The organism is Pseudomonas sp. Choline-02u-1, from assembly GCF_002836515.1.
Lineage (GTDB): Bacteria > Pseudomonadota > Gammaproteobacteria > Pseudomonadales > Pseudomonadaceae > Aquipseudomonas.
In genome coordinates, this window is record NZ_PJBC01000003.1 from 1 (window position 1) to 115343 (window position 115343).

Genomic DNA, 115343 nt, shown 5'->3' on the forward strand with positions numbered 1-115343 from the left:
GTGATCGTTCCCACGCTCTGCGTGGGAATGCCTCAACAGACGCTCCGCCTTCGGCTTCGAAGGGGACGCGGAGCGTCCCGGGCTGCATTCCCGCGCGGAGCGTGGGAACGATCAACTCAGCTGTCGGAGACAAACATCTCCCGACTCAACCCATGTCGCTGCATCTTTTCATTGAATGTCCGGCGCGGCAGTTGCAGCTCCTCAAGCACCGCTTTCACATCCCCTTTGTTCCGGGTCAATGCCGCGCGCAGGCAGTGCGCTTCGAAGGCTTCCTGCTGCGCCGCCAGCGATTGCCCAGGGTCAATCCCGGTGACCGGTTCATCCAGCCCCAACACCTGACGCTCAGCGACGTTGGCCAGTTCGCGCACGTTGCCCGGCCAGTCGTGGCTGAGCAGATGGCTTAATTGCGCGCCTGTCAGCGGCGCAAACGTTCGGCCCAGGCGCTGAGCGGCGTTGTGGGCAAAGGTCTCGAACAGCAACGGAATGTCTTCGCGGCGATCACGCAGCGGCGGCAGGCGCAGTTCGGCAACGTTCAGACGATACGCCAGATCCTCGCGAAAACGCCCGGCGCGGGCTTCGTCGAGCAGGTCCGGTTTGGTCGCCGCGACGATACGCAAATCGACACGAATGCTTTGGTTCGATCCCAGCCGTTCGAGCTTTTGCTCCTGCAAGACCCGCAGCAATTTCACCTGCTGGGCCAGCGGCATGCTTTCGATCTCGTCGAGAAACAGCGTGCCGCCATCGGCGTATTCCAGTTTGCCGATGCGCTTGCCCGAGGCGCCGGTAAACGCGCCGCTCTCATGGCCGAACAGCTCGGCCTCGAACAGTTGCTCCGGAATCGCCGCGCAGTTCAGCGCCACGAACGGCTTGCCGGCGCGGGGGCCGAAATCGTGCAGGCAACGCGCGACCAGTTCCTTGCCGCTGCCGGTTTCGCCACGGATCAGCACGTTGACCGGCAACTTCGCCAGATCCAGCACCTGCCGACGCAATGTCTGCAAACCCCGGGATACGCCCAGCAGCGTCGCATCCAGCTTCGCGCGGTTGTCGGCCAGCTCGTGCAGGGCGCGGTTTTCCAGCACCAGACGGCGCTTGTCCAGCGCCCGGCGCAGGCTGCCCAGCAGCGTTTCCGGGCTGAATGGTTTTTCCAGAAAGTCGTAGGCGCCATCGCGCATCGCCTCGACCGCCATCGGCACGTCGCCATGGCCGGTGAGCAGAATCACTGGCAGATCGGCGTCGCGCTTTTGCACGGCGGCGAGCAATTGCAAACCGTCCATGCCGGGCATGCGCACGTCGCTCAGTATCACTCCGGCAAAATGTTCGGGGAGCGCCGCGAGGCATTCTTCGGCGCGGCTGAACAGTTGCACCTGGAACCCCGACAGGCTCAGCCACTGTTCGACGGCGTTGCGAATGCTGCTTTCATCGTCGATCACCATCACCGAGTCGAGCATCAGATGTGTGCCTCCAGATCGATTGGCAGGGTCAGGCTGAACACCGCGCCGTGTTCGCCATTCTCGACGCTCAGGCGCCCGCCGGATTCATGCACGATGGCGAATGAGACCGCCAGCCCCAGGCCGAGACCGTCCCCCACCGGTTTGGTGGTAAAGAAAGGATCGAACACCTGGCCCAGGTGTTCTTCGGCAATGCCGCCGCCGTTGTCGCTGACGCTGAGCCGCCACAATTGCTCATCCGCTTCGAGGCGGATTTCGACGCGCTTGCAGGCTTTACCCTGCATGGCATCCAGTGCATTGCGCAGCACATTGATCAGCACTTGTTCCAGGCGAATCGCATCACCGCGCACCCACGCCGGGCGTGCCAGATGCAGCACCAGGCTGACCTGCTCGTCACGCAGGCGCGCATCGAGCAGTTGCAGCGACTGATCGACCACCGTCGCCAGATCCAGGCGTTCGCGCAAACCGCTCGGACTTTTGCGGGCGAAGGTCTTGAGGTGGCCGGTGAGGGCGGCCATGCGCGTGAGCATGTCGTCCACCGGTTTCAGCGCCTTATAGGCGTCATCGACGCGGCCATGTTCGAGCAGCAGGCGCAGGGTGGCCAGTTGCATGCGCTGGGCGGTCAGCGGTTGATTGATTTCGTGGGCCAGCGCGGCGGACATCTGCCCCAGCGCGGCGAGTTTGGCCGATTGCACCAGACCTTCCTGCGCGGTGCGCAAGTCGCGGGTGCGTTCTTCGACCAGGCGCTCGAGTTCTTCGCGATTGCGCTGACGGACCTTGGCCAGCCGCCAGCGCTGACTGAGAAACAGCAACAAAAACACCAGCGCCAGCCACACTCCGGCGGCAGCCAGCGCGGCGTTGCGCAAATCCTCGAAAGCCACTTGCGGGCGGCGCAGCAGGTGCAGGGTCCAGCCCTCGGTCGTCAGTGGTAGCGATTCCCAAAGATAGTCGGCAGTGCCGTCCGGGCCCTCGACCCGGCGCAGATCGCTGTTGTCATCGAAGCGCCTTAGCGGCAAATGAGTCAGCGGTACCAGCGATTGTTTGTCGTACTGACGCGTGGATTTGATCTCGGCCAGATCGTCCGCGCTCAGCGGCCGCAAGGCGCGATAACGCCAACCGGGTTGATTGGCGATGAAGATGATCCCGCGCGCATCGCTGACCAGCAGCGTGTCGCTGCCCTGGCTCCATTCGCGCTCCAGCTCGGGAAATTCCAGCTTGACCACCATCGCACCGAGGAACTCGCCGTCGTCGCCGAGCACCGCGCTGGAAAGGAAATAACCGGGAATCCCACTGGTCACACCCACCGCGTAAAAACGTCCGGTGCCTTGGGTGCGAGTCTGGCTGAAGTAAGGGCGGAAGCCGTAATTGTGACCCACGTAGCTGCTGGGCAAGCGCCAGTTGCTGGCGGCGACGGCCCGGCCGGTGCGATCCAGCAATTCAAGGGTCGAGGATTGCGCTGCACCGTTGATTTTTTCCAGCTTCAGATTCAGTGCCGCTTGCTGCGCGGCGTCGACAGGGCCAGCCAGCGCCGAACGCAATTGCGGATCCAGCGCCAGCACGGCGGGCAGGGCGCGGTAGCGATCAATCAGCGTGTGCAGTGAATTGGCGTACAGCGCCAGTTGCTGGTTGGCGCGCGCGGCGTCTTCTTCCTGCGCCTGCCGCTCGGCGTGGCGCATGGCGAGCGTCGCGGCCACGACCGTGCCGGCAATGATCAGCAGGGAATACAACGACAGACGCAGGGTACGGGAAGTCGGCAGCATGCTGGGCGCAAACGGTCAGAAAAGTCGGGCCGAGACCATAGCATGGCCCCGGCCCGCGTGCTCGCTGTCGCGGTATGTCCTTGTTGGTGCGTCGGATGACCTCACTCAGCCTGGCAGATTCCAGCCGAGGCCAAACGAGCGGAAACCGTTTGGGCGGCTGCATGAGCATCTCGGTAGCGGATCAAGCCCATCACAGGGTGTTTAATGGCGCTCGGTCATCGTCAACGAAAAACGGCCGGGGCATCTTTGCGGATGCACCGGCCGTTTTCATGACGCCAGAAGCTTACTGCACTTCCACCGCCAGACTTTCGCTGATCTTCTGTTGCCAGATTGCGGGACCGGTGATGTGCACCGACTCACCTTTGCTGTCCACCGCCACGGTGACCGGCATGTCCTTGACCTCGAACTCGTAGATCGCTTCCATGCCCAGCTCGGCAAACGCCAGCACCTTGGACTTCTTGATCGCTTGCGCAACCAGGTAAGCGGCGCCGCCGACAGCCATCAGGTACACAGCCTTGTTGTCCTTGATCGCCTCGATCGCGGTCGGGCCACGCTCGGACTTGCCGATCATGCCCAACAGGCCGGTCTGCTCAAGGATCTGGCGGGTGAACTTGTCCATCCGCGTCGCGGTGGTCGGGCCGGCAGGGCCAACCACTTCGTCACCGACCGGATCAACCGGGCCGACGTAGTAGATGAAGCGACCCTTGAGGTCGACCGGCAGGGTTTCGCCCTTGTTGAGCATCTCGACCATGCGCTTGTGCGCCGCGTCGCGACCGGTGAGCATCTTGCCGTTGAGCAGCACGGTTTCGCCCGGCTTCCAGCTCTGCACGTCTTCCGGAGTCAGGGTGTCGAGGTTGACGCGACGGGCCGACGGGCCAGCTTCCCAGACGATTTCCGGGTAGGCGTCCAGCGGTGGCGCTTCCAGCGAGGCCGGGCCGGAACCGTCGAGCACGAAGTGTGCGTGACGGGTGGCAGCGCAGTTGGGGATCATGCACACCGGCAGCGAGGCCGCGTGTGTCGGGTAGTCCATGATTTTCACGTCGAGCACGGTGGTCAGGCCACCCAGGCCCTGGGCGCCGATGCCCAACTGGTTGACCTTCTCGAACAGCTCCAGACGCATTTCTTCGATGCGGTTCTGCGGGCCACGGGCCTTGAGCTCGTGAATGTCGATGGATTCCATCAACACTTCCTTGGCCATCACCGCGGCTTTCTCGGCGGTGCCGCCGATACCGATGCCGAGCATGCCCGGTGGGCACCAGCCGGCGCCCATGGTCGGGACGGTCTTCAATACCCAGTCAACGATCGAGTCGGACGGGTTGAGCATGGCCATTTTCGACTTGTTCTCGGAACCGCCGCCCTTGGCCGCCACGTCCACTTCCACGGTGTTGCCCGGGACGATGGAGTAATGGATCACGGCCGGGGTGTTGTCCTTGGTGTTCTTGCGAGCGCCCGCCGGGTCGGCGAGGATCGAGGCGCGGAGGACGTTTTCCGGCAGGTTGTAGGCGCGACGCACGCCTTCGTTGATCATGTCGTCCAAGCCCATGGTGGCGCCATCCCAGCGCACGTCCATGCCGACACGCACGAACACAGTAACGATACCGGTGTCCTGGCAGATCGGGCGGTGGCCGGTCGCGCACATGCGCGAGTTGATCAGGATCTGCGCCATCGAATCACGGGCCGCTGGCGATTCTTCGCGCAGGTAGGCTTCGTGCATCGCCTGGATGAAATCGACGGGGTGGTAATAGGAAATGAACTGCAGGGCGTCGGCAACGCTCTGAATCAGGTCGTCTTGCTTGATCACGGTCATGAGTCGCGCTCCTCTAAAAGACGGGAACATTCAATAAGGTGCCTGCGGCTTGGGTGCATCGGTCGGTCGCAAGCACCTTTCAAGGCACGCCGGGGCTGCTGGCGCGACGCTAAAAAGGCGCGGCAGTATACCGCGCATCAAAGGGGCATACACGCGCCGGCAGTCATTCGTTGGTCGCATGTCTTTCGCATATTCCTGTAGGAGCTGCCGCAGGCTGCGATCTTTTGATTTTGTTTTTAAGGTCAAGATCAGAAGATCGCAGCCTGCGGCAGCTCCTACACTGAATATGTGGGTTTTTGACGCCATTTTCCCGGCCCGAAAATCGGTGGTCATTTAGCGACCGGGCCTCTAAAGTGGCATCCGGTCTGTAGAGTAGGACACTCGGTCAGCCTCCTATCGCACGGTGAGTCAACGATTGACCCATAACGCCATTCAACGCCTTTTGCTTAAACGCTTCGCCCTCGCTGCGGCCACCTACGGATTGGCTTTGCTGCTGCTGTGGCTGGCGTTTTTCACCGGGCATTACCAGCAATCGCTTAGTGGCGTTGCCATCGGCAGTGCCCTGGTGGTCATCAGCCAGGCGACGCTGTTCGGGCTGTTCTGGAGCGGTCGCAACCAGCGCTTCGTCGACCCCAGCCTGACCGAAGCGCAAGTATTGATGGGACTGGGCTGGCAGACCTGGCTGATCGCCCATGTCGACGAGGCGCGCGGCGCGTTTCTGGTGTTCTATGTGCTGATCCTGCTGTTCGGCCTGTTTCATCTCACTCGACACGTGTTCATCCGGTGCGCGCTGCTGGTGTTTTTCAGTTTCTGCGCGATCACCCTGTGGGACGCCTACCACTTGCGCCTCGCCGAGCCTGCGCTTGCGGCATTGCAGGTGTGCATTCTGGCGATGGTGCTGGCGTGGCTGGTGCTCTACGCCCGGTTTGTGCAGGTTTCGCGGCAACGCCAGCGGCAGCGTCGGTTTGCCTTGCAGGCGCATCAGGACACCTTGCGCGGGATGATGCGTCAGCTCGAAGATCTGGTTGCCACCGACGAATTGACCGGGCTGTTCAATCGCCGACACTTCCTGCGCATCGCCTCGCGCGAGCTGAATGAGCTGGACAGCAACGTGATGCACGGGCTGGCGCTGATCGATCTGGATCACTTCAAACGCATCAATGACCTGCATGGCCACGCGGCCGGCGATCAGGTGCTGCAAGCGTTTGCCGGCGTGGCGCAAGCCTGCTTGCGCGACGGCGACGTGCTGGCTCGCTATGGTGGCGAGGAATTCGTGGTGCTGGTGCCCGACTGCGATGCCGAACGGCTGACGGCCTGTTGCGAACGCTTGCGCATTGCCTTCAGCGAGGTTGAATTGATGGGCCTGCAAGTGCGTAATCTGAGCCTGTCGGCGGGCATGACCCTGCTGTCCGTCGGCGATGATCTGGACGAAGCCTTGCAGCGTGCCGATCAGGCGCTGTACCGGGCCAAGCGTGACGGACGCAATCGTTGTGCCGCCGCGTGGGAGAACGTCGATGCCTGAATTGCGTGTCGGTGATCGGCAGTGGACGGTTGAAGCGGGCAGCAACCTGCTCGACAGTCTCAATCAAAACGGTGTCGCCGTGCCCTACAGCTGTCGCGCCGGCAGTTGCCACACCTGTCTGGTGCAATGCGTGCAAGGCCTGCCCAGCGACAACCGCCCGGACGCCTTGAGCGCCGAACAACGCCTGCAAGGCTGGCGGCTGGCCTGCCAATGCCAGGTAACAGAAGATCTGCAGGTGCACACGTTCGATCCGATCGCCGACGGTCGCCCGGCGCTGGTCGAGGCGCTGGACTGGCTCAGCGGCAACGTTCTGCGCCTGCGCCTGACCCCGCAACGGCCACTGCGCTACAGCGCTGGCCAGCATCTGGTGCTGTGGATCGGCCACGTCGCCCGTCCGTACTCGCTGGCGAGCCTGCCGCAAGAAGACCGATTCCTTGAATTTCACCTCGATTGCCGTCAGCCCGGCGAATTCATCGACGCTGCGCGCAAGCTGCAGATCGGCGACTCGATCCGCCTCGGCGAACTGCGCGGCGGCGCCTTGCACTACGACCCGGACTGGCACGCCCGGCCGCTGTGGCTGCTGGCCGCCGGCACCGGTTTAGGCCCATTGTTCGGCGTGTTGCGCGAAGCCTTGCGGCAGGATCACCAAGGCGCTATCCGCGTCATTCACCTGGCCCATGACGAACGCGAGCACTATTTGGCCAAACCCCTTGCCGCATTGGCCGCGCAGCGCGAAAACCTCAGCGTCGAGCTATGGACAGCGGCCGGGTCGGCCGACGCCCTGGCGCAACTGCGCCTTGTTTCCCGGCAGACCCTGGCCTTAGTCTGCGGCTCGACGGCCAGCGTCGACGCCTTCGCCAAGCGCTTGTACCTGGCCGGATTGCCGCGCAATCAACTGCTGGCCGACGTGTTCCTGTCCCGGGGTTGAGCGCTGATTTTTCAGACGCGAGACATGCCATGCCTGACACCATTTTGCTCGAACGCGAAGGCGGTTTGCTGACGCTTCGCCTCAACCGCCCGGACAAGAAAAACGCCCTGACCCGCGCCATGTACAGCCGTCTCGCCGAGGCGCTGGAGCTGGCCGGCAACGACCCGCAGATCAATGCTGTGCTGATCAGCGGCAGCGCCGAGTGCTTCACGGCCGGCAACGACATCGCCGATTTCCTCGAGCAACCGCCGAGCGACCTCGACAGCCCGGTGTTTCACTTCATGCTCAATCTGCTCGAATGCCGCAAACCGGTGATCGCCGCTGTCGCCGGTGCCGCGGTGGGTATCGGCACGACCCTGTTGCTGCACTGCGATCTGGTCTATGTCAGCCGTGACGCCCGGCTGCGCATGCCATTCGTCAATCTTGGTTTGTGCCCGGAATTCGGTTCCAGCCTGATCCTGCCGCGCTTGCTCGGCCAGGCGAAAGCGGCGCAGCTGTTGTTGCTCGGCGAAGGTTTCAGTGGTGAACAGGCTGCGCAGTGGGGGATTGCCACTCAAGCGCTGGACAGCGGTGAAGCGGCGTTGAGCAAGGCGCGGGAAATGGCGCTGCGTTTTGATGACTTGCCGACCGAAGCGGTACGCATCAGCAAGCAGTTGATGCGAGCGCCGGATCGCGAGTTGTTGCGCAAGGCGATCGAGCACGAGGGTGCGTTGTTCACTCAGCGCCTGCGTTCGCCGGAGGCATTGGCGGCGCTGACCGGATTTATCAAACGGCATTGAGATTTTCGCTGAACGTGCCGGCCTCTTCGCGAGCAAGCTCGCTCCCACATGGGAATGCGGTCCCTGTGGGAGCGAGCTTTCTCGCGAAGAGGGCAGATCAGTCGACAGCTCTTCCAGAGCAGTAAACAAAAAAACCCGGCACTCACATGCCGGGGCTTTTGTTTTCAGCGTGTCACTCAGACCTGAGGGTCACCCACGTGCAGGATCTTCATGCCATTGGTGCCACCGGTGGTGTGGTAGCTGTCGCCCTTGGTCAGGATGACCCAGTCGCCTTTTTCCACGACGCCGCGCTTGGTCAGTTCGTCGATGGCTTTCTGGCTGACTTCGTGCGGTTCCAGCGAGGCCGGGTCGAACGGAATGGTGTAGACGCCACGGAACATCGCCGCGCGGGCCTGGGCTTCGCGGTGCGGGGTGAACGCGTAGATCGGCACCGAAGAGCGGATACGCGACATGATCAGCGGGGTGAAGCCGCTTTCAGTCAGGGCGATGATCGCTTTGACGCCCGGGAAGTGGTTGGCGGTGTACATGGTCGCCAGCGCAATGCTTTCGTCGCAGCGGCTGAATTCCTTGCCGATACGGTGGCTGGAGGTCTTGCCGGTCGGGTGCTTCTCGGCGCCGACGCAGATCCGCGCCATGGCCTGCACGGCTTCCAGCGGGTAGAGGCCTGCGGCGGATTCGGCCGAGAGCATCACGGCGTCGGTGTAGTCGAGCACGGCGTTGGCCACGTCGGACACTTCGGCGCGGGTCGGCATCGGGTTCTGGATCATCGACTCCATCATCTGGGTCGCGACGATCACTGCCTTGTTGTGGCGACGTGCGTGCAGAATGATTTTCTTCTGAATGCCCACCAGCTCGGCATCGCCGATTTCCACACCGAGGTCACCACGGGCAACCATTACCGCGTCGGAAGCCTTGATCAGACCGTCGAGGGTTTCGTCGTCGGCCACGGCTTCGGCGCGTTCGATCTTCGCCACCAGCCAGGCAGTGCCGCCGGCTTCGTCGCGCAGTTGACGGGCATATTCCATGTCGGCAGCGTCACGCGGGAAGGACACCGCGAGGTAGTCGACTTCCATTTCCGCAGCGAGCTTGATGTCGGCCTTGTCTTTTTCAGTCAGGGCCGGGGCAGTCAGGCCGCCACCGCGACGGTTGATGCCTTTGTGGTCCGAGAGCGGGCCGCCGATGGTCACGGTGCAATGCAAGGCATCGTCAGTCTGGGTATCAACGCGCATCACCACACGGCCGTCGTCGAGCAGCAGCTCGTCGCCCACGCCGCAGTCCTTGACCAGATCCGGGTAATCGATGCCGACCACCTGCTGGTTGCCTTCGGTCAACGGATGGCTGGTGGAAAAGGTGAACTTGTCACCGATCTTCAGCTCGATCTTCTTGTTGGCGAATTTGGCGATACGGATTTTCGGGCCTTGCAGGTCGCCGAGCAGGGCGACAAAGCGGCCGTGCTTGGCAGCCAGGTCACGCACCAGCTTCGCGCGAGCCTTGTGCTCGTCGGGGGTGCCGTGGGAGAAGTTCAGACGGGCAACGTCCAGACCAGCCAGAATCAGCTGTTCGAGAACTTCCGGCGAGTTACTGGCCGGGCCAAGGGTAGCGACGATTTTGGTACGACGGACGGACATGCAAAGACTCCTGAGTTCAAGCGCCAGCGAAGGCTACTATGCTCAGAAGGTGTAGTCATTGTTCGTTTGCACTACTTATCGTTTTCTTTATTGAACCGACAACTGGCACAAACACTGCTGAAGATTTCACGGCAGGGGTCGATACAGAGCACAAGACAGGAGAACCACCATGCGATTGTTGCCCATTGCCGCCCTTGCCCTCAGCGTCCTCGCCATGACGGGCTGCACCCGTTGGTCGATGAACCATCATTTGAACAACGCCTACAGCGCCTATGATCGCGGCAATTGCGAGCAGGTCATGCTTGAGCTGTCCAAGGTCGAACGCGCCAGCCGCGCCCGCCCTTACGTGTGGCCGGAAGTGTCGATGATGCGCGGCCAGTGCCTGGAGCGGCAGAAGTTGTACATCGACGCGGTGCAGACCTACCAGTTCATCATCGCTTCGTACCCGAACAGCGAATACGCCTACCGCGCTCGCGCGCGTCTGGAAACCCTGCAGAGCCTGGGCCATTACCCGACGCGCAGTGCCGCGGCAGTGGTGCGGCCGACACGCTTCTAACGGCGCTTCTCATACAAATTCTGGCCGTCTGTACAAGCTCCGCTATAGTCAAGGAAACCGTTTGGAGCCTTGACTCGTTAACGGCGCAACACCTGCGACTGGCAGTGGTAGAGGTGACGGCGATTGGTGCGCCGTTCACACCGGAAGCGGGGAGAGCGGGCCTGCCGCACAGGTTCGTTCCGAAGCACAGATGCGGCTCCGTGACGGAGCCCTGCATGGCGAACCGCACATCATGTTTACCGACCGCCGGATCGAACGGCATCAGTTGCCGTATTACCTCAGAGTGTTCAACAGCGTCACCGACAAACCCGTCGGCTTTCTCGGCAATGTGTCTGCAGACGGGCTGATGCTGATCAGCCAGCTGCCAATGATGGTTGGCGCCGATTTCCAGTTACGCCTCAAGGTTCCCGCCCGCGATGGCAGCCAGCAGATCATCGATTTCAGCGCCTGTTGCGTGTGGTGCCATGAAGACGCCACGCCGCTGCACTACGACGCCGGTTTCATCCTGCGGCGCGCGCCGGCGGAGTTCGGGCAACTGATTCTGGCGTTGCAGCAGTACTTCAGTTTTCAGCCGCTGCCGGCGTCGGCCTGAGTCGATGGCGCCAAGCGCTTGGCAGGCACGCCTGCACCGACGACGGGGATCACAGCGACGCGGTACTTTTCCAGCTCAGATACTGCGTCACCAGCTCGGTGCCCAATTGCGCGGGCCGAATATCCATTACGGCAACGCCATGAGCATTCAACCGTTCATGGCGTTCGGCCCGCTCATTCAGGTAATTCACCGTCCCGCAGTAAGCCAGCGCCTCGGGCAGCGTATGCACGCTGGTCTGGCGCAACGTATCCAGTGCTTCCTCACGCAGACTTGCCACCAATATTCGATGCTGCGCGCTCAGGCGTCTGACCGCGGCCAGCAGTTGATCATCGTCATCGCGCACATTGGTCACCAGCACTACCAGCGCCCGGCGCTGTTGTCGGGCCAATAACTGGTTGGCCGCCGCCTGATAATCGGCAGGACGCCGCGTGGTCTCCAGATCATGCACAGCGTTGAGCAAGACGTTCAGTTGACCGCTGCGTTTGGCTGGCGCCACGTGGCACGGCTTGTCACTGGCAAAGGTACTAAGGCCCACCGCATCGCCCTGGCGCAACGCAACATAAGCGAGCAACAGGCAGGCATTGAGCGCGTGATCGAAATGCGATAGCTCATCGTCCTGACTGCGCATCTGACGGCCGCAATCAAGCAGAAAAATGATCTGTTGATCACGTTCATCTTCATATTCGCGGGCAATCGGCGTGCGCTGGCGGGCAGTGGCTTTCCAGTCGATCTGGCGCAGGCTGTCGCCTTCACGGAATTCGCGCAGCTGATGGAATTCCATGCCCTGACCGCGACGTTGTCGCTGGCGTACGCCGAGCTGGCTGAGCCAGTTGTCGACGGCGCGCAATTCACCGCCGTAGAGCCGAGCGAAGTCCGGGTAGACGCGGGTCTCGTCACTGATGCTGAGCAGGCGTTTGCCGGACCATAACCCCAAGGGGCTCGGCAGATTGACTTCGCACTGTGCGAAGCTGAAACGCCCACGTTTGGCCGGGCGCAGCCGGTAGCGGATCTGGCTGCAATAGCCAGGTTGAAGTTCAACCACCATCGGCAGGTCATCAAACTCTAGGCCGTCGGGTATGTGGTCGAAGAGTCTAATGTTCAATGGCTCGACGAATTCATGCGCAATGTCCACCTGCACGTCTGTCCAGCGCCCGAGCGCCAGGCTGCCGGGCATCTGCCGCGTGATGTGCGGCGACGGCAGGCGTGCAAGGCGCACCGCGTCAATAACTGCCAACGCCATCAGCGCCAGGAGCAAACCCCAGTTGATCGACATCAGGCTCGACGGTATCTCAGTGCCGAGTGCCTGAACGGCACCGAGCACACTGCTGACGACCAGCAGCAGGGCCAGCCAGATCAACAGCAGCCGAGACGGTTTCACAGGCGCGGCGCCGGCACTTGATCGAGCAATTGCGCGAGCACCTGATCGACCTGCAAACCTTCGATATCCAGCTCCGGCGCGATGCGCACGCGATGGCGCAGCACGGCCAGCGTGCAGCCTTTGATGTCATCCGGAATGACAAACTCGCCGCCGCGCAACAACGCCCGGGCACGGGCGCAGCGCACCAGAGCGATCGATGCGCGCGGCCCGGCGCCGAGGCTCAGGCCCGGCCAGGTGCGCGTGCTGCGCGCCAGGCGTACGGCATAGTCGAGGACCTGATCGTCGAGCGGCAAATCACTGGCGATACGTTGCAGTGCTTGGACATCTTTCGCCTGCAACACCGTGCGCAGCGGTTGCACGTCGAGCATGTCGGCGCGGGTCGAGCGACACACCTGGCGGACCATGTTCAGTTCTTGATCGGCGTCCGGGTAATCCATGCGCACCTTGAGCATGAAGCGGTCGAGCTCGGCTTCCGGCAGTGGATAAGTGCCTTCCTGTTCGATCGGGTTCTGCGTGGCGAGCACCATGAACGGTTGCGCGATGGGCAGGGCGCGGCCCTCGAGCGTGACCTGGCGCTCCTGCATGGCTTCGAGCAACGCCGCCTGGGTTTTCGCCGGGGCGCGGTTGATCTCGTCAGCCAGTAACAGATTGGTGAACAGCGGGCCTTTGCGCAGCTTGAACTGTTCGGTCTGCAAGTCATACACGGCGTGGCCGGTGACGTCGCTGGGCATCAGGTCCGGGGTGAACTGGATGCGTGCAAACTCACCGCCGAAACAACGTGCCAAGGCTCGCACCAGCAAGGTCTTGCCCAAGCCGGGCACGCCTTCGAGCAGCACGTGGCCGCCGGCAATCAGCGCGGTCAGCACGTCGTCGATCACCGCCTCCTGACCGAACAGCGCCTTGTTCAATTCGTTGCGCACGGCCTGCGCCAACTGGCTGGCACGCTGGCGTTGCTGGGCAGCGTGAGTCGCGCTGCCGGGCTCGATCTGTTCAGTCATAACGCGTTCCTCAAGGTTTGCAGATGAGCGACCTGACGACTGAATTCGGCGCTGGACAAGCGCTGTTTCGGACGTGGGCTCAGGGCCTGGCTGATGGCGCGGGTGGGTTGCCGGGTCAGGCGTGATAGCGCCAGCCATTGTTCGGCCACATTCAATTGATCGAAACCGGGATAGCGATGGCGGGCGCGGCGCAGGATGTCCTGTTGCAATGCTTGCAGCAGGACATCCTGGCCGTTGTGGCGCAGCAGGAAATCGGCGCTGGCGCGCAAATGCTCCAGCAGTTGGCGCCGACCCGCCCGCGCCGGCATTTGCACTGGCCCGTGGCGCACGCTTGCCTGCCACAGCCACAGGCCGACCAAGGCGAGCAGGGCGACGATCGCCTGCGGAAAATAGCGCCAGAGCAACGTCCAGAGTCCATCATGCGCGGTGTTGTAAATCACGGTGACGTCGGTGTCGGCGCTCAGATACCAGAGCAGCCAGGCATTGTCGTATTGGCCGATGGCCGGGGTTTTCCATAGCTCGGCATCGGTGACTACGGTGACTGTCCCGAGGCCGTACACCCGTTGCATCATGTGCGTGGCTCTGGCGCTGTTGGCCCAGGCTTGGGCAACGTTGTTCGGGTCATCGAGGTGGAAGTCGGTGTCGAAACTGGCGTAGGCCGGCGCGTCTTCATCTTCCAGGTACAACTTGGTCAGTTTCGCAAAGCGATCCTTTTCCACTTCTTGCGGAGGATCTTTCAAATCCTTGCTCAGCGATTGGTGCAATTGCACCCGGTCGAGCAAAAGATCGTTGCTTTGCCCGGTTTGCGCATCCCACAGCGACTCGGCGACAAACACCAGGCGTCCGCCGGCGCGAGTCCAGTTCAACACTTGATCGACTTCTCGCGGCGTCATCCGTGCGCGCTCGCCGAACAACAGCAAGGTGTGGCCGTGTGGATCGATCTGCGGCAGCACCGCGAGGGTCTCGGCGTGACTGACCGCGAGGCCGCGCTCGCGCAGGAACATTTCTGCCGCCAGATACGGGTTGGCTTGCGCCGTGGGCGAGGGGCCGTGATCGACGACTTCCTCATATGGCCGGGCTTGGAGGTAGAGGAACAGGCTCAAACCGCCCAGCAGCAAAAGCGCCAGCGCACCCAGTGACCAGCCGATGCGCCGGTTCAATGCCGCGACCCTTTGCTGAACAGCTCACGCCAGCCGTTGCACAGTTCTGCTTGCAGGTGCGCGGCTGGAAGTCGGTGCCCATAGGCCACGTTCTGCCAGTGAACTGTCAGGTTGCGGCTGTAAGCGAGCAGGTCGGGGCGTTGCAATTGCTCGATGCGTTGGAGGATCTGGTTTTCGGTATCGGCGGCAGTCAGCGTCAGCCCGAAATCGTGCAGCAGGTGGCTGAGCAGGCCGCGATAAAGCAGACCCAGCGCGGCACGAGGTTCGCTCAGCCACAATTGTTCGGCGCTGGCGGCGACGTCGTCCGGAAGGGTTTCACGGTTCAGATCGAGGCCGAAGACTTGTGGCGCCGCCGCTCGTTTGCGGCGCACTGGCAGGTTCGGACGACGACTGACGAAGGCCTGGAGAAATTCGCGATACCGCCAGAGCAGCCAGCCCAGGGCGGCGACCAACGCGCCCCAGAGCAGCACCTCAATCAGGCTGGCAAAGGTGTCGAGGTGCCGACCATCGAGCCAGCCGAGCAGGGTTTTCAGCCACTGCGGTGCCTCTCCCGTCTGCCCTTCCTTGGCCGGGCTCGCCGGGTCGTCGCCGAAGCGGTAGCGGGTGACGCTCTCCTTGTTCTTGAACGGCGGTTGTTCAAGCAATGACTGGATACTGTCGCGCGCGGCCTGGCTGGTCAGCGGCTGATTGAGCAGTCGTGGTGCGTGCGGCGCATCGCTGGCCCATACCGGTTGCAGGTTCGGCAGCAACAGGCACGCGGCGAGCAACACACCGAGCACGCCGTTGTTCAAGCGCTGGCGCAAACGGCGGAAGACCAGCTCTATATCCCAGGCTTCCAGTTGCGTGCGGCGATTAAGGTAGAGGCTGAAGCCGCAGGCAACATAAATCGGCTCCCAGACCACCAGGATCAGCGCGTAAAAAGCGTTGGTCAGGTGTTCCAGCCAACGCCAGTCCCGATCGGCTGCGAGCAGCAGCGACTGCCAGTCCCAGTCGGTTTCGATTTGCTGCGGCAACAACAGGTAGAACAGGACCATCAGGCCGATCCACAGCGCGGTTTCCAGATGCACGCCGATAATTGTCAGCCATTGCGCAGCGCCGCCGTTGCGTTGCAGCAGCACCTGCAAGCGTTGTTGTCGAACTTCGCCGTCGAGACCTTCGAGTTGTGTCACCGGCAGCGCAAAGCTGCGGCTCAGGCTCAGCCGTCGCCAGGTCAGGCTCGCCAGCAGTTGCGGCTTGAGAAGGCGCGGCCATTCACGCAGGGCTTGTTTGAGCGTCGGGGTTTCGCCGAACAGTGCTTTGGAGAGGATGTATAAAGGCAGGCGTTCGTAGGCCGGTTTCAGCCACCAGAAAATGAACACCGCCAGCGATGGCCAGTCCCACAACAGCAGGCTGAACAGGGCGAACAGCGGCAGGGTAACGATCGCCCAACTGGTCATCAACAACCGGCGATGCTGCTGGCTCATCAACACGCCCAGGTCCATGGCTTCCCAGGTCGTGCGCGGGCGGATCACGACGCTGGCGTCACTCAGGCGCATGGCGGGTCTTTCCGGCAAACAACAGATAAACCGCGACGGCCAGCCACAGCGCGGCGCCGACTGCATATTTGGTCTGTGGCGTGACACTGGCTTTCGACGACCAATACGCCTCGATGAACGCTGCAATCAGCAAGAACAGCATGACCCCGCAGACCAGCAACACGCTTTTGCGCGCAGCCAGGCGCAGTGCCTCGCCGCGTGTCAGGCGTCCCGGTGCGATCAGCGCCCAGCCCAGCTTGAGCCCCGCCGCGCCGGCGAGGGCAATGCCGGTCAGTTCGAATGCGCCGTGGCCGATCACGAACGACCAGAAGGTCTGGCCGAAGCCGATTTCGCTTAGGTGTCCGGCCACCGCGCCGATGATCATGCCGTTGTAGAGCAGAAAAAAACCGCTGCCAACGCCCATCAGCAAACCGCTGGCGAAGGTCTGAAAGGCGATGCCCGTGTTGTGCATCACGTAATAGCCGAACATCACCCAGTCTTCACTCGCCGCGCGTTCCGCCGTGCGTCCGAGGTGACCAGCGACTGGATCGTACATGCCTTGCATTTCGCGCACCTGTTCGGCCGGGATCAGGTTGTAGATCAGTTCGGGAAACAGATACACCAGCACGCCGAAACCGATCAGGCTGGCGAAGAACAGCAGACTGGCGACCGCGACAAAGCGCCACTCCTCGCGCACCAGTCGCGGGAAGTCGGCGAGGATAAAACTGATTATCTGCGCGCCGAGGCGACTGCGATGCCGGTACAGCTGTTGATGGCCGCGCAGCACCTGTTGCTGCAATGAATCGATCAGAAAACTGCTGTAGCCGCGCTCCTGTGCCAAGGCCAGGTGTTGGCAGAGGCGTCGATAGGATTTGGGGAAAGCGGCCACTTGCGGGGTGTCCTTACCGTGCTCGAGACGTTCGAGCGCCGAGGCGAAGCGCTCCCATTCGGCCTTGTGGCGGGTTTCGAACAGGCTTTGCTTCATGGGCTCGGCCCCAACAAACCGCGCGCGATGCCATTGAGTTCGACCACCGCTTCAGACGCGCAAATATGCAGCGGCTGGGCCAGCAATGTAGCCAGCTCATTGACCCGCGCGGGAGACAACTGGGCCTGACGCTCGGCGAAACCGAGCACCGCGCGTTGTTCGCTGAGTGTGAGAACAACGGGGGAGCGACGAGGTTCAGCGTCAGGCAATTGCGGGCGGTTCAGCGGACGTTCGCTGTAAACCACCAGCGTGCCGGCAGCGATATCGCCCAGGCGTTTGAAGGTCGGGTGTTGCAGGCAACTGAGTGCACCGAGGAAATAGCCGAATGGCAGCAGGTCGACAAAACGCAACAGGTTGCGCAATAGCGAGGCAGACCAGCCGATCGGCGTGCCGTCGTCGTGCACGACGCGCAACCCCAGCCATTGCTTACCCGGCGAGCGGCCCTGACGCAGCACCTCAAACAGCACCATGTACCACCAACTGATGGCAAACAGCAGCAGCGAGCCGAGGCCCATGCCAAGCCTGCCGAGAAACGCCAGTGCGATAAACAGCACGCCGAGGATGAAGCCGCGAATGCCCAGATCGATGGCAAACGCCACAGCGCGCACCATCAACCCGGCGGGACGCAACGGCAGGTCGATGCCTTCCGGCGTTTCGACCTGATGACGCGTATCCAGCGGCGGGGCCAGCGGTGCTTTCCTTGGCGGTGCTGTGGGTTCGAGCATGGGCTACCTGATGTTCGCCTGTTCGGGATGCAAGTGCGCCTGATGCTAGCAGCCTCTCGGGGGGGAACGACATCACTATGTGTTGCACAGCGTGTAACCGCCACGTAAAGGCTGACCATACTGGCCCTGTGGGAGCCAGCTTGCTCGCGAGCGCGTAGTGACAGGCAGCAGCGATGTTGAATGTGCTGGCCCCTTCGCGAGCAAGCACGCTCCCACAGTACGAGTACCCATAAGCTGTAGGAAATTGGAAAAAGTGCTTTTTGAGGGACAGGAGACTGGCTCCGGGGTCGGCTGAGCGCCTAGACTTCGCCGATCTTCTGTTCAGGATTCGCCCGTGACTTCAATCTTCTGGTACGACTACGAAACCACTGGCATCAATCCGCGCAACGACCGTGCGCTGCAAGTGGCCGGGATCCGTACCGACCATGCGCTCAACGAAATCGACGAGCCGGTCAATCTCTATTGCCAGCCCAGCGAAGACATCCTGCCGCATCCGGCGGCGTGCGCGATCACTGGAATCACCCCCGGCCAGCTCGCCGAAAAAGGCCTGAGCGAAGCCGATTTCATGACTCGCGTGCATGCGCAACTGGCTGCACCGGGTACGTGTGGCGCCGGTTACAACACCTTGCGTTTCGACGATGAGATGACCCGCTACAGTCTCTATCGCAATTTTTTCGACCCCTACGCCCGTGAATGGCAGGGTGGCAACAGTCGCTGGGATCTGATTGATGTGGTGCGCGCCGCTTACGCATTGCGCCCCGATGGTCTGGTCTGGCCGACCGGTGACGATGGCCGGGTAACCCTCAAACTCGAACGGCTGACGGCGGCCAATCACATCGATCACGGGCACGCTCACGAAGCGTTGTCGGATGTGCGCGCCACCATCGCGTTGGCGCGGTTGATTCGCGAGAAACAGCCCAAGCTCTACGAGTGGCTGTTCCAGCTGCGCAGTAAACAGAAAGTCATGGATCAGATTCGTCTGTTACAACCGCTGGTGCATGTGTCCGGGCGTTTCTCGGCGGCGCGCAGTTATGTCGGTGTGGTGCTGCCGCTGGCCTGGCACCCGAAGAATCGCAACGCCTTGATCGTCTGTGATCTGCATCTTGATCCGCAAGGGTTGCTGGACCTTGATGCACAAACCCTGCGCCAGCGTTTATACACCCGCCGCGATGAATTGGCTGAAGGTGAATTGCCCGTGCCGCTCAAGCTGATCCATATCAATCGTTGCCCGGTGGTGGCGCCGTTGGCGGTATTGCGTGCGCAAGATCAGCAACGCCTCGGCCTGGAGATGGCGGTTTATCAGGAGCGGGCACTGCGACTAACTGACGCACAGCAAGTCTGGAAAGATAAAATCGCGGCGATTTATGCCAGCGAAGATTTCACTCCCAGCGAAGATCCGGAGCAGCAGTTGTACGATGGATTTATCGGTGACCGAGATCGCCGTCTATGCGAGCAAGTTCGAACGGCCGATCCTGCGCAATTAGCACAAGAGCAGTGGCCTTTCGATGATGAACGTTTGCCCGAATTACTTTTTCGATATCGAGCACGCAACTTTCCAGAGACCCTGGATGTCGCCGAGCAAGAACGCTGGAAATTATTTTGTCGCCAGCGTCTGACGCAACCTGAGGCAGGTGCGCCGAATACCGTGCAGTCATTTATCGAAGCTGCCGAGCAATGGTCACTTAGTGCGACGCCATTGCAGCGAGAGGTGCTCAACGACTGGCAGAACTATGTCGAGGCATTACGCAAACGTTTGAAGCTTTGAAATCGAACATGCCTGGCAATAGTTTACGGGCATAAAAAAACGCCAGCGCATGCTGGCGTTTTTTGTTCGCGGATCGCTCTGCGAAGGCGTTGCGGCTTAGCCCAGCAGGGTAGCCCAGCCTTCAACCACGTCGCCGCCCCACTTGGCTTTCCACTCTTTCAGAGTCTTGTGGTTGCCACCTTTGGTTTCGATGACTTCACCGTTGTGCGGGTTTTTGTATTGCTTAACTTTGCGTGCACGCTTGGTGCCGGTAGTTTTCACTGCGCCGCCACGTGGAGCCTTGGATTTGGCTTCCGGGTCGAGCAGGGCGATGATGTCACGCAGCGATTTGGAGTATTCACCCATCAGCGTGCGCAATTTGCCTTCGAATTCCAGTTCGGCTTGCAGTTTGTCGTCTTCGGACAGGTTTTTCAGACGGGCTTGCAGTTCTTTGATGGCTTCTTCGGTGGCGCGATATTCGTTGATCAAGGACATGAGTACTACCTTTCGTAGAATGCTGAATGACAGGGGACAGTGCCGTAATAATAGTCAGGCTGTTTCATCAAGTAAACATTTAGATGGGCTTTTTATTTAAATGAGTTACAGGAGTTAGGCGCCAATTGAATGTTCAGTTAAATAATGTGATGCAGTCAGCACAGATATTTACAGTTGTCTGGCAAACCTCTCGCTAAAGCGCCACAGTCTTGACGAAAACCTGCGTCAGAAAGTCGTTTCGCCAGGCTTCGTTCCGCACGGCGCGCATGCGTACTGCAGTTTTCCTGCACAGTCGCTAGAATGGCGGCCTTTGTGAAGTTCTGGAGTTTCCCCCTCATGCGCACTTTTCGGCTGGTGATATCTTGCCCGGACCGCGTTGGCATCGTTGCCAAAGTCAGTAATTTTCTGGCCTCTCATAACGGCTGGATCACCGAAGCGAGCCACCACTCTGACAATCAAGTGGGCTGGTTCTTCATGCGTCACGAAATCCGTGCCGATTCGCTGCCGTTCGGTATCGAAGAGCTGCGCGAGAAGTTCGCGCCGATCGCCGAGGAGTTCTCGATGGACTGGCGCATCACCGACACCGAGCAGAAAAAACGCGTTGTACTGATGGCCAGCCGTGAATCCCACTGCCTGGCCGACCTGCTGCACCGCTGGCACAGCGACGAACTGGATTGCGAGATCTCCTGCGTGATTTCCAACCACGACGATCTGCGCAGCATGGTCGAGTGGCACGGCATTCCTTATTACCACGTCCCGGTCAATCCACAGGACAAGCAGCCTGCATTCGACGAAGTGTCGCGGCTGGTCAAACAGCACGACGCCGAAGTGGTGGTGCTGGCGCGTTACATGCAAATCCTGCCGCCGGACATGTGCCGCGAATATGCGCACAAGGTCATCAACATTCATCACAGCTTCCTGCCTTCGTTCGTCGGCGCCAAGCCTTACCATCAGGCGTCTCTTCGCGGCGTCAAGCTGATTGGCGCGACTTGCCACTACGTGACTGAAGAACTGGACGCCGGCCCTATCATCGAGCAGGACGTGGTGCGTGTCAGCCACAGCGACAGCATTGAAGACATGGTGCGTTTCGGTCGTGACGTCGAGAAAATGGTGCTGGCCCGCGGCCTGCGTTATCACCTCGAAGACCGCCTGCTCGTGCACGGCAACAAGACGGTCGTGTTCTGATCGCACAGACACGCTTGAAAAACGAAGGGCTTGGGCGTTGAATCGCTCAAGCCCTTCGTCGTTCAAGCTCTTTCGCCGTTTCTGCCCGAGGAAAAACCATGAGCGATCCACTGGACAAAGCCACCTCAAAAGCGCCCGCCACCCTTGGTGAAGGTTGCCTCAGTCGCTACGATCCGGATGACATGGGTCCTGAGGACGGCACCGAATTTCCCGGCGCCGCCGCGTTGTGGGAACAGCTGAAACCAGAGTCGGACGATGAAACGGGTGACGATCTTTAGGCTTGGCGCACTTTCATCAGCTTCTTCAGCAACGGCTTGCCCAGCATCAGCACGAACACCGGGCCGCCGACCAGCAGATAGAAGTAATACGTCACCACCCGCCAGATCAGAATCGCCGCCGCTGCGGTGGATTTGCCCACCATCGGCGCGAGCAGTGCAGCCGAAGTCAATTCCGCCGCGCCGGCGCCGCCGGGTAACAGGCTGAATTGGCCGGCGCCCAGCGAGAGCATCTGCACCAGAAAACTCCAGGCCCACTGCAAGTCGGCACCGAGCCCGCGCAGGGCCAGATATAAAACGCTGTAGCGCAGCAGCCAGTGCACGCAGGTCAGGGCGAACACCTGGGTCAGCGTCCGCCATGGCAGCTTCAAGGTATCGGTAAACGCCGCGAGAAAGTGCAGCAACTTGCGCGCCCAGCGTCGGCGAGTGCGCGCAGTCACGTTCATGCCTGCCAACACCCGACCGCTAAGGCGAATCAACGCCCGGTGGTATCGCGCAATCAGCACGCAACTGAATAATCCGCCGAACAGCGACACCGCGCTGACCGTCAGTAGCCATTCGAGCCGATCGCTCAGATGCTGGAACAGTGCATAAATCAGAATCCCGCTCAGCGCGCAGAGAAAAAACAGCAGATCGCTGAGCTGATCCATGGCAAACACCGCGCTGCCTCGCGCCGGACGCACGCCGTAGCGGGCCAGCAAAGCCATGATGGTCAGCGGCCCGCCGCTGCCGCCGGGCGTGGCGCAGTATGCGAACTCGGCCGCCATCACTACGCCGAGGCTTTTCATCGGCGGGACCTTTTCACGCTGGTCGCCGAGCAACAAACGCAGGCGCAGGGTATTGATGCCCCAGCAGAGCAGGATCATGCCGAACATGATCAACAGCCAGTTCAACGGAAAGCCGCGCAGGCGTGCCCAGATTTCACCACCGCCCAACAGCAGCGGAATCAGCACCGCCGCGAGCAGGCCGATCAGCAACAACAGACTGCGCTTCATGCCGCCTGTTCCAGGTGTCCGCGCTGGCGGGCGAGCCAGTCGATCTTGGTCAAAGGCACGCGTCCGTCTGCGAGTAGGCGTTGCAGGGTGTGTAACCAGTAATCGCGCGAAAAGCGGTGGCGCATGTCGACCGGGTGCAGGCCCAGGCGAATCACCGGCGCCTCGCGCCAACGCTGTTCACGCTGGTCGCTGACGATTTTCGACAAGCCGCGACGCCAGGCACTGCGCGCACTCCACACCAGCCCGGGCGCATCAAGGGCGCTGAAGTCAGGCAAGCGATAAAGATGCTGCGGATCGCTGGTGTAACTGAGCGGTAATTCGCGCAAGGCCTGGCGGGTGCCGTCGCTCATCAGCCAGGCCGGAGCGACGAAGCCGTGCACTGGCCAGTCGTAGCGCTGAAATATTTCCAGACCCGCATGCAAACGGGCGAGGGCTGTGTCGTGGGACAAGCGATAAAATTCACCTTCATGGGTGTAGACCCGACGCATGAACCAGTCGCGCGGGGTGTTTGGCATAGCTTCCTGGTCGTCGTGGTAATAACCGTGCAGCGCCAGTTCATCGCCTCGGGCCACCCTGGCGTCGAGCACCCGGCGAAACGCCGGGTTGGCATCAAGCGCATCGTGGCGGTGAAAGTTCGGCACTACCAGCCACGTCATCGGCACATTGCCCAAGGCATCGACGGCCTCGACGAAGGGCTGGTAGTCCGCCCACGTCGAGGGCGCCACATCATGCAACACCAGGCATACGGCTTTCATGTGTTCAACCATTGGCCACCCGTGGCAGCGTATGGCCGAGCACAGCGTGGTAGTGACTGAGTAGGCTGTCGACCACAGTGTCCCAGGCGTAATGCCGTTCAACATGCTGGCGCGCCTGGCGGCCAAGCCGATCGCAGCCGCGACTGAACAGCTCGCGCACGGCGTTGGCCATCGCTTGCGGGTTGTTCGGGGCACAGAGCAGACCGCAGCAATCGTTGACGATTTCTTCAAACGCCCCGGCTGCGACGGCCACCACCGGAATGCCGCAGGCCATGGCTTCAAGAATGACCAGACCGAAGGTTTCCTGATCACCGGCGTGCACCAGCGCATCGGCACTGGCCATCAGGCGCGCGACTTTTGCTGCCGGGCAGAATTCATCGATGACGCTGACGTTATCCGGCACCGCAGTGGGCATTGACGAGCCGACCAACAGCAAGTGATAGCGCGGGCCGAGGCGTTGCATGCACTTGAGCAGCACCGGCAGGTTTTTCTCCTTGGAACCGCGCCCGGCAAAGACCAATAGCCGGGTGTCTTCGGCAATCCCCAATTCGGCACGCAGGCCGGGGTCGCGGGCGTCGGGATGGAACGTGTGCAGATCCACGCCCAGCGGTTGCACATGGACATTGCGTACGCCGAGCCCGGTGAGCTTGTCCGCCATGACCTGGCTCGGCGCGAGAACGCGGTCGAAATTGCCGTAGAGACGGGTGACGTAGGCTTCGACGTTCGGCGTGACCCAGTGGCCCATGCGATTGCCTACCAGCAGCGGCAGATCCGAGTGATAAAAGCCGATCACCGGCACATCCAGCTGCCGCCGGGCATCCAGCGCGGCCCACGCGGTGAGGTAGGGATCGCCGACTTCGATCAGATCCGGCTGCAAATCCTGCAGGACGTTTCGCCATGGCGCCAGCCGTAGCGGGAAGCGATAGCCTTTGCCGAAAGGCAGGGCAGGTGCTGGAACCGTGTAAATGCCGTCATGTTCACCCAGTCGCGCGCCGGGGATGAGCAGGCTGTGACGAATACCGCTGCGGTCGCCAAGGCGACGGTGCTTGGCATCCAGATAAGTACGCACGCCTCCGCTGGCCGGGGCGTAGAACATGGTGATGTCGGCGATATGCACGGTGAGCAACCCTCCGCTGTGTTGTTCTCCCTTGGTTGACCGTTATCCAGAATAGATGTTCGGTCGGGATTGCGCGGTGGGGTCTCAGGTCGGTTTTGTGTTGTTTGAGTGGGCGCCTTCGCGAGCAAGCCCGCTCCCACAATTGAAATGCATTCCAATGTGGGAGCGGGCTTGCTCGCGAAGGCGGAAGTGGCGGCGCCTCAGATGCGGAAACTACCCACCAACTGCTTCAACCGCGAAGCCTGCTGCTCCAGATCCGAGCACGCACGCAGCGTCGCGTGCAGGTTCTCCACGCCTTCCTGGTTGAGCGTATTGATCTCGGTAATGTCGACATTGATCGACTCGACCACCGCGGTCTGCTCTTCGGTCGCGGTCGCCACCGACTGGTTCATCCCGTCGATTTCACTGATGCGCAGGGTCACGCTGTTCAGGCGTTCGCCGGCAAGGTTGGCGATCTCCACGCTGTCGTGGCTGTGACGCTGACTGTCGCTCATGGTGCTCACCGATTCCCGGGCCCCGACTTGCAGCTCCTCGATCATGGTCTGCACCTGCTGCGCCGATTCCTGCGTGCGGTGCGCGAGGTTGCGTACTTCGTCGGCCACCACGGCAAAACCACGACCGGCCTCACCGGCGCGGGCCGCTTCGATCGCGGCGTTAAGGGCGAGCAGGTTGGTTTGCTGGGAAATGCTGGTGATCACTTCGAGGATCTGGCCGATGTTGACGGTCTTGCTGTTCAGCGACTCGATATTGGTGCTGGACGCGCTGAGCATGCTCGACAGCTGATTCATCGCCTTGATGCTGCGCTCGACCACCTGCTGGCCATCCTCGGCCAGACCCCGGGCGTCGCTGGCCTGGTTCGACGCTTGCGCGGCGTTGCGCGCAATTTCCTGGGCGGCGGCGCCGAGCTGATTGATCGCGGCGGCAACGCTGCTGGTGCGCGAAGCTTGCTGGTCAGAGTTGTACATTGAGGAGTTCGACGCAGCGACCACGCGCAGGGCGACTTCGTTGACCTGGCCGGTGGCCGAAGACACTTCGCGGATCGAGCCGTGAATGCGCTCGACGAAACGGTTGAACGCGGTGCCAAGTATGCCGAATTCATCGTTATTGACGATGTTCAGGCGTTTGGTCAGATCGCCTTCGCCGTCGGCGATGTCTTCCATGGCGCGGGTCATCACGTGCAGCGGCTGGATCAGCAGGCGGATCAGCATTCCGAGCAGGGCGATGATGATAGCCACGGCAATAATGGTCGCGATTACCGCGGAGGTACGGAATTCGCTGAGCATCGAGTAAGCCTGGTCTTTATCGATCGACAAACCGATGTACCAGTTCACCGACGGCAGGCCCTTGATCGGGGCGAAAGTGACGATGCGGGTTTTGCCGTCGACGCTCACTTCGCTGAAATCGCTGCTGATGCGCGGGGTGTCCTGCGGATAGGCTTCTTTCAGCGATTTCATCACCAGGGCCTTGTCGGGGTGGACGAGGATCTTGCCATCGGCGCTGACCAGGAACACATAGCCCATGCCATCGAAATCACGGGCGGCGAGGGTGTCGACCAGTGACTGCAGGCTGAGGTCACCGCCGACCACGCCGACGCTCTGTCCGGCCTTTTTCGACGCGGTAGCGATGGAAATGATCAACTGGCCCGTGGCCGCATCGATGTAAGGTTCGGTCAGGGTCGAAGTGCTGCTGCTTTCGGCACCTTTATACCAAGGGCGTACGCGCGGATCGAAACCGTCCGGCATCTTCACGTCCGGGCGGATGGTGAAGTGGCCAGTGGCATCGCCCAGATAGGTGGCCATGAACGTCGAGGTCAGGCTTTTCTGTTCCAGCAGGCTGGCGACCGTGTCAGGTTGCGGGTTGATGGCGATGTTCTGGGCGGCGTTCTCGATCAGCAGGATGCGCCCGCTGAGCCAGGTCTGGATGTTGCCGGCGGTGACCTCGCCCATTTCGTTGAGGTAGTTGTTCAGGTCATCGCGGATCGCATTGCGTTGCAGCCAGTCGTTGTACAACGTAAACGAGGCGAAAGCGGCAATGACGATGAGAGCGGCGGCAAGCAAAATCTTATGGCTGAAGCGCAGGTTTTTGTTCATGGCTTGGGGTTCCGCTAAGGTCTTAATGTCCTGGGCGTGCTTTGATAGAGACGCGCACTATGGGCAAGGTTGAAAAACTGATATTTCCGGCTCTCCTTAGGGAAATGTCCGACCCGATTTTCTGATGGGTCTATCCAATTTATGTATCGGCCATGTGTCATCAAAGATTAACCATTGGGTGAGAAAATGCCTGACTCTTCGCAACTCGTTATCGGCGCTGATCCGGCCGCGCAACCCATCGCTCAGGCCATGCGCCTGGCCAACCGCCACGGGCTGATCGCCGGCGCCACCGGAACCGGTAAAACCGTGACGTTGCAGCGTCTGGCCGAAGCGTTCAGCGATGCCGGTGTGGCGGTGTTCGCCGCCGACATCAAGGGCGACCTGTGCGGCCTCGGCGCTGCCGGCAACCCGCAGGGCAAAGTGGCCGAGCGCATCGCCGGCATGCCGTGGCTGGGTCATACGCCTCAGGCTTATCCCGTCACGCTGTGGGACATCCACGGTGAATCCGGTCATCCGCTGCGCACAACCCTGAGCGAAATGGGCCCGCTGCTGATCGGCAGCCTGCTCGAGCTGACCGACAGTCAGCAATCGGCGTTGTACGCAGCATTCAAAGTGGCGGATCGCGAAGGCTTGTTGCTGCTGGATCTCAAGGATCTGAAAGCGCTGCTCAATCATCTCAAGGACAATCCGCAACTGCTGGGCGAAGACGCGGCGTTGATGACCACCGGTTCCAGCCAGGCGCTGCTGCGCCGGTTGGCGACGCTGGAACAGCAGGGCGCGGAAGCCTTGTTCGGCGAGCCGGCGCTGCAACTTGAGGACATTCTGCAACCGGGCGCCGATGGCCGTGGACGCATCCATTTGCTCGACGCCAGCCGGCTGGTGCATGAGGCGCCGAAAGTCTACGCGACGTTCCTGCTGTGGCTGCTGGCAGAGTTGTTCGAGCAGTTGCCCGAGCGCGGCGACGCTGATAAACCGCTGCTGGCGCTGTTTTTCGATGAGGCGCACTTGCTGTTCGGCGACACGCCGAAGGCATTGCAGGAACGCCTGGAGCAAGTGGTGCGTTTGATCCGATCCAAAGGTGTGGGCGTCTACTTCGTTACCCAGTCGCCAGCGGATCTGCCGGACGATGTGTTGGCGCAGTTGGGCCTGCGCATTCAACACGGTCTGCGTGCGTTTACCGCCAAAGAGCAGAAATCCCTGCGCGCGGTGGCGGATGGCTTTCGGCCGAATCCGGCGTTCGACAGCTTGTCGGTGTTGACCGAACTGGGCATCGGCGAGGCGCTGGTGGGCACGCTGACCGAGAAGGGCACGCCGGAAATGGTCCAGCGCGTGCTGGTGGCGCCGCCGCAATCGCGGATCGGCCCGTTGACCGAGACCGAGCGCACCCTGCTGATCGCCGGCTCGCCGTTCAAGGGCCGTTACGACAAGCCGATCGATCGTGAATCGGCCTATGAAATTCTGATGGGACGCAAAGGGCTCGCGCCTGAGGCCGAAACCCCGACGGGCAAACCGCAGGCCGAAGAGCCGAGCCTCGCTGACCGCGCCGGGGAGTTCCTCGGCACGGCGGCAGGGCAGGCGTTGAAATCGGCGATGCGCCAGGCGGCCAATAACCTTGGCAAGCAATTGGTGCGCGGGTTGATGGGCTCTTTATTAGGCGGCAGCAAGCGCCGCTGAAAGCAAAGATCGCAGCCTTCGGCAGCTCCTACAGTTGAAATGCATTCATTCTGTAGGAGCTGCCGAAGGCTGCGATCTTTTGATTTTGCTTCAGGCTTTACCCTTGGCGTGCGCCGCCAACCGCTCCAGCGCCGCGCGAAGTCCCGGATCGTTGATCCCGTCGGCCGTCGACTGAATCGTCTCCGCCGCACTGCTCGACAAATCCATCGTGTGTCCTGCCGCCCGAGCCTGAATGATTGGCGGGCGCACGCTGAATTTGATCCGCGTCAGGTTGGCGAACTCACCGAACAACTGCAGCTGCCGTTGCAGGCGCTTTTGCTGGTAGCGCAAGCGCGTCGCCCAATGGCCGTCAGTGACCACCAGCGACAGTTCGCCTTCGCGCCACTTGGCCACACGGCAATGCTCGCGGGCGGCCGGCTGCAGCTGACTTTCGAGCAGGCGCTGCAAATGCTCCAGACGCTGGGCATGGCCGAGGATGGCTTTCAGCGGTTTGGCTTCGCGTAGCAGAACGGCGGGGGCTCTGGCCGAGAGAGGGCGCAATGCCATGATCGAACACCTGAGGTAACAGAGGCGCCATGTTAGCAGAAAGCAGTGGAACCTCTGGCCCATTGCTTTTGTCCCTGCTCTGCTCATTAAATCAACGCCTGACTTCTTTCCCCCAACGGCTTGAAGTTGAGCAAAACGCCCCTATTTTAAGTGAGCCCCGTCAAAGCGCAGTGCCAGCATCGTGGAATATCGCCACTTTCCTCACCACCGTTTCCGGGTAGAATGCTCGTTCGCATGCGGCCATGAGGGCTGCACGGGCGACTCACGGGGCCGCCCTCCATCCCTTTAGTGTGGAAGATCCTGCCGATATGTTTGCGCCTTTGTTAAAGAAACTTTTTGGAAGCAAGAACGAGCGTGAAGTCAAACGCATGCTCAAGACGGTGCAGCTCGTCAATGCCTTCGAAGAGCAAATGGTGGCCCTTTCGGACGATCAATTGCGCGCCAAGACCGCCGAGTTCAAGGCCCGTATCGCCAAAGGGGAAACCCTCGACAAGCTGTTGCCGGAAGCCTTTGCCGTAGCCCGCGAGGCCGGCAAGCGTGTGATGGGCATGCGCCACTTCGACGTACAACTCGTTGGCGGCATGACCTTGCACGAAGGCAAGATTGCCGAAATGCGCACCGGTGAGGGCAAGACCCTCGTGGCCACCCTGGGTGTTTACCTCAACGCACTGTCCGGCAAGGGCGTGCACGTTGTGACCGTGAACGACTACCTGGCCCGCCGTGACGCTAACTGGATGCGCCCGCTGTATGAATTCCTCGGCCTGACCGTCGGCGTTGTGACGCCGTTCCAGCCGCCGGAAGAGAAGCGTGCCGCCTACGCCGCCGATATCACCTACGGCACCAACAACGAATTCGGTTTCGACTACCTGCGCGACAACATGGCGTTCAGCATGGATGAAAAATTCCAGCGTGAACTCAATTTTGCCGTGATCGACGAAGTCGACTCCATCCTCATCGACGAAGCGCGGACTCCGCTGATCATTTCCGGTCAGGCCGAGGACAGCTCCAAGCTGTACATGGAGATCAACAAACTGATCCCGCAGCTGGAACTGCACGTCGAGGAAGTCGAAGGCCAGGTCACCAAGGCCGGTCATTACACCGTTGACGAAAAGACCCGTCAGGTCGAACTCAACGAAGCCGGTCACCAGTTCATCGAAGAGATGCTCACCCGCGTCGGCCTGCTGGCCGAAGGCGAGAGCCTGTACTCGGCGCATAACCTCGGTCTGCTGACCCACGTCTATGCCGGTCTGCGTGCGCACAAACTGTTCAACCGCAACATCGAATACATCGTCCAGGACGGTCAGGTCGTACTGGTCGACGAACACACCGGTCGTACCATGCCGGGCCGTCGTCTGTCCGAAGGCCTGCACCAGGCCATCGAAGCCAAGGAAGGTCTGAACATTCAGGCCGAGAGCCAGACCCTGGCCTCGACCACCTTCCAGAACTACTTCCGTCTGTACACCAAACTGTCCGGCATGACCGGTACCGCAGACACCGAAGCGTTCGAATTCCACCAGATCTACGGTCTGGAAGTCATGGTCATCCCGCCGAACAAACCGTTGGCACGTAAGGACTACAACGATCTGGTGTTCCTCACCGCCGAGGAGAAATACGCGGCGATCGTGGCGGACATCAAGGAGAGCATGGCGGCCGGTCGTCCGGTACTGGTGGGTACCGCGACCATCGAGACGTCCGAGCACATGTCCGCATTGCTCGTCAAAGAAGGCATCGAACACAAGGTTCTGAACGCCAAGTTCCACGAAAAAGAAGCTGAAATCATTGCTCAGGCCGGTCGTCCGGGGGCGTTGACCATCGCCACCAACATGGCCGGTCGTGGTACCGACATCCTCTTGGGCGGCAACTGGGAAGTGGAAGTCGCTTCGCTGGAAAAGCCGACCCCTGAGCAGATCGCCCAGATCAAGGCTGACTGGCAGAAGCGTCACCAGCAGGTGCTGGAATCCGGCGGTTTGCAGGTGATCGCCTCCGAGCGTCACGAATCGCGTCGTATCGACAACCAGCTGCGTGGCCGTGCCGGCCGTCAGGGCGATGCCGGTTCGAGCCGCTTCTACCTGTCGCTGGAAGACAGCCTGATGCGCATTTTCGCCTCCGACCGGGTGAAGAACTTCATGAAAGCCCTGGGCATGCAGCCGGGCGAAGCGATCGAGCACCGCATGGTGACCAACGCGATCGAGAAGGCGCAGCGCAAGGTTGAAGGCCGCAACTTCGACATCCGCAAGCAATTGCTCGAGTTCGACGACGTCAACAACGAACAGCGTAAAGTGATCTATCACATGCGTAACACGTTGCTGGCCGCTGACAACATCGGTGAAACCATCGCCGACTTCCGTCAGGACGTGCTCAACGCTACCGTCAGCGCCCACATTCCGCCGCAATCGCTGCCAGAGCAGTGGGACGTGGCCGGTCTGGAAGCGTCGATCGAAAGCGATTTCGGCGTCAAACTGCCAATCCAGCAATGGCTCGACGAAGACGATCACCTGTACGAAGAAACCCTGCGCGAGAAGCTGATGAACGAGCTGATCGCCGCGTACAACGAAAAAGAAGACCAGGCCGGTGCCGAGGCGCTGCGCTCGTTCGAGAAACAGATCGTTCTGCGCGTACTGGACGACCTGTGGAAAGACCACCTGTCTACCATGGATCACTTGCGTCACGGCATCCACCTGCGTGGCTATGCGCAGAAGAACCCGAAGCAGGAGTACAAGCGCGAATCCTTCACGCTGTTCTCCGAGCTGCTCGATTCGATCAAGCGCGATTCGATCCGCGTGCTCTCGCACGTTCAGGTTCGCCGCGAAGATCCGGAAGCCGAAGAACAACGTCTGCGTCAGGAGGCCGAAGCGCTGGCGGCTCGCATGCAATTCGAACACGCCGAAGCGCCGGGGCTGGATCAGCCGGAAGCGTTGGGTGAAGAGGTTGATGTGGCGCTGGCCGCCGCTGCTGCCCCGGTTCGCAACGAGCAGAAGCTGGGCCGCAACGAACTGTGCTACTGCGGTTCGGGCAAGAAATACAAGCATTGCCACGGGCAGATCCAATAAACCCCGTTTCAATCGCTGAACACCCGCGCCGCGACCGGCTCCTGCCGTCGCGGCGTTTTGCCATTTATTTCACCGTCCTTTTCCGTGGCGGTGCTGACATCATTGAGTAAGGAGCGCATTCATGGCTGTTGGTCTTGGTCCTTTGCCAACGTTGCACCCGGTTGCCGGTTTTGAACTCGGTATCGCCTCGGCCGGCATCAAGCGCCCGGGGCGCAAGGATGTGGTAGTGATGCGCTGCGCTGAAGGTTCGACCGTGGCTGGGGTGTTCACCCTGAACGCTTTTTGCGCCGCGCCGGTGATCCTGGCGAAAAAGCGCGTGCACAACGCCGTGCGGTACCTGCTGACCAACACCGGCAATGCCAACGCCGGCACCGGCGAGCCTGGCTTGGCCGCTGCCGAGCGCACCACCGCTAAGTTGGCCGAGCTGACCGGCGTCGATGCCAGCCAGATTCTGCCGTACTCCACCGGTGTGATCGGCGAGCCGCTGCCGGTCGAGAAAATCGAAGGCGCACTGCAAGCCGCGCTGGACGACCTTTCAGAGAACAACTGGGAAGCCGCTGCCACCGGCATCATGACCACCGACACCCTGCCCAAGGGCGCCAGCCGCCAGTTCGAGCATGACGGCGTGACCATCACCGTCACCGGCATCAGCAAAGGCGCCGGCATGATTCGCCCGAACATGGCGACCATGCTCGGTTACATTGCCACCGACGCCAAAGTCTCCCGCGACGTTTTGCACAACCTGATGCTCGACGGCGCGAACAAGTCGTTCAACCGTATCACCATCGATGGCGATACTTCGACCAATGACTGCTGCATGTTGATCGCCACCGGTCAAGCCGCGCTGCCGGAAATCACCCGCGCTGAAGGCGAGCTGTTCGCCAAGCTGAAACAAGCGGTGTTCGACGTGTGCATGGACGTGGCGCAGGCCATCGTGCGTGACGGTGAAGGTGCAACCAAGTTTGTCACTGTTGAAGTGAATGGCGGCGGCAACCACCAGGAATGCCTGGATGTCGGTTACACCGTGGCCCACTCGCCGCTGATCAAGACTGCGCTGTTCGCCTCCGATCCGAACTGGGGCCGCATCCTCGCCGCCGTGGGCCGTGCCGGTGTGCCGGACCTGGACGTGAGCAAGATCGACGTGTTCCTCGGCGACGTGTGCATCGCCAGCCGTGGCGCCCGCGCCGCGTCCTACACTGAAGCTCAGGGCTCGGCGGTAATGCAGCAGGAAGAAATCACCATCCGCATTGAACTGGGCCGCGGCGATTGCAGCGAAACCATCTGGACCACCGACCTGTCGCATGAATACGTGAAGATCAACGCTGAATACCGGACTTGACCTGAAAGGTGGGAGCGGGCTGCTGGCCTCTTCGCGAGCAAGCTCGCTCCCACAGTGGTTACGGCCGTTCACAAATGTTGTGTTCACCTCAAAACCTGTGGGAGCGAGCTTGCTCGCGAAAGCGGAGGTTCCGACACAATAAATCTTGAAGTTTCCTCTGACGAAAAGGCGCCACACCATGTCCCTGCACCTGATCATCGGCGACAAGCTGCTTTCCTCCTGGTCCCTGCGCGCAGCTCTGGCGCTGGAGATGACCGGCGCCCCCTACAGCGAAGAGCTGATCAAACTCGGCAAGCCCGACACCCGCGAGCGCCTGCTCAAGCATTCGCCGACCGGCAAGGTGCCGCTGTTGCAGACCACGCGCGGCACCATCGCCGATTCGCTGGCGATCGCGGAATACCTCGCCGAACAGTTCCCGTCCGAGCAACTCTGGCCGAGCGATACCTTCGCCCGGGCCCAGGCCCGCTCCGCCTGCGCGCAGATGCACAGCGGCTTCTTCGCCATGCGCAACCACATGCCGTTCAACCTCAGTCAAGACGCGCCGCTGAACCCGGTGCCGCCGGAAGTGAAGGTCGATATCGAACGCATGCTCGCGCTCTGGGCTGAATGCCGCGCGGCGGCCACGGAGGAAGGGCCGTACCTGTTCGGTCGCGTCAGCCTCGCTGATGCTTATTTCGCGCCGATCGCCGTGCGCCTGCGCACCTATCAGGTGAAGTTGCCGGCAGTCGACGAAGCTTATGTCGAAACCGTCTACCAGTGGCCCGCCTTCAAGGCATGGCAAAAGGCTGGATTGGAGGAATTGCACCCGTGAAACGCGTCCACGTCGCCGCTGCCGTCATTCGTGACGGCGCCGGCAAGATCCTGATCGCCCGCCGCGCCGACACTCAGCATCAGGGTGGCTTGTGGGAATTTCCCGGTGGCAAGGTCGAGGCGGACGAGTCAGTCGAATCGGCACTGGCTCGCGAGCTGCACGAAGAGCTGGGCATCGTCGTTGACGCTGCCCGGCCGTTGATCAAGGTTCGCCACGATTACCCGGACAAACAGGTCTTGCTGGATGTCTGGGAAGTGTCGGCGTTCAGCGGTGAACCCCATGGCGCTGAAGGTCAGCCATTGGCTTGGGTCACTGCCAGGGAACTGATCGACTACGAGTTCCCGGCGGCCAACCAGCCGATCGTCGCGGCGGCGCGCTTGCCTGCCGAATATCTGATCACGCCGGAAGATCTGGAAGGACCGGCCTTGTTGCGCGGCATTCAGAAGGCGATTGCCGGCGGTGCCAAACTGATCCAGCTGCGCGCCCCCAACGGCTACGACCCGAAATACCGCGACCTGGCGGTCGACGCGGTGGGCCTGTGCGCGGGCAAGGCGCAGTTGATGATCAAAGGGCCGTTCGAATGGCTCGGTGATTTCCCGTCTGCTGGCTGGCACATCACCGCTGCGCAACTGCGTAAATACGCTGCAGCGGGGCGTCCGTTGCCGGCCGAGCGCTGGCTCGCGGCGTCGTGCCATAACGCCGAAGAGCTGACGCTGGCCGAGCAGATGGGCGTCGACTTCGTCACCCTCTCGCCAGTGCAGCCGACGCTGACGCACCCGGACGCACAGCCGTTGGGTTGGGAGCAGGCTGCGGCATTGATTGAGGGTTTCAGCAAACCGGTGTTTCTGCTCGGTGGAGTCGGGCCGGCGGAGCGCGAAAAAGCCTGGGGTGTCGGGGCGCAGGGCGTGGCGGGGATTCGGGCGTTCTGGCCTGATTGAGTGTCAAGGCTGCTGGCCCCTTCGCGAGCAAGCCCGCTCCCACATTCGACTGCATTCCAATGAAGGAAAACGGACAACTGTGGGAGCGGGCTTGCTCCCCCATTCGACTGCATTCCAACTGAAGAAACACGGTCAACTGTGGGAGCGGGCTTGCTCGCGAAGGCGTCCTTCACATCACTGCAAATTTAAGGTTTTGCAGCCGGCTGCCACAAAATCTCCGCCACCCCCTGGCGCCGCGCAATCAACCGCGCCGCGACAAACAGCAAATCCGACAACCTGTTGATATACGCCAGGCCAACCCCGGCCAACGGCTCCGACGCATTCAAATGCTGGCAGCGTCGCTCGGCACTGCGTGCCAGACTGCGGCAGACATGCGCCTGTGCGATCAGCATCGAGCCACCCGGCAAGATGAAATTCTCCAACGGCCCCAGCTCTTCATTCCAGACATCGATTGCCGCTTCGAGGCGCTGGATTTCGGCCTCGTTCAATGCCTGATATGCCGGCATTGCCAGTTCACCGCCAAGGTCGAACAAGCGATGCTGACACGGCGCCAACACCTCAATGATTTCATTCAGCCCTGGGTGCATTCCACGCTCGGCGAGCAATCCGGCCAGCAGCACGCCGACCTGACTGTTCAGCGTATCGACCTCGCCGATCGCCTCGATGCGCGGGTGATCCTTCGGTACGCGGCGGCCGTCACCGAGGCCGGTTTCGCCTTTGTCGCCGGTGCGGGTGTAGATCTTCGACAAGCGAAAGCCCATGGGTTACCTCGGTAGTGAATTGGTTTCGGTGGTCAGCGGCGCAGGTTGCGCCAGCGGCAGACGCAGGGTGAAGCAAGTGCCCTGGCCGGGCGCCGACTGCACCTCCATCTGACCTTTGTGGTTGTTGGTGATGATGAAGTACGACACCGACAACCCCAGGCCAGTGCCCTGGCCGATTTCCTTGGTGGTGAAGAACGGCTCGAAGGTGCGCTTGCGCACGTTCTCGCTCATGCCGATGCCGTTGTCCTCGACCTGAATCTCGGCCCATGGCGGATTGAGCCTGGTGCGCAGAATGATCCGTCCCGGTTCGCTGTCATCTTCGCGCTGATGAATGGCCTGGGCGGCATTTTTCAGCAGGTTGAGCAGCACCTGTTCCAGCTCGTTGGCGGTGCCCGGCACCGGGCCGAGGGCCGGGTCGAACTGACGAATGATCGCCTGGCCCTTGAAGTCGAAGCCGATGGCCAGATCGAAGTCGTTGCCGGCGATTTCCACGGCTTGATCGATCAGCGCCGGCAGATCGCACGGCGCCATTTGCCGGGTGCTGCGGCGGCTGAAGCTGAGCATGTGCGTGACGATTTTCGCCGCGCGGGCGCCGGCCTGTTGAATGCCATCGAGCAACTGCGGGACTTCGCGGCCTTGCAGGTAGCGGTTCACCGTGTCCAGTTCGATACCCAGTTGTTCGGCGGTCTCGATGTTCTTCGGCAGATCCGCCGACAGACGCCGGCGAATGTTCTGCACGTTGTGCAGGATCGCGCCGAGCGGGTTGTTGATCTCGTGGGCCATGCCGGCCGCGAGGCCACCAACCGACAGCATCTTCTCCGACTGCACCATCATTTCTTCCAGCGACAAACGCTGAGTGATGTCGTCGATACGGATCACCACGCCACGGCCGGCACCGCCCATCAGCGGATAAAACGTCAGCGCGTAATGCTTGGGTTCATCGTCCTTGAACCAGGTCACCCGGTCGACTTTGGCCACGGTGTGCTGTTCGACGGTGGCCTTGAGCTGCGGCAGAAATGGCTTGAGCGGTTCGAAGGCGAGGAAGATCGGCTGATTCAACGCCTCGTCCAGGCGCGTGCCGGAAAGGGCGCTGGCTTCCTGGTTCCACTGGGTGACGTAGAGTTGCTCGTCGAGGGCGATCAGCGCCGAAGGCATCGAGTCGATGATGCTGTTGAGGTAGTTCTGGAAGCCGGTGAGCTTCTTCTCGATCTTGCTGCGCACCTGGACTTCAAGTTCGAGTTTTCGGTTGGTGTGGCGGGTTTCCTCGGCCAAGCCTTGCGCCTGGTCGTAAGCAGCTTGCGAGTCGTCGCGGGCGCGTTTCAGTTGCTGCTCGCGGGCTTCGATGCGCGAGAGCATAGTGTTGAATGCCTCGGCCAGACTGCCGATTTCGTCGTGGTTGCCGCGCGCGGCGCGCAGGGCGTAGTTCTCTTCGCGGGTAACCTGTCGCGACAGCTCCTCCAGCTGATGAATCGGCCGGGTGATCAGACGTTTGATCTGCCGGGCAATCACCAGCCACAGCAGCACGCTGAAAATCAGGATGCCGAGGCTGGCGGTCAGGGTGCCGGTGTAGAACGCCATCGGCAGTTCGCTGCTGGCCACCAGCAACAGATGTCCCGGCGCAGCACCGGGGCGGGGCAGGGTGATCAGTTGATTGCTGCGAAACTCGGTCAGTTGCCAGGCTTCGACATGGCGGTAGCGTTCGGGAAGACTGAGTTTTTCGCCGCGCTGCACTTGCGCCAGACGTTCGCCCTTGCCGTCGTACAGGGCGGCGGCGCGCAGCGGTGAATAACTGTCGAGTTCCTTGAGCAGGCGCTCGGCGCTGCGCGGCGACTCAAGCGCATCGCTGACCAGGCTCGGATTGGCAATCAGTCGGCCGATGGTCTGCAGCGCCTGTGGCGCCATGCTTTCCTGGGAAATGTAGTAGGCGGCGCTGATGAAGGTCAGGTTGGCGACCAGCAGAACCGTGGTCAACAACACCAGCAAGGCGGCCAGCAGTTTCTGGCCGACCGGCAGGTTTTCAAGGCGCTCGCGCAATGGCATCAGGTTTATCGCTGCAAGGGAACAAGTGGTCAGCCTAGCGGCTGCTCAGTCGCTGGGCAATCCGCGCTTGCGCAGATGCGCCACCAGACGTTGCTCTAATTGATGCAGATGCGGCAGATGCAACTGATGGCGCTCGGCAACCTTGCAGGCGTAACCCAACAGATAGCTGATCTCGGTGCGGCGCTGATTGGCGACGTCTTGATGCATCGACGAGTAATTGGCAGCGGTGGCGTGGATCACCCGTTCGACTTCCGCTTGCAGGTTTTGCGCCGCAGCCGGCTGGCCGCAGCGTTCGAGCAGTTCGGCCAGTTCGGCACAGAGCGTGGCGACTTCGCAGTGATGCTCTGCCAGCCCGCCGTTGCGGCAGTCGTGGAGCACGGTCAGCGGATTGATCGCGCAGTTCAGCGCCAGTTTGCGCCACAGCCGGGTGAGGATGTCAGCGTTCCACTCATGGGGAATGTTCGCCGCTTGCAGATCGTCCAGCCAGACCGGCGCCAGCGGATTTGCCGCATCGCCCAGCCAGTTGAAGCCGTGGCCGGCAAACACCACGCGCCAATCGCCATCGCGAAACGCGCCCTCGGTGCTGGAGGCGCTGATGCAACGCGTGTGCGGCACGCGCGCGGCGACGGCGTCCTGACTGCCGAGGCCGTTCTGCAAGAGAATCAGTTCGGCGTCCGGCGCGAGGCGTGAAGCGAGGCGGGCCACGCCTTCTTCGGCATCGTAGGCCTTGCACGCGACCAGCAAACGCCGAATCGGCTCGGGGCTGTCCGGGGTTTCGCCGGGAACTGCATAGGTATGAGCTTGTCCGTTTTCTACCAGGGTTAATCCGCCGCCCGCCGTATAGCTTTGCAAGCGCGCCGCATCGCGCAGGATCAACCGCACGGGCAGGCCGGCGCGGGCCAGACGTGTCGCCCAGAGTGTGCCGAGGCTGCCGGCGCCAAGTACGTGCCAGGTAGTCGACATCAGTTTTTTGCTCGATTGCTTGCAGGCATGTGCGGCTCGCCGTATCGGTAGGAAAAGACCCGTTATAATGAGCCCGATTTTAACCGCAAGCCAAGCGCGCTCCATCCGCATCGAGCGCGCCTTTTTATTGGAGAGATTAAATGCCGTCGTTCGACGTGGTATCCGAACTGGACAAACACGAACTCACCAACGCGGTCGAGAACGCCGTGAAGGAACTCGATCGTCGTTATGACCTGAAAGGCAAAGGCAGCTTCGAGTTCAAGGAAAAAGACCTGACCGTCAGCCTCACCGCCGAAGCCGCTTTCCAGCTCGAAGCGATGATCGAAATCCTCAAGCTGGCGCTAACCAAGCGCAAGATCGACGTGCAGTGCCTCGAGGTCAAGGACGCCTACGCTTCGGGCAAACTGATGAAGCAGGACGCCATCCTCAAGGAAGGCATCGACAAAGAGCTGGCAAAGAAAATCGTCGGCCACATCAAGGAAGCCAAGCTCAAGGTCCAGGCTGCCATTCAGGGCGAGCAGGTGCGTGTCACCGGCAAGAAGCGCGACGACCTGCAGGAAGCCATCGCGGCCCTGCGTGCCAAGGAATTCGGCATGCCGCTGCAGTTCAACAACTTCCGCGACTAAGCTTGGTCTGAAGGCTATGTGGGAGCGAGCCTGCTCGCGAATGCGGTGTTTCATTCAGCGAAAAGTTGACTGACTCGCCGCATTCGCGAGCAGGCTCGCTCCCACAGTTGTTTTGAATACACCCCGGGAAGCCGGAAATCAGGAGATAGAACATGGATTTGAATGCTGAAGTGGACCACCTGGTCAAAGCGTCCCAGGCGTGGATTCCGATGATCATGGAATACGGCAGCCGCGTGCTGCTGGCGGTGATTACCCTGGCGATCGGCTGGTGGCTGATCAACAAGGTCACGCAAAAACTCGGCGGTCTGCTGGCCCTGCGCAATGCCGATCTGGCACTGCAAGGCTTTATCAGCAGCCTGGCCAACATCATTCTCAAGGTGCTGCTGATTGTCAGCGTCGCGTCGATGATCGGCGTCGAAACCACTTCGTTCGTCGCGGCCATCGGTGCTGCCGGTCTGGCGATCGGCCTGGCCTTGCAGGGCAGCCTGGCGAACTTTGCCGGCGGCGTGCTGATTCTGCTGTTCCGTCCGTTCCGCATCGGTGACTGGATCGAAGCCCAAGGCGTGGCGGGTACCGTCGACAGCATCCAGATTTTCCACACCGTGCTGCGCACCGGCGACAACAAGACCATCATCCTGCCCAACGGCAACCTGTCGAACGGCATCATCACCAACACCAACCGCCAGCCAACGCGCAAAGTCGTGTTTGATGTCGGCGTGGATTACGAGGCGGATCTGCAGAAAGCCCGTCAGGTATTGCTGGATCTGGCCAAGGATCCCCGCGTCATGCAGGACCCGGAGCCACAGGCGGTGATTTCGACATTGGGTGATAGCTCGATCACGGTTTCCCTACGTGTCTGGGTCAAGACTGCGGACTATTGGGATGTGATGTTCATGTTCAATGAACAGGCGCGGGATCGTTTGAAGGCGGCGGGGATTGATATTCCATTTCCGCAGCGGGTTATACGTGTAGTGCAGGAATCTGCCACGCAGTAATCGTCTTTTAAGTTGGCCTGGGAGTCAGCAACTAATATCAAACCCGAGCAGTGTGCATACTCTCGGGTTTTTTATCGGCGCGATAAAACTATGCTGGCTAATAAGTAGCTGGCTAATGTTTGTCTGTTTGATCAGTTATTCATCCATAAAAAAAACCGCCCTCCTGATTCAGGAGGGCGGTTTTGTTAGAGCAGAGCTCTACAGTACGTCAGCTTCGCAACCTTATTAGAGGATGCTCAGTGGATATTCAACGATCAAACGCAGGTCGTTGTTATCACCACCGTTGTAAGAAGTGTTGGAGCGATACCAGGCGCTACGCAGGCGGAAAGACAAGTCTTTCGCTGGACCGTTTTGCATAACGTATTTGGATTCGAAGTCCAGTTCGTGCTCTTTGCCCTCTTCAGCGCCGGTGCTGATGTTGTCACCTTTGATGTAACGGGTCATGAAGCTCAGACCAGGTACGCCGAAGGTAGCCATGTTCAGGTCATAACGGCCCTGCCACGAACGCTCGTCTGCACCGTTGAAGTCAGAGTACTGCACGGAGTTGGCGAGGAAGATAGTGCCGCCGCCGTCCACGCCGTACACGTAACCGGTGTCACCGCTGGAGCGCTGGTGGGCGAGGGTGAATTTGTGCGCGCCGATGCTGTAAGCAGCGCTAAGGGACCAGATGCGGTTGTCGATGTCGCCGGACAGGTCTTGACCCTGGCTCTTGCTCTTGTACCCGTTGAAATCGAAGTTCAGAGACTGTTCGTCGTTGATCGGCAGGGTGTAGTTCAGGTTGACGTATTGCTTCTTGAAGTGGTCTTCCACGTCGGATGCTGCAACACCGGCTACAAAACTGTCGGTGAACTGATAGGTAGCACCGGCGATGTCAGCGGATTTCAGGCCACCTTCAACGATGGAGTCACGACCCATCTGGCTTTGCGCGCTCAGCGCGGTAAAGCGACCAGCGCTCAGTTCCAGGCCCGGGATCTCTTTGGATACGAGCATGGTGCCGGTAGCGGTCTCAGGCAGCAAGCGGCTGTCGTCGGTGGAAAAAACCGGGCTGGCGACAAACTGGTTACCGTATTTCAGGACGGTGTCGGAAAGACGGAACTTGACTGCTCCACCGCTTTTCGACTGAGTATCTTCAGCTCTGCCGTCGCTATCGGCAGCGAACAGACCGTTGCCAGTGCGGCCGCGTCCAGTGTCCAGCTTGATGGAGCCAAGACCGAAAGCGTCAACACCTACACCGATGGTACCTTGGGTGAAGCCGGACTCGTAAATGGCATGCATGCCGATACCGGTTTCTTCACGATAGCCCTGGCGCTCACCCGACGGGCTGCTTTTCAGGTTTTCGTTCTTGAAATCACGGTTCATATACAGCATGCGAGTCTTGACGCTGAAGCTGCTGTCTTCAACAAAACCTTTGGCTTCATCCTGAGAAGACGCCATTGCGAACTGCGAGGTGCCTGCTGCAACAGCCAGGGCGATCATGCTCCACTTCATCACGCGCATCGTGATTTGCTCCTTTGGTTTTTAGAAGAGTACTGCCGTCCCACCTGTTTTATTATCTGGGCGGCTCTTTCTTTTTGTGTCGGCGCAAACTTATATCACGCCGACATTGTTGGCGATACTTGCGAAATCAACCTTTCAGCTTCTTTACGGCGTTGTCGCAAAAGGAGCGCTGGATGTCGCAAATTCACAGTACCGATACAGCCGGACTGACAACTTTCTCGCTGTTTAGGGGCCTTTTTGCATCGGTAAAAAAGAGTCCCTGGCACAACACTTGAATCTCCATCGGGCAACCCTGCCACTGTTTTTATTGGATGCCGGCGACCGATTTCAATGGTGCGCTTATAGTCCATGCGATTACGAATGCAACAAGCGTGCACAAACCGCAAAATCGGTGCGGTTATTTTTGGTTGTGGCGCCTGCGTATGTGAAAACCTTGTGAAAACGGGCTCTCGCGCCCGCTTTGTCCCGGCCTTGACGAGAGTCTCTCTATGGTGTTGCAACGCACCAAAGGCGCGCATGACAACCAAAAACGTTACCGGTTCACCCCGTAGTGAGTATTTGGCGGATGCCTGACCCAATGAGCGTAGACGGTGTGTGCATTTTTGGTGCAAAAAATTCATGATCGGGTCTGCGGAAATCTGCCGGCGACTGAGTCCAGGCTCACCATATCAGGGGTTTTCATGCGCCTCTTCGCGTAAAGGCTCATGTCCGGGGCTGTGTTGGTGCGCAAATGAAACAAATGTCCCAAGTCGGAGCGTTGGGCAATTAACTGTCGGGGCTGGCGTGAAGGCCACTGCATTCGCAGGTATGCTGCGGTTCTGTCGCTTGGCGCGCTGCTCTCGGGAGCCGCCGCAAAGCTGAGATATAGGATCAGCCGGGAGTACGTACAGTGTTTGCTTTGGATACACGACTTCAACAGGACACCCTGGTTATCGGCGACTTTTCGCTGTGCCGGCTGCTGCTGACCAATGACAGCAACTACCCGTGGTTCATCCTGGTGCCTCGTCGTGAGGATATAAGCGAGTTGTTTCAGTTGGATGTCGCCGATCAGCAGCAGCTCTGGCGGGAAACCACCACGCTGGCCGAGTTGCTCAAGGATTCGTTCGACGCCGACAAGTTGAATGTGGCGACTCTGGGTAACGTGGTCAGTCAGTTACACATGCATGTCATCGTGCGCAAACGCGACGATGCAGCCTGGCCGGCGCCGGTCTGGGGCAAACACCCGGCCAAGCCTTACAGCGCCGAGCAGGTTGCGGCCATTCGCGAACGCTTGCGTCTGGTCCTGACTGAAGAATTCACCTTTGTGGAGGGCTGAGTCATGAGCCTTGAAGAGCGCGTAACCGATCTGGAAAGCCGTCTGGCCTTTCAGGATGACACCATTCAGGCATTGAACGATGTGCTGGTGGCGCAGCAGAAAGTCATCGAGCGCCTGCAATTGCAGATGGAAGCACTGATCAAGCGTCACGAAGAAATGGTCGGGCAGTTCGGTGCTTTTGAAGAAGATGCGCCACCGCCGCATTATTGAGTCATTCGACAGGCACAAAAAAACCGCGAACAGCCAGGCTGTTCGCGGTTTTTTTTGGCTTTGGATCAGCGACGCGGCAGAGCGGCGATCACGTCCTCGGCTTGCAGGCCTTTGTCTCGGTTCATCACCGAGAACTCAACGCGCTGGCCTTCGACCAGAACGCGGTGGCCTTCGCCACGAATGGCGCGAAAGTGCACGAAAATATCATCGCCGGAATCCCGCGAGATAAAGCCGAAACCCTTGGAAGTGTTGAACCACTTCACGGTGCCGGTATCGCGATTGCTCATGTCATAGCTGGTCGGCGCAGCGGCCGGTGACGACTTGTAGAAGCTGATGGCCAGGTGCAGCACCACGGCAACCAGGGCGATCACCAGGCTGAACAACACGGCCGGCTGGCCGGCGATGACCGGCATCGGCGCGATCAGGGTCAGAGTTTGCAGGACGACGGTCAGTACCAGCAGGGCGCTGACCAGATTTTGCAGATGCTGGCGCGGGCCTTTGTTCCAGTAGGGAATCACTGGAGCGATGACCAGGTTCAGCAGGCCGAAAAAGGCCAGGTAGAGTGCATCGGGCTGTTGCAGGTAAGGAACGGCTTCGGCTTTCAGGCTGGGTATGAACGACAGCAGCAAGGCTGCTGCGCCCATTAGCAGGTGGACGATTTTCAACATTTTGATTGGCTCACGTTATGACGGCTCACAAGGAAGAGCTGAAGGCGCACGGTTCGCTTCAGGACAAAATAAGAGGCGGTGGACACGTACACGGCATCAGCCTATGCGCAACACCCCGGAAAATGGGGCATGGCGACACGCTGCCTATTTAACAGCAAAGCCTGCGGCTACTCAAATCAGCCCGGCCAGCGGCAGAGAAACGGGCGATTTGTCGCAGCCCGATCACGGATTCATAGCTGCGGGCGTGAGCTCGCCTTGCTAAAGTGATGTCCAACCTGCTGGATGAACTCAACCACTGTTAGGGGGTAAGCATGGCTATTGATATCGGTATCAGTGAAGAAGACCGCAAATCCATCGTCGAAGGGCTGTCGCGACTGCTGTCGGACACCTACGTGCTGTATCTGAAAACCCATAACTTTCACTGGAACGTCACCGGTCCGATGTTCCGCACGCTGCATCTGATGTTCGAAGAGCAGTACAACGAATTGGCGCTGGCCGTCGATTCGATCGCCGAGCGCATCCGCGCACTCGGCTTCCCGGCACCGGGTGCCTACGCAACCTACGCACGCCTGTCTTCTATCAAGGAAGAGGAAGGCGTGCCGAGCGCTGAGGACATGATCAAACAACTGGTCGAGGGCCAGGAAGCGGTGACCCGCACCGCACGCGGCATCTTCCCGCTGCTGGACAAGGTCAGCGATGAGCCGACGGCTGATCTGCTGACCCAGCGCATGCAGGTGCACGAGAAAACCGCGTGGATGTTGCGCGCGCTACTGGAGCAATGATCCGGCCGCTGCGGACGGCTTGAGGCCGTCCGCACGCTGTCCAGACTCTTACTGTTGTCGTTGGCTTATCCTACGAGGCTGGTCAACAAGTCGTATGGCGATAACTTTGTCACTGGGTTTTTATGAGGGCGCAGGATGTTGCCTTATAAATCAGCAGTCATGGCAAAGGAGTGTCAACGCTATGGTAGAAGCAGACAGGCGAAGCGACAGGATGTCGGCTTCGCGGCACGTAATAAAAGTCGACCCGTTTGTCAGCGGGTTCGACATGAATCTGATCCGGCCGTTGTCGCGTTCCATTCGGCTCAACGGTTTTGCGACCTGCCTGCGACTCGAGCAGGTCTACTGGAACATCCTCGGCGGCATGGCCGAGGACAATCACTGTTCTATCAGCACACTGCTGTCGCACGTCGACCGTGAGGTGCATCTGCGTCACGGTGGGGTGAAGAACTTCAGTGCGCTGGTGCGGGTGGTATGCGTCATGAACGGAAATAAAGACCTCGCAACCGCAGTTTCGCGCTGAAACGGCTGTTGCAACGAGGTTGCGGCCTGTGCAGTGTTACGGCTGCACAGGGCGCATTTAATCGATATAATCCCGCGCTTTCGCCGCAAAGCCCTGCGCGCGGCAGCAATCTGATCGCCGAGACACCCCCATGCCAATGTACGATTACCAATGTGCTTCCTGTGGTCATCAGTTGGAAGCCATTCAGAAGATCAGCGACGCACCGTTGGTCGACTGCCCTGCCTGCCAGGCGCCCGAACTGAAGAAACAGCTGTCCATGCCGGGTTTTCGCCTCAGCGGCAACGGTTGGTACGAAACCGATTTCAAGACCGGAGCCAAGAAGAATCTGGCCGGTGGCGACAAAGCTGACTAGGGTTCAAACCCTGACCGAACGACACGCGTGAGTGGCCGCCTTGCTTTAAGGCGACGGTTACTCCACCGAATTTCGAATTACGAGAAGCGAACGACACCATGATGCGCAGCCACTATTGCGGCCAACTGAACGAAAGCCTGGAAGGCCAGGAAATTACCCTTTGCGGATGGGTTCACCGTCGCCGCGACCACGGCGGGGTGATTTTCCTCGATATCCGTGATCGTGATGGTCTGGCCCAGGTGGTATTCGATCCGGATCGCGCCGAGAGCTTCGCCGCCGCCGATCGCGTGCGCAGCGAATACGTGGTGAAGATCACCGGCAAGGTGCGTCTGCGTCCGGCCGGTGCGACCAATGTCAACATGGCGTCGGGCATGATTGAAGTGCTGGGTTACGAGCTCGAAGTGCTGAACGAGTCGGAAACCCCGCCGTTCCCGCTCAACGAGTTCTCCGACGTCGGCGAAGAAACCCGCCTGCGTTATCGCTTCCTCGACCTGCGTCGTCCGGAAATGGCCGAGAAGCTGCGTCTGCGTTCGCGCATGACCACCAGCATCCGTCGCTTCCTCGACGAGAACGGTTTCCTCGACGTCGAAACGCCGATCCTGACCCGTGCCACCCCTGAGGGTGCGCGTGACTATCTGGTGCCGAGCCGTACCCACGCCGGTTCGTTCTTCGCGCTGCCACAATCGCCGCAGCTGTTCAAGCAACTGCTGATGGTCGCCGGCTTCGACCGTTACTACCAGATCGCCAAGTGCTTCCGTGACGAAGACCTGCGTGCCGACCGTCAGCCGGAATTCACCCAGATCGACATCGAGACCAGTTTCCTCGATGAAAAAGAGATCATGGGCCTGACCGAGCAGATGATCCGTAACCTGTTCAAGGAAGTGCTGGATCTGGAATTCGGCGAATTCCCGCACATGACCTTCGAAGAGGCTATGCGCCGCTACGGTTCGGACAAGCCGGACCTGCGCATTCCGCTGGAGCTGGTCGACGTTGCCGACCAGTTGAAAGAAGTCGATTTCAAAGTGTTCAGCGGCCCGGCCAACGATCCGAAATGCCGTATCGCCGCACTGCGCGTACCTGGCGGGGCGAGCATGCCGCGCAAGCAGATCGACGATTACACCAAGTTTGTCGGCATCTACGGTGCCAAGGGCCTGGCGTATATCAAGGTCAACGAGCGCGCTGCCGGTGTTGAAGGCCTGCAATCGCCGATCGTGAAGAACATCCCGGAAGACAAGCTCAACGTGATCCTCGATCGCGTTGGCGCAGTCGATGGCGACATCGTGTTCTTCGGTGCCGACAAGGCCAAGATCGTCAGTGAAGCCCTGGGCGCGCTGCGCATCAAGCTCGGTCACGACCTCAAGCTGCTGACCTGCGAGTGGGCGCCAATGTGGGTCGTCGACTTCCCGATGTTCGAAGAAAACGACGACGGCAGCTTCTCCGCGCTGCACCACCCGTTCACCGCACCGAAGTGCACCCCGCAAGAGCTTGAAGCCAACCCGGCCGGCGCACTGTCTCGTGCGTACGACATGGTGTTGAACGGCACCGAGTTGGGCGGCGGTTCGATCCGTATTCACCGCAAGGAAATGCAGCAAGCGGTATTCCGCCTGCTGGGCATCAACGAAGCGGAACAGGAAGAGAAGTTCGGCTTCCTGCTCGACGCGCTGAAGTACGGCGCACCGCCGCACGGTGGTCTGGCTTTCGGTCTGGACCGTCTGGTGATGCTGATGACTGGCGCCCAGTCGATCCGTGAAGTGATCGCCTTCCCGAAAACCCAGAGTGCTGCCGACGTGATGACGCAGGCTCCGGGCGTAGTGGATGCCAAGGCATTGCGCGAGCTGCACATTCGCCTGCGCGAAACGCCAAAGGCTGAGTAAGACGGGCCTGAAGGCGCATCTTCGGATGCGCCTTTTTTCTTTCTCAGGTCGAATTTTTCAATTGCCGGTCGCTGCACCCGCAGGGCGGGCAAGGTTTCAAAGAGCATTCGGAGCAAGTTATGGCAGGTCATTCCAAGTGGGCAAACATCAAGCACCGCAAAGAACGTCAGGATGCCAAGAGGGGCAAGATCTTCACCAAGTGGATCCGTGAACTGACCGTTGCGGCGCGTCAGGGTGGCGGTGATCCGGGTTCCAACCCGCGTCTGCGTCTGGCCCTGGACAAGGCGTTGAGCGCCAACATGAGTCGCGACATCATTGATCGCGCCGTTGCGCGCGGCGCCGGTGCCACCGAAGCGGACAACGTTGAAGAACTGACCTACGAAGGCTACGGCCCGGGCGGCGTGGCGGTGATGGTTGAGTGCATGACCGACAATCGCAACCGCACCGCTGCGGCTGTGCGTCACGCGTTCAGCAAGTGCGGCGGCAACCTCGGCACCGACGGTTCGGTGGCCTACCTGTTCGAACGCAAGGGCCAGATCAGCTTCGCGCCGGGCGTCGATGAAGACGCGCTGACCGAAGCGGCGCTGGAAGCCGATGCCGATGACGTGGTCACCCATGAAGACGGTTCGATCGACGTGTTCACCTCGTTCACCAGTTTCTATGCAGTGCGCAACGCGCTGGAAGCGGCCGGGTTCAAGGGCGACGACGCGGAAATCGTCATGCAGCCGACCACCAGCGCCGAACTGGATCTGGAAGGTGCGGAGAAGGTGCTCAAGCTGATCGACATGCTTGAAGACCTGGATGACGTGCAGAACGTTTATTCCAACGCGGACATTCCGGAAGACGTCGCTGCTCAGCTGGGCTAGGAGCGACTAGGATTGAATGTGGGAGCGGGCTTGCTCGCGAAGGCGGCGTATCAGCAACAGCGTTGCTGGATGACACTCCGCTTTCGCGAGCAAGCCCGCTCCCACATTGGTAATTCGCTGTTCTGAATTTTTTTGCTCTTACTGCAGGCGTTATGACTCTAATTCTTGGTATCGACCCCGGTTCGCGCATTACCGGTTACGGGATCGTCCGCGATACCGGGCGTGGCGGCTGCATCTACGTGGCCTCGGGCTGCATCCGCACCGGCTCCGGCGAGCTGCATGAGCGCCTGCAAATCGTCTATCGCGGCGTGCGCGAGATCATCAAGACCTACGGCCCGGTGACCATGGGCATCGAAAAGGTGTTCATGGCAAAAAACGCCGACTCGGCGCTCAAACTCGGTCAGGCGCGCGGCGCTGCGATTGTTGCCGGCGCTGAAGAGTGTCTGGAAATCGCCGAGTACACCGCCACGCAAGTCAAACAAGCGGTGGTCGGCACCGGTGCGGCCAATAAGGAGCAGGTGCAGATGATGGTCATGCACATGCTGAAGCTGACCAGCAAACCGCAGATCGACGCCTCCGACGCCTTGGCTATCGCCATTTGCCATGCGCACACACGTTCGAGTCTGCTGCCGCACGGTCTGGGAACCGCACGCAGTCGTGGCGGGCGCCTGCGTCTCTGATAGCATCAGCATCAATTTTCCTGAAAGTGACGTTGCGGTGCCTGTGTTGCCGGCGCGCAAGCCACCTTCACTCGTCGCCAGCCCACGGCTGGCCAGCGCTCAAGGATTCAAAACGTGATTGGACGCTTGCGCGGCACCCTGGCTGAGAAACAGCCGCCGCACCTGATTCTCGATGTAAACGGCCTCGGCTATGAGGTGGAAGTGCCGATGACCACCCTTTATCGTCTGCCGTCGGTCGGTGAACCGCTGACCCTGCACACCCATTTGGTCGTACGCGAAGACGCGCAATTGCTCTATGGTTTTGCCGGCAAGCGTGAGCGAGACTTTTTTCGCGAGCTGATCCGTCTCAACGGTGTCGGGCCGAAACTGGCGCTGGCGCTGATGTCGAGCCTGGAAGTCGACGAATTGGTGCGTTGCGTGCAGTCGCAGGATACTTCGGCCTTGACCAAAGTGCCGGGGGTTGGCAAGAAGACCGCCGAGCGTTTGCTGGTCGAATTGAAAGATCGCTTCAAGGCCTGGGAAACTTCCCCGGCAATGTTCGCGCTGGTGCCGAATCAGCCCGACGGCCCGGCGCCGGTCAACAGCGCCGAGACCGATGCGGTCAGCGCATTGATCTCCCTGGGCTACAAGCCGCAGGAAGCGAGCAAGGCGATTTCCGCGATCAAAGACAAGAACCTGAGCAGCGAAGACCTGATCCGCCGCGCTCTGAAGGGAATGATTTAAGTGATTGAAGCTGATCGTCTGATCGCCGCCGCGCACAGCCCGCGTGAGCGCGAAGAAGTCCAGGACCGGGCGATTCGTCCGGTCAGTCTGGCCGACTACATTGGCCAGCCGACCGTGCGCGAGCAGATGGAACTGTTTATTCAGGCTGCCCGTGGCCGTAGTGAATCCCTCGATCACACCTTGATTTTCGGCCCTCCGGGGCTGGGCAAGACTACGTTGGCGAACATCATTGCCCAGGAAATGGGCGTGTCGATCAAGAGCACCTCGGGGCCTGTGCTGGAACGCCCGGGTGATCTGGCCGCGTTGCTGACCAATCTTGAGCCGCACGACGTGCTGTTCATCGACGAAATTCATCGTCTGTCGCCAATCGTTGAAGAAGTGCTGTACCCGGCAATGGAAGATTTCCAGCTCGACATCATGATCGGCGAAGGGCCGGCGGCGCGTTCCATCAAACTGGATCTGCCACCGTTCACTCTGGTCGGTGCGACCACCCGCGCCGGCATGCTGACCAATCCGCTGCGTGATCGCTTCGGTATCGTCCAGCGCCTGGAGTTTTACAGCACCGCGGATCTGGCGACGATTGTCAGTCGTTCGGCGGCCATTCTCGGTCTGCCGCTGGATCCGGAGGGTTCGTTCGAAATTGCCCGGCGCGCCCGTGGCACTCCGCGAATAGCCAACCGTTTGCTGCGTCGAGTCCGCGACTTCGCCGAAGTCCGCGCCAAGGGACATATCACCAAGTCGGTAGCGGATCTGGCGCTGAACCTGCTGGATGTCGACGAACACGGTTTCGATCACCAGGACCGACGTCTGCTGCTGACCATGATTGAGAAGTTCGACGGCGGTCCGGTAGGTATCGACAGTCTTGCAGCGGCGATCAGCGAAGAACGCCACACCATTGAAGACGTGCTCGAGCCCTATCTGATCCAGCAGGGCTACATCATGCGCACGCCACGGGGCAGGGTAGTGACCCGACATGCGTATCTGCATTTCGGTTTAAACATTCCGTCACGAATGGGCGAAATGCCCTTGGCAGACGATTTTCTTGATGCCGCAGACGATTGATACACATTTGTTGGTGATTTATTCAGGGTTTGTATTGTCAGACGACGGTACTTTTGCGGTAAAGCTCTGAAACCACGAAAAACAGTTGCCTGGCCGGATTGGCAACCTGAGGAGTAAGCACTAGAGTATGCGCGCGCAAAACGGGCTTGAGCCGTTCGCACATCGTTGTCGCGTTTATTACGAGGACACCGACGCGGGCGGCATCGTGTATTACGTTAATTACCTCAAGTTTATGGAACGGGCTCGAACCGAACGGCTACGGGAACTGGGCTTTGCCCAATCGCAGCTTGCTGGAGAGGACCTGTTGTTCGTCGTGCATTCCAGCGAAGCGCGCTACCACGCGCCGGCGCGACTGGACGACGAACTGCTGGTAAGCGCTGATGTAACCGAATTGAACCGTGCCAGCCTGCGCTTCAGACAGCAGGTCAGGCGGGCCACGGATAATGTGCTGCTCTGCGAAGGGCAGTTTTTGGTGGCCTGCGTGCGCACCGACAGTTTGAAACCCCGGGCCCTTCCCGAAGACCTGCGTGCGGCCTTCGCCGACGTGGTCGGCCCGGGTACACACTCAAAGCAGGAGATAAAGCGTGGAAGCTAACGTCGTCGACCATTCCTCCATGTGGAGCCTGGTCAGCAATGCCAGCATCGTGGTGCAGTTGGTAATGTTGACCCTGGTGGCCGCATCGGTGACCTCATGGATCATGATCTTTCAGCGCAGCAACTTGCTGCGTGCCGGTCGACGCGCCCTGGAGAGCTTCGAAGAGCGCTTCTGGTCGGGTATCGATCTTTCCAAACTGTACCGTCAGGCTGGCAGCAATCCTGATCCGGATTCGGGCGTGGAGCAGATCTTCCGCGCCGGTTTCAAGGAATTCTCCCGCCTGCGTCAGCAGCCAGGCGTCGATCCTGAAGCGGTAATGGAAGGTGTGGCCCGTGCCATGCGCGTGGCCATTTCGCGTGAAGAAGAAAAGCTCGAGCAGAGCCTGCCGTTCCTCGCCACTGTTGGTTCGGTCAGCCCGTACATCGGTCTGTTCGGTACCGTCTGGGGGATCATGAACTCCTTCCGCGGTCTGGCCAGCGCTCAGCAAGCGACCCTCGCCACCGTTGCTCCAGGTATCGCCGAAGCCCTGATTGCCACCGCGATCGGCCTGTTCGCCGCGATCCCGGCGGTCATCGCTTACAACCGTTTTGCTGCCCGCAGCGAAACCTTGCTGGGCCGCTACTACACCTTCGCCGATGAATTCCAGGCGATCCTGCACCGCAAAGTGCACACCAGCGAAGAATAAGCAGGTATTTCCCGATGGCTTTAATCGCTCGAGCTCGCAAAAAGCGCAAGCCGGTCGCCGAGATGAACGTAGTGCCCTACATCGACGTGATGTTGGTGCTGCTGGTCATCTTCATGGTGACCGCGCCGATGCTCAATCAGGGCGTGAAAGTTGATCTGCCCAAGGTTTCCAGCGAAGCCTTGCCGCAGGACAACAACACCCAGGTCCTGACCATTTCGATCAAGGCTGACAAGACCTACTACTGGAACCTTGGCAGCGAAGTCGACACCGAGAAGCAACAGGACAGGGCCATGACCCTGCCGCAAATGACTGACGCGGTGACCAAGATCATTCGCGCCGGCACCGAGGGCGGCAAACGCACCCAGGTGTTCATTCGTGGCGACAAGACTGTCGACTACGGCGCCGTCATGGGTGCCATGGGCGGGTTGCAGAAAGCCGGGGTCGGTAACGTTGGTCTGATAACCGAGGCCCCCTGATGCAGCAACAGCGAGAGCCGTCCGCCTCGGAAAGCTACTTCTGGCCCAGTGTTCTGGCGATTGTCCTGCACGTGCTCGTGTTCGGCATGCTGTTCGTCAGTTTTGCCTTTACGCCCGAACTGCCGCCGGCCAAGCCGATTGTCCAGGCGACTCTGTATCAGCTGAAATCGAAAAGTCAGGCAACCACCCAGACCAATCAGAAGATTGCGGGTGAGGCGAAGAAATCCGCCGCGCGCCAGACCGAAGTCGAACAGATGGAACAGAAAAAGATCGAGCAGGAAGCGGTGAAAGCGGCGGAACAAAAGAAAGAGGACGCGGCTCAAAAGGCCGAGGAGGCCAAGAAGGCTGACGAGGCGAAAAAAGCGGACGAAGCGAAAAAGGCTGATGAAGCCAAAAAAGCCGACGACGCGAAGAAAGCCGAAGCGAAGAAGGCCGAAGAGAAACAATTGGCTGATATAGCCAAGAAGAAGGCTGAAGACGAAGCGAAAAAGGCTGCTGAGGAAGAGGCGAAGAAAGCCGCTGCCGAAGAAGCCAAGAAAAAGATCGTCGAAGACGCGAAAAAGAAAGCCGCCGAAGACGCCAAGAAGAAAGCTGAAGCTGAAGAGGCGAAGAAGAAAGTCGCCGAAGACGCGAAGAAGAAAGCTGCCGCCGATGCTGCGAAGAAGAAAGCGCAGGAAGCGGCACGTAAATCCGCTGAAGACAAAAAGGCTCAGGCCCTGGCAGATCTGCTTTCCGACACGCCGCAGCGCCAGCAGGCCTTGGCCGATGAGCAGGGTGACGAAGTCGCCGGCAGTTTCGATGACCTGATTCGCGCTCGCGCAGCAGAAGGCTGGGCTCGTCCTCCTTCGGCGCGCAAAGGCATGACGGTCGTGCTGCAAATCGGCATGTTGCCGGACGGTACGGTGACTTCGGTCACCGTGGCCAAGTCCAGTGGTGACGGTCCGTTCGATGCCTCGGCAGTTGCGGCAGTGAAGAATATTGGACGTTTGACAGAAATGCAGGGAATGAAGCCGAGCGATTTCGCTCCGTATCGTTCATTCAAGATGACATTCACACCTGAGGATCTAGCCTTGTGAGAAACCTTCTTCGAGGAATGCTGGTCGTGATCTGCTGCATGGCAGGGATCGCGGCGGCAGATGAAAAGAACATTCTGGTCACCAGCGGTAGCGATCGGGCTACTCCGATCGCGGTCGTACCGTTCGGCATGCAGGGCGGCGCGGTGCTGCCTGACGATATGGCGGAAATCATCGGTAACGATTTGCGCAACTCGGGCTATTACTCGCCGATTCCAAAAGCCAACATGATCAGCCAGCCAAGCCAGCCGAGCGAAATCATCTTCCGTGACTGGAAGGCGGTGGGGGCCCAGTACATGATGGTCGGCAGCATCGCTCCGGCAGGCGGTCGCCTGCAGGTGCAGTGGGCACTGTTCAACGTTGCCACCGAACAGAAAGTGGCCGACGGCAGTGTTTCCGGTACTACCGATCAGATTCGCGATATGGCGCACTTCATTTCCGATCAGTCGTTTCAGAAGCTGACCGGTATTGAAGGAGCTTTCTCGACTCGCCTGCTGTACGTAACGGCTGAGCGTTTCTCCGAGAAAAACACCCGATACACCCTGCAACGCTCCGACTATGACGGCGCGCGTGCAGTAACTCTGCTGCAATCGCGCGAGCCGATCCTGTCGCCGCGTTTCGCACCGGATGGCAAGCGAATTGCCTACGTGTCGTTCGAACAGAAGCGTCCGCGCATCTTCATGCAGAACATCGACACCGGTCGCCGCGAGCAGATCACCAACTTCGAAGGCCTCAATGGCGCGCCAGCCTGGTCGCCGGATGGTAACCGCCTGGCGTTCGTGCTGTCGAAAGACGGTAACCCGGACATCTACGTAATGAACCTCGGTTCGCGTCAGATCACCCGTGTGACCTCTGGCCCGGGCATCAACACCGAGCCGTTCTGGGGCAAGGATGGTTCGACCATCTACTTCACCTCGGACCGTGGCGGCAAGCCGCAGATCTATAAAACCAGCGCCAGTGGCGGTGGTGCCGAACGTGTGACGTTCGTTGGCAACTACAACGCCAACCCGAAACTGTCGGCTGATGAAAAGACTTTGGTGATGATTCATCGTCAGGATGGCTTCACCAATTTCAAGGTGGCAGCTCAGGATCTGCAGCGGGGTAGTGTAAAGATCCTCACTGATAGCACTCTGGACGAGTCGCCTACTGTTGCGCCCAACGGCACCATGGTAATCTACGCCACCCGCCAACAGGGCCGGGGAGTCTTGATGCTCGTGTCCATTAATGGACGCGTGAGGCTCCCGCTTCCTACCGCTCAAGGCGAAGTCAGAGAACCGTCCTGGTCCCCTTACCTGAAGTGAGCGGGCGCTACACGTTTTACTTAACACACTGGGGTTCATTAGGAGTTTCACGATGGAAATGCTGAAGTTTGGTAAATTTGCTGCGCTGGCTCTGGCCATGGCTGTAGCTGTAGGTTGCTCGTCCAAAGGCGGCGACAACGCCGGTGAAGGCGCTGTTGATCCAAACGCTGGTTACGGCGCAAACACTGGTGCCGTTGACGGTTCCCTGAGCGAAGAAGCTGCTCTGCGCGCAATCACCACCTTCTACTTCGAATACGACAGCTCGGACCTGAAGCCAGAAGCCATGCGCGCTCTGGACGTTCACGCCAAAGACCTGAAAGCAAACGGCGCTCGCGTTGTTCTGGAAGGCAACACCGACGAACGTGGTACTCGTGAGTACAACATGGCACTGGGCGAGCGTCGTGCGAAAGCCGTTCAGCGCTACCTGGTACTGCAAGGTGTTTCCCCAGCTCAGCTGGAACTGGTTTCCTACGGCGAAGAGCGTCCAGTTGCTACCGGCAACGACGAGCAGTCCTGGGCCCAGAACCGTCGCGTCGAACTGCGTAAGTAATTCGATATGCGAACGTGCCGTCGTGCTGTAACTGTTCTGGCTCTCAGCCTCGCGCCGCTTGCGGCGTGGGCTGCGGTTCCTGTGGTCGATGACAACTCCGGTTATAACAATAGCGGGAGCAGTTATCCGCCTGCGGGTTACGGTACGAACGGCGCCTATGCCGGGGGAGCGGCTTCGGCCCCTGCCTCGGCACAAGGCATGCTGTTCAACCAATTGCAACAGATGCAGGATCAGATCTCGCGCCAACAGGGCGTGATCGAAGAACTGCAGAATCAGGTTGCGCGCATGAAGCAGGAATCCCTGGAGCGATACCAGGATCTTGATCGGCGCATAGGATCCGGCGTTGCACCAGCCGCGACTCCCGAGAATTCTTCTGCCGGTGGCGATGCAAGTGTTGCTGCCGGTGCTGCCGCAGGTGCCGCTTCGGCGTCCCAAGCCCCTGCTGCGGGTAGCGAACCGGCTGATCCGGCCAAGGAAAAGCTGTATTACGATGCCGCTTTCGACCTGATCAAAGCCAAGGATTTCGACAAGGCCAGCCAGGCCTTCGCGGCTTTCCTGCGCAAATACCCGAACAGCCAATATGCGGGCAACGCCCAGTACTGGTTGGGCGAAGTGAACCTGGCCAAAGGCGATCTGCAGGGTGCAGGTCAGGCATTTGCCAAGGTTTCGCAGCTGTATCCCAAGCACAACAAGGTGCCGGATTCGCTGTACAAGCTGGCTGACGTAGAGCGCCGCCTCGGTCACACCGACAAGGTCAAAGGCATTCTGCAGCAGGTGGTGTCCCAATATCCGGGTACGTCCGCCGCACAGCTGGCTCAGCGTGATCTGCAGCGCATGTAAGCCTGTTTATCCGTGTTTTGAAGAAACCCGCGCTAGTCGCGGGTTTTTTCGTTAGAATTCACGCCCTTTTTCTGAAACACGCTTCTTGCGGTCTACGCGTTGGCGGGATTGCCTGAAGTGCCTGACGGAGGCGGACAGCCTGTTTAGCTGTTACGCCCGTGGCGACTATGCAAGACACATTGAGAATCACCGAAGTTTTCTACTCGTTGCAGGGGGAAACTCGGACTGCCGGGCTGCCCACAGTTTTCGTGCGCCTGACCGGTTGCCCGTTGCGTTGCCAATACTGCGACAGCGCTTATGCGTTCAGCGGCGGCACCGTGCGCACCCTCGACGATATTCTTGAGCAAGTGGCCGGATATCGTCCGCGCTACGTCTGTGTCACCGGCGGTGAGCCGCTGGCCCAGCCGAACGCCATCCCTTTGCTTGAACGGTTATGTAATGCCGGATACGAGGTCTCGCTGGAAACCAGCGGCGCCCTCGACGTTTCGGCCGTCGATCCGCGAGTCAGTCGCGTAGTCGATCTGAAAACGCCGGGCTCGAAAGAAGCTCATCGCAACCGTTACGAGAACATCGAACTGCTGACCCGCAACGATCAGGTGAAGTTTGTCATCTGCTCGCGCGAGGACTATGACTGGGCGGTTTCCAAGCTGATCCAGTACGGTCTTGATCAGCGCGCCGGCGAAGTGCTGTTTTCGCCAAGTCACCACGACCTGAATGCTCGGGAGCTGGCTGACTGGGTGGTGGCGGACAATCTGCCGGTACGCCTGCAATTGCAGCTGCATAAATATCTTTGGAACGACGAGCCAGGACGCTGAAATGAATCAACTACTGAACACTACCGAAAAACGCGCAGTCATCCTGCTGTCCGGCGGCCTCGACTCGGCGACTGTCGTGGCGATGGCTCGCGCTGAAGGCTACGCCTGCTACACCATGAGCTTCGATTACGGCCAGCGCTCGCATGCCGAATTGCACGCCGCCGCCCGCGTTGCGCGCGATCTGGGTGTGGTCGAGCACAAGGTTATCGGGCTGAATCTCAATGGCATGGGCGGCTCGGCGCTGACCGACACCAGCATCGATATTCCGGAAGAGCTGGGCGAAGGCATTCCGGTGACTTACGTGCCGGCGCGCAACACTGTGTTCCTGTCGTTGGCATTGGGTTGGGCGGAAGTGCTCGGCGCACGGGATATCTTTATTGGCGTGAATGCGGTGGATTATTCCGGTTACCCGGATTGCCGCCCGGAGTTCATCGAGTCGTTCGAGCGCATGGCCAATCTGGCAACCAAGGCGGGCGTTGAAGGCAACGGCTTCCGCATTCAGGCGCCACTGCAGAACCTGAGCAAGGCGCAGATCGTCCAGGCCGGCGTGAAGCTCGGCGTTGATTATGGCCTGACCGTTTCCTGCTATCAGGCAGACGATGACGGCCGCGCTTGCGGCAAATGCGACAGCTGCCGCCTGCGTGCTGAAGGCTTTGCGGCGGCGGGTGTGAGCGATCCAACTCCTTATTTTTGATCTTTTTCAAAAAAGGTGTTGAATAGTCCTTAAAAATCAGTATTATACGCGCCACCACACAGCGGGTCGTTAGCTCAGTTGGTAGAGCAGTTGGCTTTTAACCAATTGGTCGTAGGTTCGAATCCCACACGACCCACCATATTTGGCGGTTTAGAAAATCCGGAAGGCCCACGAAAGTGAGGATTTCCGGGTTTTTTTTTGCCTGCAATTCTGACCTCCGTTTTTCTCCGTCGCCCAACCTGACACAGGTCAGAATCATCTTTTGTATCAACGGGATATTCTGTAGCCTTGCGCAACTTCAACGCTGTCCGTGCCTGATGATACTCACTCTCCCGGCGGTACCCTCTAGCGGTCCGGAGCCGGGTGTATACTCGACTTTCGCGCGAATGCGCCTGCAGGTCTTGCGAACATGACGCAGATTTCCGAACGCCTTCTGGTTCAAGCCCACCTCGATGCCAAACAGCCCAAACCGCTGACGGCAGAGGAGGAGGCTTACTACCGTTCCGCCATCGCCGCCGAGCTCAAGGCTCAGGACGCGGTGCTTGTGGCCCACTTCTATTGCGATCCGGTGATTCAGGCCTTGGCCGAAGAAACCGGCGGCTGTGTTTCCGATTCCCTTGAAATGGCTCGCTTCGGCAATGCCCATCCGGCCAAGACCGTAGTGGTCGCCGGCGTGAAGTTCATGGGCGAGACGGCAAAAATTCTCAACCCGGAAAAACGCGTGCTGATGCCAACGCTGGAGGCAACCTGCTCTCTGGACCTTGGTTGCCCGGTCGACGAGTTCTCGGCGTTCTGCGATCAGCATCCGGAGCGTACCGTGGTGGTCTACGCCAACACCTCTGCAGCGGTAAAGGCGCGTGCCGACTGGGTGGTGACTTCGAGCTGCGCACTGGAAATCGTCGAAAGCCTGATGGACAACGGCGAGACGATCATCTGGGGCCCGGACAAGCACCTGGGCACTTACATTCAGCGCAAGACCGGTGCCGACATGCTGCTGTGGGACGGTGCCTGCATCGTTCACGAAGAGTTCAAATCCAAGCAGCTTGAAGACATGAAAGCGCTGTACCCGGACGCGGCGATTCTGGTGCACCCGGAGTCGCCGACTTCGGTGATCGAACTGGCCGATGCCGTCGGCTCGACCAGTCAGTTGATTGCCGCCGCGCAAAGCCTGCCGAACAAGACCCTGATCGTCGCTACCGACCGTGGCATCTTCTACAAGATGCAGCAGTTGTGCCCGGACAAGGTCTTCATCGAGGCGCCGACCGCCGGTAACGGCGCGGCATGCCGCAGTTGCGCACATTGCCCGTGGATGGCCATGAACACCCTTGAGCGCACGCTGAAGAGCTTGAAGGAAGGCACGAACGAGATCTTCGTTGACCCGGCGTTGATCCCGCAGGCGATTCGACCGTTGAAGCGAATGCTGGATTTCACCCAGGCAGCACGGATGAAACTGGCCGGTAACGCCTGATTTTCAGGCAACGCAAGTCAGATGTGGGAGCGGGCCTGCTGGCGAAAGCGGTGTATCAGTCACCATTGAAATGACTGATACGGCGCCTTCGCGAGCAAGCCCGCTCCCACATTGGTATTCGCTGTCTGGAAATTATTTACTCTTCTTCGGGATCCGCACCACGCGGGTATCTGAATAGATGTCATGCCAGGTGCGCTTCTGCTTGTCATACAGCGACCAGAAGAACCCCAGCCCCGCGCACAGCCACGACGCGATCGACACCATAAAGCGCAATAGCGCCTGCCACAGGCTGATCGCCGTGCCATTGGCGTTCTGCACGCGAATGCCCCACACCTGCATGCCGAGTGTCTGCCCGCCATGGGTCCAGAACTTGGCGAAGAAACCGAACAGCACCAACAGCAGCACCGTGGAGTAGAGCGGGTCGCCATCGAGCTGGCCGGCATCGGTCATCGCCCGCAGACGTTCTTCGCCAATGATCGCGGCCTGGATCAGTTTGTAAACGAAGCCAGTGACGATCAGCAGTGCGGTACACAATAGAAAATCATAGAACATCGCGGCCAGACGGCGGCCGAGGCCAACAGCAGGAAAGTCGCCCTGTGGGGTGAGCAGGTTTTTCGACATGGCAGCCTCTGAGCGCGAAAGGAAATGGCATTTTACGGACTCGCGCGCACAAAAAAGCCCCTGATATCAATATCAGGGGCTTTTTCGTAGCAGAAATCAGGCTTCAGCTTGTACTTCGTCAGCCTGCATGCCTTTCTGACCTTGCACAGCAACGAAAGTCACTTTCTGGCCTTCTTTCAGGCTTTTGAAGCCGTTGCCCTGAATGGCGCGGAAATGTACGAACAGATCCGGACCGCTTTCTGGAGTGATAAAACCAAAACCTTTCTCGTCGTTAAACCACTTGACGGTACCGCTCTGACGTGTGGACATTTCTTATTTCCTTTGACGCATAAATTGATGACAGCCCCTTTCACATGAAAGAGTACTGGAGCTGGTTGCAAGGAGTAAGAAGACGTCGAGCGGGATGTAGCTAACTTGTAGGCTACTGCCCAGGTCACGATTCCAAGCTGACCCATGCAAACACAGTGGACAAACTCTACGCCAACTACGGGAGAAAAAACAAGCCCTGCGAAGGGCCCGGTTTCACTGCGCTTCATGGCAGTTTGTCAGTTCACTAGTGCGTTCTTAGATGAATGTAGGGTTCTATTTTTTTCAAAAGTTATAAGCAACGTTCATATACGAAACAGATGTAAAAAAACGCACTGTTTTATGGCGATTGCGTTACACATTAGTGCATGCATGACGCAATCGCGTTACTTATAGAAACAGTCGATCAGCCGCGATAGTAGCGTTGTGGAACAAATGGCATTTTGCTTACAAGCATTTGCACCTTTTTCCCACGTACGATGGCCCATACCGGTGTTTCGAGCGCAACGTAAGCGCTGTCGAGATAACCCATCGCCAATGGCCCGCCCAAGGTCGGACCGAAGCCGCCACTGCAGACATTACCGATGATTTCGCCAGCCTCGTTGACGATCTCTGCACCTTCGCGCACTGGAGTACGTTCCTGTGGCAGCAGGCCGACGCGTTTGCGTGCGACGCCATTTTGTTGCTGCGCGAAAATGTGCTCTGCGCCCGGAAAGCCGCCGGGCCGGGCGCCGTCGGCGCGGCGTGGCCTGGAGATCGCCCAGAGCAGGCTGGCTTCGATCGGCGTGGTCTCGGTGTTCATGTCATGGCCATACAGGCACAGACCGGCTTCCAGACGCAGCGAGTCGCGGGCGCCGAGGCCGATGGCCTGAACTTCTGACTCGGCGAGCAAGGCTCGGGCGAGTTTTTCCGCTTCAGCGGCCGGTACCGAGATTTCGAAGCCGTCTTCACCGGTATAGCCCGAACGACTGACAAAGCAATCAACGCCGAGCAGCGTCACGCGTTGGAACTGCATAAAAGTCATCTTCGCCACGTCCGGCGCAAGACGCGCCAGCACCGTAACGGCTGCCGGACCTTGCAAGGCGAGCAGGGCGCGCTCTTCGAACAGCGCCGTAATGGTGCACTGATCGCCGATGTGTTGTTGCAGATGCGCGAGATCCTGATCCTTGCAGGCGGCATTGACCACCAGGAACAGTTCGTCGTTGCCAAGGTTGGCGACCATCAGGTCGTCGAGAACGCCGCCGGTTTCGTTGGTGAACATCGCATAACGCTGCATGCCTACCGGCAGGTCGATGATGTCCACCGGCACCAGAGTTTCCAGGGCTTTGGCAGAATCGGCGCCGGTCAGGCGGATCTGGCCCATGTGCGATACGTCGAACAACCCGGCCTGTTCGCGGGTGTGCTGGTGTTCTTTCATCACGCCGAGCGGGTATTGCACGGGCATGTCGTAGCCGGCGAACGGCACCATGCGTGCGCCGAGTTCGAGGTGAAGTGCGTGCAGCGGGGTTTTCGACAGGTGTTCGGTGGTCATGCGGGACTCCTTGATTCATCCCAATCCTCTCCTGCAGGGAGAGGGGGCTAATTAGCATTCGATAATGTTGACTGCCAAACCGCCACGGGCGGTTTCCTTGTATTTGCTTTTCATGTCGGCGCCGGTCTGGCGCATGGTGCGGATGACTTTGTCGAGGGAAACAAAATGCTGGCCGTCGCCGCGCATGGCCATGCGCACCGCATTAATGGCTTTCACCGAACCCATCGCGTTGCGCTCGATGCAAGGTACCTGCACCAGGCCACCGATCGGGTCGCAGGTCAGGCCGAGGTTGTGTTCCATGCCGATTTCCGCAGCGTTCTCGACTTGCTGAACGCTGCCGCCAAGCACTTCGCACAGGGCGCCGGCCGCCATGGAGCAGGCCACACCGACTTCACCCTGACAACCGACTTCGGCGCCGGAGATCGACGCGTTTTCCTTGTAAAGAATGCCGATGGCCGCAGCAGTCAGGAGAAAACGTACGACGCCGTCGTCATTCGCCCCGGGGATAAAACGCATGTAGTAATGCAGCACCGCCGGAATGATCCCCGCCGCGCCATTGGTGGGCGCAGTCACCACGCGGCCGCCGTTGGCGTTTTCCTCGTTGACCGCCAATGCATAAAGGTTGACCCAGTCGAGCACGGACAGCGGGTCACGCAATGCTGATTCCGGGTTTTTACACAGCTGCCGATGCAGCGCTGCGGCCCGACGTTTCACTTTCAGGCCACCGGGCAAAATACCTTCGTTGCGGCATCCTGCGGCGACGCAATCCTGCATGACCTGCCAGATCTTCAGCAGCCCGGCGCGAGTCTCTGCTTCCGGGCGCCAAGCGCTTTCGTTGGTCAGCATCACCTGGCTGATCGACAAACCGTAGGTGCTGCAATGGCCAAGCAAGTCCTTGGCACTTTTGAACGGGAAGGTCAGTGGCGTGGCATCTTCGACGATGCGGTCGGCACCGGCCGCATCCTCATCGACGACAAAACCACCGCCCACCGAGTAGTACTCACGGCTGCGAACCTGCAGCCCCGCCGCATCGAAGGCGCGAAAGATCATGCCGTTGGGGTGGTAGGCCAACGGTTTGCGAATCATGGCCAGATGCTCTTTCTCGTTGAAGGCGATGCTGTGCTCGCCCAGCAAATTCAGTCGGCCGTTGCCGCGAATCTCCTGCAGGCGCGCCGCGACAGTTTCAGTGTCGACGGTGTCCGGGTGCTCGCCTTCGAGGCCGAGCAACACGGCCTTGTCGCTGCCATGTCCCTTGCCGGTGGCGCCGAGCGAACCGTACAGCTCGACGCGCACGCTGGCAGTGGCGGTCAGCAGGTTTTCACGGCGCAAACCTTCGACGAACCGCGCCGCCGCCCGCATCGGGCCGACGGTGTGGGAGCTGGAGGGGCCGATGCCAATCTTGAACAGGTCGAACACGCTTAACGACATGAGTGTTTCTCCGGTTTCTTGTTATGGGAATTGGCGCAAGCATTAGGCTGGGTACAGATCTGCGGTGGGAGCGGGCTTGCTCGCGAATGCGGTGTATCAGTCGCCATCAATATTGCATGACACACCGTATTCGCGAGCAAGCCCGCTCCCACATTTGGATCTGCGGTGTTGCTGAAAATCGGGGCAGGCAAACCCGCCCCTCATTCCCTTAAGCGTAGCTTTCGATCGACGGGCAGGCGCAGACCAGGTTGCGATCACCAAAGACGTTGTCGACACGACCGACCGGTGGCCAGTATTTGCCTTCAACCAGCGACGCCACCGGGTACACCGCTTGCTCACGGCTGTATGGATGAGTCCATTCGCCCACCAGTTCCGCTGCGGTGTGCGGGGCGTTTTTCAGTGGGTTGTCGTCCTTGTCCAGCGTGCCGTTTTCCACTGCGCGGATTTCTTCGCGGATGCGGATCATCGCGTCGCAGAAGCGGTCCAGTTCTTCTTTGGATTCGCTTTCGGTCGGCTCGATCATCAGCGTGCCAGCGACCGGGAACGACATGGTCGGGGCGTGGAAACCGAAGTCGATCAGGCGCTTGGCGACGTCATCAACGCTGATGCCGCTGCTGTCTTTGAGTGGACGCAGATCGAGGATGCACTCGTGCGCCACCAGGCCGTTGCTGCCGGTGTACAGCACCGGATAGTGCTCTTCGAGGCGACGGGAAATGTAGTTGGCATTGAGAATCGCCAGTTGCGAAGCGCGCTTCAGACCGGCGCCGCCCATCATGCGGATGTACATCCAGGTGATCGGCAGAATGCTCGCGCTGCCGAACGGTGCCGCGCAAACTGCGCCTTCCTTGCGTTCCATCTGGCCGTGGCCCGGCAGGAAAGGGGTCAGGTGCGACTTGACGCCAATCGGGCCGACGCCCGGGCCGCCACCGCCGTGAGGAATGCAGAAGGTTTTGTGCAGGTTCAGGTGCGAGACGTCGCCGCCGAACTTGCCCGGTGCGCAGAGACCGACCATGGCGTTCATGTTGGCGCCGTCGATGTACACCTGGCCGCCGTTGTCGTGAATGATCGCGCAGATTTCGCGGATGCCTTCTTCGAACACGCCGTGGGTCGACGGGTAGGTGATCATCAGTGCGGCGAGGTGTTCGCGGTGCTCGAGGGCTTTGGCGCGCAGGTCCTCAATGTCGACATTGCCACGGGCATCGCAAGCGGTGACCACGACGCGCATACCAGCCATTTGCGCGGTGGCAGGGTTGGTGCCGTGGGCCGACGACGGGATCAGGCAGATGTCGCGGCGTTCATCACCACGGCTCTGGTGGTAGGCGCGGATCGCCAGGAGACCTGCGTATTCACCTTGCGAACCGGCGTTCGGCTGCAGCGAGATCGAGTCGTAACCGGTGGCGGCGCAGAGCATCGCTTCCAGTTCATCGGTCAGTTGCTGATAGCCAGCGCTTTGCGCGGCCGGGGCGAACGGGTGCAGCGCGCCGAACTCGGCCCAGGTCACCGGGATCATTTCGCTGGCGGCGTTAAGTTTCATGGTGCACGAGCCCAGCGGGATCATGGTGCGATCCAGCGCCAGGTCTTTGTCCGCCAGTTTGCGCAGGTAGCGCATCAGCTCGGTTTCCGAGTGATAACGGTTGAACACCGGGTGGCTGAGGATTGGCGACTGGCGAACCAGCGAGGCAGGAATGGTGCTCTGCACCGAAGCGGCCAGCGCGGTGAAATCCGGCAGGGTCTTGCCGTCAGCGAACAGGCTCCACAGGGCTTCGATATCGGCTTGCGTGGTGGTTTCGTCGACCGACAGGCCCAGACGTTCGGCATCAATGACGCGCAGGTTGATCTGCGCAGCGTGAGCCTTCTCGTGCAGCGCGGCGGTGTTCGCGCCGGTGGCTACGGTCAGGGTGTCGAAGAAGCTTTGCTGTTCAACGCTCAGGCCCAGCGCGGTCAGGCCCTTGGCCAGAATCGCGGTCAAGTGATGCACGCGGTTGGCGATCTGGGTCAGGCCTTTCGGGCCGTGATACACGGCGTACATGCTGGCGATGTTGGCCAGCAGCACCTGCGCGGTGCAGATGTTCGAAGTGGCCTTCTCGCGACGGATATGTTGCTCGCGAGTCTGCATTGCCAGACGCAGGGCTGGCTTGCCGAAACGGTCAACCGAGACACCGACCAGCCGGCCCGGCATGTCGCGTTTGAACGCATCTTTGGTGGAGAAATAAGCAGCGTGCGGGCCACCGAAGCCCAGCGGCACGCCGAAGCGTTGCGCCGAACCGATGGCGACGTCAGCGCCGAACTCGCCCGGCGCGGTCAGCAGCGTCAGGGCCAGCAGGTCTGCGGCGACGGCGACCAAGGCGTTGGCGGCGTGGAAGCGCTCGGTCAGCTCGCGGTAGTCGAACACATCACCGTTGCTCGCCGGGTATTGCAGCAGCGCGCCGAAGAATGGCGTCACGTCAGTCAGTTCGCGTTCATCGCCCACGACCACGTCGATGCCCAGGGGCTCGGCACGGGTGCGCAGCACGTCGAGGGTTTGCGGGTGGCTGTGGATGGAGGCGAAGAACTGGTGGCTGCCCTTGTTCTTGCTCAGGCGTTTGCAGAAAGTCATGGCTTCGGCAGCAGCGGTGGCTTCGTCGAGCAGGGATGCGTTGGCGATCGGCAGGCCGGTGAGGTCGCTGATCATTGTCTGGAAATTCAGCAGCGCTTCGAGACGGCCCTGGGAAATTTCCGGTTGGTACGGCGTGTAAGCGGTGTACCAGGCAGGGTTTTCCAGCAGGTTGCGCAGAATCGGCGACGGCGTGTGGCAGTTGTAATAGCCCTGGCCGATGTAGGTTTTGAACAGCTGATTCTTGCCGGCGATGGACTTGATCATCGCCAGGGCATCGGCTTCGCTGAGGCCGTCGTCCATGCCGAGCACGCTGGTGCCCTTGATGCTTTCCGGAATGACGCTGGCGCTCAGGGCTTCAAGTGAATCGAAGCCGAGGCTGTTGAGCATCGCTTGCTCGTCACCGGCGCGCGGGCCGATGTGACGGGCGATGAATTCGTTGGCGGTGCCGAGATTGATGGCGGTCATGGCGTATTTCCTCAGGCTTCGGCTTGGGCTTTGATCAGACGGTCGTAGGCATCCTGATCGAGCAGTTTGCCGACAGCGGCGGCGTCGCTTGGCTGGAAGCGGAAGAACCAGCCTTCGCCCAGCGGATCTTCGTTGACCAGCTCCGGAGCGTCTTGCAGCGCCGGGTTGACTTCCAGCACGTCGCCATCGAGCGGCATGTACACGCCGCTGGCGGCTTTCACCGATTCCACGGTGGCGGCTTCAGCGCCTTTTTCGTAAGCCTGCAGCTCAGGCAGTTGCACGAACACCACGTCGCCCAGGGCGTTCTGCGCGAAAGCGGTGATGCCAACAGTGACACTGCCGTCGGCTTCGGTGCGCAGCCATTCGTGATCTTCAGTAAAACGCAACTCGCTCATGGAAACTCCTCAGGGGGCCAGACTCGTCCGGTGGACGCGGTGGAAAGCTTTGGGGCGGGAAGCCCTTTATAGATGAAGAGTCAGGTAGCAAGAATGCGGCCAAGGTTGATTTATCTATATAAATCAATAACTTGATGGATTTTGTAATTTTCAGGCTTGTGTGCGGTGTAGCGAAATCGCTACAGCTTGGGGCGGGGAAAAAAGCTGAGCGGGATCAAAGCGTTGCACAGCGCTGGTCATAGGCGGGTGTAGCGATATCGTTCCGCTGTAGCGCTTTCGGTACAGTGGAGGTCGCTTTTGAACAAATTTCAAACCCCTGTGGGAGCGTTCGGCTTACGGTTTATTGGGAATGCCGTATTTGCGCAATCGATGGGCGATGGCGGTGTGTGAGGTTTGCAAGCGGCTCGCCAGTTGCCGGGTCGAGGGGTAGCTGACGTAGAGCTTTTCCAGCAGTTCTCTTTCGAACGATTCAACCGCCTGTTCGAGGCTTTCAACGTCGGAGTCGGCCTGCCGAGCCACCGAGGTGCCGGCGATGTCGAGGTCACCGATATCGACCAGGCTGCTCTCGCAAATCGCCGCGGCACGGAAAATCACGTTCTGCAATTGCCGCACATTGCCCGGCCAGCGATTGCCGAGCAGCGCCGGATACGTCCCCGGAGCCAGGCGACAGACCGGGCGCTGGATCTGTGCACAGGCCTGCTGCATGAAATACCGCGCCAGCAGCAGAATGTCCTGACCACGTTCACGCAGCGGTGGCACTTCGACGTTTAGCACGTTGAGGCGGTAGAACAGGTCTTCGCGGAACAGGCCTTCGCTGACCATTTTCTCCAGATCGCGATGGGTCGCGCTGAGGATGCGCACGTTGACCTTTACTTCGCGATCACCGCCCACACGGCGGAAGCTGCCGTCGTTGAGAAAACGCAGCAATTTAGCCTGCAAGTACGGTGACATCTCGCCGATCTCATCGAGAAAGACCGTGCCCTGGTTGGCCAGCTCCATCAGCCCCGGTTTACCGCCGCGCGCCGCGCCAGTGAAGGCACCAGGGGCGTAGCCAAACAGTTCGCTTTCGGCAAGGTTTTCCGGCAGTGCCGCGCAGTTGAGTGCGAGAAACGGAGCGCTGTGCCGCGCACTGATGGCGTGGCAGGCGCGAGCCACCAGTTCTTTGCCGGTGCCGGTCTCGCCTTGGATCAACAACGGCGCATCAAGGGCCGCGACCCGTTGCGCACGGGCCTTGAGTGTGCGAATCGCCGGGGACTCGCCGAGCAGGGCGTCGAAGCCTTCGGCGTGATCATGATGCAGTGCCGATAGCTGTTCGCCGATGCGGTTCGGTTGATAGAGAGTCAGCAGGGCGCCGGCGTCGGTGATCGGCGTGGCGTCGAGTAACAGGGTCTGGCCGTTGACGGTGATCTCGCGCAGCGGCAGGCGAAAGCCCTGTTCGAGCAGCGTGTCGAGCAGTGCCGGATCGTTGAACAATTGCGCGACACTTTCCCCGGCCGGTTCGCGACCGTACAAGGCAATCAGCGCCGGGTTGGCCAGCAGCACCTTGCCGGCGCTGTCGAGGGCCAGCACCGGGTCGGTCATCGCCGCGAGCAACGCATCGAGCTGCAAGTGCCGACGCTGGCCAGGCAGGATATCGACCACGGTCACCGCTTCCACGCCAAGTACGCGAAACAGCGCATCTTTGAGTTCTTCGAGCACTTGCGGGCTGAGGGTCGGCGCGTCGATGTAGACGTTCGGCGGGATCATCTCCACCGCATCCAGATTGAGATTGCGCCCACCGAGGATAGCCAGGACTTCCTGGGTGATGCCGACGCGGTCGATGAAGCTGACGTGGATACGCATGGGGCGGTTCAGTGATCTGCAGTGCGGAGGGGGGCAAGTATGCCTTGGGGCGGGCTAATGATGAAATCTGCGGCGACTTTCGTCACAACACAATGCTCTGTGGGAGCGGGCTTGCTCGCGAAGGCGGTGTGTCAGTCGATATTTTCGTTACTGATACACCGACTTCGCGAGCAAGCCCGCTCCCACAGGAGGTTGTGGTGGACTCGGGTTATTCGAAATGCTCGGGATTGACCGGATCCCCGGAGTGCATATTCAACTTCTGCCGAATGTCTTCAAACATCAGGTCGTAGTGCTTGTGCACCGAGCCGATCTGGCTGTGGGTCTTGGGAATTCCGTATTTCTCGGCAATGCGCGTGACATCGCGGGCGAAGTTGTAGGCCTCTTCCTTGGGCAGGAAAAACGTCTCCTTCATGTCCTTGCCCTGCATGCTGCCGTGCAGGATGAACTGAATCCCCTTGCCTTTCTGCGGGTCGGTGAACACTTCATAGTCGAGGCTGACGTTGTAATTGACGTCATCATCGGTCAACGCGTGCCGCTCGATGTGCAGATGACCGGGTTCGAACTGGGCCATTGAGCTACTCCTTTCAAGGCATGGGAGCGAAGCAGGCCTTGAGCCTGCTCCGGTGTTTATTGTTATCGGTAGCTGATCCCCGGCTTCGCCGTGCTGACCCGCGTACCGGCGGTGCCCTGAACGATGGCTTCGATATCGGCCAGCGAACCGATCACCGCAACCTTGCCAGTATGGCGCGCGAATTCGCAGGCTGCCTGCACCTTCGGCCCCATGGAGCCGGCGGCGAAACCGAGGCGTTCGAGTTCGTCCGGGTGCGCTTGGGCGATGGCTTTCTGGGTTGGTTTGCCATAGTCGATAAAAGCCGCGTTGACGTCTGTGGCGATCACCAGCAGGTCGGCTTCCAGTTGCTCGGCGAGCAGCGAGGAGCACAGATCCTTGTCGATCACCGCCTCAATCCCTTTGAGATTGCGGTTCTCGTCGTACATGGTCGGAATCCCGCCACCCCCGGCGCAGATCACGATGCTGCCCTTGTCGAGCAGCCACTTGATCGGGCGGATTTCGAAGATGCGTTTCGGCCGCGGACTGGCGACCACACGACGGTATTTGTCGCCGTCCGGGGCAATTGCCCAGCCTTTCTCGGCAGCGAGTTTTCCTGCTTCGGCCTTGTCGTAAACCGGGCCGATCGGCTTGGTCGGGTTCTTGAACGCCGGGTCGTTGGCGTCGACTTCGACCTGGGTCAGCAAGGTGGCGAACGGCACTTCGAAGTCGAGCAGGTTGCCCAGTTCCTGTTCGATGATGTAGCCGATCATGCCTTCGGTTTCGGCGCCGAGCACGTCCAGCGGGTACGGGGTGACGGACGTGTAGGCTGCCGCTTGCAATGACAGCAGGCCGACTTGCGGGCCATTGCCGTGGGCGATGACCAGTTGGTTGCCGGGATGGATCTTGGCGATTTGCTCGGTGGCGATGCGGATGTTGGCGCGCTGGTTGTCAGCGGTCATCGGCTCACCACGGCGGAGCAGGGCGTTACCGCCCAGGGCTACGACGATACGCATGGTGCATGTCCTTTTCGTATTGATCGTTCCCACGTTCTGCGTGGGAATGCCGCCACGGACGCTCTGCGTGCGCTGTGACGCAGAGCGTCACGGGATGCATTCCCACGCGGAGCGTGGGAACGATCATCTTCAGCCAGTTAGAGATCAGCCAGGGTCGAGACCAGAATCGCCTTGATCGTGTGCATGCGGTTTTCCGCTTGCTCGAAGGCGATGCAGGCCGGCGACTCGAACACGTCGTCGGTCACTTCGATGCCGTTTTTCAGGTGCGGATACTGCTCGGCAATCTGCTTGCCGACTTTGGTATCGCTGTTGTGGAAGGCCGGCAGGCAATGCATGAACTTGGTGCGCGGGTTGCCGGTGGCTTTCATCAGCTCGGCGTTGACCTGATACGGCAGCAGTTGCTGAATGCGCTCGGCCCAGGCCTCGACCGGTTCGCCCATCGATACCCAGACGTCGGTGTGAATGAAGTCAACGCCTTTGACCGCTTCTTTCGGATCTTCGGTGAGGGTGATGCGCGCACCGCTTTCCTCGCCGTACTGTTTGCAGCGCGCCACCAGATCGTCGAGCGGCCACAGCGCTTTCGGCGCGCAAATGCGCACGTCCATGCCCAGTTTGGCGCCGATCAGCAGCAGCGAGTTACCCATGTTGTTGCGCGCGTCGCCCAGGTAGGCGTAGCTGATTTCATGGATCGGCTTGTCGGCGTGTTCACGCATGGTCAGCACGTCGGCGATCATTTGGGTCGGGTGATATTCATCGGTCAGGCCGTTGAACACCGGCACGCCGGCAAACTTGGCCAGTTCCTCGACGATTTCCTGTTTGAAACCACGGTACTCGATCGCGTCGTACATGCGCCCGAGCACGCGGGCGGTGTCCTTCATGCTTTCCTTGTGGCCGATCTGCGAAGAGTTCGGGTCGATGTAGGTGACGTTGGCGCCTTGGTCATAGGCCGCGACTTCGAACGCGCAACGGGTGCGGGTCGAGGTTTTTTCGAAGATCAGGGCGATGTTGTTGCCCTTCAGATGTTGTTGCTCGGTGCCGGTGTATTTCGCGCGTTTCAGATCGCGGGACAGGTCGAGCAGGTAACGCAGCTCACGGGGGGTGTGGTGTTCCAGGCTGAGCAGATTACGGTTGTGAATGTTAAACGCCATGATGATTCTCCTTGGATTCGGTAATCGGCCCGGCCGCTACGGGATAAGTGCGGCCGGGGAGACGGTCGTTTAGTAATCGATCGGGTCGCGGATGATCGGGCAGGTCATGCAGTGGCCGCCGCCACGGCCGCGACCGAGTTCGCCGGCGCTGATGGTGATGACCTCCACGCCAGCCTTGCGCAGCAGGGTGTTGGTGTAAGTGTTGCGGTCGTAACCGATAACCACGCCGGGCTCCATCGCCACCACGTTGTTGCCGTCGTCCCATTGCTCGCGTTCGGCGGCGAAGCTGTTGCCGCCGGTTTCCACCACGCGCAGTTTCGGCAGGTTGAGCGCCGCTGCGACGGTGTCGAGGAAACTGCCTTCCTCGCGGCGGATGTCGATGCCGCCCTGTTTGCTTTCGTCAGGGCGCAGGGTGAAGGCGACGATCTGGTTGACCACTTCCGGGAAGATCGTCACCAGGTCGCGATCGCAGAAGCTGAACACCGTGTCCAGGTGCATCGCTGCGCGGGATTTCGGCAGGCCGGCGACGATGACTTTTTCCACCGCCTTGTTCTTGAACAGGTTCAGCGCCAGTTGGCCGATGGCCTGACGCGATGAGCGTTCGCCCATACCGATCAGCACTACGCCGTTGCCAATCGGCATGACGTCGCCGCCCTCGAGCGTGGAGTTGCCGTGATCCTTGTCCGGGTCGCCGTACCAGATCTCGAATTCGGCGTTGGTGAATTGCGGATGGAATTTATAGATGGCGGTGGTCAGCAGGGTTTCCTGACGGCGCGCCGGCCAGTACATCGGGTTCAACGTCACGCCACCGTAGATCCAGCAAGTGGTGTCGCGGGTGAACTGGGTGTTGGGCAGCGGCGGCAGGATGAAGCTGGAGTGGCCGAGGAAGTCGCGGAACATCTGGATGGTCTTGCCACCGAAGCTGTCCGGCAAATCATCGGCCGAGACGCCGCCAATCAGGAATTCGGCGATGTGTCGTGGCTCGAGGCTTTTCAGCCAGGATTTCACTTCACTGATCAGGCCCAGGCCCACTGAATCGGCCGTCACCTTGCGTTCAAGGATCCAGTCCAGCGCTTCGGGAATGGCGACGATGTCGGTCAGCAGGTTGTGCATTTCCACCACGTCGATGCCGCGCTCGCGCATCTTGGTGACGAAATCGAAGTGGTCGCGCTTGGCCTGCGCCACCCACAGCACGTCGTCGAACAGCAGTTCATCGCAGTTGTTCGGGGTCAGCCGCTGATGGGCCAGACCTGGGGAGCAAACCATGACTTTACGCAGTTTCCCGGCTTCGGAATGGACGCCGTACTTCACTTTTTCCGTGGTCATTTCTGTGTTCCTCCAGATGACAATCAATCAGGGGTTACAGCGTCAGGAAGCCATCGTAGAGACCGTAGGCCGCCACCACGGCGCCTATGACCACTGCGGCGAAAATCAGCTTCTCGACGTTGGTGAAAACCGGTTGTTTGAGTTCCAGCTTGGCCTTGGCGAACAGGATCGCGCCGGGCGCATAGAGCAGGGCCGACAGCAGCAGGTACTTGACCCCGCCGGCGTACAACAACCACACCGCATAGATCAGGGCGATACCGCCGATGATCAGATCCTTGCGTCGCTCGGCGGCAAACCCTTGGTAGCTCTCGCCGCGTACCGCCAGCAGCAGCGCATAGGCCGCCGACCACAGGTACGGCACCAGAATCATCGACGTGGCGAGGTAGATCAGCGACAGGTAAGTGCTGGCCGAAAACAGCGTGATGATCAGGAAGAGCTGCACCATTGCGTTGGTCAGCCACAGGGCGTTGACCGGCACGTGGTTGGCGTTTTCCTTGCGCAGAAACTCCGGCATGGTGTGGTCTTTGGCGGCGGCGAACATGATCTCCGCACACAGCAGCACCCATGACAGCAACGCCCCCAGCAGCGAGATGATCAGGCCGACGCTGATCAACACCGCGCCCCAGTGACCGACCACGTGTTCAAGCACGGCGGCCATCGACGGGTTCTGCAGTTTCGCCAGTTCCGGCTGGGTCATGATGCCCAGCGACAGCACGTTGACCAGCACCAGAAACAGCAGCACGGTGATAAAGCCGATCACGGTGGCCTTGCCGACGTCCGAGCGTTTCTCGGCGCGGGCGGAGAAGATGCTCGCGCCCTCGATGCCGATGAACACCCAGACGGTGACCAGCATCATGTTGCGCACCTGGTTCATGACGCTGCCCAGATCGGGGTTTTTCACGCCCCAGATGTCAGCAGTGAAGATGTCCAGTCTGAATGCGAAGATGGCGATCAGCACGAACAGCACCAGTGGCACGACCTTGGCGACGGTGGTCACCAGGTTGATGAACGCCGCTTCCTTGATCCCGCGCAGCACCAGGAAATGCACGCCCCACAGCAGCAGCGACGCGCCGATCACTGCCGCCGGCGTGTTGCCTTCGCCGAAGATCGGAAAGAAGTAGCCGAGGGTGCTGAACAGCAGAACGAAGTAGCCGACGTTGCCCAGCCAGGCGCTGATCCAGTAACCCCAGGCCGACGAGAAACCCATGTAGTCGCCGAATCCGGCCTTGGCGTAGGCGTAGACACCGCCGTCCAGATCAGGCTTGCGATTGGCGAGGGTCTGAAAGACGAAAGCGAGGGTGAGCATGCCGACGGCGGTGATGGCCCAGCCGATCAGCACGGCACCGACGTCGGCGCTGGCAGCCATGTTTTGTGGCAACGAAAATATCCCGCCGCCAATCATTGAACCGACTACCAGTGCAACCAGTGCACCGAGTCTTAGTTTTCCGGGCGCTTCAGACATTTGCATGACTCCATTGCAGGAAAGGAGAGCTCACAGCCTAATACTGTTGTCTGTTCGAATAGCTGACTTGGATCAGTGCATGGTCACATTCCATTGTTAATGAATGACTTATCCACCCGTTGCGGGCATAACGCTGTTGTCTGAAAGGCCCGAGACAGAGCCGTTTTGGTAACGTGATTGGGAATAGCTATTAATGCTTTCGAACTATGACGCTAGTTGCTTTTGCGCGTTTGGCAAATGTCCGTCATCTGTTTTCAGTACAGAATTGAATTATCAGGATCAGCGCACAAAACCGACTTAACGTGCTACGCGTTATCGTCATCAGCTATATATAAGTGTGCGCACCTCGGCATTACCTGATAAACGTCATCTACTCTTAGCTTTTTAGTCAGCTGTTGTTACAAATAAACAACAGCGGCTCTTCAAGGAGATCTGCATGTCGCAACCGACGCAAAAGCTGCGCCTTGGTGCGTTGATCGCGCTGGTGGTGGGATCGATGATCGGCGGGGGAATTTTTTCGCTGCCGCAGAACATGGCCGCGCGCGCCGACGCCGGGGCGATACTGATCGGTTGGGGCATCACCGCAATCGGCATGCTGACGCTGGCGTTCGTCTTTCAGACCCTGGCCAATCGCAAACCGGAACTGGACTCGGGCGTCTATGCCTACGCCAAGGCCGGATTCGGCGATTACATGGGTTTCTCGTCGGCGTGGGGTTACTGGATCAGCGCCTGGCTGGGCAACGTCGGCTATTTCGTCTTGCTGTTCAGCACCCTCGGCTATTTCTTTCCGGTGTTCGGCCAGGGCAACACGCCGATCGCCATCGGCTGCGCCTCGGTGCTGTTGTGGGCAGTGCATTTTCTGGTGATGCGCGGGATCAAGGAGGCGGCGCTGATCAACCAGGTGACGACCGTGGCCAAGGTCGTGCCGCTGATCATGTTCATCGTCATCGCGGCCGTGGCGTTCAAGGCTGACGTCTTCACCCGCGACATCTGGGGCCGCAGCAACCCGAACTTCGGCGGGGTAATGGACCAGGTGCGCAATATGATGCTGGTCACCGTGTTCGTGTTCATCGGCATCGAAGGCGCCAGCGTCTACTCGGCCCGCGCGGAGAAACGCAGCGACGTCGGCCGCGCCACGGTCATCGGTTTTATCGGCGTGCTGGCGCTGCTGGTGCTGGTCAATGTGCTGTCGCTGGGGATCATGAGCCAGCCGGAACTGGCCAACCTGCAGAACCCTTCACTGGCAGCGGTGCTTGAGCACATCGTCGGGCCGTGGGGCGCGTTGCTGATCAGCATCGGGTTGGCAATTTCCTTGTTGGGCGCGTTGTTGTCCTGGGCCTTGCTGTGCGCGGAAATTCTTTTCGCCACGGCCAAGGACAAGACCATGCCGGCGTTTCTCAAGAAGGAAAACAAGAACCATGTGCCGGTCAACGCGCTGTGGCTGACCAACGCGATGATCCAGATTTTCCTGCTGATCACGCTGTTCTCGGCGGGCACTTACACCAGCCTGATCTATCTGGCTTCGTCGATGATTCTGGTGCCGTACCTGTGGTCGGCGGCCTACGCGGTGCTGCTCAGCGGGCGCGGCGAAACTTACGAACACGCCTCGGCCGAGCGCACCAAGGATTTGCTGATAGGCGGTATCGCATTGGTTTACGCGGTGTGGTTGTTGTATGCCGGGGGAGTGAAATATCTGCTGCTGTCGGCGCTGCTGTATGCGCCGGGGGTGATTCTGTTTGCCAAGGCCAAACATGAACAGGGCCAGCCGGTTTTTACCACGGTGGAAAAAGGGATTTTTGCCTGCGTGGTGATTGGGGCGGGGCTGGCGGCTTATGGGTTGTATAGCGGGGTTTTGAGTCTGTGATCGGAGTGTTGCTTTGGCTGCTCCGGCCCCTTCGCGAGCAAGCCCGCTCCCACAGGACTACGCTAATCCATGTGGGAGCGGGCTTGCTCGCGAAGGCGGCCTCAAAATCACCACTGCGCTTGATGTGACCCCAATTCGGCGGCCGGCCAATTCCATTGCACCGCCGTCCCGCTGATCTGCACCGGCACGCGCAACCTCCGCGCCGGGCCCCACGCGGTCTGTTCAATCGCCGGATCCTGATCCAGCGCGTCTTCGGCCCGCAACGGATCAAGCATCCCCGGCCCATGCTCGATCAACAGTTTCGCCGTACGCGCCAGCGACAACCGCGCCGAACCCCCGCGACCGTTGGCCAATCGCGCCGTCAGCAATCTGAGCGCACTCGCCGCCATCAGATAACCGGTCGCATGGTCCAGCGCCTGCACCGGCAGTGGCGTCGGTTTATCGCTGTGCGTGCAACGCTGTCCGGCCTCGGCGATGCCGCTGCTCATTTGCACCAGACTGTCGAAGCCTCGGCGATTCCGCCAGGGGCCGCTCCAGCCGTAGGCATTGAGGCAGACGTCGATCAGCCCCGGTGCCAGTTGCCGACGGCGTTCAACACCAAACCCGAGATGTTCCAGCGCATCGGCGCGATAACCGTGCAGGAGAATGTCGGCATCTTTTAATAAGCCCTCAAACACTGCGCGATCCGCTGGCACTTGCAGATCCAGCCGCGCGCAGCGTTTGCCGACGGTCATTTCCGGGACCACACCGGGTTCATTCCAGCTCGGCGGATCGAGGCGCAGCACGTTGGCGCCGAGGCCAGCGAGAAAACGACTGGCGGTGGGGCCGGCGAGGACGCGGGTCAGGTCGAGCACCTTGATCCCGGCCAGGGGGCGAGCGATCGAGCCTTGCCATACGACGCGTTTTTCGTCCGTCTGCTCAATGAAATCCACCAACGGTTCGGCATTCACCGCCAGCCCCTGCGGATGCTGCTGCCACTGCGGCCAACTGCGCATCTCGGCGGCGCAGCCCTTGGCGTCGACCACCGCCTGCTCGAGATCTGCGCTCGCCCACTGGGCGACTTTCGCCGCCATTGCGGCGCGGTCGGCGCAGGCGCCGAGCACGCGTTCAGCGGCGGCGCGGTGATGCGGGGCGTTGGTGTGCAGACGGATCCAGCCATCCCGGCTCGCATAGTCGCCGGCGATCGCATCCCACAGCGGCGGAACCTGCCAGCCGATCGGGCGAAGCGAGGTGGAGAACCAGAACGAGGCCAGACGTCGGTCGACCGCAACGGCCGACAATTGCCCGGTTTGCTGATGAAGCAATTCGCCGACCGCTTGACCGGCAGCCGCAATGCTGGCGCAGGCCAGATCGGTGACGGCGAACGCCGAGGGCAGGGCGCCACGGCCATTGAAGGCGATTGGCGTGGTCGGCAAGCCGAGTGCGGCTTGCAGGGAGGTGAGCAAATCAGTCATCGAAAACCCTCCGGAGCGAGAGGGCGATGATAGTGCAAAAGACACCCGCAAGATCGTTCCCACGCTCTGCGTGGGAATGCCTCAAGGGACGCTCCGCGTTCCGGCTTTCGCTTGGGACGCAGAGCGTCCCGGGCTGCATTCCCACGCAGAGCGTGGGAACGATCAGAGGGGAACTACACGCGAAACTGATCCATCAATTTCATCTGCTGGCTCGCCAGGCTGTTGAGCTGGCTGCTGATCGCGGCCGATTCCGTCGCTTGTTCAGTCAGGGTCTCGGTCACGGTGCGAATCGCCGAGACGTTGCGGTTGACCTCTTCGGCCACCGCGCTCTGCTCTTCCGCGGCGCTGGCGATCTGCAGGTTCATGTCGCTGATCACCGTCACCGCGTCGCTGATCCTGCCCAGCGCATCGACGGCGTGACGAATCTGCCCGGCGTTGTTGTGCGCCTGGGTCTGGCTCGAGTGCATGGTCGCGACCACGCCGCGCGTGCCGGTCTGGATGCGTTCGATGACGATGCGGATTTCTTCCACTGAATCCTGCGTGCGCTTGGCGAGGTTGCGCACTTCGTCGGCGACCACGGCAAAGCCGCGACCGCTCTCGCCAGCGCGGGCGGCTTCGATGGCGGCGTTGAGGGCCAGCAGGTTGGTCTGTTCGGCGATGCTGCGAATCACTTCCAGCACCGAACCGATCTGCTCGCTGTTGACCGCCAGCGCTTCGACCTCGGTCACTGCTTTGCTGACTTCATCGGCCAGCTGATTGATGTCGCGAGTGCTGCGCTCGATGATCGCCATGCCGTCCTTCGCTGACTGATCAGCACCCTTGGCGGCGTTGGCCGCGTTCGAAGCACTGTTGGCGACGTCGTGGGCGGTGGCGCTCATTTCGTTGGAGGCCGTGGCGACCTGATCGATTTCGCGGAACTGCACCTGCATGCCTTCGCTGGTCTGGCGGGCGATTTCCGACGACTGATCGGCCGTGCCGCGCGCCTCGGTGATGCTCTGTTTGATCTGTGCGATGGTCGGCTGCAGCTTGTCGAGGAAGCGGTTGAACCAGTTCACCAGTTCGCCCAGTTCGTCTTTCTTGCTGTAGTTCAGGCGCTGGGTCAGATCGCCTTCGCCGCTGGCGATGTTTTTCAGCATGTCGGCGACGCTGTTGATCGGACGCGTGACGCCGGAGGCGGTGAGCCAGATCAGCAGCAGGCCGACCAGGCCAGCCACGCCAGCCACCAGCAGGGCGGTGATCACGCCGGTCTGTTGGGCATCGTCGAGCACCGCTTGCAGCTTCACCGAATCGGCCAGCAGCACGTGCTCGGGCAGGTCGATGACCACGCCCCAGGCGCGCGAATTGCCGATCGGATCGACCGGGTAAACCGCGCGAATCAAATCGCCCTGTTCAAGAATTTTCGCTGTGCCGCTGCCCACCAGTTGCAACACATCCTTGCCGTCGGCGCCGAGGGTGTCGCTGATTTTTTTGCCGACCCGCGTTGCGTCAGCACTGTCGGCCGCCAGCACCCCGCTGCCGGAAACGATCAGCATGTGCCCGGCGTTGTTGAACAGGCTGCGTTGCGAGTCGACCGCGGCGGCTTGCAGGGCGTCGAGGGCGATGTCGACACCGACCACGCCTATCGCCTTGCCGTCGACCATCACGGGCACGGAAATGGTCGTCATGAGCATTTCCTTGTCACCGACGGTATCGGCATACGGATCGAGCAGGCAGGTGCGCTTGTTGTCGCGAGGGCAGGTGTACCAACTGTTGTAGGGGGTGCCGCTGACGCTGAGGGTGGTCTTGGTCAGGTCGTCTTCGACCATGATCGTATTCAGCGCGGCGCCGCCGGCGCGGCTCCAGTAGGTGGCGAAGCGCCCTGCTTCGTTGGACTGGCGCGCGGTGTCATCGACGAATTCGTTGTCCTTGCCGTCAAGGCCGTCGGGTTCGAAGGCCAGCCAGATGCCCAGCACTTTATCGTTGCGTTCGAAGGCGGTTTTCAGGTGCTGGTTCAACTCTTCGCGGACCGCGCCGGCTTCGAGCGAACGCTTGGCCGCCATCGTCCGCAGGTCCTTGATCTGGTCGGCGAGGGCGGTGACCACCAACAGGCTTTCGCCAAAGGTTTTCTGCACCCGCACCGCTTGTTCGGCGGCTTTGGCCTGCAGCAGGTTTTGCACGCTGGCGGTGAGCAGCTGGTTGCTGGATTGACTGACCAGTACGTCGTTCTGGTTGGTCTGGTAAATGTTCATGCTGACAATAAGCGCGACCACACCGAGCAGGCACAGGCCGGAGAGCAGGACGATTTTCAGGCGAATGGAGAGAGAGTCGAACATCGGGCGTCTCGTAAATGGATAAGAAAAGTGACTGTCGGGCAAATGAACTACCCGGTTCGCCAAATCCATTCAGCGCCATGTCTGCTCATCGGCGCGCAACGAGACGGCATGAGGCCGCTGCCGACGAACGGTCAGTGCTAAACGTTTGCGCAGGGGATTGTGCTGAAAAGGCGATTAATTACAGGGATGTTTCAGTGTGCCGCGGGAAGGTTCTCCGGGCGTGACCAGATCCACAGATTGCCCAGCGCCATGCCGGCAATCGCCAGATAGATCGGCCAGCCGTGGTCGAGCAGCACCAGCATCAATGTTGCGCACAGCAGCATGCTGACGGTGGCGCTGACCTTGGCCTTGCGCGCGATGATTCTGCCGTTGCGCCAGTTGCCCAAGATCGGCCCGAACAGGCGATGGTTTTCCAGCCAGGCACTCAGGCGCGGCGAACTGCGAGTCGCCGCCCACGCGGCAAGAAGGATGAACTCGGTGGTCGGCAGACCGGGCACGACGATGGCGATCAGGCCAATGCCGAGGCTGACGTAGGCGAGCAGGCCGAACAGCAGGCGGGCAAGTTTTGAGGGGGCGGGTGCGGGCATGGCTCAGCGGCGGCTTCCGAAGCGGAACGGGGATCTTACAGACTTACGCAGACTCCTGTAGGAGCTGCCGAAGGCTGCGATCTTTTGATGTTGCTTGTGAAGATCAAAAGATCGCAGCCTTCGGCAGCTCCTACACGGTTATGCGTAGCTCTCAGGCAGGTTCGGCTTCGACGGCATAAGCCCGTTCCAGCAGCACGGTGAAGCGATTGAACGCGTCCAGTGCGCCTTGCTCCACTTCTGCCTCTTCCTCAGCGCTGAACGGCAACGCATCGAGGGTGCGCACAAAGCTTTTCCAGCCTTCGGCGCGGCCACCTTGCGGTTCAGCCAAATGCCGAGCGCCAAAGGTTTCGCTCAGCTCCAGCGCCACCGCGCGCTTGATCAGGAACGCCGCACCGAGCTTCGAACCCTCCGACACAAAGATCCAGCCCAGCGCGCGCGCCGTGCTCGGTTTTTTCAGCGCGCCGGCCATTGGGGCGGGGACTTCGGTTTCCAGGTCGGCAAGGTCAGCCTTGGCCGCTTCGGCGCGGCAACGGTCCGGCAGGTCAGGAATGATCGCGGTCAGTTCGGCATCGTTGTACAGCTCGACCAGTTCCGCCTGGAACAGGTACTGCGCAACGACAAAACGGGCGAAACTGGCGCGGGTTTCGAAGGGCGCGTGGGCTTTGACCAGCGTATCGAGTTTGCTGTGCGGCTCATGAGTGATCTGGTTCAGGCGTTGCGAACGCAGGGCTTTTTCCGAGGCAGTCATGGGGGTGTCCTTGATAAATGAGGCGCTTGATAACAAGACGTTCGGGCGAGTGCCAGACAGTAAAAAAACCTCACTGCGCGGCGATAAGCGCAGTGAGGTCGTACGGATCAGATGTCCCAGATCAGGTTGATCGCGAAGTTGCGTCCCGGTTGGGTCAGTCGATCAAGGTTGGCCGGTTGCGTCACCGAAGCTTCGCCGACGCTGTCGTAACCGCGCACGTCATCCCACAGCCAGTATTTCTTGTCGCTCAGGTTGTAGATGCCGCCGCTGACGGTGACGTCGTCGCTGACTTTGTAATAGCCGGCCAGGTCGAGAACGCCGAAGCCCGGGCTCTTGAACTGGCTGCTGACGCCGTCCGGGGACTTGAAGTTGCTGTCGTCGACGCGGTCCTTTTTCTTCACCACTGTCCAGCTCAGCAGGCCGCCGTAGTTGTCCTGGTCGTAACCGAGGCCGAACACGCCGGTCAGCGGGTTGACGCTGTTGATCGGCTCGCCGGTGTCATTGTTGCGCCCGTAGGCGTAGGCGATCGAGCCCTGGGTGTACAGGCCTTGCGGCGCGCCGAACGCATCCAGGTTCAAGCGTCCTTTGACTTCCGCGCCCTTGATGGTGGCGCGCTTGATGTTGTTGCTCTGGAACTTCAACTGATCGTCGCCCGGCTTGACCGCGTCCTCATTGATGAAGTCGCGGTACTTGTTATAGAACACCGCGACGTCGAAGGAACCCTGCTCGAAGTTGCCACGCAGGCCGGTTTCGAAGCCTTTGCTTTTCTCCGGCTCAAGGCCGGAATTTGGCGCAACGGTGTAGCCGGTGACGCTGTTTTCGAAACGCCCGTAAAGCGCTTTGGCCGTGGGCGTACGGAAACCCTCGGCGTACTGGCCGTACCAGGTGTAATTCTCCGTCAGGGCATAGGTCAGGCCGAATTTCGGCGAGACTTTGTGCCAGGTCTTGTTCTTGTCGCTGACCGTACCTTTGCCGTCGGCGTTCACGGTGTTGAGGAATTGCTGGGTGATGTGCGGCTTGAGCTGGGTGTAGTCGTAGCGCAGGCCCGGCAGGAAGGTCCAGTCGTTCCAACTGATCTGGTCCTGAGCGAACAGGCTGTAAGTGTTGATGGTCGGATCGGGGAAATCGCTGGCCTTGGCCAATACATCGGCCGCACTGGTCGCGCCAATCGCCCTGCAGCCAGCACCGACCGCCAGGCATTTACCATCGCCGCTGCGTGAACCGGTGACTTTCTGCTGCTTGATGGTGGTGCCGTAGGTCAGCAGGTGATCGGTGTCACCGATGGCGAAAGCCTTGTCGAGTTGCGCGTCGAACACCCACTGTTTTTCTTCGTAGAGTGTGTCGCGAGTACGCAATACCTGACGGATGATCGGGTAGTAATACTCTTCTGTGCTCTGGTCGGTTTTGGCGATCTGGTGGTTGAGGCTCCACTTCACGTTGTCGACGAGCAGACTGTCGAGAGCGAACGCATGTTCGATGCCGAAGCGTTCGCGGGTGACGGTGTCGTTTCCGGTGCGCCACTGATACATGCCGCCGGGCAGCATGCTGGTCGGAATAGTCGGGCCGCCGTCGGCATACGGTCCGCCGTACGCGCTTTTCTGATCGGTGTCACGATCGTCCTTGTACTTTTCGTAGGTCAGGCCAAGGCGCGAATCGTCGTTGTAGTTCCAGCCGAGCTTGGCCAGGACGTTGGTCGCGCGCACATCTTCCGGGTTGGCGGCGGTACGTTCCAGACCGGTACCGTTGTTGCCGCCGAAGGATTCGGTTTCGTGACCGTCGCGCTGGCTGTAATGCAGCAAACCGTCGAACTCACCGCTGCGCCCGGCGACGGTGGCGGATTTCAGCCAGCTGTCATCGGCAGAGCTGTAACCACTTTTCAGACGTGCGCCGACGTCCTTGCCCGGCTTGATGATGTCGTCGGCGTCCAGCGTGTAATAGCTGACTGCGCCGCCAATGGCGTTGCTGCCGTACAGCACCGAAGCCGGGCCACGGAGGATTTCCACGCGTTTGACGATTTCCGGGTCGACGTAATTGCGCTGGCTCTTGGCGTACGGGCCGCTGAAGAAACCATTGGGGATTTCCACGCCATCAACCTGGGTCAGGATGCGGTCGCCGTCGATACCGCGAATGTTGTAGCCGCTGATGCCGCCGCGCTGACCGGCGCCGCCAACGGAAACACCCGGTTCATAGCGCACCAGATCCTTGATGGTGTTGACGTTGTTGCGGTCGAGTTCTTGGCGATCATGCACGCTGACCGTCGAAGGCACGCTGTTGACCGACTGCTCCTGGCGGGTGGCGCTGATGGTCACCTGATCCAGATTCAGCGTGCCGCTGCCGTTGCGTTTTTCCAGCACGACATTGTTGTTGCTCAGCTTGCGAAAGCTCAGGTTGGTCCCCACCAACAGGCGCTCGAGGGCTTTTTCCGGCGGCAGCGAACCACGCACGCCCGGCGACGAAACGTTCCGGCCCAATTCTGCCGGCAAGCCGACCTGCCAACCGGTCACAGCGGTGAAGGCATTCAGCGCGGAAACCAGCGGTTGCTGATTGATGGCGAACGCGTAATCGCCCATGTGGCGCGCCGGTTGCTCGGTAGCCGCCAGCAGCGGTGCGGTGCCGGCCATGAAGATGGCCGCCGTCAGCAGCGAGAGGACGCGGGAAGGGGAAGCGGTCTGGCGGGTAAGGCGTGAGGACATCGATAGCGCTCCGTGTCGCACGAATCTTTATAGGTGCTGATCGGCATGATTAGATGCGAATCAATTGCATTGGCTATAACGAGACGAACTGCGGTTGGCTATCGAGTAAAAATAATTCTCATTTAGTTCAGGATCACCAGCGCGGGGAATTCCTGCAGGCGCGCCGAGGTGATGTGGGCAAGGGAACGGATCACGTCGAGCGGCTGGTCGAGACGGTAATTGCCAGTGACGGCAACGTCGGCCAGTTGCTCGTTGTTGTTGATGATCCAGCCCGGGTAGTAGCGGCGCAGCTCGGCCAGCACCTGATTCAGCGGACAGTTCTCGAAGACCAGGCGGCCCTCAACCCAGGCCAGATCGGCGTTGACGTCGAGCTTGGCCGGGCGATCAAAGCCGTTGGGGCCGATGCGGATACTTTCCCCGGCGCGCAGGCGCACGCGGGCATCGTCGTGGGTAGCGCGCAGATCGACATCGCCGCGCTGCACGTTGACCTGCGCGACGCCGTCCAGATAACGCACGGCGAATGCGGTGTCATGAACGCTGGCGGTTACCGGGCCGGCGTCGATCTCCAAAGGTTGATTGCGCCCGCTGGCTATTTCGAAAAACGCTTCGCCCTGAAACAACCGGGCCACGCGTTGCTGATCGTTGATGGTGCTGGAAAAAGCCGAATTGGTGTTGAGCAGAACCTTCGAGCCGTCTTCCAATTGCAGGCGCTGGCGTTCGCCGACCACGGTCAGATGATCGGCCTGCAGCCGCATCGGCAGGTTGCTGAAGCTGAACAGGCCGAGCACCAGCACCGCCGCCGTGGCCAGCGGTTTCCAGTGCGGGCGCAGGCGTTGGAGAAAGCTGACTCTCGCCGGTTTTGCCGCCAGGGCTTCGGCGCACAGCGCAACCTGCCGGCCGTCCCAGATGGCCTGAGCCTTGGCGAACGCTTCGGCATTCAACGGATCAGCCGCCAGCCAGGCATGAAATTGCCGAGTCTGTTCCTCGTCCGGGCTGCCGAGCACGATGAGCCAGTCCAGCGCCTGGTCCATTGCAGCTGCAGCGTCCCGCGCCGGATCAGGCGAAGGCGAGCGATGGGTGTCCGTCACGGTGTTTCCTCAGGGCTTCTGGCGAAGCAGTTTCCAGCTTCAGGCTGCCAGCTGCAAGCCGGATGCTTTGCTGCTTTTTGTTTTTACTTGCTTGCAGCTCAAAGCTTGCCGCTGCTGTTATGTCGTTCGGCAACGCCGATGCAGATCGACATGATCAGTTTCAATTCTTTCTGCACAGTGCTCAGTGAAACATGCAGTTCATCAGCGATTTCCTGATAGCTGTGCCCGTGCAGGCGGCTGAGGATGAAGATCTGCTGTTGGCGCGGGCTGAGTTGACTGAGGCTCACGTTCAGGCGCTCCAGCAGTTGTTCCGCGTGGGCGGCGTCTTCGGCGCTGCTGGCCGGCGCGGCGATGCTTTGCACCACCTCTTGCGGCACGTCATCGACCATGGTCCGCGCGTGAATCCTGCGCGCACGCAAATGGTCCAGCGCCAGATTGCGCGCGGTCTGGAAAACAAAGGGTTCAAGGTGATCAATGGTCCGCTCGCTCAACGCCCGGGTCACGCGCAGGTAGGTCTCCTGCAACAGGTCTTCAGCGGTGCTGTGATTGTTGACCATCCGTTCCAGCGTGCGCAGCAGGGAAGTGCGCTGGGCGAGGAAGACGTGGTTGAAGCGCAGTTGACTCACGGGAGAACCTGATCCATTTCGAGCGAATGATAATGCTTATCATCCAGCTGAATGGTCAAGTGCTGATTTGTCAGAGAACGGTAAGCTCAGGATCGAACCGGCCCCCTGTAGGAGCTGCCGCAGGCTGCGATCTTTTGCTCTTGTTTTTAGAAAGTCAAAAGCAAAGATCGCAGCCTTCGGCAGCTCCTACGGGGATGTGCCTCAAATCAAGGAGCGCCCGCTTATTCCGCGTTGCACAACGCCAGGCAGTTATCCAGCATGCGGTTGGAGAAGCCCCATTCGTTGTCGTACCAGGCCAGCACTTTGAGCAACTTGCCGCTGACTTTGGTGTGGTTGGCGTCGAAGATCGACGACAGCGGGTTGTGGTTGAAGTCGCTGGAAACCAGCGGCAACGTGTTGTAACCCAAAATTTTCGAATGCTGGCTCGCCGCTTTCAGCAGCGCGTTGACTTCGTCGGCGCTGGCTTCTTTCTTCAGTTGCACGGTGAGGTCGACCAGCGACACGTTGATCACCGGGACGCGCACAGCCATGCCGGTCAGTTTACCGGCCAGTTCCGGCAGTACCAGGCCTACCGCCTCGGCCGCGCCGGTCTTGCTCGGGATCATGTTCTGCGTGGCGGAACGGGCGCGATACGGGTCGCTGTGATAAACGTCGGTGAGATTCTGGTCGTTGGTGTAGGCGTGGATGGTGGTCATCAGACCGCTTTCGATGCCCAGCTCGCGATGCAGCACTTGCGCCACTGGCGCGAGGCAGTTGGTGGTGCACGACGCGTTGGAAATGATCTGGTGCGACTGGCGCAGGATGTCGTGGTTGACGCCGTAGACCACGGTGGCGTCGGCGCCTTTGGCCGGGGCCGAGATAATCACTTTGCGTGCGCCGGCGCTGATATGCGCGGCAGCCTTGGCACGGTCGGTGAACAGACCGGTGCATTCGAACACCACGTCGATTTTTTCTGCGGCCCATGGCAGGTCGGCCGGGTTGCGAATGGCGCTGACCGCGATGCGGTCGCCATTGACCGTCAGGCTTTCATTATCGTGCGCTACTTCGGCGTCGAAAGTGCCATGGACGGTGTCGTATTTGAGCAGGTGGGCATTGATCGAACTGTCACCCAGATCGTTGATCGCGACGATCTGCAGGTCTTGACGATAGCCTTGGGTATACAGTGCGCGCAGGACATTACGGCCGATGCGGCCAAAACCATTGATTGCGATTCGAAGAGTCATGGAACAGCGCCGCCGTCGTTTTGTTGTTGGAATTACAAGATTATTCGCATAAAAATAGAAAACAAGCCTTTTTAGTGGCAATATTTTGTTTTATCTACAACGAGTGACCTGAATCAACTGGTCCGAATGGTCAAAAAAACCGTCTGTCATTCCAACCACAACGGCGTTTGATCAGCATAGACAATCAGGTCGCCACATCCGTTAGCCTGGAGTTCTACACATGCATCCCCGCGTTCTTGAGGTCACCGAACGGCTTATCGCCCGCAGCCGCGCCACGCGTCAGGCTTACCTTGCACTGATTCGCGGCGCCGCCAGCGACGGGCCGATGCGCGGCAAGCTGCAATGCGCCAACTTCGCCCATGGCGTGGCCGGTTGCGGCAGCGAAGACAAGCACAGCCTGCGGATGATGAACTCGGCGAACATCGCCATTGTGTCTTCGTATAACGACATGCTTTCGGCGCACCAGCCGTACGAAGTGTTCCCCCAACAGATCAAGAACGCCCTGCGCGAGATCGGCTCGGTCGGCCAGTTCGCTGGTGGCACCCCGGCGATGTGCGACGGCGTGACCCAGGGCGAGCCGGGCATGGAACTGAGCCTGCCGAGCCGCGAAGTGATTGCCATGTCGACTGCGGTGGCGCTGTCGCACAATATGTTCGACGGTGCGCTGATGCTCGGCATCTGCGACAAGATCGTGCCGGGGCTGATGATGGGCTCGTTGCGCTTCGGTCATCTGCCGACCATTTTCGTCCCGGGCGGGCCGATGGTTTCGGGGATTTCCAACAAGGAAAAAGCCGACGTCCGCCAGAAATACGCCGAAGGCAAGGCAACCCGCGAAGAGTTGCTGGAATCGGAGATGAAGTCCTACCACAGCCCGGGCACCTGCACCTTCTACGGCACCGCCAACACCAACCAGTTGCTGATGGAAGTCATGGGCCTGCACTTGCCGGGCGCCTCTTTCGTCAACCCGAACACGCCGCTGCGCGACGCCCTGACCCGCGAAGCCGCGCATCAGGTCACGCGCCTGACCAAGCAGAATGGCAACTTCATGCCGATCGGCGAAATCGTCGACGAGAAGGCGCTGGTCAACTCCATCGTTGCCCTGCACGCCACCGGCGGCTCGACCAACCACACCCTGCACATGCCGGCCATCGCCATGGCGGCGGGCATTCAGCTGACCTGGCAGGACATGGCCGACCTCTCCGAAGTCGTGCCGACCCTGAGCCACGTCTACCCGAACGGCAAAGCCGACATCAACCACTTCCAGGCCGCAGGCGGCATGTCGTTCCTGATCCGCGAACTGCTCGGCGCCGGCCTGCTGCATGAAGACGTCAACACCGTGCTCGGCCACGGTTTGAGCAAATACACCAAAGAACCGTTCCTTGATAACGGTGAGCTGGTCTGGCGCGAAGGCCCGACCGACAGCCTCGACGAAAACATTCTGCGTCCGGTGTCCCGTGCGTTTTCGCAAGAGGGCGGCTTGCGGGTGATGGAAGGCAACCTCGGTCGCGGCGTAATGAAAGTTTCGGCGGTGGCACTGGAAAACCAGATCGTCGAAGCACCGGCGATGGTGTTCCAGGATCAGCAGGATCTGGCCGATGCGTTCAAGGCTGGTCTGCTGGAAAAGGATTTCGTCGCGGTGATGCGCTTCCAGGGCCCGCGTTCCAACGGCATGCCCGAGCTGCACAAGATGACGCCGTTCCTCGGCGTGCTGCAGGATCGCGGCTTCAAAGTGGCGCTGGTGACTGACGGGCGCATGTCCGGCGCGTCGGGGAAAATCCCGGCGGCGATTCACGTCAGTCCCGAAGCTTATGTCGGTGGTGCTTTGGCGCGAGTGCAAGAGGGCGATATCATCCGCGTCGATGGCGTCAAAGGCACCTTGGAACTGAAGGTCGACGCCGCCGAATTTGCAGCACGCGAACCTGCCAAGGGCCTGTTGGGCAACAACATCGGCAGCGGTCGCGAACTGTTCGGCTTCATGCGCATGGCCTTCAGCTCGGCGGAGCAGGGCGCCAGCGCCTTCACTTCTGCCCTGGAGACGCTTAATTGAAACTGGCTTTGGTCGGTGACATCGGAGGCACCAACGCGCGATTCGCGTTGTGGCAAAACCAGCAACTGCAATCGGTTCAGGTGCTGGCCACGGCCGACTTTGCCAGCCCGGAAGAGGCAATCGCCTTGTATCTGAGCGGGCTCGGTCTGGCGCCGGGTTCGATCGGTTCGGTGTGCCTGTCGGTGGCAGGCCCCGTGAGCGGCGATGAATTCAAATTCACCAACAATCACTGGCGGCTCAGTCGCAGCGCGTTCTGCAAGACCTTGCAGGTCGAGCAGTTGTTGCTGACCAATGATTTTTCGGCAATGGCGCTGGGCATGACCCGTTTGCAGCCGGGCGAATTCCGCGTGGTCTGCGAAGGCACGCCGGAGGCGTTGCGCCCGGCGGTGGTGATCGGCCCGGGCACCGGCCTGGGGGTTGGCACCCTGCTCGACCTCGGCGAAGGTCGCTTCGCGGCATTGCCGGGCGAGGGCGGCCACGTCGACCTGCCGCTGAGCAGCCCGCGCGAAACGCAGCTGTGGCAACACATCTACAACGAGATCGGCCATGTCAGCGCGGAAACTGCGTTGAGCGGCGGCGGCCTGCCTCGGCTGTACCGGGCGATCTGTGCGGTGGATGGCCATGAGCCGACGCTTGAAACGCCGGAAGCGATCACCGCAGCAGGCCTTGCCGGTGACCCGATTGCCCTGGAGGTGCTCGAGCAGTTCTGCTGCTGGCTCGGCCGCGTTGCCGGCAACAACGTGCTCACCACCGGCGCGCGCGGCGGGGTGTTTATTGTCGGCGGGGTGATTCCACGCTTCGCCGATTTTTTCCTCGAAAGCGGCTTTGCCCGCTGTTTCGCCGACAAGGGCTGCATGAGCGATTACTTCAAAGGCATCCCGGTGTGGCTGGTGACGGCGCCGTACTCCGGCCTAATGGGCGCGGGTGTGGCTCTGGATCAGGCAATCCGGGCCTGAAATACGGTCTGAATTGTGGGAGCGGGCTTGCTCGCGAAAGCGGTGCGTCAGAGACATTCAAGGTGCCTGACACACCGCGTTCGCGAGCAAGCCCGCTCCCACAGTGGTTTTGTGGTGTTTGTAAAATCAGCGCTTAAGGCATAATCCGCCCCAACTCCAACAACAAGGATGCCTTCGAAGTGAGCTCAGTCAACAAGTCGATATTGTTGGTCGATGACGACCAGGAAATACGCGAGTTGCTGGAAACCTACCTGACCCGCGCCGGGTTTCAGGTGCGGGCCACCGCCGATGGCGCCGGTTTTCGTCAGGCGCTCAACGAGGCGCCGAGCGATCTGGTGATTCTCGACGTCATGCTGCCCGACGAAGACGGCTTCAGCCTGTGCCGCTGGGTGCGCCAACATCCGCGTCAGGCGCAGGTGCCGATCATCATGCTGACCGCCAGCTCCGACGAGGCCGACCGGGTGATCGGTCTGGAGCTCGGTGCTGACGATTACCTTGGCAAACCGTTCAGCCCGCGTGAACTGCAAGCGCGGATCAAGGCCCTGCTGCGCCGCGCACAGTTCGCACACGAACGCAGCGGCAGCGAAGTGCTGGTCTTCGACGACTGGCGCCTGGACACGGTCAGTCATCGGCTGTTCCACACCGACGGCGAGGAAGTGATCCTCTCCGGTGCCGATTTCGCCCTGCTGAAATTGTTTCTCGACCACCCGCAGCAAATCCTCGACCGGGACACCATCGGCAACGCCACCCGTGGCCGCGATCTGATGCCGCTTGATCGCATCGTCGACATGGCCGTCAGCCGTTTGCGCCAGCGCCTGCGCGACACCGAAAAACCGCCACGGCTGATTCGTACCGTGCGTGGCAGCGGTTATCAGTTGGCAGCCAATGTGGTTGCCGGCAATGCTCACTGAGTCGCTGCGCAAGTTCGTCAGGCGCATTCCGGTACCGCGTTCCCTGCTCGGGCGGATGTTACTGCTGACCCTGTTGGCGGTGCTGTTCGCGCAGACGCTGTCGAGCGTGATCTGGGTCTCGCAACTGCGCGCGACGCAGCTGGAAGGTCTGGTCACCAGCGCCCGCAGCCTGGCGCATTCGATGACCGCCAGCGTCAGCTATTTTCGCTCCCTGCCGGTGGCCTACCGGCCGCTGGTACTTGATCAATTGCGCAGCATGGGCGGCACCCGATTTGTCGTGACACTGAATGACAAACCGCTGGGCATGGACGTGCTGCCGGTGACGCCGCGTAAAGCAGCGGTGATGCAAGCGGTGGATGAAGTGCTGCGCCAGACCCTCGGCCATGACACGGATATTTCGGTGACCTTCGTCAGCCCCGAAGACCTGCGGATTTTCAACGCCGGGCTGAAACTTGATGAATTGCCGCGCTCGTGGGCGCATTACGCGCTGACGCTCGAGCCGGTCAATCCGCCGGTACTGGTGACGCAGATTCAAATGGCACCGGGGGAATGGCTGTACATCGCCTCGCTGCTGCCGGAGCCCTACACCAGTCTGGAAGAGCAAGGCCTGCCAGCGCAGCAGGTGTGGTTTATCGTCCTGACCAGCGGCTTTCTGTTGTTGTTCATCGGTTTGCTGGTGCACTGGCAGAGCCGGCCGCTCAAGCGTCTGGCGCGAGCAGCGCGGGATCTGTCGCTGGGCGCCGACGTTGAACCCGTCGCCGAGGGTGGCGGTAGTGAAGTGGTCGAAGTGGGCCGTGCGTTCAACACCATGCGCGAACGCATCAGCCGTTACCTGACCGAGCGCAGCCAGTTGTTCAGCGCGATTTCCCATGACCTGCGCACGCCGATCACGCGCTTGCGCTTGCGCGTCGAACTGCTCGAAGACGAAACGCTGCAAGCCAAGTTCGGCCGTGATCTGGATGAGCTGGAGCTGCTGGTCAAAGGCGCGCTGCAATGCGTGAAAGACACCGACATCCACGAGAACATCGAGCCGGTGGATCTCAACCATGTGCTCGATTGTCTGGTCGAGCCGTACCTGGCGCCGAATGGCAATGGCCGCGTCACTCAGCATGGCCGCGCGCTGTCGGCCTATCCGGGCAAACCGCTGGCGCTCAAGCGCTGCATCGGAAACTTGATCGACAATGCCTTGAAATACGGACAGAACGCGCATCTGCACATCGATGACGATGACAGCGCGTTTGTTTTGCATGTCGACGATGAGGGGCCGGGCGTGCCGCAGCAACGGTTGGAGCAAGTGTTCGAACCGCACTTCCGCCTGGCGGGGCAGCAGCAGGGCTATGGGTTGGGCCTTGGCATTGCGCGCAATATTGCCCATAGCCATGGCGGCGAAGTGACGTTGCAGAACCTGCGTGAGGGTGGGTTGCGGGTGACCCTGCAGTTGCCGCGCAGCGCTGATTAGTTAGATCGCGGTATCGTTCTTCGCGAGCAAGCCCGCTCCCACATTCGCCCGCACTCCGCCTGATGGAATGCAATCGAGTGTGGGAGCGGGCTTGCTCGCGAAGGCGTCAGATGCATCAATACAAATGTCACGGGTCAGTGACAAACCCCGTCCCCTTCGTTACAAGCCCACCCCGGCCTGTTGTTTAGACTGCCCGCAGTCCTAACAACAAAAAAGGGTCATTGCATGGACACCTTTCACCCAGACTTCAGCAGTTGGCTGAATGCCCCTGCCCACCAGCAATGGCTCGCCGCCGAAGGCCTGCGTCTGCTGGACTTTGCCAAGGCTGCGAAACTGCCCGAAGGCTTTGGCAATCTCGACGAACGCGGCCATCTGCCGGCGCACGCGCAAACCGAAACCATGAACACCGCGCGAATGACCCACAGCTTCGCCATGGCCCATATCCAGGGCCTGCCAGGGTTTGCCGAACTGGTCGATCACGGCATCGCCGCCCTGCGCGGGCCGCTGCGTGATGCGCTGCACGGCGGCTGGTTCGCAGTTGCCGGGCATCGCGATGGCAACACTGGCAAGAACGCCTACCTGCATGCCTTTGTCGCACTCGCCGCCAGTTCCGCCGTGGTCGCACAACGGCCCGATGCCCAAGCCTTGCTCGATGACGCGATCGACATTATCGACACGTATTTCTGGAGCGAAGAAGAGGGCGCCATGCGCGAATTCTTCAACCAGGACTGGAGCGAAGAAGAAGCCTACCGCGGCGCCAACAGCAACATGCACGCCACTGAAGCTTTCCTTGCGCTGGCAGATGTCACCGAAGACCCACGCTGGCTGGTGCGCGCCCAGCGCATCGTCGAGCGAGTGATTCACGGCCACGCTGCGGCCAATGATTACAGGGTCATCGAACACTTCGATCGTGACTGGCAGCCGCTGCGCGAGTACAACCAGGATAATCCTGCCGACGGTTTTCGTCCGTACGGCACCACGCCGGGCCATGGTTTCGAATGGGCCCGATTGCTGCTGCATCTTGAAGCAGCGCGGGTGCAGGCCGGCATGCTCACACCGGGCTGGTTGGCCATTGATGCGCAGAAACTGTTCGACAACAATTGCCGCCACGGCTGGAACGTCGATGGCGCGCCAGGCATCGTCTACACCCTCGACTGGGATAACCAGGCCGTCGTCCGCCATCGCCTGCACTGGACGCATGCCGAAGCCAGCGCCGCCGCCAGCGCTTTGCTCAAACGCACCGGCGATGCGCAGTACGAAACCTGGTACCGACTGTTCTGGGAATTCTGTGAGACCCATTTCATCGATCGCTGCAACGGCAGCTGGCATCACGAACTCGATCCGCAAAACCAGCCAAGTGCCGATATCTGGCCGGGCAAGCCTGACCTGTATCACGCCTGGCAAGCGGTACTGATTCCACGATTGCCGCTTGCGCCAAGCATGGCCAAGGCTTTGGCGCAGTTATCCTGCGGCAGTCCTGTGTAACCATGTCGTGACATTTACGCGTCCCTTCGTTACCTGCGAACGGAAACGCTCTGTTTAAACTCCGTGCAGCGCAAGCACCAGACTTGCAATGCATAACAACAAGAAAGGTACATCTCGAATGAATGCGATTTCTCGCCTCGCTACTGTCATTTCTGTCGCCTCCCTGTTCCCGCTCGCAATCCTGCCGCTCAGTGTTTCCGCTGCCGAATCCAAAGGTTCGGTCGAAGTCGTGCACTGGTGGACTTCCGGTGGCGAAAAAGCCGCCGTCGATGTGCTCAAGGCCCAAGTCGAAAAAGACGGTTTCACCTGGAAGGATGGCGCTGTCGCCGGTGGTGGCGGTGCGACTGCCATGACCGTGCTGAAAAGCCGTGCCGTTGCCGGTAACCCGCCGGGCGTTGCGCAAATCAAAGGCCCGGATATCCAGGAATGGGCGTCGACCGGCCTGCTCGACACCGACGTGTTGAAAGACGTCGCCAAGTCGGAAAAGTGGGACCGCCTGCTCGACAAGAAAGTCTCCGACACCGTGAAGTACGACGGTGATTACGTGGCGGTTCCGGTGAACATTCACCGTGTGAACTGGCTGTGGATCAACCCGGAAGTCTTCAAGAAAGCCGGGATCACCAAGAATCCAACCACCCTCGAAGAGTTCTACGCGGCCGGCGACAAGCTGAAAGCTGCGGGCTTCATTCCGCTCGCCCACGGCGGTCAGCCTTGGCAGGACAGCACCGTGTTCGAAGCCGTGGTCCTGTCGGTCATGGGCGTGGATGGCTACAAGAAAGCCCTGGTCGACCTCGACAACAAAGCGCTGACCGGCCCGGAAATGGTCAAGGCGCTGACCGAGCTGAAGAAAGTCGCGACCTACATGGACGCTGATGGCAAAGGTCAGGACTGGAACCTCGAAGCGGCCAAGGTCATCAACGGCAAGGCCGGCATGCAGATCATGGGTGACTGGGCCAAGTCCGAATGGACCGCCGCCAAGAAAGTCGCCGGCAAGGACTACGAGTGCGTAGCGTTCCCGGGCACTGACAAAGCGTTCACCTACAACATCGACTCGCTGGCCGTGTTCAAGCAGAAGGACGCGGGCACCGCGGCCGGTCAGCAGGACATCGCCAAAGTCGTGCTGGGTGAGAACTTCCAGAAGGTCTTCAGCATCAACAAAGGCTCGATCCCGGTGCGCAACGACATGTTGAACAACATGGACAAGCTCGGCTTCGATTCCTGCGCACAGACCGCTGCCAAGGACTTCCTTGCGGACGCCAAGTCCGGTGGCCTGCAACCAAGCATGGCGCACAACATGGCGACCACGCTGGCGGTGCAGGGCGCGTTCTTTGATGTCGTGACCAACTACATCAACGACCCGAAAGCCGACCCGGCCGATGCAGCGAAGAAACTCGGCGCGGCGGTGCAGTCAGCTAAATAAGCATCAACACCGCAGCCCTTGTGGGAGCGAGCAAGCTCACTCCCACAAGGGGAGTGCGTGTGAATTTTCTATCTTCGTACTGGATTTCCCCATGAGTTCTGTTGCTGTGTTCAGCAAGGCCTCGCCGTTCGATGCATTGCAGCGCTGGCTACCGAAACTGGTGCTGGCGCCGAGCATGTTCATCGTGCTGGTGGGCTTCTATGGCTACATCCTTTGGACGTTCATTCTGTCGTTCACCACCTCGACCTTCCTGCCCAACTACAAATGGGCCGGTCTGGCGCAATACGCGCGGTTGTTCGACAACGATCGCTGGTGGGTGGCGAGCAAGAACCTCGCCATGTTCGGCGGCATGTTCATCGGCATCACGTTGGTAATCGGTGTGTTGCTGGCAGTGTTTCTCGACCAGCGCATCCGTCGCGAAGGCTTTATCCGCACCATTTACCTGTACCCGATGGCGCTCTCGATGATCGTTACCGGTACCGCATGGAAATGGCTGCTCAACCCGGGCATGGGCCTGGACAAATTGTTGCGTGACTGGGGCTGGGAAGGCTTCCGTCTCGACTGGCTGATCGACCCCGATCGCGTGGTCTACTGCCTGGTGATTGCCGCTGTGTGGCAAGCCTCGGGCTTCATCATGGCGATGTTCCTCGCCGGCCTGCGTGGCGTTGATCAGTCGATCATTCGTGCCGCGCAGATCGACGGCGCGAGCATGCCGCGCATCTACTGGAAAGTGGTGCTGCCAAGCCTGCGTCCGGTGTTCTTCAGTGCGGTAATGATTCTGGCGCACATTGCGATCAAGAGCTTCGACCTGGTTGCTGCGATGACCGCCGGTGGCCCGGGTTATTCCTCCGACCTGCCAGCGATGTTCATGTATTCGTTCACCTTCAGTCGCGGCCAGATGGGCATGGGCTCGGCCAGTGCGATTCTGATGCTCGGTGCGATCCTCGCGATCATCGTGCCTTACCTGTATTCCGAGCTGAGGACCAAGCGCAATGACTAGTCTCGCTGCCAAACCTGCGATCAGCTTCAGCCGCATCGCGATCTACGCGGTGCTGATTTTCGCGGTGATTCTGTATCTGGTACCGCTGGTGGTCATGTTGCTCACCAGCTTCAAGACCCCGGAAGACATCAGCACCGGCAACCTGCTGAGCTGGCCGACCGTGGTCAGCGGCATCGGCTGGGTCAAGGCCTGGGCTACGGTTGACGGCTACTTCTGGAACTCGATCAAGATCACCGTTCCGGCCGTGATCATCTCCACCGCCATCGGTGCGTTGAACGGTTATGTGCTGTCGATGTGGCGCTTCCGTGGTTCGCAGTTGTTCTTCGGTCTGCTGCTGTTCGGCTGCTTCCTGCCGTTCCAGACCGTGCTGCTGCCGGCCTCGTTCACCCTCGGCAAGATGGGCCTGGCGAGCACCACCACCGGCCTGGTGTTCGTGCACGTGGTTTACGGGCTGGCGTTCACCACGCTGTTCTTCCGCAACTACTACGTGAGCATTCCCGATGCGCTGGTCAAGGCTGCGCGTCTGGACGGTGCCGGTTTCTTCACGATCTTCCGCCGCATCATCCTGCCAATGTCGACGCCGATCATCATGGTCTGCCTGATCTGGCAGTTCACCCAGATCTGGAACGACTTCCTCTTCGGTGTGGTGTTCTCCAGCGGTGACTCGCAACCGATCACCGTGGCGCTGAACAACCTGGTCAACACCAGCACCGGCGCCAAGGAATACAACGTGGATATGGCAGCGGCGATGATCGCCGGCCTGCCGACCCTGCTGGTCTATGTGGTCGCAGGCAAGTATTTCGTGCGCGGGCTGACGGCCGGCGCGGTCAAGGGGTAATCATGGCTACGCTTGAACTTCGCAACGTAAACAAGACCTACGGGGCCGGCCTGCCGGACACCCTGAAGAACATCGAACTGTCGATCAAGGACGGCGAATTCCTGATCCTCGTCGGCCCGTCGGGTTGCGGCAAATCGACTTTGATGAACTGCATCGCCGGCCTGGAAACCATCACCGGCGGCGCGATCATGATCGGCGATCAGGACGTCAGCGGCATGAGCCCCAAGGATCGTGACATCGCCATGGTGTTCCAGTCCTACGCGCTGTACCCGACCATGAGCGTGCGCGAGAACATCGAGTTCGGTCTGAAGATCCGCAAGATGCCGCAGGCAGCGATCGACGAAGAAGTCGCCCGCGTGGCCAAGCTGCTGCAGATCGAACACCTGCTCAATCGCAAGCCGGGCCAGCTCTCCGGTGGTCAGCAACAGCGCGTGGCGATGGGCCGTGCTCTGGCGCGGCGGCCGAAGATCTACCTGTTCGACGAACCGCTGTCGAACCTCGACGCCAAGCTGCGCGTCGAGATGCGCACCGAAATGAAACTGATGCACCAGCGCCTGAAAACCACCACGGTCTACGTGACCCACGACCAGATCGAAGCGATGACTCTGGGCGACAAGGTCGCGGTGATGAAGGACGGCATCATTCAGCAATTCGGTACGCCGAAAGACATCTACAACAACCCGGCCAACCTGTTCGTCGCAAGCTTCATCGGCTCGCCGCCGATGAACTTCATTCCGCTGCGCTTGCAGCGCAAGGACGGTCGTTTGCTGGCGCTGCTCGACAGCGGCCAGGCGCGTTGCGAGTTGCCGATGAGCATGCAGGACGCCGGTCTTGAAGACCGCGAAGTGATCCTCGGCCTGCGCCCGGAGCAGATCTGTCTGGCGAACGGCGAGGGCAATGGCCTGCCGAGCATTCGTGCTGAAGTGCAGGTCACCGAACCGACCGGTCCGGACACGTTGGTGTTCGTCAATTTGAATGACACCAAGGTCTGCTGCCGACTGGCGCCAGACGTGGCGCCGCAGGTGGGCGAAAGCCTGACGCTGCAGTTCGATCCGTCGAAAGTGTTGTTGTTCGATGCCAATACCGGCGAGCGTCTGGGCGTTGCGGGCCAGGCGCAGGCTGAAATTCGGTCGGCGAATGTGGCGCAGTTCAAAGGCCGCTGAAGAACAAATGTGGGAGCGGGCTTGCTCGCGAATGCGGAGTGTCAGGCAACACATGTATTGACTGACACGACGCCTTCGCGAGCAAGCCCGCTCCCACAAGGGCAAACGCGGTGAATGGCCTGTCATTCGTCGCACTTTATGTAAACCGCGTTAGATAAAAACAGTTAATAACAATAAAGACGAGGATGTAGGGATGAAAAAGAAACACGTCAATGCCCGGTTGATCTGCCAGGTTTCAGCGGCGGCTGCACTGGTGCTGGCTGGTAATGCGATGGCGGCGGATGCCTTCAGCTCCGACTCCAAATGGATGACCGGCGACTGGGGCGGCGAGCGCACCAGGCTGATCGAGCAGGGTATCGACATCAAGGCCGACTACGTTGGCGAGATGGGCGCCAACTTGAACGGTGGCTACAACGACGACAAGACTGCGCGTTACGCTGACCAGTTCGGCCTCGGCGTGGCCCTCGATCTGCAGAAACTGTGGGGCTGGGACAACACCCAGGCGAAGATCCAGCTGACCAATCGTAACGGCTACAACATCTCCAACGACCGCGTTGGCGATCCGCGTGCCGGCACCCTCAGCTCCTCGCAGGAAGTCTACGGCCGTGGGCACATGGTGCGTCTGACCCAACTGTGGATTCAGCACCAGTTCTTCGACAACAAGCTCGACGTCAAGGCCGGTTATTTCGGCGAAGGCGAAGACTTCAACACCTTCCCGTGCGACTTCCAGAACCTGGCGTTCTGCGGTTCGCAAGTCGGTAACTGGGCAACCAACATCTGGTACAACTGGCCCGTCAGCCAGGCCGCGATCCGTGTGAAGTACAACATCAATGACGAGCTCTACGCGCAGATCGGTGCGTACAACCAGAACCCGTCGCAGCTGGAACACGGCAACGGCTTCAAACTCAGCGGCAGCGGCACCAAAGGTACCGTTTTGCCGGTTGAATTGGTCTGGTCGCCGAAGGTCAACAGCCTGCCCGGCGAGTACCGCGTCGGTTACTACAAGAGCACGGCCGATGCCGACGACGTTCGCGAAGACGTCAATGGTTTCGATGCCGCAACCACTGGTGACGACTACAAGTCGCACAACAGCAAACACGGTTACTGGTTCGTCGCCCAACAGCAACTCACCAGCCACAACGGTGATGCGACTCGCGGCCTGAATATCGCGGCCAACGCGACCTTCCACGACAAGGACACCAACTTCATCGACAACTACCAGTCGGTGATGTTTGTCTACAAAGGTCCGTTCGATGCCCGTCCGAAAGATGACATCGGTATCGGCGCGGCGCGTATCCACGTCAACAAGGACGTCAAGCGCAATGCCGAATTGCTGAACGCCTCCAACGGTGTATCCGACTACGACAACGCTGCGTTTTCGCCGATTCGTGAGACCGAATACAACTACGAACTCAACTACGGCTTCCACGTCACCAACTGGCTGACCGTACGTCCCAACCTGCAATACATCACCCATCCGGGCGGTGTGGATGAAGTCGATAACGCTTTGGTCGCTGGTCTGAAAATTCAGTCTACGTTCTGACGCGTCTGCGATAAGCTCCTCTCTATGTGCGCATATTTGCGGGCAGCCCAGGCTGTCCGCTTTTTTTTGCAGGGCTGGCGCAGCCCGTAATTTTTGGACCGTGGCCAATGCCTGAGCATCCGCTGCAACGCTTCTTCAAATCCCTGCGCGAGCGACCGGTGTTCGCCTGGGAGCGCTATCAGATGCGCGACGTGTTGGTGATCGATCATCCGCTGTGTCAGGCGGTGTTCAGTCGGCAGGGCGCGCAGTTGCTGCATTTCCAGCCCCGTGGGCAGAAGCCGTGGTTGTGGTGCGCGGCAAAGTGGCCGCATGTCGGAGCGATCCGTGGTGGTGTGCCGGTGTGCTGGCCGTGGTACGGCCGTCATCCGAGCGAAAACGCCTGGCCGTCGCACGGCTGGGCACGGTTGCTTGACTGGAAACTGCTCGACAGCAGCAGCGCCGAGGATGGCGTGCGTCTGCATTGGCGATTGCAGCTGTGCGACTGGCAGGTTGATCTGCACGCGCACTTGGGCGAGCGCATGGAATTACGCCTGAGCACCGAGCATCAGGACGACATGCCATGCCAGTTGAGCCAGGCTTTGCATGCTTATTGGCGTATTGGCGACGTCGGTGAGATAGCGCTGTCTGGGCTCGAAGGCGCGCAGGGTTATGATCAGTTGAATCGCCAGGCTTGCCAGCAGGAAGGTGAATTGCGCGTGGAGGGCGGTTGTCAGCGGGTGTTCCAGCATGACGGCGAATTGCAGCTCAAGGATCACGCCTGGCAGCGCGAGTTGTGCATCGATACCGGCGACAGTGGCGACACCGTCGTGTGGCATCCCGGCGCGCGGCCGTTGCTCGGGGTGAGCTGGGACGAGATTTCCGAGTTCGTCTGCGTAGAAGCAGCGGCGGGTGGCACCGACAGCTTGCACTTGGCGCCGGGGGAGAAGGCGCATTTGAGTTTGCAGGCGTGGGCGGCGGCCTAGTTGGGTGGTGAGTCGGCTGATGCCCTCGCGAGCAAGCCCGCTCCCACACTGGATCTTCAGTGAACATTGAATTTATGTTCAAAACAGATCTTCTGTGGGAGCGGGCTTGCTCGCGAAAAGGGCGGACCAGTCAGCCGAGATTCTTGATCAATTGAACTCGTCACCCACCGGATACCGGCTGGCATTCAAGCTCTCTTTGATCTTGCGCAGATGCGGCTGGAAATCCACGCCACGGCGCAGGGTCATCCCCGTCGCCAGCACATCCAGCACGGTCAACTGAATGATCCGCGACGTCATCGGCATGTAAATGTCGGTGTCTTCTGGCAGCGGAATGTTCAGGCTCAGGGTGCTGGCCTTGGCCAGCGGTGAGTTCTCCGCGGTCAGGCCCAGCACCGAAGCACCGTTCTCCCGGGCGATCCGCGCCACTTCCACCAGCTCACGGGTACGCCCGGTGTAGGAAATGATCACGAACAGCTCACCGGTGTGCGCCACCGAAGCAATCATCCGCTGCATCAGCACATCGGCATGCGCAGTCACCGCGAGGTTGAAGCGGAAGAACTTGTGCTGCGCATCCAGTGCCACCGGAGCTGAAGCGCCGAGGCCGAAGAAGTGGATCTGTCGGGCCTGGATCAACAGGTCGACGGCGCGGCTGATCAGGTTCGGGTCCAGCGCTTGGCAAGCGCTGTCCAGCGAGGCGATGGCGCTGCCGAAAATCTTCTGCGTGTACGCCTCGGGATTGTCATCGGCTTCGACCGCGCGGCTGACATACGCCGCGCCGCTGGCCAGGCTCTGGGCCAATTGCAGCTTGAGTTCGGGGTAACCGCTGACACCGAACGAACGGCAGAAACGGTTGACCGTCGGCTCGCTCACCGAGGCGGCCTGGGCGAGGGCGGCGATGCTGAAGCGGGTGGCCTGCTGCGGGTTGAGCAGGATCACCTCGGCGACCTTACGTTCGGCCTTGTTCAGCTCTGCAAGGCGACTCTGGATCTGTTCCAGTAAATTTCGCACGCGGTCCATATGGAATTCCTGATTCACCGACGCAGAGTTGCGTCGGGCTATGCAAATTGGGCCTTTGATATGGCCCGTGACGGTGGCCTATCCTACTGATGCGTCCGGGCGACCACCACTCGGATTGAGTATTCTGCGAAAATGTTGTGGTTATTACTACATTTTCCCTTGAGTGATGCCTTGAAAAAAGGTATTTGTAGCTTAACTTGATAAAAGAACAAACATCATGCCTTCCATAACGGTTGAACCGTGCACCTTTGCCTTGTTCGGCGCGCTTGGCGATCTGGCCCTGCGCAAGCTGTTTCCTGCCCTTTATCACCTCGATGGCGCTGACCTGTTGCACGAGGACACGCGGATCATCGCGCTGGCCCGTGAGCCCGGAAGCGAGCAGCAACACATGGCGTTCATCGCCGCCGAACTGCGCCGCTACGTCGGCAAAGAGCTGAACGAAACCGTGGCCGAGCGCTTTCTTGCGCGCCTGACCTATCTGCACGTCGACTTTCTCAAGGCCGAAGACTACGTTTCGCTGGCGGAGCTGGCCGGCAGCAGCCAGCGCATGATTGCCTACTTCGCCACCCCGGCGGCGGTGTACGGCGCGATCTGCGAGAATCTGGAAAAAGTCGGTCTGGCCGAGAATACCCGCGTGGTGCTGGAAAAACCGATCGGCTCTGACCTGGAATCGTCGCGCAAGGTCAACGACGCCGTGGCGCAGTTCTTTCCGGAAGACCGCACTTACCGCATCGACCACTACCTGGGCAAGGAAACCGTTCAGAATCTGATCGCCTTGCGGTTCGCCAACAGCCTGTTCGAAACCCAGTGGAACCAGAATTACATCTCCCACGTGGAAATCACCGTGGCCGAGAAGGTCGGCATCGAAGGGCGTTGGGGCTATTTCGATAAGGCCGGCCAACTGCGCGACATGATCCAGAATCACCTGTTGCAGCTGCTCTGCCTGATTGCCATGGACCCGCCGGCCGACCTGTCCGCCGACAGCATCCGTGACGAGAAAGTGAAAGTGCTCAAGGCGCTGGCGCCGATCAGCCCGGAAGGCCTGACCACACAAGTGGTGCGCGGCCAGTACATCGCCGGCCACAGCGAAGGCAAATCCGTCCCGGGTTACCTCGAAGAACCGAATTCCAATACCCAGAGCGACACCGAAACCTTCGTCGCCCTGCGTGCCGATATTCGCAACTGGCGCTGGGCCGGCGTGCCGTTTTATCTGCGTACCGGCAAGCGCATGCCGCAGAAGCTGTCGCAGATCGTTATTCACTTCAAGGAACCGTCGCACTACATCTTCGCCCCGGAGCAGCGCCTGCAGATCAGCAACAAACTGATCATCCGCCTGCAACCGGACGAAGGCATCTCCTTGCGGGTGATGACCAAAGAGCAGGGCCTGGATAAAGGCATGCAACTGCGCAGCGGGCCGCTGCAACTGAATTTCTCCGACACCTGGCGTAGCGCGCGGATCCCCGATGCCTACGAGCGGTTGTTGCTGGAAGTGATGAACGGCAATCAGAACCTGTTTGTCCGTAAAGATGAAATCGAAGCCGCGTGGAAGTGGTGTGACCAACTGATCGCCGGGTGGAAAAAATCCGGTGACGCGCCCAAGCCGTATGCGGCCGGGTCGTGGGGGCCGATGAGCTCCATCGCACTGATCACGCGGGACGGGAGGTCGTGGTATGGCGATATCTGATGTGCAACTGCCGGCGGGCGTGACTGCTCGCGAATTCAACAGCCCGGTTTTGCTCGCCGAAGGCTTGGCGCTAAACGTTGCCAAGCAACTGAGCGAAGCCATCGCGGCACGCGGTAACGCGGTGCTGGTGGTGTCCGGTGGACGCAGCCCGGTAGCGTTTTTTCAGCATCTGGCCAAGCAGGAACTGGACTGGTCAAAAGTCGTGATCACGCTGGCTGACGAACGTTGGGTGCCGGTGGAACACGCCGACAGCAATGCCGGCCTGCTCAAGCAGTATCTGCTCAAAGGCCCGGCGGCCAAGGCGCAGTTCCTCAGCCTCTACAGCGCGGCAGCCAGTGTTGAGCAGGCGGCCGAGCAAGCTGACCGTTTGCTCGCCGAGCTGCCGCCGATTGACGTGCTGGTGCTGGGCATGGGCGACGATGGCCACACCGCGTCGCTGTTCCCCGACAGCCCGAACCTCGCGGCGGCCCTGCAAGCCGATGGCACGCGCCGTTGCTGGCCGATGCTGGCGCCCAGCGTGCCACGTCAGCGCCTGACCATGAGCCGCGCGCTGCTGGCTTCGGCCAGACACAAGATCCTGTCGATTTCCGGTCAATCGAAACTGACCACTCTGAATGCCGCGCTGGCATCCAATGACGTCGCGGCCATGCCGGTGCGCGCATTCCTGCAACCTACGTTAGAGATTTACTGGTGCCCATGAGCCAAGGAACAGCCGCTATGACAACCCCATCCCCGACCGTTTCCATGGCGGACAAAGTTGCCCTGATCGACAGTCTCTGCGCCAAGGCGCGGATCCTGCCAGTGATCACCATCGCTCGCGAACAGGACGTGCTGCCATTGGCCGACGCCCTGGCCGCCGGTGGCCTGACCGCGCTGGAAGTGACCCTGCGTTCGCAGTTCGGCCTCAAGGCCATTCAGATCCTGCGCGAACAGCGCCCGGAACTGATGACTGGTGCCGGCACCGTACTTGACCGCAACATGCTCGCGGCGGCGGAAGCGGCTGGCTCGCAATTCATCGTCACGCCCGGCATCACCCGCGACCTGCTCGAAGCCAGCGTCGACAGCCCGATCCCGCTGTTGCCGGGCATCAGCAACGCCTCCGGCATCATGGAGGGCTACGGCCTGGGCTATCGCCGCTTCAAACTGTTCCCGGCGGAAGTCAGTGGTGGCGTGGCGGCAATCAAGGCCCTCGGCGGCCCGTTCGGCGAAGTGAAATTCTGCCCGACTGGCGGCGTCGGCCCGGCCAATATCAAGAGCTACATGGCGCTGAAAAACGTCATGTGCGTGGGCGGTAGCTGGATGCTTGATCCGGAGTGGATCAAGAACGGCGACTGGGCCCGCATTCAGGAATGCACCGCCGAAGCGCTGGCGCTGCTGGACTGATTGTTACCTGACACTTCGTTGTGTGCTGTACGGCTTTATGGTGCGCTTGGTCGGCGCACCTTTTTTTTGCGCTGAAAAAGTGCCGGTACATCTTGCGATACATAGTTACCGCACGCTGGCTTTTTCACGGGGTTAACCTGCGTTCACCTTATGGAAGAGAGAACGCCTCATGGACGACCTTCAGTCTCTGACCCCTACGCCACAATCTCCCTGTCAACCGAAGCCGCCATTCCCTGGTCGCACCGATCGGCCTGTTGCCCAGCCCGAGGTGCGCAATATCAGTCAAGGTGTCGAAGGTCTGCCGCTGATCCTGCGCCTGTCGCTGGTCGATGCGATGACCAGCGAGCCGGTCATCGGCGCGCTGGTGCGCATTCAGCAGCGTGTCGATGGCGACACGCGCCTGGGCGGCAGCCAATCGACCGATAGCCATGGCATCGTCCGTTTCACCAGTGTCTATCCGGATCGATCGGCGCCCGGCACTTCTTGCCTGACCCTGAACGTATTCATTCCCGGCGACGAGGCGGGTGCGCAGTCTCACCACGAGGCCTGGGCCGGCACCTTGCACCTGCCCGGCCGCTGCAGCTGTGGAGGCATCGCCGATGACGCTGCGCAACTGATATTGCTGCCGATCGCCGGCGAGAATCTCGAAGACGGAGCCTTCGCCTGCCAGACCCTTGGCATCGACACCTTTGCCGTGTCGTCGCAACTCGGGCTTGAAGGCTACGCAAAGAGCGCCGGTGTGGCACTCTAGCGCAGCTGGTTCAGGGCCCTCACGAGCAGCTCCATCTCGGCAGCCGTGGTCGTCAGCCCCGGCGTGATGCGAATGCACGGCCCGCATGCGGCGCCGGTGCGCACCACGGTGAACAGGTTGAACTCACTCAGCAGTCGCTCGGCCATGACTTGTTGATTGTCATGCCGGGTGAAACGCAGTGAGGTGATCGCGCAATATAGTTGCGGATCATCCGGCGTCAGCACCTCGATGTCCGGCAAGTGGCGAACGGCGCCGACCCACAGGTTGCGCAGGTAATTCAGGCGTGCGCCCTTGGCAGCGGCGCCGCCGAGCGCATCGTGCTCTTCGAACACCAGTGGCAAAGTCATCAGCGCCGGGATGTTCGGCGTGCTGTACGAGGTGCGCGAGCGAATATCGGCGACCGGATAATGCATCTCGCCCATGTCCGGATCGATGTCGGCCAGACGCAGCGGGTCGATATAAATGAAGCCAAGGGTCAGCGGCGCGCCGATCCATTTGTGCAGGTTGTAACCGGCGAAAGCGATGCCCAAGGCCTGCGGATCGAACTCGATCTGGCCGAGGGCGTGGGCGCCGTCAAGGATGATATCGACGCCGTGCTCTTTGGCCAGCGCGGCGATGGCCTGCACCGGCATGACCAGCCCGGTGCGGTGGGTGACGTGAGTCAGGGCCATCAGTTTGAGTTTCGGATGGCGGACAAAAGCCTCGCGGTAGGTTTCGAGCAGGCTGTCGAAACTGGCCGGATGGCGGTGGACAATTTTAATGACCTCCACGCCACGGTGTTTCGCCAGCCAGCGCATGGCGCCTTTGACCGTGTCGTACTCGAGATCGCAGATCAGCACCTGATCACCCGGCTGCAGGCGGTTGTAATTGCGGATCAGCGATTGCAAGCCTTCGGTGGCGTTGCGCGTCAGGGCTACGCTTTGCGCGCGCACGCCGATCAGTTCGGCCAGTTGCGCGCGAATCTCCAGGTTGTCGTGCTGTTCAAAGCGCTGGCGCACGTAAACCGAGTTGCTGGTGTTAATCAGCTCGATGTTGCGCTGGTATTCCTCGATCACCGTGCGCGACATGCGCCCGAAATAACCGTTCTCCAGATTGACCGGGCCGGGCTGGACATCGTATCGGTCGGCGAAGGTTTGCCAGAAGGCTTCGTCACGGGCGCGGCGGGTGTTGTCAGGCATGGTCGACATGGCTCAAGAGAGGAGGGCGCATCAGTGGCGCGGGGCGGGTCTGCCGTGTTTGGCACGTAGCGGTTGGAGCAAATCGGAGAGGCCGTTGTGGTCAATCTCCTGCATCAGCGCCAGCAGGCCACCGAGTTCGCCATGGGGAAAGCCTTCTCGGGCAAACCAGTTCAGATAGGGGCCAGGCAAGTCGGCAATGATTCGGCCCTTGTACTTGCCGAAAGGCATCTGGCGAGTGATCAACAGTTCGAGTTTTTCCGGATTCATCGGCACGCTTCAATTGGTTTCCAGATCAGCCTGAAAAATACAGGCATTCTGCATGCAGGCCAAATGACAGATCATGCAAAAAACCAGCATACAGATGGTTCAATCTTTTATAAGTTGCTGAAAATAAAGGTTTTATTTCTGTAAGCGAAGCTGGCACGCACGCTGCAATATCCCTTGCATCTTCAACCCATCGCAAGGAATTGAAAAATGACCGACATGAATAAAGAAGCCATCTCTGTACTCAACGACCTGATTGAAACCTGCAAGGACGGTCAGGAAGGGTTCAAGACTTGCGCCGAAGACATCAAGCATCCAGAACTCAAAACCCTGTTTATGACTCGCTCCGCCGACTGCGCTACCGCGGCCGCTGAGCTGCAGGCTCAGGTTCGTTCGCTGGGTGGCGATCCGGAAACTTCCACCAGCATGAGCGGTGACCTGCACCGTCGCTGGGTCGATGTGAAATCGATGTTCACCGGTAAAGATGAAGAGGCCGTACTGAACGAGGCCGAGCGCGGTGAAGACCATGCGCTGAAGGCATATCGCGAAGCCCTCGAGAAAATCAACAAGCACAATCTGGTAGGCATCAAGGATCTGGTGGAGCGTCAGTACCACGGCGTACAACGCAACCACGATCAGGTGAAAGCCCTGCGTAACCAGGCTCGTGCCAACTCTTAAGCTGCACTGAAACAACTGTGGGAGCGGGCTTGCTCGCGAAGAGGCAGTGTCAGCAACATCTTCGTTGCGGGACACACCGCATTCGCGAGCAAGCCCGCTCCCACATTCGTTATGTGTCCTCGTAATTAACCAATACTGATCGCCGGCAATGTCGGCAATGTCACCGTCTGCTGTTTACGTGGCGCGAGAATCTCCGCTTCGCCATCCACCACGAGCTCATCGCGCTGGTTGAACACGCGGGTCGCGATGCGCACGCGAAATTTCGGCAGTTTCTCCAGAATCTCCAGGCGTACCGTCAGCGTGTCGCCAATCTTCACCGGCTTCTGAAAGCTCATCTGCTGACCGATATAAATAGTGCCCGGCCCAGGCAGTTCGCAGGCCACGGCAGCGCTGATCAGCGCACCGCTGAACATGCCATGGGCGATGCGTTCCTTGAACATGCTTGCGGCGGCAAACTCGGCGTCCAGGTGCACCGGGTTATGGTCGCCCGACATTGCGGCGAACAGCTGAATGTCGCGCTCTTCGACAGTCTTGCTGTAGCTGGCGGTCTGGCCGACTTCAAGGGCTTCGTAAGGGATGTTGGTAACCTGAGTCATCGGTTTCGATTCCTGTGACGGATTTCAGTGAATCCACAAAAGATTATTCGCTGCGCTGCGGGCGCGGATGGCTCAGGGCCTGGTTGATCCAGGCGAGCACATCGGCGGTCACTTCGTCGCGATTGGTTTCGTTGAACAATTCGTGCCGGGCCTGCGGGTAGATCTTCAGTTGCAGATGCTGGCTGCCGGCCCTGCGCAAGGCATTGGCCAGATCTGTCAGACGCTTGCCCTCGCTCACCGGATCACATTCGCCGCCAATCACCAGCAGCGGCAGGCCCGGATCGATCTGCGCGAGATTGGACGCTTTGCTGATTTGCTGCAAGCCGCCGAGCAGGTCGATCCACAGTTGATTGGTGCAACGAAAGCCGCACAACGGGTCGGCGGCGTACTTGTCGACCTCGGCCGGATCGCGGCTCAGCCAGTCGAAGCGGGTGCGTACCGGTTTGAATCGGTTGTTGAAGGAGCCGAACGACAGCCATTCGATCAACGCGCTGCGGCCCTTGCCGCCCTGGCGCAGTTTTTCCAGCCGGGCAATCTGCCGCGCTGCGCGATACAGCGCCACTGGCTGGTAATTCGAACCGCTGAGAATCGCCCCGTGCAGACTGGCGCTGTGGTGCAGCAGATAGGCTTGGGCGATGTAGCTGCCCATGCTGTGGCCGAGCAGGATGATCGGCACGCCGGGGTGTTGCTGGCCGATGTGCTGGTTGAGGCTGGCCAGATCGCCGACGACCTTGCACCAGCCATCGTCGTCGGCGAAATGGCCGAGGGTGGCGTTGTCCGCAGTGCGACCATGGCCGCGCAGATCCGGCGCGTAGACGCCATAGTCTTTGTCGCAAAACGTGTCGGCGAGCCGCGCGTAGCGAGCGCTGTGTTCGGCCATTCCGTGAGCCAGCAGTATCACCGCTTTCAATGGCGTGGCCGGCAGCCAGCGGTTGACGGACAGGCGGCTGCGGTCACTCGCGTCCAGCCAGAAGGTGTCGTGGGTCATGGCGATTCCTTTGCTCAGCATCGCCAGAGTGTATAGCGCGTCTGATCAGCCCACGCCACGGCAGGAAGATTCACGCGATCAATGACGGCTTTGGCCATATTTGCCTGATTGGCCATAGCTGCTAGTGTCCGTGGAGCTCCGCTTTGTGCTTTTCGCCTTCCATGGATGAAGCAGAAACGACAGAAAGCGGCTCCCGGATCGGCTCAGGTAAAGAGGACAAGAACAATGCAACCTGATTTCTGGAATGACAAACGCCCGGCCGGCGTACCGCTGGACATCGACATGAGCGAGTTCAAGTCGGTGATCGAAGTGTTTGAGCGTTCCTGCAAGAAGTTCGCTGATCGCCCGGCGTTCAGCAGCATGGGCATCACCCTGACCTACGCTGAACTCGACCGTCAGAGTGCGGCATTCGCCGGTTACCTGCAGGCCCACACCGACCTGGTGCCGGGCGATCGCATTGCGGTGCAGATGCCCAACGTTCTGCATTATCCGATTGCGGTGTTCGGCGCTCTGCGCGCCGGGCTGATCGTGGTCAATACCAACCCGTTGTACACGCCACGGGAGATGCGCCACCAGTTCAAGGATTCCGGCGCGCGGGCGCTGGTCTACCTGAACCTGTTCGGGCAGAAAGTCCAGCAAGTGCTGCCCGACACCGACATTCAATACCTGATCGAAGCGAAGATGGGCGACCTGATGCCCGCCGCCAAGGGCTGGCTGGTCAACACAGTGGTCAGCAAAGTGAAGAAACTGGTCCCCGAGTATTCGTTACCTCAAGCGACCTCGTTCAAAAGCGCGCTGCGCATGGGCCGCGGCCTGGGTATCAAGCCGCTGAACGTCGGCCTCGATGACATCGCCGTGCTGCAATACACCGGCGGCACCACTGGCCTGGCGAAGGGCGCGATGCTCACCCACGGCAATCTGGTGGCGAATATGCAGCAGGTGCGCGCCTGCCTGGCTCAACTCGGCCCGGACGGTCAGCCGCTGTTGCGCGAAGGCCAGGAGGTGATGATTGCGCCGCTGCCGCTGTACCACATCTATGCCTTCACCGCGAATTGCATGTGCATGATGGTGTCGGGCAACCACAACGTGTTGATCTCCAATCCGCGCGACATTGCCGGCTTCATCAAGGAGTTGAAGAACTGGCGGTTCTCGGCGCTGCTGGGTTTGAACACTTTGTTCGTCGCGTTGATGGACCATCCTGATTTCAAGAGTCTGGATTTTTCCAGCCTGAAGCTGACCAACTCCGGCGGCACCGCGCTGGTCAAGGCCACCGCCGAGCGCTGGGAACAGATGACCGGGTGCCGCATCACCGAAGGCTACGGCCTGACCGAAACCTCGCCAGTGGCCTGCACCAATCCTTACGGCGACCAGTCGCGCCTGGGCACCGTCGGCCTGCCGGTACCAGGCACGCTGGTGAAAATCATCAATGATGACGGCGTCGAACAGCCGCTGGGCGAGCGCGGCGAGCTGTGCATCAAAGGCCCGCAGATCATGAAAGGCTATTGGAACAAACCCGAGGCCACCGCCGAAGTGCTCGACGCCGAGGGCTGGTTCAAGTCCGGTGATATCGCGGTGATCGACCCGGACGGTTTCGTGCGCATCGTCGATCGCAAGAAGGACATGATCATCGTCTCCGGCTTCAACGTGTATCCCAACGAAATCGAAGACGTGGTCATGGCTCACCCGAAAGTCGCCAACTGTGCGGTGATCGGCGTGCCGGACGAGCGTTCGGGGGAGGCGGTGAAGTTGTTTGTCGTGGCGCGGGAAACCGGCGTCAGCCTGGAAGAACTGAAGGCTTACTGCAAAGAGAATTTCACCGCCTACAAGGTGCCGAAACACATCGTGCTGCGTGAGTCGTTGCCGATGACGCCTGTAGGGAAAATTCTGCGGCGCGAGTTGCGCGACATCGCATAAAGCTTAAAAGCGAAAAGATCGCAGCCTGCGGCAGCTCCTACAGGAAACGCATCCAGTGTAGGAGCTGCCGCAGGCTGCGATCTTTTGTTTTTTAAACCCCCATGATCACGTCCTTTCAAGGGTTAATAGGATTTTTGCTCTAAAATGACTGCTTGCAAGTCTTGAGTCATCAATGTGACTGTAGGGGCCGCTTTTGGCTCTGGTCGGCCCTTTGCAAAGCTGCTACTCTCGGCGCGCTTTGTGACTTCTCGGCCTGTAAAACGCCGGATTCACCAATACAAAACACACACCAATAATAATCGCATCAAATGCGGTGAAGAATTCGCGTTGCTGAGGAGTGGGCTTCCATGATCGAAGACTTTTGGAAGGATAAGTATCCGGCTGGAATCGCAGCCGAGATCAATCCAGACGAGTATCCGAACATTCAGGCAGTGTTGAAGCAATCCTGCCAACGCTTCGCCAACAAACCGGCTTTCAGCAACCTGGGCAAGACAATCACCTACGGTGAGCTGTACGAGCTGTCCGGTGCCTTTGCCGCGTATCTGCAACAGCATACCGACTTGCAGCCCGGTGATCGAATCGCCGTGCAACTGCCCAACGTCCTGCAATACCCGGTCGCGGTCTTCGGTGCCATTCGCGCCGGGTTGATCGTGGTCAACACCAACCCGCTGTACACCGCGCGGGAAATGGAACACCAATTCAACGACTCCGGCGCCAAAGCCCTCGTTTGCCTGGCGAACATGGCGCACCTGGCCGAAGCCGTGGTGCCGAAGACCGGGGTCAAACACGTCATCGTTACCGAAGTCGCCGATCTGCTGCCGCCGATCAAGCGCCTGCTGATCAACAGCGTCATCAAGTACGTGAAGAAAATGGTTCCGGCCTATCACTTGCCCAAGGCCATCAAGTTCAACGACGTTCTGAGCAAGGGCCACGGCCAGCCAGTGGCCGAAGCGAACCCGGACAGCGGCGATGTCGCCGTGCTGCAATACACCGGCGGCACCACCGGCGTGGCCAAGGGCGCGATGCTCACGCACCGCAATCTGGTGGCCAACATGTTGCAGTGCAAGGCGCTGATGGGCTCCAACCTCAACGAAGGCTGCGAGATCCTGATCACGCCGTTGCCGCTGTATCACATCTATGCATTCACCTTTCACTGCATGGCGATGATGCTGATCGGCAACCACAACATTCTGATCAGCAACCCGCGAGATTTGCCGGCGATGGTCAAGGAACTGTCGAAGTGGAAGTTCAGCGGCTTCGTCGGCCTCAACACGCTGTTTGTGGCGCTGTGTAACAACGAAGGTTTCCGCAAGCTGGATTTCTCCGCGTTGAAGGTCACCCTGTCCGGCGGCATGGCCCTGCAACTGGCTGCGGCCGAGCGCTGGAAAGCCGTCACTGGCTGTGCGATCTGCGAAGGTTACGGCATGACCGAAACCAGCCCGGTGGCCACGGTGAATCCGATTCAGCATATCCAGATCGGCACCATCGGCATTCCAGTGCCGTCGACCCTGTGCAAAGTCATCGACGATGCCGGTGTCGAGCAGCCGCTGGGCGAAATCGGCGAACTGTGCGTCAAGGGCCCGCAAGTGATGAAGGGTTACTGGCAGCGTCAGGAAGCCACCGATGAAATGCTCGACAGCGACGGCTGGCTGAAAACCGGTGACATCGCGCTGATCCAGCCGGATGGCTACATGCGCATCGTTGATCGCAAGAAGGACATGATTCTGGTGTCTGGCTTCAACGTCTATCCGAACGAACTGGAAGACGTGCTCGCGACTTTGCCGGGCGTGTTGCAGTGCGCGGCGATCGGCGTGCCGGACGAGAAATCGGGTGAGGCGATCAAGATTTTCATCGTCGCCAAACCGGGTGTGAACCTGACCAAAGAGCAGGTCATGGACCATATGCGCGCCAACGTCACCGGCTACAAGGTGCCGCGCTCGGTGGAATTCCGCGACGCCCTGCCGACCACCAATGTCGGCAAGATCCTGCGCCGCGAGTTGCGTGATGAAGAGCTGAAGAAGCTCAAGGCCAAGAGCGCCGCTTAAAACAAAAAGCCCCGCAGATGCGGGGCTTTTTGTTGATGCAGACTGTAGACGTGCGTTGCCTGTGATGCCGTCTTCGCGAGCAAGCCCGCTCCTACATTTGACTGTATTCCAACTGACGGAATGCAGTTGAATGTGGGAGCGGGCTTGCTCGCGAAGCTTTTTGGCTACTGACGGAACGGCGCAAAATTCACATTGGTGCCTGCCGGACGCATGTCCTGCAGATACGAATCCTTGTCCGCACTCAGTTCCAGGCTCAATGCCGCCTTGCGCTTGCCTTCGTTGCGAATCACCAGCCCTTCGAGCTTCTCGCGCAGAAACACGGTTGGCACTTTCAAATGCAGCAGCTCATCAGTGGCCGGGGTGTGCAGCAGCAAGTGAATCCACTCGTACTGACCGATGGCCAGACGCGATACCGGCAGGTCGAACCACCAGATGTTGCGGTTGCGGTTCAGTTCGGCGAAGTGGCAGTTGTTGGTGCCGAGTACGGCGCCGCCCAGTTGCTGGTTGCGACGGGCGATGGCCTGGGTTTTATTGAGCTTCATGACATTCCTGCGAATCGGTGTGCGGGGCGCAACGCCCATAGGCTGAGCATTCTCGGGGCAACGCTGGCAAACATAAAGCGCAACCTGCGCGTCGCGACGAAATGCCCGCAAAATAAATGAAACTCGGCGCAAAGCGCACCGGTCAATCGTTACGTAATGACTTTTCTTCCCTTTATGCTTCACGGAGAAACACCATGAGTAGCACAGGCGATAAAGTAAAAGGCATGGCCAACGAAGCCGTTGGTAACGTCAAGCAAGGCGTCGGCAAAGCTACTGACAACGACAAGCTGCGCGCGGAAGGCAAAGTTCAAGAGAAAAAAGGCGAAGCCCAGCAAGCGGTTGGCAACGCCAAGGACGCCGTGAAAAAAGGCGTCGACAAGGCGTAAGCGAGCCTTGAACGAATCACACGAGCGGCCATCCAAGGATGGCCGTTTTTGTATCAGAACCCTGCGGTCATCCGCCGAAGGATCGCCAAGTAGGCTACCTTGAGGTAAAAAACGGCCCCTGAGTCGCCACGACTTCAACCTTTTGCGGCGCAAGGAGACGCGAATGATATTTCCGGACATGAAAGGTCTGCCCCTGCACCGGGTGATGGTGCGCACGGTCACTGAGTTCGTCGATGACGAAATGTCGACCTACGCCTCGGCACTGGCCTACCAGATGCTGTTCTCGCTGTTTCCGTTCATTCTGTTCCTGATTGCCCTGATCGGTTTCCTGCACCTGCCGGACTTCTTTTCCTGGCTGCGTCTGCAAACCGAACTGGTCCTGCCGCCCCAGGCGCTGGAGCAGGTCAATCCGGTGATCGATCAGCTGCAGCAATCGAAGGGTGGCCTGCTTTCCATCGGTATCGTTATCGCCCTGTACACCGCTTCCGCCGGCGTGCGCCTGATGATGAGCGCGATGAATGCGGCTTATGACGTAGTCGAAGGCCGGCCGATCTGGAAGCGTTTCCCTTTGTCGATCGTGTACACCGTCGGCATTGCCGGCATGCTGCTGATCGCCGCTGCGCTGATGGTGCTCGGGCCGCAGGTGATGGGCTGGATTGCCGCACAAGTGGGCCTGGAAGACTTCATCGTCACGGTGTGGACGATTGCGCGCTGGCCGGTGATCGTCATTCTGATGATGGTCGCGGTGGCGCTGATCTACTACGTGATGCCCGACGTCAAACAGGATTTCCGCTTCATCACCCCAGGTTCGGTGCTGGCCGTGGTGGTGTGGATCCTCGCGTCGCTGGGTTTTGCCTTCTACGTGAAAACTTTTGCCAACTACAACGCGATGTACGGCAGCATCGGGGCGATCATCGTGCTCTTGCTGTATTTCTATATCTCCGCCGCGGTGCTGTTGCTCGGCGCGGAAATGAATGCGGTGATCGAGCACATGTCTGCCGAAGGCAAGGACAAGGGCGAAAAAGCCCCTGGCGAGCCCGACGAATCGACCAAACAACACGTTTCGGGTCTGGGGCGTGATCATTCGCTCAAGCCGGACACTGATGAAGCACGACCATGATTCGTGAAATTCTGAAAATGGGCGACGAGCGCCTGCTGCGCATCGCACCGCCGGTACCGCCGGAAATGTTCAACAGCGCCGAGCTCTGGCAATTGATCGATGACATGTTCCAGACCATGGAAAGCGTCGGCGGCGTTGGCCTGGCGGCGCCGCAGATCGGCGTCGATCTGCAACTGGTGATCTTCGGTTTCGAGCACAGCGAGCGTTACCCGGACGCTGAAGCGGTACCGCAGACGATTCTGATCAATCCGCTGATCACGCCGTTGAATCCGTTGATGGAAGAGGGCTTCGAAGGCTGTTTGTCAGTGCCGGGCTTGCGCGGCGCGGTTGATCGCTATCAGCAGATTCGCTACGAAGGCTTTGATCCGAAGGGCGAGCCGATTGTGCGCGTGGCCTCCGGGTTTCATGCGCGGGTGGTGCAGCATGAATGCGATCACCTGATCGGTCGGCTGTATCCGTCGCGGATTACCGATTTCAGCAAGTTCGGCTTTACCGAAGTGCTGTTTCCGG

General features: G+C 60.2%; 104 protein-coding genes, 1 tRNA gene and 2 pseudogenes (1 of these 107 running past the window's edge). 58 read left to right on the forward strand and 49 right to left on the reverse strand.

The window, feature by feature from the left end; genetic code table 11:
* Positions 1–116: 116 nt before the first annotated feature.
* The 3 genes from CXF97_RS01985 to CXF97_RS01995 all read right to left on the reverse strand — a co-directional run bounded on the left by CXF97_RS01985 (position 117) and on the right by CXF97_RS01995 (position 5015).
* Positions 117–1448: a sigma-54 dependent transcriptional regulator gene (locus CXF97_RS01985; protein ID WP_101155669.1), complete on the reverse strand. Its 1332-nt coding sequence runs from the start codon at positions 1446–1448 to the stop codon at positions 117–119.
* A complete protein-coding gene (locus tag CXF97_RS01990) occupies positions 1448–3208 on the reverse strand; it encodes an ATP-binding protein (protein WP_101155671.1) in 1761 nt (586 codons plus the stop codon). The genes CXF97_RS01985 and CXF97_RS01990 overlap by 1 nt, the downstream gene beginning before the upstream one ends.
* 283 nt (positions 3209–3491) lie before the next feature.
* Positions 3492–5015 (reverse strand): fumarate hydratase, encoded by a 1524-nt coding sequence (locus CXF97_RS01995; protein ID WP_007916251.1) that lies wholly within the window; start codon positions 5013–5015, stop codon positions 3492–3494.
* A gap of 415 nt (positions 5016–5430) precedes the next feature.
* Here CXF97_RS01995 and CXF97_RS02000 point away from each other — a divergent pair, with 415 nt between their 5' ends.
* The 3 genes from CXF97_RS02000 to CXF97_RS02010 are packed head-to-tail and all read left to right on the forward strand — an operon-like array spanning position 5431 to position 8244.
* Positions 5431–6537, forward strand: coding sequence for a diguanylate cyclase (locus CXF97_RS02000; RefSeq protein ID WP_101155684.1), 1107 nt, complete (start codon positions 5431–5433; stop codon positions 6535–6537).
* Complete coding sequence (locus CXF97_RS02005) at positions 6530–7465, forward strand: iron-sulfur-binding ferredoxin reductase (protein ID WP_101155686.1); 936 nt, start codon at positions 6530–6532, stop codon at positions 7463–7465. Before CXF97_RS02000 ends, CXF97_RS02005 begins: the two co-directional genes overlap by 8 nt.
* Positions 7466–7494: 29 nt before the next feature.
* Positions 7495–8244 (forward strand): enoyl-CoA hydratase-related protein, encoded by a 750-nt coding sequence (locus CXF97_RS02010; protein ID WP_101155688.1) that lies wholly within the window; start codon positions 7495–7497, stop codon positions 8242–8244.
* 176 nt (positions 8245–8420) lie between these two features.
* Here the strand turns inward: CXF97_RS02010 and pyk are convergent, their stop codons facing one another.
* Positions 8421–9872 carry a pyruvate kinase gene (gene pyk / locus CXF97_RS02015; protein ID WP_101155690.1) on the reverse strand — a complete coding sequence of 484 codons (1452 nt, stop codon included), beginning with the start codon at positions 9870–9872 and terminating at the stop codon, positions 8421–8423.
* Between the two features lie 169 nt (positions 9873–10041).
* Between pyk and CXF97_RS02020 the strand changes: the two genes are divergently transcribed.
* Positions 10042–10428 (forward strand): tol-pal system YbgF family protein, encoded by a 387-nt coding sequence (locus tag CXF97_RS02020; RefSeq protein WP_101155692.1) that lies wholly within the window; start codon positions 10042–10044, stop codon positions 10426–10428.
* Between the two features lie 232 nt (positions 10429–10660).
* Positions 10661–11020: a PilZ domain-containing protein gene (locus CXF97_RS02025; RefSeq protein WP_101156399.1), complete on the forward strand. Its 360-nt coding sequence runs from the start codon at positions 10661–10663 to the stop codon at positions 11018–11020.
* 49 nt (positions 11021–11069) lie between these two features.
* Here the strand turns inward: CXF97_RS02025 and CXF97_RS02030 are convergent, their stop codons facing one another.
* Genes CXF97_RS02030 through CXF97_RS02055 form a run of 6 tightly spaced genes read right to left on the reverse strand, consistent with a single transcriptional unit; the run spans position 11070 to position 17780 of the window.
* Positions 11070–12398 (reverse strand): DUF58 domain-containing protein, encoded by a 1329-nt coding sequence (locus CXF97_RS02030; RefSeq protein WP_101155694.1) that lies wholly within the window; start codon positions 12396–12398, stop codon positions 11070–11072.
* Positions 12395–13396, reverse strand: coding sequence for a MoxR family ATPase (locus tag CXF97_RS02035; protein WP_101155696.1), 1002 nt, complete (start codon positions 13394–13396; stop codon positions 12395–12397). Before CXF97_RS02035 ends, CXF97_RS02030 begins: the two co-directional genes overlap by 4 nt.
* Positions 13393–14556: a DUF4350 domain-containing protein gene (locus tag CXF97_RS02040; RefSeq protein WP_101155698.1), complete on the reverse strand. Its 1164-nt coding sequence runs from the start codon at positions 14554–14556 to the stop codon at positions 13393–13395. Before CXF97_RS02040 ends, CXF97_RS02035 begins: the two co-directional genes overlap by 4 nt.
* Positions 14553–16091, reverse strand: coding sequence for a DUF4129 domain-containing protein (locus CXF97_RS02045; RefSeq protein WP_101155700.1), 1539 nt, complete (start codon positions 16089–16091; stop codon positions 14553–14555). The genes CXF97_RS02040 and CXF97_RS02045 overlap by 4 nt, the downstream gene beginning before the upstream one ends.
* Positions 16078–17055, reverse strand: a complete 978-nt coding sequence (locus CXF97_RS02050; protein WP_101155702.1) for a stage II sporulation protein M — start codon at positions 17053–17055, stop codon at positions 16078–16080. The genes CXF97_RS02045 and CXF97_RS02050 overlap by 14 nt, the downstream gene beginning before the upstream one ends.
* Positions 17052–17780, reverse strand: a complete 729-nt coding sequence (locus CXF97_RS02055) for an RDD family protein (protein ID WP_101155704.1) — start codon at positions 17778–17780, stop codon at positions 17052–17054. Before CXF97_RS02055 ends, CXF97_RS02050 begins: the two co-directional genes overlap by 4 nt.
* Before the next feature lie 334 nt (positions 17781–18114).
* On the opposite strand from CXF97_RS02055, the gene sbcB reads away from it, so the two are divergent.
* Positions 18115–19545: an exodeoxyribonuclease I gene (gene sbcB, locus CXF97_RS02065; protein WP_101155706.1), complete on the forward strand. Its 1431-nt coding sequence runs from the start codon at positions 18115–18117 to the stop codon at positions 19543–19545.
* A gap of 96 nt (positions 19546–19641) precedes the next feature.
* Here the strand turns inward: sbcB and mvaT are convergent, their stop codons facing one another.
* Positions 19642–20019, reverse strand: coding sequence for a histone-like nucleoid-structuring protein MvaT (mvaT, locus tag CXF97_RS02070; protein ID WP_016773476.1), 378 nt, complete (start codon positions 20017–20019; stop codon positions 19642–19644).
* A 336-nt stretch (positions 20020–20355) separates the two neighbouring features.
* Here mvaT and purU point away from each other — a divergent pair, with 336 nt between their 5' ends.
* Positions 20356–21204, forward strand: a complete 849-nt coding sequence (gene purU / locus CXF97_RS02075) for a formyltetrahydrofolate deformylase (RefSeq protein WP_101155708.1) — start codon at positions 20356–20358, stop codon at positions 21202–21204.
* Between the two features lie 98 nt (positions 21205–21302).
* Positions 21303–21482, forward strand: a complete 180-nt coding sequence (locus CXF97_RS02080; protein ID WP_101155710.1) for a hypothetical protein — start codon at positions 21303–21305, stop codon at positions 21480–21482.
* Here CXF97_RS02080 and CXF97_RS02085 read toward each other — a convergent pair.
* From CXF97_RS02085 to CXF97_RS28670, 5 genes and pseudogenes are all read right to left on the reverse strand, one after another.
* Positions 21479–22474: a lysylphosphatidylglycerol synthase transmembrane domain-containing protein gene (locus CXF97_RS02085; protein ID WP_101155712.1), complete on the reverse strand. Its 996-nt coding sequence runs from the start codon at positions 22472–22474 to the stop codon at positions 21479–21481. The genes CXF97_RS02080 and CXF97_RS02085 overlap by 4 nt on opposite strands.
* Positions 22471–23241, reverse strand: a complete 771-nt coding sequence (locus CXF97_RS02090; RefSeq protein ID WP_101155714.1) for a DUF2334 domain-containing protein — start codon at positions 23239–23241, stop codon at positions 22471–22473. The genes CXF97_RS02085 and CXF97_RS02090 overlap by 4 nt, the downstream gene beginning before the upstream one ends.
* The gene (locus CXF97_RS02095; protein WP_101156402.1) at positions 23234–24346 is read right to left on the reverse strand and encodes a glycosyltransferase family 1 protein; all 1113 of its coding nucleotides are present in this window, start codon (positions 24344–24346) and stop codon (positions 23234–23236) included. Before CXF97_RS02095 ends, CXF97_RS02090 begins: the two co-directional genes overlap by 8 nt.
* A gap of 200 nt (positions 24347–24546) precedes the next feature.
* Positions 24547–25311, reverse strand: coding sequence for a methyl-accepting chemotaxis protein (locus CXF97_RS28665; protein ID WP_371918362.1), 765 nt, complete (start codon positions 25309–25311; stop codon positions 24547–24549).
* A gap of 93 nt (positions 25312–25404) precedes the next feature.
* A pseudogene (locus CXF97_RS28670) lies at positions 25405–26436 on the reverse strand (cache domain-containing protein); the annotation flags it as partial.
* 186 nt (positions 26437–26622) lie between these two features.
* On the opposite strand from CXF97_RS28670, the gene CXF97_RS02105 reads away from it, so the two are divergent.
* A complete protein-coding gene (locus tag CXF97_RS02105; protein WP_101156405.1) occupies positions 26623–28110 on the forward strand; it encodes a helicase HerA-like domain-containing protein in 1488 nt (495 codons plus the stop codon).
* Between the two features lie 90 nt (positions 28111–28200).
* Here CXF97_RS02105 and CXF97_RS02110 read toward each other — a convergent pair whose 3' ends face one another.
* Positions 28201–28656, reverse strand: coding sequence for a DUF721 domain-containing protein (locus tag CXF97_RS02110; RefSeq protein WP_101155718.1), 456 nt, complete (start codon positions 28654–28656; stop codon positions 28201–28203).
* Positions 28657–28964: 308 nt separating this feature from the next.
* Between CXF97_RS02110 and secA the strand changes: the two genes are divergently transcribed.
* From secA to CXF97_RS02130, 4 genes are all read left to right on the forward strand, one after another.
* A complete protein-coding gene (secA, locus tag CXF97_RS02115) occupies positions 28965–31706 on the forward strand; it encodes a preprotein translocase subunit SecA (RefSeq protein WP_101155720.1) in 2742 nt (913 codons plus the stop codon).
* A gap of 121 nt (positions 31707–31827) precedes the next feature.
* Complete coding sequence (argJ, locus tag CXF97_RS02120) at positions 31828–33045, forward strand: bifunctional glutamate N-acetyltransferase/amino-acid acetyltransferase ArgJ (RefSeq protein WP_101155722.1); 1218 nt, start codon at positions 31828–31830, stop codon at positions 33043–33045.
* A gap of 178 nt (positions 33046–33223) precedes the next feature.
* Positions 33224–33856 carry a glutathione S-transferase family protein gene (locus tag CXF97_RS02125; protein WP_101155724.1) on the forward strand — a complete coding sequence of 211 codons (633 nt, stop codon included), beginning with the start codon at positions 33224–33226 and terminating at the stop codon, positions 33854–33856.
* Positions 33853–34794, forward strand: a complete 942-nt coding sequence (locus tag CXF97_RS02130; protein WP_101155726.1) for a Nudix family hydrolase — start codon at positions 33853–33855, stop codon at positions 34792–34794. Before CXF97_RS02125 ends, CXF97_RS02130 begins: the two co-directional genes overlap by 4 nt.
* Before the next feature lie 185 nt (positions 34795–34979).
* Here the strand turns inward: CXF97_RS02130 and CXF97_RS02135 are convergent, their stop codons facing one another.
* The 3 genes from CXF97_RS02135 to CXF97_RS02145 are packed head-to-tail and all read right to left on the reverse strand — an operon-like array spanning position 34980 to position 38558.
* Positions 34980–35555 carry a cob(I)yrinic acid a,c-diamide adenosyltransferase gene (locus CXF97_RS02135; RefSeq protein ID WP_101155728.1) on the reverse strand — a complete coding sequence of 192 codons (576 nt, stop codon included), beginning with the start codon at positions 35553–35555 and terminating at the stop codon, positions 34980–34982.
* A 3-nt stretch (positions 35556–35558) separates the two neighbouring features.
* Complete coding sequence (locus tag CXF97_RS02140) at positions 35559–37595, reverse strand: HAMP domain-containing sensor histidine kinase (RefSeq protein ID WP_101155730.1); 2037 nt, start codon at positions 37593–37595, stop codon at positions 35559–35561.
* Between the two features lie 45 nt (positions 37596–37640).
* Positions 37641–38558: a putative 2-dehydropantoate 2-reductase gene (locus tag CXF97_RS02145; RefSeq protein WP_101155732.1), complete on the reverse strand. Its 918-nt coding sequence runs from the start codon at positions 38556–38558 to the stop codon at positions 37641–37643.
* A gap of 140 nt (positions 38559–38698) precedes the next feature.
* Between CXF97_RS02145 and CXF97_RS02150 the strand changes: the two genes are divergently transcribed.
* On the forward strand, positions 38699–39184 hold the full coding sequence (locus CXF97_RS02150) for a YajQ family cyclic di-GMP-binding protein (RefSeq protein ID WP_016773491.1): 486 nt from the start codon (positions 38699–38701) through the stop codon (positions 39182–39184).
* A gap of 152 nt (positions 39185–39336) precedes the next feature.
* Positions 39337–40179 (forward strand): mechanosensitive ion channel family protein, encoded by an 843-nt coding sequence (locus CXF97_RS02155; protein WP_016773492.1) that lies wholly within the window; start codon positions 39337–39339, stop codon positions 40177–40179.
* A gap of 225 nt (positions 40180–40404) precedes the next feature.
* Here CXF97_RS02155 and CXF97_RS02160 read toward each other — a convergent pair whose 3' ends face one another.
* Positions 40405–41676, reverse strand: coding sequence for an OprD family porin (locus CXF97_RS02160; protein ID WP_101155734.1), 1272 nt, complete (start codon positions 41674–41676; stop codon positions 40405–40407).
* 889 nt (positions 41677–42565) lie between these two features.
* Between CXF97_RS02160 and CXF97_RS02165 the strand changes: the two genes are divergently transcribed.
* Positions 42566–42991 carry an HIT domain-containing protein gene (locus CXF97_RS02165; RefSeq protein WP_101155736.1) on the forward strand — a complete coding sequence of 142 codons (426 nt, stop codon included), beginning with the start codon at positions 42566–42568 and terminating at the stop codon, positions 42989–42991.
* A gap of 3 nt (positions 42992–42994) precedes the next feature.
* Positions 42995–43201: a SlyX family protein gene (locus tag CXF97_RS02170; protein WP_039758193.1), complete on the forward strand. Its 207-nt coding sequence runs from the start codon at positions 42995–42997 to the stop codon at positions 43199–43201.
* Positions 43202–43266: 65 nt separating this feature from the next.
* Here the strand turns inward: CXF97_RS02170 and CXF97_RS28625 are convergent, their stop codons facing one another.
* Positions 43267–43869, reverse strand: coding sequence for a cold-shock protein (locus CXF97_RS28625; RefSeq protein ID WP_101155738.1), 603 nt, complete (start codon positions 43867–43869; stop codon positions 43267–43269).
* A gap of 311 nt (positions 43870–44180) precedes the next feature.
* Here CXF97_RS28625 and CXF97_RS02180 point away from each other — a divergent pair, with 311 nt between their 5' ends.
* The 19 genes from CXF97_RS02180 (at position 44181) to nadA (ending at position 59225) form a co-directional block, all read left to right on the forward strand.
* On the forward strand, positions 44181–44651 hold the full coding sequence (locus CXF97_RS02180) for a Dps family protein (protein ID WP_101155740.1): 471 nt from the start codon (positions 44181–44183) through the stop codon (positions 44649–44651).
* Between the two features lie 181 nt (positions 44652–44832).
* Complete coding sequence (locus CXF97_RS02185) at positions 44833–45171, forward strand: ribbon-helix-helix domain-containing protein (protein WP_101155742.1); 339 nt, start codon at positions 44833–44835, stop codon at positions 45169–45171.
* 130 nt (positions 45172–45301) lie between these two features.
* The gene (locus CXF97_RS02190; protein ID WP_016773499.1) at positions 45302–45523 is read left to right on the forward strand and encodes an FmdB family zinc ribbon protein; all 222 of its coding nucleotides are present in this window, start codon (positions 45302–45304) and stop codon (positions 45521–45523) included.
* Positions 45524–45621: 98 nt separating this feature from the next.
* Positions 45622–47397, forward strand: coding sequence for an aspartate--tRNA ligase (gene aspS, locus CXF97_RS02195; protein ID WP_101155744.1), 1776 nt, complete (start codon positions 45622–45624; stop codon positions 47395–47397).
* 119 nt (positions 47398–47516) lie between these two features.
* Positions 47517–48263, forward strand: coding sequence for a YebC/PmpR family DNA-binding transcriptional regulator (locus CXF97_RS02200; protein WP_034153419.1), 747 nt, complete (start codon positions 47517–47519; stop codon positions 48261–48263).
* Positions 48264–48415: 152 nt separating this feature from the next.
* Positions 48416–48943: a crossover junction endodeoxyribonuclease RuvC gene (gene ruvC, locus CXF97_RS02205; protein WP_016773501.1), complete on the forward strand. Its 528-nt coding sequence runs from the start codon at positions 48416–48418 to the stop codon at positions 48941–48943.
* Between the two features lie 114 nt (positions 48944–49057).
* Positions 49058–49666: a Holliday junction branch migration protein RuvA gene (gene ruvA / locus CXF97_RS02210; protein ID WP_024014088.1), complete on the forward strand. Its 609-nt coding sequence runs from the start codon at positions 49058–49060 to the stop codon at positions 49664–49666.
* The gene (ruvB, locus tag CXF97_RS02215) at positions 49667–50728 is read left to right on the forward strand and encodes a Holliday junction branch migration DNA helicase RuvB (RefSeq protein ID WP_101155746.1); all 1062 of its coding nucleotides are present in this window, start codon (positions 49667–49669) and stop codon (positions 50726–50728) included.
* A gap of 127 nt (positions 50729–50855) precedes the next feature.
* Positions 50856–51323 (forward strand): tol-pal system-associated acyl-CoA thioesterase, encoded by a 468-nt coding sequence (gene ybgC, locus CXF97_RS02220; RefSeq protein ID WP_101155748.1) that lies wholly within the window; start codon positions 50856–50858, stop codon positions 51321–51323.
* Complete coding sequence (gene tolQ / locus CXF97_RS02225; RefSeq protein WP_008080223.1) at positions 51313–52008, forward strand: protein TolQ; 696 nt, start codon at positions 51313–51315, stop codon at positions 52006–52008. The genes ybgC and tolQ overlap by 11 nt, the downstream gene beginning before the upstream one ends.
* A 23-nt stretch (positions 52009–52031) precedes the next feature.
* Positions 52032–52484, forward strand: a complete 453-nt coding sequence (gene tolR, locus CXF97_RS02230; protein WP_160767866.1) for a protein TolR — start codon at positions 52032–52034, stop codon at positions 52482–52484.
* On the forward strand, positions 52484–53560 hold the full coding sequence (gene tolA, locus CXF97_RS02235; protein ID WP_101155750.1) for a cell envelope integrity protein TolA: 1077 nt from the start codon (positions 52484–52486) through the stop codon (positions 53558–53560). The genes tolR and tolA overlap by 1 nt, the downstream gene beginning before the upstream one ends.
* A 17-nt stretch (positions 53561–53577) precedes the next feature.
* Entirely contained in the window at positions 53578–54858 is a 1281-nt protein-coding gene (gene tolB / locus CXF97_RS02240; protein ID WP_178081141.1) for a Tol-Pal system beta propeller repeat protein TolB, read from the forward strand.
* Positions 54859–54910: 52 nt separating this feature from the next.
* Positions 54911–55408, forward strand: coding sequence for a peptidoglycan-associated lipoprotein Pal (gene pal, locus CXF97_RS02245; RefSeq protein WP_003178634.1), 498 nt, complete (start codon positions 54911–54913; stop codon positions 55406–55408).
* Positions 55409–55414: 6 nt separating this feature from the next.
* Entirely contained in the window at positions 55415–56248 is an 834-nt protein-coding gene (gene ybgF / locus CXF97_RS02250) for a tol-pal system protein YbgF (protein ID WP_101155754.1), read from the forward strand.
* Between the two features lie 167 nt (positions 56249–56415).
* Positions 56416–57063: a 7-carboxy-7-deazaguanine synthase QueE gene (queE, locus tag CXF97_RS02255; RefSeq protein WP_101155756.1), complete on the forward strand. Its 648-nt coding sequence runs from the start codon at positions 56416–56418 to the stop codon at positions 57061–57063.
* 1 nt (position 57064) lies between these two features.
* Positions 57065–57757 (forward strand): 7-cyano-7-deazaguanine synthase QueC, encoded by a 693-nt coding sequence (gene queC, locus CXF97_RS02260; RefSeq protein ID WP_101155758.1) that lies wholly within the window; start codon positions 57065–57067, stop codon positions 57755–57757.
* 63 nt (positions 57758–57820) lie between these two features.
* Positions 57821–57896, forward strand: a tRNA-Lys gene (locus CXF97_RS02265).
* 270 nt (positions 57897–58166) lie between these two features.
* The gene (nadA, locus tag CXF97_RS02270) at positions 58167–59225 is read left to right on the forward strand and encodes a quinolinate synthase NadA (RefSeq protein ID WP_016773509.1); all 1059 of its coding nucleotides are present in this window, start codon (positions 58167–58169) and stop codon (positions 59223–59225) included.
* A gap of 132 nt (positions 59226–59357) precedes the next feature.
* Here nadA and CXF97_RS02275 read toward each other — a convergent pair whose 3' ends face one another.
* From CXF97_RS02275 to arcD (CXF97_RS02340), 12 genes are all read right to left on the reverse strand, one after another.
* The gene (locus CXF97_RS02275; protein ID WP_101155760.1) at positions 59358–59846 is read right to left on the reverse strand and encodes an RDD family protein; all 489 of its coding nucleotides are present in this window, start codon (positions 59844–59846) and stop codon (positions 59358–59360) included.
* 96 nt (positions 59847–59942) lie between these two features.
* Entirely contained in the window at positions 59943–60155 is a 213-nt protein-coding gene (locus CXF97_RS02280) for a cold-shock protein (RefSeq protein WP_003227496.1), read from the reverse strand.
* A 403-nt stretch (positions 60156–60558) separates the two neighbouring features.
* Positions 60559–61683 (reverse strand): glycine cleavage system aminomethyltransferase GcvT, encoded by a 1125-nt coding sequence (gcvT, locus tag CXF97_RS02285; protein WP_101155762.1) that lies wholly within the window; start codon positions 61681–61683, stop codon positions 60559–60561.
* Positions 61684–61734: 51 nt separating this feature from the next.
* Positions 61735–63111, reverse strand: a complete 1377-nt coding sequence (locus tag CXF97_RS02290; RefSeq protein WP_101155764.1) for an L-serine ammonia-lyase — start codon at positions 63109–63111, stop codon at positions 61735–61737.
* Positions 63112–63319: 208 nt separating this feature from the next.
* Positions 63320–66172, reverse strand: coding sequence for an aminomethyl-transferring glycine dehydrogenase (gene gcvP, locus CXF97_RS02300; protein ID WP_101155768.1), 2853 nt, complete (start codon positions 66170–66172; stop codon positions 63320–63322).
* Between the two features lie 11 nt (positions 66173–66183).
* Positions 66184–66567, reverse strand: a complete 384-nt coding sequence (gene gcvH / locus CXF97_RS02305) for a glycine cleavage system protein GcvH (RefSeq protein WP_039758162.1) — start codon at positions 66565–66567, stop codon at positions 66184–66186.
* A 333-nt stretch (positions 66568–66900) separates the two neighbouring features.
* Complete coding sequence (locus tag CXF97_RS02310) at positions 66901–68409, reverse strand: sigma-54-dependent transcriptional regulator (RefSeq protein ID WP_101155769.1); 1509 nt, start codon at positions 68407–68409, stop codon at positions 66901–66903.
* A gap of 208 nt (positions 68410–68617) precedes the next feature.
* The gene (locus CXF97_RS02320; protein ID WP_101155773.1) at positions 68618–68980 is read right to left on the reverse strand and encodes a DUF5064 family protein; all 363 of its coding nucleotides are present in this window, start codon (positions 68978–68980) and stop codon (positions 68618–68620) included.
* A gap of 62 nt (positions 68981–69042) precedes the next feature.
* Positions 69043–69972 carry a carbamate kinase gene (gene arcC, locus CXF97_RS02325; protein ID WP_101155775.1) on the reverse strand — a complete coding sequence of 310 codons (930 nt, stop codon included), beginning with the start codon at positions 69970–69972 and terminating at the stop codon, positions 69043–69045.
* A 137-nt stretch (positions 69973–70109) separates the two neighbouring features.
* On the reverse strand, positions 70110–71120 hold the full coding sequence (locus CXF97_RS02330) for an ornithine carbamoyltransferase (RefSeq protein ID WP_101155777.1): 1011 nt from the start codon (positions 71118–71120) through the stop codon (positions 70110–70112).
* A 69-nt stretch (positions 71121–71189) separates the two neighbouring features.
* On the reverse strand, positions 71190–72446 hold the full coding sequence (arcA, locus tag CXF97_RS02335) for an arginine deiminase (protein WP_101155779.1): 1257 nt from the start codon (positions 72444–72446) through the stop codon (positions 71190–71192).
* 34 nt (positions 72447–72480) lie between these two features.
* On the reverse strand, positions 72481–73908 hold the full coding sequence (gene arcD / locus CXF97_RS02340) for an arginine-ornithine antiporter (RefSeq protein WP_101155781.1): 1428 nt from the start codon (positions 73906–73908) through the stop codon (positions 72481–72483).
* 436 nt (positions 73909–74344) lie between these two features.
* On the opposite strand from arcD (CXF97_RS02340), the gene arcD (CXF97_RS02345) reads away from it, so the two are divergent.
* Positions 74345–75772, forward strand: coding sequence for an arginine-ornithine antiporter (arcD, locus tag CXF97_RS02345; RefSeq protein WP_101155783.1), 1428 nt, complete (start codon positions 74345–74347; stop codon positions 75770–75772).
* 107 nt (positions 75773–75879) lie between these two features.
* Here arcD (CXF97_RS02345) and CXF97_RS02350 read toward each other — a convergent pair whose 3' ends face one another.
* The 9 genes and pseudogenes from CXF97_RS02350 to gap form a co-directional block, all read right to left on the reverse strand.
* Positions 75880–77226 (reverse strand): CoA transferase, encoded by a 1347-nt coding sequence (locus CXF97_RS02350; protein ID WP_101155785.1) that lies wholly within the window; start codon positions 77224–77226, stop codon positions 75880–75882.
* Positions 77227–77399: 173 nt separating this feature from the next.
* Positions 77400–78155: a methyl-accepting chemotaxis protein gene (locus CXF97_RS28675; protein ID WP_371918363.1), complete on the reverse strand. Its 756-nt coding sequence runs from the start codon at positions 78153–78155 to the stop codon at positions 77400–77402.
* Positions 78156–78305: 150 nt separating this feature from the next.
* Positions 78306–79607 (reverse strand): annotated as a pseudogene (locus tag CXF97_RS28680) (chemotaxis protein); the annotation flags it as partial.
* Positions 79608–79729: 122 nt separating this feature from the next.
* The gene (locus tag CXF97_RS02360; protein WP_101155789.1) at positions 79730–80125 is read right to left on the reverse strand and encodes a YbaN family protein; all 396 of its coding nucleotides are present in this window, start codon (positions 80123–80125) and stop codon (positions 79730–79732) included.
* Between the two features lie 151 nt (positions 80126–80276).
* Complete coding sequence (locus CXF97_RS02370) at positions 80277–80873, reverse strand: biliverdin-producing heme oxygenase (RefSeq protein ID WP_101155793.1); 597 nt, start codon at positions 80871–80873, stop codon at positions 80277–80279.
* Positions 80874–80980: 107 nt separating this feature from the next.
* On the reverse strand, positions 80981–83566 hold the full coding sequence (locus tag CXF97_RS02375; RefSeq protein WP_101155795.1) for a TonB-dependent receptor: 2586 nt from the start codon (positions 83564–83566) through the stop codon (positions 80981–80983).
* Between the two features lie 122 nt (positions 83567–83688).
* Complete coding sequence (locus tag CXF97_RS02380) at positions 83689–84654, reverse strand: FecR domain-containing protein (protein WP_101155797.1); 966 nt, start codon at positions 84652–84654, stop codon at positions 83689–83691.
* Positions 84655–84752: 98 nt separating this feature from the next.
* Positions 84753–85280, reverse strand: a complete 528-nt coding sequence (locus CXF97_RS02385; RefSeq protein ID WP_101155799.1) for an RNA polymerase sigma factor — start codon at positions 85278–85280, stop codon at positions 84753–84755.
* A 221-nt stretch (positions 85281–85501) separates the two neighbouring features.
* Positions 85502–86503 carry a type I glyceraldehyde-3-phosphate dehydrogenase gene (gene gap / locus CXF97_RS02395; RefSeq protein WP_016773526.1) on the reverse strand — a complete coding sequence of 334 codons (1002 nt, stop codon included), beginning with the start codon at positions 86501–86503 and terminating at the stop codon, positions 85502–85504.
* Between the two features lie 220 nt (positions 86504–86723).
* Here gap and edd point away from each other — a divergent pair, with 220 nt between their 5' ends.
* The 11 genes from edd (at position 86724) to CXF97_RS02450 (ending at position 100287) form a co-directional block, all read left to right on the forward strand.
* Positions 86724–88550, forward strand: coding sequence for a phosphogluconate dehydratase (gene edd, locus CXF97_RS02400; RefSeq protein ID WP_101155801.1), 1827 nt, complete (start codon positions 86724–86726; stop codon positions 88548–88550).
* A complete protein-coding gene (locus CXF97_RS02405) occupies positions 88547–89506 on the forward strand; it encodes a glucokinase (RefSeq protein ID WP_101155803.1) in 960 nt (319 codons plus the stop codon). Before edd ends, CXF97_RS02405 begins: the two co-directional genes overlap by 4 nt.
* Positions 89507–89685: 179 nt before the next feature.
* Positions 89686–90417, forward strand: a complete 732-nt coding sequence (locus tag CXF97_RS02410; protein ID WP_016773529.1) for a response regulator — start codon at positions 89686–89688, stop codon at positions 90415–90417.
* Positions 90407–91876: an ATP-binding protein gene (locus tag CXF97_RS02415; protein WP_101155805.1), complete on the forward strand. Its 1470-nt coding sequence runs from the start codon at positions 90407–90409 to the stop codon at positions 91874–91876. The genes CXF97_RS02410 and CXF97_RS02415 overlap by 11 nt, the downstream gene beginning before the upstream one ends.
* Positions 91877–92101: 225 nt before the next feature.
* Positions 92102–93361 (forward strand): AGE family epimerase/isomerase, encoded by a 1260-nt coding sequence (locus tag CXF97_RS02420; RefSeq protein WP_101155807.1) that lies wholly within the window; start codon positions 92102–92104, stop codon positions 93359–93361.
* Between the two features lie 118 nt (positions 93362–93479).
* Positions 93480–94781: an ABC transporter substrate-binding protein gene (locus tag CXF97_RS02425; RefSeq protein ID WP_101155809.1), complete on the forward strand. Its 1302-nt coding sequence runs from the start codon at positions 93480–93482 to the stop codon at positions 94779–94781.
* A 91-nt stretch (positions 94782–94872) separates the two neighbouring features.
* Positions 94873–95781, forward strand: a complete 909-nt coding sequence (locus CXF97_RS02430) for a carbohydrate ABC transporter permease (RefSeq protein ID WP_101155811.1) — start codon at positions 94873–94875, stop codon at positions 95779–95781.
* The gene (locus tag CXF97_RS02435; RefSeq protein ID WP_090285550.1) at positions 95774–96619 is read left to right on the forward strand and encodes a carbohydrate ABC transporter permease; all 846 of its coding nucleotides are present in this window, start codon (positions 95774–95776) and stop codon (positions 96617–96619) included. The genes CXF97_RS02430 and CXF97_RS02435 overlap by 8 nt, the downstream gene beginning before the upstream one ends.
* Before the next feature lie 2 nt (positions 96620–96621).
* Positions 96622–97782, forward strand: a complete 1161-nt coding sequence (locus CXF97_RS02440; protein WP_101155813.1) for an ABC transporter ATP-binding protein — start codon at positions 96622–96624, stop codon at positions 97780–97782.
* Between the two features lie 193 nt (positions 97783–97975).
* Positions 97976–99325: a carbohydrate porin gene (locus tag CXF97_RS02445; protein WP_101155815.1), complete on the forward strand. Its 1350-nt coding sequence runs from the start codon at positions 97976–97978 to the stop codon at positions 99323–99325.
* Positions 99326–99432: 107 nt separating this feature from the next.
* A complete protein-coding gene (locus CXF97_RS02450) occupies positions 99433–100287 on the forward strand; it encodes a D-hexose-6-phosphate mutarotase (protein WP_101155817.1) in 855 nt (284 codons plus the stop codon).
* A gap of 147 nt (positions 100288–100434) precedes the next feature.
* Here CXF97_RS02450 and CXF97_RS02455 read toward each other — a convergent pair whose 3' ends face one another.
* The gene (locus CXF97_RS02455) at positions 100435–101295 is read right to left on the reverse strand and encodes a MurR/RpiR family transcriptional regulator (protein ID WP_172604568.1); all 861 of its coding nucleotides are present in this window, start codon (positions 101293–101295) and stop codon (positions 100435–100437) included.
* A 226-nt stretch (positions 101296–101521) separates the two neighbouring features.
* On the opposite strand from CXF97_RS02455, the gene zwf reads away from it, so the two are divergent.
* The 4 genes from zwf to CXF97_RS02475 all read left to right on the forward strand — a co-directional run bounded on the left by zwf (position 101522) and on the right by CXF97_RS02475 (position 105122).
* Positions 101522–102988 carry a glucose-6-phosphate dehydrogenase gene (gene zwf, locus CXF97_RS02460; RefSeq protein ID WP_101155821.1) on the forward strand — a complete coding sequence of 489 codons (1467 nt, stop codon included), beginning with the start codon at positions 101522–101524 and terminating at the stop codon, positions 102986–102988.
* Positions 102975–103688 carry a 6-phosphogluconolactonase gene (gene pgl, locus CXF97_RS02465; protein WP_101155823.1) on the forward strand — a complete coding sequence of 238 codons (714 nt, stop codon included), beginning with the start codon at positions 102975–102977 and terminating at the stop codon, positions 103686–103688. Before zwf ends, pgl begins: the two co-directional genes overlap by 14 nt.
* Before the next feature lie 17 nt (positions 103689–103705).
* Positions 103706–104371, forward strand: a complete 666-nt coding sequence (locus CXF97_RS02470) for a bifunctional 4-hydroxy-2-oxoglutarate aldolase/2-dehydro-3-deoxy-phosphogluconate aldolase (protein ID WP_016773539.1) — start codon at positions 103706–103708, stop codon at positions 104369–104371.
* Between the two features lie 268 nt (positions 104372–104639).
* Positions 104640–105122 (forward strand): hypothetical protein, encoded by a 483-nt coding sequence (locus tag CXF97_RS02475; RefSeq protein WP_101155825.1) that lies wholly within the window; start codon positions 104640–104642, stop codon positions 105120–105122.
* Here CXF97_RS02475 and CXF97_RS02480 read toward each other — a convergent pair.
* Together CXF97_RS02480 and CXF97_RS02485 are read right to left on the reverse strand one after the other, a co-directional pair.
* A complete protein-coding gene (locus CXF97_RS02480; protein ID WP_101156407.1) occupies positions 105119–106300 on the reverse strand; it encodes an aminotransferase class V-fold PLP-dependent enzyme in 1182 nt (393 codons plus the stop codon). The two genes, CXF97_RS02475 and CXF97_RS02480, sit on opposite strands and share 4 nt — an antisense overlap.
* 30 nt (positions 106301–106330) lie before the next feature.
* The gene (locus tag CXF97_RS02485) at positions 106331–106567 is read right to left on the reverse strand and encodes a DUF3820 family protein (RefSeq protein WP_101155827.1); all 237 of its coding nucleotides are present in this window, start codon (positions 106565–106567) and stop codon (positions 106331–106333) included.
* Positions 106568–106774: 207 nt separating this feature from the next.
* On the opposite strand from CXF97_RS02485, the gene CXF97_RS02490 reads away from it, so the two are divergent.
* On the forward strand, positions 106775–107242 hold the full coding sequence (locus tag CXF97_RS02490; RefSeq protein WP_101155829.1) for a PA2169 family four-helix-bundle protein: 468 nt from the start codon (positions 106775–106777) through the stop codon (positions 107240–107242).
* A 125-nt stretch (positions 107243–107367) separates the two neighbouring features.
* On the opposite strand, the gene CXF97_RS02495 is transcribed toward CXF97_RS02490, so the two are convergent.
* A complete protein-coding gene (locus CXF97_RS02495) occupies positions 107368–107838 on the reverse strand; it encodes a MaoC family dehydratase (RefSeq protein ID WP_003227420.1) in 471 nt (156 codons plus the stop codon).
* A 43-nt stretch (positions 107839–107881) separates the two neighbouring features.
* Entirely contained in the window at positions 107882–108826 is a 945-nt protein-coding gene (locus CXF97_RS02500) for an alpha/beta hydrolase (protein WP_101155831.1), read from the reverse strand.
* Positions 108827–109051: 225 nt separating this feature from the next.
* On the opposite strand from CXF97_RS02500, the gene fadD2 reads away from it, so the two are divergent.
* A complete protein-coding gene (fadD2, locus tag CXF97_RS02505; protein ID WP_101155833.1) occupies positions 109052–110740 on the forward strand; it encodes a long-chain-fatty-acid--CoA ligase FadD2 in 1689 nt (562 codons plus the stop codon).
* Positions 110741–111087: 347 nt separating this feature from the next.
* A complete protein-coding gene (fadD1, locus tag CXF97_RS02510; protein ID WP_101155835.1) occupies positions 111088–112785 on the forward strand; it encodes a long-chain-fatty-acid--CoA ligase FadD1 in 1698 nt (565 codons plus the stop codon).
* A gap of 164 nt (positions 112786–112949) precedes the next feature.
* Here the strand turns inward: fadD1 and CXF97_RS02515 are convergent, their stop codons facing one another.
* Entirely contained in the window at positions 112950–113327 is a 378-nt protein-coding gene (locus CXF97_RS02515; RefSeq protein WP_042607251.1) for a hypothetical protein, read from the reverse strand.
* Positions 113328–113521: 194 nt separating this feature from the next.
* Here CXF97_RS02515 and CXF97_RS02520 point away from each other — a divergent pair, with 194 nt between their 5' ends.
* The 3 genes from CXF97_RS02520 to def form a co-directional block, all read left to right on the forward strand.
* A complete protein-coding gene (locus tag CXF97_RS02520; RefSeq protein ID WP_042607250.1) occupies positions 113522–113713 on the forward strand; it encodes a CsbD family protein in 192 nt (63 codons plus the stop codon).
* A gap of 163 nt (positions 113714–113876) precedes the next feature.
* Positions 113877–114833, forward strand: a complete 957-nt coding sequence (locus CXF97_RS02525) for a YihY/virulence factor BrkB family protein (protein WP_101155837.1) — start codon at positions 113877–113879, stop codon at positions 114831–114833.
* Positions 114830–115343 carry the 5' portion of a peptide deformylase gene (gene def / locus CXF97_RS02530; protein ID WP_039758091.1) on the forward strand. It continues 26 nt past the right edge of the window, so only the first 514 of its 540 coding nucleotides appear in the window; it begins with the start codon at positions 114830–114832; its stop codon lies off the right edge, out of view. The genes CXF97_RS02525 and def overlap by 4 nt, the downstream gene beginning before the upstream one ends.

What these genes read in the sequence shown, in the direction of transcription:
- argJ (WP_101155722.1), top strand. Translation starts at nt 31,828, where the DNA reads ATGGCTGTTGGTCTTGGTCCTTTGCCAACGTTGCACCCGGTTGCCGGT.
- CXF97_RS02085 (WP_101155712.1), bottom strand. Translation starts at nt 22,474, where the DNA reads ATGAAGCGCAGTCTGTTGTTGCTGATCGGCCTGCTCGCGGCGGTGCTG.
- CXF97_RS02525 (WP_101155837.1), top strand. Translation starts at nt 113,877, where the DNA reads ATGATATTTCCGGACATGAAAGGTCTGCCCCTGCACCGGGTGATGGTG.
- CXF97_RS02155 (WP_016773492.1), top strand. Translation starts at nt 39,337, where the DNA reads ATGGATTTGAATGCTGAAGTGGACCACCTGGTCAAAGCGTCCCAGGCG.
- secA (WP_101155720.1), top strand. Translation starts at nt 28,965, where the DNA reads ATGTTTGCGCCTTTGTTAAAGAAACTTTTTGGAAGCAAGAACGAGCGT.
- zwf (WP_101155821.1), top strand. Translation starts at nt 101,522, where the DNA reads ATGCCTTCCATAACGGTTGAACCGTGCACCTTTGCCTTGTTCGGCGCG.
- CXF97_RS02190 (WP_016773499.1), top strand. Translation starts at nt 45,302, where the DNA reads ATGCCAATGTACGATTACCAATGTGCTTCCTGTGGTCATCAGTTGGAA.
- ybgF (WP_101155754.1), top strand. Translation starts at nt 55,415, where the DNA reads ATGCGAACGTGCCGTCGTGCTGTAACTGTTCTGGCTCTCAGCCTCGCG.
- CXF97_RS02280 (WP_003227496.1), bottom strand. Translation starts at nt 60,155, where the DNA reads ATGTCCACACGTCAGAGCGGTACCGTCAAGTGGTTTAACGACGAGAAA.
- nadA (WP_016773509.1), top strand. Translation starts at nt 58,167, where the DNA reads ATGACGCAGATTTCCGAACGCCTTCTGGTTCAAGCCCACCTCGATGCC.
- CXF97_RS28625 (WP_101155738.1), bottom strand. Translation starts at nt 43,869, where the DNA reads ATGTTGAAAATCGTCCACCTGCTAATGGGCGCAGCAGCCTTGCTGCTG.
- CXF97_RS02025 (WP_101156399.1), top strand. Translation starts at nt 10,661, where the DNA reads ATGTTTACCGACCGCCGGATCGAACGGCATCAGTTGCCGTATTACCTC.
- CXF97_RS02435 (WP_090285550.1), top strand. Translation starts at nt 95,774, where the DNA reads ATGACTAGTCTCGCTGCCAAACCTGCGATCAGCTTCAGCCGCATCGCG.
- CXF97_RS02500 (WP_101155831.1), bottom strand. Translation starts at nt 108,826, where the DNA reads ATGACCCACGACACCTTCTGGCTGGACGCGAGTGACCGCAGCCGCCTG.
- tolB (WP_178081141.1), top strand. Translation starts at nt 53,578, where the DNA reads ATGCTGGTCGTGATCTGCTGCATGGCAGGGATCGCGGCGGCAGATGAA.
- CXF97_RS02145 (WP_101155732.1), bottom strand. Translation starts at nt 38,558, where the DNA reads ATGTCGACTACCTGGCACGTACTTGGCGCCGGCAGCCTCGGCACACTC.
- CXF97_RS02415 (WP_101155805.1), top strand. Translation starts at nt 90,407, where the DNA reads ATGCTCACTGAGTCGCTGCGCAAGTTCGTCAGGCGCATTCCGGTACCG.
- CXF97_RS02290 (WP_101155764.1), bottom strand. Translation starts at nt 63,111, where the DNA reads ATGTCGTTAAGCGTGTTCGACCTGTTCAAGATTGGCATCGGCCCCTCC.
- CXF97_RS02080 (WP_101155710.1), top strand. Translation starts at nt 21,303, where the DNA reads ATGAGCGATCCACTGGACAAAGCCACCTCAAAAGCGCCCGCCACCCTT.
- queC (WP_101155758.1), top strand. Translation starts at nt 57,065, where the DNA reads ATGAATCAACTACTGAACACTACCGAAAAACGCGCAGTCATCCTGCTG.
- CXF97_RS02275 (WP_101155760.1), bottom strand. Translation starts at nt 59,846, where the DNA reads ATGTCGAAAAACCTGCTCACCCCACAGGGCGACTTTCCTGCTGTTGGC.
- CXF97_RS02135 (WP_101155728.1), bottom strand. Translation starts at nt 35,555, where the DNA reads ATGGGCTTTCGCTTGTCGAAGATCTACACCCGCACCGGCGACAAAGGC.
- CXF97_RS28675 (WP_371918363.1), bottom strand. Translation starts at nt 78,155, where the DNA reads ATGCAGGTGCAGTTCCGCGAAATCGATCAGGTCGCCACGGCCTCCAAC.
- CXF97_RS02110 (WP_101155718.1), bottom strand. Translation starts at nt 28,656, where the DNA reads ATGGCATTGCGCCCTCTCTCGGCCAGAGCCCCCGCCGTTCTGCTACGC.
- gcvT (WP_101155762.1), bottom strand. Translation starts at nt 61,683, where the DNA reads ATGACCACCGAACACCTGTCGAAAACCCCGCTGCACGCACTTCACCTC.
- arcD (WP_101155781.1), bottom strand. Translation starts at nt 73,908, where the DNA reads ATGTCTGAAGCGCCCGGAAAACTAAGACTCGGTGCACTGGTTGCACTG.
- fadD2 (WP_101155833.1), top strand. Translation starts at nt 109,052, where the DNA reads ATGCAACCTGATTTCTGGAATGACAAACGCCCGGCCGGCGTACCGCTG.
- ruvC (WP_016773501.1), top strand. Translation starts at nt 48,416, where the DNA reads ATGACTCTAATTCTTGGTATCGACCCCGGTTCGCGCATTACCGGTTAC.
- arcC (WP_101155775.1), bottom strand. Translation starts at nt 69,972, where the DNA reads ATGCGTATCGTCGTAGCCCTGGGCGGTAACGCCCTGCTCCGCCGTGGT.
- pal (WP_003178634.1), top strand. Translation starts at nt 54,911, where the DNA reads ATGGAAATGCTGAAGTTTGGTAAATTTGCTGCGCTGGCTCTGGCCATG.
- CXF97_RS02480 (WP_101156407.1), bottom strand. Translation starts at nt 106,300, where the DNA reads ATGCCTGACAACACCCGCCGCGCCCGTGACGAAGCCTTCTGGCAAACC.
- CXF97_RS02520 (WP_042607250.1), top strand. Translation starts at nt 113,522, where the DNA reads ATGAGTAGCACAGGCGATAAAGTAAAAGGCATGGCCAACGAAGCCGTT.
- CXF97_RS02515 (WP_042607251.1), bottom strand. Translation starts at nt 113,327, where the DNA reads ATGAAGCTCAATAAAACCCAGGCCATCGCCCGTCGCAACCAGCAACTG.
- CXF97_RS02035 (WP_101155696.1), bottom strand. Translation starts at nt 13,396, where the DNA reads ATGACTGAACAGATCGAGCCCGGCAGCGCGACTCACGCTGCCCAGCAA.
- CXF97_RS02420 (WP_101155807.1), top strand. Translation starts at nt 92,102, where the DNA reads ATGGACACCTTTCACCCAGACTTCAGCAGTTGGCTGAATGCCCCTGCC.
- gap (WP_016773526.1), bottom strand. Translation starts at nt 86,503, where the DNA reads ATGACTCTTCGAATCGCAATCAATGGTTTTGGCCGCATCGGCCGTAAT.
- mvaT (WP_016773476.1), bottom strand. Translation starts at nt 20,019, where the DNA reads ATGTCCTTGATCAACGAATATCGCGCCACCGAAGAAGCCATCAAAGAA.
- CXF97_RS02020 (WP_101155692.1), top strand. Translation starts at nt 10,042, where the DNA reads ATGCGATTGTTGCCCATTGCCGCCCTTGCCCTCAGCGTCCTCGCCATG.
- CXF97_RS02445 (WP_101155815.1), top strand. Translation starts at nt 97,976, where the DNA reads ATGAAAAAGAAACACGTCAATGCCCGGTTGATCTGCCAGGTTTCAGCG.
- CXF97_RS02180 (WP_101155740.1), top strand. Translation starts at nt 44,181, where the DNA reads ATGGCTATTGATATCGGTATCAGTGAAGAAGACCGCAAATCCATCGTC.
- CXF97_RS02105 (WP_101156405.1), top strand. Translation starts at nt 26,623, where the DNA reads ATGCCTGACTCTTCGCAACTCGTTATCGGCGCTGATCCGGCCGCGCAA.
- CXF97_RS02005 (WP_101155686.1), top strand. Translation starts at nt 6,530, where the DNA reads ATGCCTGAATTGCGTGTCGGTGATCGGCAGTGGACGGTTGAAGCGGGC.
- CXF97_RS02185 (WP_101155742.1), top strand. Translation starts at nt 44,833, where the DNA reads ATGGTAGAAGCAGACAGGCGAAGCGACAGGATGTCGGCTTCGCGGCAC.
- gcvP (WP_101155768.1), bottom strand. Translation starts at nt 66,172, where the DNA reads ATGACCGCCATCAATCTCGGCACCGCCAACGAATTCATCGCCCGTCAC.
- CXF97_RS01990 (WP_101155671.1), bottom strand. Translation starts at nt 3,208, where the DNA reads ATGCTGCCGACTTCCCGTACCCTGCGTCTGTCGTTGTATTCCCTGCTG.
- CXF97_RS02310 (WP_101155769.1), bottom strand. Translation starts at nt 68,409, where the DNA reads ATGCGTATCCACGTCAGCTTCATCGACCGCGTCGGCATCACCCAGGAA.
- CXF97_RS02055 (WP_101155704.1), bottom strand. Translation starts at nt 17,780, where the DNA reads ATGCTCGAACCCACAGCACCGCCAAGGAAAGCACCGCTGGCCCCGCCG.
- CXF97_RS02440 (WP_101155813.1), top strand. Translation starts at nt 96,622, where the DNA reads ATGGCTACGCTTGAACTTCGCAACGTAAACAAGACCTACGGGGCCGGC.
- edd (WP_101155801.1), top strand. Translation starts at nt 86,724, where the DNA reads ATGCATCCCCGCGTTCTTGAGGTCACCGAACGGCTTATCGCCCGCAGC.
- CXF97_RS02350 (WP_101155785.1), bottom strand. Translation starts at nt 77,226, where the DNA reads ATGACTGATTTGCTCACCTCCCTGCAAGCCGCACTCGGCTTGCCGACC.
- tolA (WP_101155750.1), top strand. Translation starts at nt 52,484, where the DNA reads ATGCAGCAACAGCGAGAGCCGTCCGCCTCGGAAAGCTACTTCTGGCCC.
- CXF97_RS28665 (WP_371918362.1), bottom strand. Translation starts at nt 25,311, where the DNA reads ATGTACAACTCTGACCAGCAAGCTTCGCGCACCAGCAGCGTTGCCGCC.
- CXF97_RS02495 (WP_003227420.1), bottom strand. Translation starts at nt 107,838, where the DNA reads ATGACTCAGGTTACCAACATCCCTTACGAAGCCCTTGAAGTCGGCCAG.
- CXF97_RS02010 (WP_101155688.1), top strand. Translation starts at nt 7,495, where the DNA reads ATGCCTGACACCATTTTGCTCGAACGCGAAGGCGGTTTGCTGACGCTT.
- arcD (WP_101155783.1), top strand. Translation starts at nt 74,345, where the DNA reads ATGTCGCAACCGACGCAAAAGCTGCGCCTTGGTGCGTTGATCGCGCTG.
- CXF97_RS02050 (WP_101155702.1), bottom strand. Translation starts at nt 17,055, where the DNA reads ATGAAGCAAAGCCTGTTCGAAACCCGCCACAAGGCCGAATGGGAGCGC.
- CXF97_RS01995 (WP_007916251.1), bottom strand. Translation starts at nt 5,015, where the DNA reads ATGACCGTGATCAAGCAAGACGACCTGATTCAGAGCGTTGCCGACGCC.
- gcvH (WP_039758162.1), bottom strand. Translation starts at nt 66,567, where the DNA reads ATGAGCGAGTTGCGTTTTACTGAAGATCACGAATGGCTGCGCACCGAA.
- pyk (WP_101155690.1), bottom strand. Translation starts at nt 9,872, where the DNA reads ATGTCCGTCCGTCGTACCAAAATCGTCGCTACCCTTGGCCCGGCCAGT.
- CXF97_RS02370 (WP_101155793.1), bottom strand. Translation starts at nt 80,873, where the DNA reads ATGACTGCCTCGGAAAAAGCCCTGCGTTCGCAACGCCTGAACCAGATC.
- CXF97_RS02330 (WP_101155777.1), bottom strand. Translation starts at nt 71,120, where the DNA reads ATGGCGTTTAACATTCACAACCGTAATCTGCTCAGCCTGGAACACCAC.
- aspS (WP_101155744.1), top strand. Translation starts at nt 45,622, where the DNA reads ATGATGCGCAGCCACTATTGCGGCCAACTGAACGAAAGCCTGGAAGGC.
- CXF97_RS02200 (WP_034153419.1), top strand. Translation starts at nt 47,517, where the DNA reads ATGGCAGGTCATTCCAAGTGGGCAAACATCAAGCACCGCAAAGAACGT.
- CXF97_RS02490 (WP_101155829.1), top strand. Translation starts at nt 106,775, where the DNA reads ATGACCGACATGAATAAAGAAGCCATCTCTGTACTCAACGACCTGATT.
- CXF97_RS02045 (WP_101155700.1), bottom strand. Translation starts at nt 16,091, where the DNA reads ATGCGCCTGAGTGACGCCAGCGTCGTGATCCGCCCGCGCACGACCTGG.
- CXF97_RS01985 (WP_101155669.1), bottom strand. Translation starts at nt 1,448, where the DNA reads ATGCTCGACTCGGTGATGGTGATCGACGATGAAAGCAGCATTCGCAAC.
- CXF97_RS02125 (WP_101155724.1), top strand. Translation starts at nt 33,224, where the DNA reads ATGTCCCTGCACCTGATCATCGGCGACAAGCTGCTTTCCTCCTGGTCC.
- arcA (WP_101155779.1), bottom strand. Translation starts at nt 72,446, where the DNA reads ATGACCACGGAAAAAGTGAAGTACGGCGTCCATTCCGAAGCCGGGAAA.
- CXF97_RS02160 (WP_101155734.1), bottom strand. Translation starts at nt 41,676, where the DNA reads ATGCGCGTGATGAAGTGGAGCATGATCGCCCTGGCTGTTGCAGCAGGC.
- CXF97_RS02485 (WP_101155827.1), bottom strand. Translation starts at nt 106,567, where the DNA reads ATGAATCCGGAAAAACTCGAACTGTTGATCACTCGCCAGATGCCTTTC.
- CXF97_RS02150 (WP_016773491.1), top strand. Translation starts at nt 38,699, where the DNA reads ATGCCGTCGTTCGACGTGGTATCCGAACTGGACAAACACGAACTCACC.
- CXF97_RS02430 (WP_101155811.1), top strand. Translation starts at nt 94,873, where the DNA reads ATGAGTTCTGTTGCTGTGTTCAGCAAGGCCTCGCCGTTCGATGCATTG.
- queE (WP_101155756.1), top strand. Translation starts at nt 56,416, where the DNA reads ATGCAAGACACATTGAGAATCACCGAAGTTTTCTACTCGTTGCAGGGG.
- CXF97_RS02360 (WP_101155789.1), bottom strand. Translation starts at nt 80,125, where the DNA reads ATGCCCGCACCCGCCCCCTCAAAACTTGCCCGCCTGCTGTTCGGCCTG.
- pgl (WP_101155823.1), top strand. Translation starts at nt 102,975, where the DNA reads ATGGCGATATCTGATGTGCAACTGCCGGCGGGCGTGACTGCTCGCGAA.
- CXF97_RS02170 (WP_039758193.1), top strand. Translation starts at nt 42,995, where the DNA reads ATGAGCCTTGAAGAGCGCGTAACCGATCTGGAAAGCCGTCTGGCCTTT.
- CXF97_RS02140 (WP_101155730.1), bottom strand. Translation starts at nt 37,595, where the DNA reads ATGCCATTGCGCGAGCGCCTTGAAAACCTGCCGGTCGGCCAGAAACTG.
- CXF97_RS02375 (WP_101155795.1), bottom strand. Translation starts at nt 83,566, where the DNA reads ATGTCCTCACGCCTTACCCGCCAGACCGCTTCCCCTTCCCGCGTCCTC.
- CXF97_RS02470 (WP_016773539.1), top strand. Translation starts at nt 103,706, where the DNA reads ATGACAACCCCATCCCCGACCGTTTCCATGGCGGACAAAGTTGCCCTG.
- ybgC (WP_101155748.1), top strand. Translation starts at nt 50,856, where the DNA reads ATGCGCGCGCAAAACGGGCTTGAGCCGTTCGCACATCGTTGTCGCGTT.
- CXF97_RS02425 (WP_101155809.1), top strand. Translation starts at nt 93,480, where the DNA reads ATGAATGCGATTTCTCGCCTCGCTACTGTCATTTCTGTCGCCTCCCTG.
- purU (WP_101155708.1), top strand. Translation starts at nt 20,356, where the DNA reads ATGCGCACTTTTCGGCTGGTGATATCTTGCCCGGACCGCGTTGGCATC.
- CXF97_RS02090 (WP_101155714.1), bottom strand. Translation starts at nt 23,241, where the DNA reads ATGGTTGAACACATGAAAGCCGTATGCCTGGTGTTGCATGATGTGGCG.
- CXF97_RS02450 (WP_101155817.1), top strand. Translation starts at nt 99,433, where the DNA reads ATGCCTGAGCATCCGCTGCAACGCTTCTTCAAATCCCTGCGCGAGCGA.
- fadD1 (WP_101155835.1), top strand. Translation starts at nt 111,088, where the DNA reads ATGATCGAAGACTTTTGGAAGGATAAGTATCCGGCTGGAATCGCAGCC.
- CXF97_RS02320 (WP_101155773.1), bottom strand. Translation starts at nt 68,980, where the DNA reads ATGGCCCAGTTCGAACCCGGTCATCTGCACATCGAGCGGCACGCGTTG.